General features: G+C 69.7%; 87 protein-coding genes and 1 tRNA gene. 33 read left to right on the top strand and 55 right to left on the bottom strand.

Annotated features, from left to right (window positions below):
- The 10 genes from ACTOWL_RS04635 to ACTOWL_RS04590 all read right to left on the bottom strand — a co-directional run.
- Window positions 1–378, bottom strand: a 378-nt coding sequence (locus tag ACTOWL_RS04635) for an ATP-binding cassette domain-containing protein (protein WP_441320020.1), incomplete at its 3' end; no start/stop codon positions are given.
- On the bottom strand, window positions 378–821 hold the full coding sequence (locus ACTOWL_RS04630; RefSeq protein WP_441320019.1) for a hypothetical protein: 444 nt from the start codon (window positions 819–821) through the stop codon (window positions 378–380). The genes ACTOWL_RS04630 and ACTOWL_RS04635, both read right to left, overlap by 1 nt.
- A 27-nt stretch (window positions 822–848) precedes the next feature.
- Window positions 849–2174 carry a M20/M25/M40 family metallo-hydrolase gene (locus ACTOWL_RS04625; protein WP_441320018.1) on the bottom strand — a complete coding sequence of 442 codons (1326 nt, stop codon included), beginning with the start codon at window positions 2172–2174 and terminating at the stop codon, window positions 849–851.
- Window positions 2175–2269: 95 nt separating this feature from the next.
- The gene (locus ACTOWL_RS04620; protein ID WP_441320017.1) at window positions 2270–2704 is read right to left on the bottom strand and encodes an MAPEG family protein; all 435 of its coding nucleotides are present in this window, start codon (window positions 2702–2704) and stop codon (window positions 2270–2272) included.
- Window positions 2705–2732: 28 nt separating this feature from the next.
- On the bottom strand, window positions 2733–3356 hold the full coding sequence (locus ACTOWL_RS04615) for a YqaA family protein (RefSeq protein ID WP_441320016.1): 624 nt from the start codon (window positions 3354–3356) through the stop codon (window positions 2733–2735).
- A gap of 143 nt (window positions 3357–3499) precedes the next feature.
- Window positions 3500–3802 (bottom strand): helix-turn-helix domain-containing protein, encoded by a 303-nt coding sequence (locus ACTOWL_RS04610; protein WP_441320015.1) that lies wholly within the window; start codon window positions 3800–3802, stop codon window positions 3500–3502.
- Window positions 3799–4131 carry a type II toxin-antitoxin system RelE/ParE family toxin gene (locus ACTOWL_RS04605; protein ID WP_441320014.1) on the bottom strand — a complete coding sequence of 111 codons (333 nt, stop codon included), beginning with the start codon at window positions 4129–4131 and terminating at the stop codon, window positions 3799–3801. The genes ACTOWL_RS04610 and ACTOWL_RS04605 overlap by 4 nt, the downstream gene beginning before the upstream one ends.
- Before the next feature lie 580 nt (window positions 4132–4711).
- The gene (locus ACTOWL_RS04600; RefSeq protein ID WP_441320013.1) at window positions 4712–5401 is read right to left on the bottom strand and encodes an SEC-C metal-binding domain-containing protein; all 690 of its coding nucleotides are present in this window, start codon (window positions 5399–5401) and stop codon (window positions 4712–4714) included.
- Window positions 5398–6297, bottom strand: coding sequence for a hypothetical protein (locus ACTOWL_RS04595; RefSeq protein ID WP_441320012.1), 900 nt, complete (start codon window positions 6295–6297; stop codon window positions 5398–5400). The genes ACTOWL_RS04600 and ACTOWL_RS04595 overlap by 4 nt, the downstream gene beginning before the upstream one ends.
- On the bottom strand, window positions 6290–7528 hold the full coding sequence (locus ACTOWL_RS04590) for an SAVED domain-containing protein (protein WP_441320011.1): 1239 nt from the start codon (window positions 7526–7528) through the stop codon (window positions 6290–6292). The genes ACTOWL_RS04595 and ACTOWL_RS04590 overlap by 8 nt, the downstream gene beginning before the upstream one ends.
- A gap of 124 nt (window positions 7529–7652) precedes the next feature.
- Here ACTOWL_RS04590 and ACTOWL_RS04585 point away from each other — a divergent pair, with 124 nt between their 5' ends.
- Window positions 7653–7973, top strand: a complete 321-nt coding sequence (locus ACTOWL_RS04585; RefSeq protein WP_441320010.1) for a helix-turn-helix domain-containing protein — start codon at window positions 7653–7655, stop codon at window positions 7971–7973.
- Window positions 7970–8866 (top strand): ImmA/IrrE family metallo-endopeptidase, encoded by an 897-nt coding sequence (locus tag ACTOWL_RS04580; RefSeq protein ID WP_441320009.1) that lies wholly within the window; start codon window positions 7970–7972, stop codon window positions 8864–8866. The genes ACTOWL_RS04585 and ACTOWL_RS04580 overlap by 4 nt, the downstream gene beginning before the upstream one ends.
- Here ACTOWL_RS04580 and ACTOWL_RS04575 read toward each other — a convergent pair.
- The 5 genes from ACTOWL_RS04575 to tpiA all read right to left on the bottom strand — a co-directional run bounded on the left by ACTOWL_RS04575 (window position 8863) and on the right by tpiA (window position 11799).
- Window positions 8863–9180, bottom strand: coding sequence for a hypothetical protein (locus ACTOWL_RS04575; RefSeq protein WP_441320008.1), 318 nt, complete (start codon window positions 9178–9180; stop codon window positions 8863–8865). The genes ACTOWL_RS04580 and ACTOWL_RS04575 overlap by 4 nt on opposite strands.
- A gap of 137 nt (window positions 9181–9317) precedes the next feature.
- Window positions 9318–9950 (bottom strand): 2-dehydro-3-deoxy-6-phosphogalactonate aldolase, encoded by a 633-nt coding sequence (locus ACTOWL_RS04570; protein WP_441320007.1) that lies wholly within the window; start codon window positions 9948–9950, stop codon window positions 9318–9320.
- Between the two features lies 1 nt (window position 9951).
- Window positions 9952–10851, bottom strand: coding sequence for a 2-dehydro-3-deoxygalactonokinase (locus ACTOWL_RS04565; protein ID WP_441320006.1), 900 nt, complete (start codon window positions 10849–10851; stop codon window positions 9952–9954).
- Window positions 10852–10872: 21 nt separating this feature from the next.
- Window positions 10873–10949, bottom strand: a tRNA-Pro gene (locus tag ACTOWL_RS04560).
- A 94-nt stretch (window positions 10950–11043) separates the two neighbouring features.
- Window positions 11044–11799 carry a triose-phosphate isomerase gene (gene tpiA, locus ACTOWL_RS04555; protein ID WP_441320005.1) on the bottom strand — a complete coding sequence of 252 codons (756 nt, stop codon included), beginning with the start codon at window positions 11797–11799 and terminating at the stop codon, window positions 11044–11046.
- A 165-nt stretch (window positions 11800–11964) separates the two neighbouring features.
- Here tpiA and ACTOWL_RS04550 point away from each other — a divergent pair, with 165 nt between their 5' ends.
- The 9 genes from ACTOWL_RS04550 (at window position 11965) to ACTOWL_RS04510 (ending at window position 21714) form a co-directional block, all read left to right on the top strand.
- A complete protein-coding gene (locus ACTOWL_RS04550; RefSeq protein ID WP_441320004.1) occupies window positions 11965–13836 on the top strand; it encodes a peptidyl-prolyl cis-trans isomerase in 1872 nt (623 codons plus the stop codon).
- A 216-nt stretch (window positions 13837–14052) separates the two neighbouring features.
- Entirely contained in the window at window positions 14053–15591 is a 1539-nt protein-coding gene (gene trpE, locus ACTOWL_RS04545) for an anthranilate synthase component I (RefSeq protein WP_441320003.1), read from the top strand.
- A 106-nt stretch (window positions 15592–15697) separates the two neighbouring features.
- The gene (locus tag ACTOWL_RS04540) at window positions 15698–16282 is read left to right on the top strand and encodes an anthranilate synthase component II (protein ID WP_441320002.1); all 585 of its coding nucleotides are present in this window, start codon (window positions 15698–15700) and stop codon (window positions 16280–16282) included.
- Window positions 16279–17316, top strand: a complete 1038-nt coding sequence (gene trpD, locus ACTOWL_RS04535) for an anthranilate phosphoribosyltransferase (protein WP_441320001.1) — start codon at window positions 16279–16281, stop codon at window positions 17314–17316. The genes ACTOWL_RS04540 and trpD overlap by 4 nt, the downstream gene beginning before the upstream one ends.
- Window positions 17313–18125, top strand: a complete 813-nt coding sequence (gene trpC, locus ACTOWL_RS04530) for an indole-3-glycerol phosphate synthase TrpC (protein WP_441320000.1) — start codon at window positions 17313–17315, stop codon at window positions 18123–18125. The genes trpD and trpC overlap by 4 nt, the downstream gene beginning before the upstream one ends.
- Complete coding sequence (gene moaC, locus ACTOWL_RS04525) at window positions 18122–18604, top strand: cyclic pyranopterin monophosphate synthase MoaC (RefSeq protein ID WP_441319999.1); 483 nt, start codon at window positions 18122–18124, stop codon at window positions 18602–18604. Before trpC ends, moaC begins: the two co-directional genes overlap by 4 nt.
- Window positions 18601–19800, top strand: a complete 1200-nt coding sequence (locus ACTOWL_RS04520; protein ID WP_441319998.1) for a molybdopterin molybdotransferase MoeA — start codon at window positions 18601–18603, stop codon at window positions 19798–19800. Before moaC ends, ACTOWL_RS04520 begins: the two co-directional genes overlap by 4 nt.
- Before the next feature lie 130 nt (window positions 19801–19930).
- On the top strand, window positions 19931–20656 hold the full coding sequence (gene lexA / locus ACTOWL_RS04515; protein WP_441319997.1) for a transcriptional repressor LexA: 726 nt from the start codon (window positions 19931–19933) through the stop codon (window positions 20654–20656).
- 35 nt (window positions 20657–20691) lie between these two features.
- Complete coding sequence (locus ACTOWL_RS04510; protein WP_441319996.1) at window positions 20692–21714, top strand: LacI family DNA-binding transcriptional regulator; 1023 nt, start codon at window positions 20692–20694, stop codon at window positions 21712–21714.
- On the opposite strand, the gene ACTOWL_RS04505 is transcribed toward ACTOWL_RS04510, so the two are convergent.
- Window positions 21711–22337 carry an LmrA/YxaF family transcription factor gene (locus ACTOWL_RS04505; protein ID WP_441319995.1) on the bottom strand — a complete coding sequence of 209 codons (627 nt, stop codon included), beginning with the start codon at window positions 22335–22337 and terminating at the stop codon, window positions 21711–21713. The two genes, ACTOWL_RS04510 and ACTOWL_RS04505, sit on opposite strands and share 4 nt — an antisense overlap.
- 86 nt (window positions 22338–22423) lie before the next feature.
- Here ACTOWL_RS04505 and ACTOWL_RS04500 point away from each other — a divergent pair, with 86 nt between their 5' ends.
- Entirely contained in the window at window positions 22424–23125 is a 702-nt protein-coding gene (locus ACTOWL_RS04500; RefSeq protein ID WP_441319994.1) for an NIPSNAP family protein, read from the top strand.
- Between the two features lie 3 nt (window positions 23126–23128).
- Here the strand turns inward: ACTOWL_RS04500 and ACTOWL_RS04495 are convergent, their stop codons facing one another.
- On the bottom strand, window positions 23129–24256 hold the full coding sequence (locus ACTOWL_RS04495; RefSeq protein WP_441319993.1) for a Gfo/Idh/MocA family protein: 1128 nt from the start codon (window positions 24254–24256) through the stop codon (window positions 23129–23131).
- A gap of 115 nt (window positions 24257–24371) precedes the next feature.
- Between ACTOWL_RS04495 and ACTOWL_RS04490 the strand changes: the two genes are divergently transcribed.
- The gene (locus ACTOWL_RS04490; protein WP_441319992.1) at window positions 24372–25229 is read left to right on the top strand and encodes a phytanoyl-CoA dioxygenase family protein; all 858 of its coding nucleotides are present in this window, start codon (window positions 24372–24374) and stop codon (window positions 25227–25229) included.
- Between the two features lie 4 nt (window positions 25230–25233).
- Here the strand turns inward: ACTOWL_RS04490 and ACTOWL_RS04485 are convergent, their stop codons facing one another.
- Window positions 25234–27396 (bottom strand): ComEC/Rec2 family competence protein, encoded by a 2163-nt coding sequence (locus tag ACTOWL_RS04485; RefSeq protein WP_441319991.1) that lies wholly within the window; start codon window positions 27394–27396, stop codon window positions 25234–25236.
- 64 nt (window positions 27397–27460) lie between these two features.
- On the opposite strand from ACTOWL_RS04485, the gene gltX reads away from it, so the two are divergent.
- The 3 genes from gltX to ACTOWL_RS04470 all read left to right on the top strand — a co-directional run bounded on the left by gltX (window position 27461) and on the right by ACTOWL_RS04470 (window position 30571).
- Complete coding sequence (gene gltX, locus ACTOWL_RS04480; RefSeq protein ID WP_441319990.1) at window positions 27461–28870, top strand: glutamate--tRNA ligase; 1410 nt, start codon at window positions 27461–27463, stop codon at window positions 28868–28870.
- Between the two features lie 185 nt (window positions 28871–29055).
- A complete protein-coding gene (locus ACTOWL_RS04475; protein ID WP_441319989.1) occupies window positions 29056–30372 on the top strand; it encodes a citrate synthase in 1317 nt (438 codons plus the stop codon).
- Window positions 30365–30571 (top strand): hypothetical protein, encoded by a 207-nt coding sequence (locus tag ACTOWL_RS04470; protein WP_441319988.1) that lies wholly within the window; start codon window positions 30365–30367, stop codon window positions 30569–30571. Before ACTOWL_RS04475 ends, ACTOWL_RS04470 begins: the two co-directional genes overlap by 8 nt.
- On the opposite strand, the gene ACTOWL_RS04465 is transcribed toward ACTOWL_RS04470, so the two are convergent.
- The 16 genes from ACTOWL_RS04465 to ACTOWL_RS04390 form a co-directional block, all read right to left on the bottom strand.
- Window positions 30556–31365: a response regulator transcription factor gene (locus ACTOWL_RS04465; protein ID WP_441319987.1), complete on the bottom strand. Its 810-nt coding sequence runs from the start codon at window positions 31363–31365 to the stop codon at window positions 30556–30558. The genes ACTOWL_RS04470 and ACTOWL_RS04465 overlap by 16 nt on opposite strands.
- Window positions 31366–31500: 135 nt before the next feature.
- The gene (lpxB, locus tag ACTOWL_RS04460; RefSeq protein WP_441319986.1) at window positions 31501–32670 is read right to left on the bottom strand and encodes a lipid-A-disaccharide synthase; all 1170 of its coding nucleotides are present in this window, start codon (window positions 32668–32670) and stop codon (window positions 31501–31503) included.
- Complete coding sequence (locus tag ACTOWL_RS04455) at window positions 32667–33494, bottom strand: LpxI family protein (RefSeq protein ID WP_441319985.1); 828 nt, start codon at window positions 33492–33494, stop codon at window positions 32667–32669. The genes lpxB and ACTOWL_RS04455 overlap by 4 nt, the downstream gene beginning before the upstream one ends.
- On the bottom strand, window positions 33484–34293 hold the full coding sequence (lpxA, locus tag ACTOWL_RS04450; protein ID WP_441319984.1) for an acyl-ACP--UDP-N-acetylglucosamine O-acyltransferase: 810 nt from the start codon (window positions 34291–34293) through the stop codon (window positions 33484–33486). Before lpxA ends, ACTOWL_RS04455 begins: the two co-directional genes overlap by 11 nt.
- A complete protein-coding gene (gene fabZ, locus ACTOWL_RS04445) occupies window positions 34290–34763 on the bottom strand; it encodes a 3-hydroxyacyl-ACP dehydratase FabZ (RefSeq protein ID WP_441319983.1) in 474 nt (157 codons plus the stop codon). Before fabZ ends, lpxA begins: the two co-directional genes overlap by 4 nt.
- 1 nt (window position 34764) lies before the next feature.
- Window positions 34765–35787 (bottom strand): UDP-3-O-(3-hydroxymyristoyl)glucosamine N-acyltransferase, encoded by a 1023-nt coding sequence (gene lpxD, locus ACTOWL_RS04440; RefSeq protein WP_441319982.1) that lies wholly within the window; start codon window positions 35785–35787, stop codon window positions 34765–34767.
- A gap of 123 nt (window positions 35788–35910) precedes the next feature.
- Entirely contained in the window at window positions 35911–38202 is a 2292-nt protein-coding gene (gene bamA, locus ACTOWL_RS04435; RefSeq protein WP_441319981.1) for an outer membrane protein assembly factor BamA, read from the bottom strand.
- A 153-nt stretch (window positions 38203–38355) separates the two neighbouring features.
- Window positions 38356–39471 (bottom strand): RIP metalloprotease RseP, encoded by a 1116-nt coding sequence (rseP, locus tag ACTOWL_RS04430; protein ID WP_441319980.1) that lies wholly within the window; start codon window positions 39469–39471, stop codon window positions 38356–38358.
- 48 nt (window positions 39472–39519) lie between these two features.
- A complete protein-coding gene (locus tag ACTOWL_RS04425) occupies window positions 39520–40680 on the bottom strand; it encodes a 1-deoxy-D-xylulose-5-phosphate reductoisomerase (protein ID WP_441319979.1) in 1161 nt (386 codons plus the stop codon).
- The gene (locus tag ACTOWL_RS04420) at window positions 40677–41492 is read right to left on the bottom strand and encodes a phosphatidate cytidylyltransferase (RefSeq protein ID WP_441319978.1); all 816 of its coding nucleotides are present in this window, start codon (window positions 41490–41492) and stop codon (window positions 40677–40679) included. The genes ACTOWL_RS04425 and ACTOWL_RS04420 overlap by 4 nt, the downstream gene beginning before the upstream one ends.
- Entirely contained in the window at window positions 41470–42204 is a 735-nt protein-coding gene (locus ACTOWL_RS04415; RefSeq protein ID WP_441319977.1) for an isoprenyl transferase, read from the bottom strand. Before ACTOWL_RS04415 ends, ACTOWL_RS04420 begins: the two co-directional genes overlap by 23 nt.
- Window positions 42205–42212: 8 nt before the next feature.
- On the bottom strand, window positions 42213–42734 hold the full coding sequence (gene frr, locus ACTOWL_RS04410; protein ID WP_441320022.1) for a ribosome recycling factor: 522 nt from the start codon (window positions 42732–42734) through the stop codon (window positions 42213–42215).
- 38 nt (window positions 42735–42772) lie between these two features.
- Entirely contained in the window at window positions 42773–43498 is a 726-nt protein-coding gene (gene pyrH / locus ACTOWL_RS04405) for a UMP kinase (RefSeq protein ID WP_441319976.1), read from the bottom strand.
- Between the two features lie 45 nt (window positions 43499–43543).
- Entirely contained in the window at window positions 43544–44470 is a 927-nt protein-coding gene (tsf, locus tag ACTOWL_RS04400) for a translation elongation factor Ts (RefSeq protein WP_441319975.1), read from the bottom strand.
- A gap of 104 nt (window positions 44471–44574) precedes the next feature.
- Window positions 44575–45369 carry a 30S ribosomal protein S2 gene (gene rpsB, locus ACTOWL_RS04395; protein WP_441319974.1) on the bottom strand — a complete coding sequence of 265 codons (795 nt, stop codon included), beginning with the start codon at window positions 45367–45369 and terminating at the stop codon, window positions 44575–44577.
- Window positions 45370–45585: 216 nt separating this feature from the next.
- Complete coding sequence (locus ACTOWL_RS04390) at window positions 45586–45918, bottom strand: hypothetical protein (RefSeq protein ID WP_441319973.1); 333 nt, start codon at window positions 45916–45918, stop codon at window positions 45586–45588.
- Between the two features lie 596 nt (window positions 45919–46514).
- Between ACTOWL_RS04390 and ACTOWL_RS04385 the strand changes: the two genes are divergently transcribed.
- Window positions 46515–46832: a hypothetical protein gene (locus tag ACTOWL_RS04385; protein ID WP_441319972.1), complete on the top strand. Its 318-nt coding sequence runs from the start codon at window positions 46515–46517 to the stop codon at window positions 46830–46832.
- A gap of 27 nt (window positions 46833–46859) precedes the next feature.
- Window positions 46860–47201: a hypothetical protein gene (locus tag ACTOWL_RS04380; protein WP_441319971.1), complete on the top strand. Its 342-nt coding sequence runs from the start codon at window positions 46860–46862 to the stop codon at window positions 47199–47201.
- 28 nt (window positions 47202–47229) lie between these two features.
- Here ACTOWL_RS04380 and ACTOWL_RS04375 read toward each other — a convergent pair whose 3' ends face one another.
- The 5 genes from ACTOWL_RS04375 to hutI form a co-directional block, all read right to left on the bottom strand.
- Entirely contained in the window at window positions 47230–48750 is a 1521-nt protein-coding gene (locus ACTOWL_RS04375; protein WP_441319970.1) for a malonate--CoA ligase, read from the bottom strand.
- A 13-nt stretch (window positions 48751–48763) separates the two neighbouring features.
- The gene (locus tag ACTOWL_RS04370; RefSeq protein WP_441319969.1) at window positions 48764–50077 is read right to left on the bottom strand and encodes a malonyl-CoA decarboxylase domain-containing protein; all 1314 of its coding nucleotides are present in this window, start codon (window positions 50075–50077) and stop codon (window positions 48764–48766) included.
- Between the two features lie 140 nt (window positions 50078–50217).
- Window positions 50218–52989, bottom strand: coding sequence for an SLBB domain-containing protein (locus tag ACTOWL_RS04365; RefSeq protein ID WP_441319968.1), 2772 nt, complete (start codon window positions 52987–52989; stop codon window positions 50218–50220).
- 124 nt (window positions 52990–53113) lie between these two features.
- Window positions 53114–53626: a lytic transglycosylase domain-containing protein gene (locus ACTOWL_RS04360; RefSeq protein WP_441319967.1), complete on the bottom strand. Its 513-nt coding sequence runs from the start codon at window positions 53624–53626 to the stop codon at window positions 53114–53116.
- 124 nt (window positions 53627–53750) lie between these two features.
- Entirely contained in the window at window positions 53751–54962 is a 1212-nt protein-coding gene (hutI, locus tag ACTOWL_RS04355; protein ID WP_441319966.1) for an imidazolonepropionase, read from the bottom strand.
- Window positions 54963–55265: 303 nt separating this feature from the next.
- Here hutI and ACTOWL_RS04350 point away from each other — a divergent pair, with 303 nt between their 5' ends.
- Both ACTOWL_RS04350 and ACTOWL_RS04345 read left to right on the top strand, forming a co-directional pair.
- Window positions 55266–56441, top strand: coding sequence for a Fic family protein (locus ACTOWL_RS04350; RefSeq protein ID WP_441319965.1), 1176 nt, complete (start codon window positions 55266–55268; stop codon window positions 56439–56441).
- Window positions 56438–57814, top strand: a complete 1377-nt coding sequence (locus ACTOWL_RS04345; protein WP_441319964.1) for a formimidoylglutamate deiminase — start codon at window positions 56438–56440, stop codon at window positions 57812–57814. Before ACTOWL_RS04350 ends, ACTOWL_RS04345 begins: the two co-directional genes overlap by 4 nt.
- Window positions 57815–57962: 148 nt before the next feature.
- Here the strand turns inward: ACTOWL_RS04345 and ACTOWL_RS04340 are convergent, their stop codons facing one another.
- Window positions 57963–58802: a LysM peptidoglycan-binding domain-containing protein gene (locus ACTOWL_RS04340; protein ID WP_441319963.1), complete on the bottom strand. Its 840-nt coding sequence runs from the start codon at window positions 58800–58802 to the stop codon at window positions 57963–57965.
- On the opposite strand from ACTOWL_RS04340, the gene ACTOWL_RS04335 reads away from it, so the two are divergent.
- From ACTOWL_RS04335 to ACTOWL_RS04325, 3 genes are all read left to right on the top strand, one after another.
- Window positions 58777–59091, top strand: coding sequence for a hypothetical protein (locus ACTOWL_RS04335; RefSeq protein WP_441319962.1), 315 nt, complete (start codon window positions 58777–58779; stop codon window positions 59089–59091). The genes ACTOWL_RS04340 and ACTOWL_RS04335 overlap by 26 nt on opposite strands.
- Before the next feature lie 498 nt (window positions 59092–59589).
- A complete protein-coding gene (locus ACTOWL_RS04330; protein ID WP_441319961.1) occupies window positions 59590–60174 on the top strand; it encodes a TIGR00730 family Rossman fold protein in 585 nt (194 codons plus the stop codon).
- Between the two features lie 74 nt (window positions 60175–60248).
- A complete protein-coding gene (locus ACTOWL_RS04325; protein WP_441319960.1) occupies window positions 60249–61463 on the top strand; it encodes an NADP-dependent isocitrate dehydrogenase in 1215 nt (404 codons plus the stop codon).
- Window positions 61464–61518: 55 nt separating this feature from the next.
- Here ACTOWL_RS04325 and ACTOWL_RS04320 read toward each other — a convergent pair whose 3' ends face one another.
- The 9 genes from ACTOWL_RS04320 to ACTOWL_RS04280 all read right to left on the bottom strand — a co-directional run bounded on the left by ACTOWL_RS04320 (window position 61519) and on the right by ACTOWL_RS04280 (window position 70648).
- Window positions 61519–62049, bottom strand: a complete 531-nt coding sequence (locus tag ACTOWL_RS04320) for a hypothetical protein (protein ID WP_441319959.1) — start codon at window positions 62047–62049, stop codon at window positions 61519–61521.
- 55 nt (window positions 62050–62104) lie between these two features.
- Window positions 62105–62641, bottom strand: coding sequence for a hypothetical protein (locus tag ACTOWL_RS04315; protein ID WP_441319958.1), 537 nt, complete (start codon window positions 62639–62641; stop codon window positions 62105–62107).
- A gap of 70 nt (window positions 62642–62711) precedes the next feature.
- The gene (locus ACTOWL_RS04310; protein ID WP_441319957.1) at window positions 62712–63242 is read right to left on the bottom strand and encodes a hypothetical protein; all 531 of its coding nucleotides are present in this window, start codon (window positions 63240–63242) and stop codon (window positions 62712–62714) included.
- A gap of 78 nt (window positions 63243–63320) precedes the next feature.
- Window positions 63321–63782, bottom strand: coding sequence for a GcrA family cell cycle regulator (locus tag ACTOWL_RS04305; RefSeq protein ID WP_441319956.1), 462 nt, complete (start codon window positions 63780–63782; stop codon window positions 63321–63323).
- A 112-nt stretch (window positions 63783–63894) separates the two neighbouring features.
- On the bottom strand, window positions 63895–66546 hold the full coding sequence (gene alaS, locus ACTOWL_RS04300) for an alanine--tRNA ligase (RefSeq protein WP_441319955.1): 2652 nt from the start codon (window positions 66544–66546) through the stop codon (window positions 63895–63897).
- Window positions 66547–66931: 385 nt separating this feature from the next.
- Window positions 66932–67786, bottom strand: coding sequence for a hypothetical protein (locus ACTOWL_RS04295; protein ID WP_441319954.1), 855 nt, complete (start codon window positions 67784–67786; stop codon window positions 66932–66934).
- A gap of 197 nt (window positions 67787–67983) precedes the next feature.
- Window positions 67984–68391, bottom strand: a complete 408-nt coding sequence (locus ACTOWL_RS04290; protein WP_441319953.1) for a cupin domain-containing protein — start codon at window positions 68389–68391, stop codon at window positions 67984–67986.
- 149 nt (window positions 68392–68540) lie between these two features.
- Complete coding sequence (locus tag ACTOWL_RS04285) at window positions 68541–68987, bottom strand: hypothetical protein (RefSeq protein ID WP_441319952.1); 447 nt, start codon at window positions 68985–68987, stop codon at window positions 68541–68543.
- On the bottom strand, window positions 68987–70648 hold the full coding sequence (locus tag ACTOWL_RS04280) for an NAD+ synthase (RefSeq protein ID WP_441319951.1): 1662 nt from the start codon (window positions 70646–70648) through the stop codon (window positions 68987–68989). The genes ACTOWL_RS04285 and ACTOWL_RS04280 overlap by 1 nt, the downstream gene beginning before the upstream one ends.
- Window positions 70649–70795: 147 nt before the next feature.
- Between ACTOWL_RS04280 and ACTOWL_RS04275 the strand changes: the two genes are divergently transcribed.
- From ACTOWL_RS04275 to ACTOWL_RS04265, 3 genes are all read left to right on the top strand, one after another.
- Entirely contained in the window at window positions 70796–70987 is a 192-nt protein-coding gene (locus ACTOWL_RS04275; RefSeq protein ID WP_441319950.1) for a hypothetical protein, read from the top strand.
- A 262-nt stretch (window positions 70988–71249) separates the two neighbouring features.
- Window positions 71250–73919 carry an ATP-binding protein gene (locus tag ACTOWL_RS04270; protein WP_441319949.1) on the top strand — a complete coding sequence of 890 codons (2670 nt, stop codon included), beginning with the start codon at window positions 71250–71252 and terminating at the stop codon, window positions 73917–73919.
- A 145-nt stretch (window positions 73920–74064) separates the two neighbouring features.
- Window positions 74065–74850, top strand: coding sequence for a helix-turn-helix transcriptional regulator (locus ACTOWL_RS04265; protein WP_441319948.1), 786 nt, complete (start codon window positions 74065–74067; stop codon window positions 74848–74850).
- Here the strand turns inward: ACTOWL_RS04265 and ACTOWL_RS04260 are convergent.
- Window positions 74840–75673, bottom strand: a complete 834-nt coding sequence (locus ACTOWL_RS04260) for an AraC family transcriptional regulator (protein ID WP_441319947.1) — start codon at window positions 75671–75673, stop codon at window positions 74840–74842. The two genes, ACTOWL_RS04265 and ACTOWL_RS04260, sit on opposite strands and share 11 nt — an antisense overlap.
- Before the next feature lie 130 nt (window positions 75674–75803).
- Between ACTOWL_RS04260 and ACTOWL_RS04255 the strand changes: the two genes are divergently transcribed.
- Both ACTOWL_RS04255 and ACTOWL_RS04250 read left to right on the top strand, forming a co-directional pair.
- Window positions 75804–76592: an aldolase gene (locus ACTOWL_RS04255; RefSeq protein ID WP_441319946.1), complete on the top strand. Its 789-nt coding sequence runs from the start codon at window positions 75804–75806 to the stop codon at window positions 76590–76592.
- An 86-nt stretch (window positions 76593–76678) separates the two neighbouring features.
- Window positions 76679–76990, top strand: coding sequence for a hypothetical protein (locus ACTOWL_RS04250; RefSeq protein ID WP_441319945.1), 312 nt, complete (start codon window positions 76679–76681; stop codon window positions 76988–76990).
- Window positions 76991–77059: 69 nt separating this feature from the next.
- Here the strand turns inward: ACTOWL_RS04250 and ACTOWL_RS04245 are convergent, their stop codons facing one another.
- Window positions 77060–77917, bottom strand: a complete 858-nt coding sequence (locus ACTOWL_RS04245; RefSeq protein WP_441319944.1) for a hypothetical protein — start codon at window positions 77915–77917, stop codon at window positions 77060–77062.
- A 189-nt stretch (window positions 77918–78106) separates the two neighbouring features.
- On the opposite strand from ACTOWL_RS04245, the gene ACTOWL_RS04240 reads away from it, so the two are divergent.
- Complete coding sequence (locus ACTOWL_RS04240) at window positions 78107–78640, top strand: RNA polymerase sigma factor (RefSeq protein WP_441319943.1); 534 nt, start codon at window positions 78107–78109, stop codon at window positions 78638–78640.
- 11 nt (window positions 78641–78651) lie between these two features.
- Window positions 78652–79305: a hypothetical protein gene (locus ACTOWL_RS04235; protein ID WP_441319942.1), complete on the top strand. Its 654-nt coding sequence runs from the start codon at window positions 78652–78654 to the stop codon at window positions 79303–79305.
- A gap of 16 nt (window positions 79306–79321) precedes the next feature.
- On the opposite strand, the gene ACTOWL_RS04230 is transcribed toward ACTOWL_RS04235, so the two are convergent.
- The 3 genes from ACTOWL_RS04230 to ACTOWL_RS04220 form a co-directional block, all read right to left on the bottom strand.
- Window positions 79322–80938, bottom strand: coding sequence for a glucan biosynthesis protein (locus tag ACTOWL_RS04230; protein ID WP_441319941.1), 1617 nt, complete (start codon window positions 80936–80938; stop codon window positions 79322–79324).
- Between the two features lie 141 nt (window positions 80939–81079).
- Window positions 81080–81808 carry a phosphonate metabolism transcriptional regulator PhnF gene (phnF, locus tag ACTOWL_RS04225; protein ID WP_441319940.1) on the bottom strand — a complete coding sequence of 243 codons (729 nt, stop codon included), beginning with the start codon at window positions 81806–81808 and terminating at the stop codon, window positions 81080–81082.
- Window positions 81809–81817: 9 nt separating this feature from the next.
- Window positions 81818–82498 (bottom strand): class I SAM-dependent methyltransferase, encoded by a 681-nt coding sequence (locus tag ACTOWL_RS04220; protein ID WP_441319939.1) that lies wholly within the window; start codon window positions 82496–82498, stop codon window positions 81818–81820.
- Between the two features lie 177 nt (window positions 82499–82675).
- Between ACTOWL_RS04220 and ACTOWL_RS04215 the strand changes: the two genes are divergently transcribed.
- A complete protein-coding gene (locus tag ACTOWL_RS04215; protein ID WP_441319938.1) occupies window positions 82676–83155 on the top strand; it encodes a class I SAM-dependent methyltransferase in 480 nt (159 codons plus the stop codon).
- Between the two features lie 141 nt (window positions 83156–83296).
- The gene (locus ACTOWL_RS04210; RefSeq protein ID WP_441319937.1) at window positions 83297–84349 is read left to right on the top strand and encodes a bile acid:sodium symporter family protein; all 1053 of its coding nucleotides are present in this window, start codon (window positions 83297–83299) and stop codon (window positions 84347–84349) included.
- Between the two features lie 3 nt (window positions 84350–84352).
- On the opposite strand, the gene ACTOWL_RS04205 is transcribed toward ACTOWL_RS04210, so the two are convergent.
- Window positions 84353–85060: an SDR family oxidoreductase gene (locus ACTOWL_RS04205; RefSeq protein ID WP_441319936.1), complete on the bottom strand. Its 708-nt coding sequence runs from the start codon at window positions 85058–85060 to the stop codon at window positions 84353–84355.
- A 93-nt stretch (window positions 85061–85153) separates the two neighbouring features.
- On the opposite strand from ACTOWL_RS04205, the gene gcvA reads away from it, so the two are divergent.
- Window positions 85154–86035 (top strand): transcriptional regulator GcvA, encoded by an 882-nt coding sequence (gene gcvA / locus ACTOWL_RS04200; RefSeq protein ID WP_441319935.1) that lies wholly within the window; start codon window positions 85154–85156, stop codon window positions 86033–86035.
- The last annotated feature ends 7 nt before the right edge of the window (window positions 86036–86042 follow it).

The raw sequence follows: 86042 nt of genomic DNA, 5'->3' as shown, positions 1-86042 counted from the left end.
CGAGAACAGCGCCGGCAGGGTGACGTTGGCCAGCGCCCCCAGCTCCTCCACCAGCCGGAACTGCTGGAACACCAGCCCGCACTGCCGGCGGCGCCAGGCGTCGCGCGCGCCTTCGGCGAGGCCGCTGACGACCGTGCCGGCGAAACCGACCTCGCCCTCGGCCGGCCGGACGATCCCGGCCAGGGTGTGGATCAAGGTGGTCTTGCCCGAGCCGGACGGCCCGACCACGACGGTCAGGCGGCCGGCCGGGAAGCGCGCCGAGACCGACCGCAGCGCCTCGAGCGGCGCGCCGGTGCGGTCGCGGAAGCGGGCGGAGATGCCGCGGGCCGTCAGCTCCGGCGGCCCGGCGGCATCCGGCGGCCCGGCGGCATCCGGCATCACGACAGCGCGAAGGTCGCGTCGACCAGCCGCACCCGGCTGACGAAGCCGGTGGCGGCATCGGTGGCCGGGCCGATCTCCAGCACGCCGGCGGCGACGATCAGCGCGCCGGGGTCCACCGCCTCCTCCCGCTCGCGCATCCGGACGAAGACGATGCTGTCGATCCAGTCGCCCTCGGAGGCGCAGAACGGGCAGGTCTCGACCGGCGCGTTGGACAGGATGAAGAAGTCGGAATCGACCTTCAGATGCGGCGCCATGAAGCCCTGGATCGAGACCCGCGTCCCGGCCAGGGTCTGCGCCTTGGGCGAAAAGCTCATGTCCCGGCCGTAGAGCTGGAACATGCGGATTCGCGGCTCCTCGGCCCGGCCCCGCCGGCCGGCGAGCGTCAGCGCCGCCAGCCCGGCGGTCAGGGTTCGGGTGAACAATCCGCGTCGCGTGATCATTCCGGTGCCCTCCGTCGATGACGGGCCCTATTGCATCCCGGCGGCGGCCAGGATGGTCGCCAGGCTGGTCGCCATGCCCTTGACCATCGGCTCCTTCTCGATGTCGAGCCATTCGTCGAGCGAATGCGCCCGGCCATTGGTGTTCGGCCCGTTCTTGCCCAGGGTCACGGCGGGGATGCCGAGGCTCCAGGGGATGTTGGAATCGTTCGAGCCTTCGCGCGGCCCCTTGAACTCGTAGCCCGCGGCCACGATCGACGCCTTGGCCAGCTGGAACAGCGGCTCGGTCTCGGCGATGGTGCCCGCCGGCCGGTCGCCGATCACCGTGGCCTCGACCGTGATCTTGCCCTCCTTGGTGGAGCGGGCGAAGTTCTCGGTGTCCGCCGCCTGCTGGATGATGTCCAGCAGGCGCTGCTCCATCTTGGCCAGCTCCGCGGCGTCGCCGGACCGCATGTCGACCTCCATCGACACCTCGATCGGGATCGAGTTGACCGAAGTGCCGCCCTTCAGCACGCCGACATTGTAGGTCACCTTCGGGTCGGTCGGAACCTCCGTCCGGGCCAGGAGCGAGATCGCCTCGGCCAGCGCATAGCTCGGATTGACCAGGCCGAAGGCGCCGAAGCTGTGGCCGCCCGGCCCCTTGAAGGCGATGCGGTAGCGCTTCGACCCGACGCCTTGATTGGTGAACGTGTTCGCCGACCCGCCCTCCATCGAGAAGAAGGCCTTGATGCGGTCCTTGTACTTGCCCTCGGTGAACAGGTGGCGCACGCCGCGCAGGTCGCCCAAGCCCTCCTCGCCGACCGTGCCGACGAACAGGATGGTCTCCTCGTGCTTGATCCCGGCCGAATCCATGGCGCGGATATAGGCCAGCAACGCGGCCAGGCTGAAGGTGTCGTCGCTGACGCCGGGGGCGTTCAGCCGGGTGCCGTCGCGCCGCACGGTGACGTCGGTGCCTTCCGGGAACACGGTGTCGAGATGGGCGGAGACCACGACGACGCGGTCGTCGGTGCCCGTGCCCTTGCGCAGCCCGAGGACATTGCCCTCCTCGTCGATCTCGACCTCGGCCAGGCCGGCGCTTTTGAACAGCTCGGCATAGGCCTTCCCCCGCGCCTCCTCCTTGAAGGGCGGGGCCGGAATCTCGACCAGGCGAATCCCTTCCGCGACATAGGGATCGTAGTTCCGGTCGATATGCTCGACGGCGGTCTTGTAGGCGGCGCTGTCCCGCACCGCCTGGATCTGGGCGGCCGCCTGCGTCGCCGCATCCTCGGCGAAGGCCGGCAGGGCCAGGCTGACGGCCATAGCGGCGGCCAGAATCGACAGGCCCGGCAGAATCGATATGCGTGGCAGAAACGACATGCGCCCCCTCCCCTGACATTCCGTATACCGCGACGCTACCACTTGTCAGACAAGCGTCAAGCCATCGTCGAGATTATTCCGGGGTGCCGTCGGAATCACACCGGCTCGACCCCGGCCAGCACGATGCGCAGGGCGAAGATCAGCCACATCGCCAGCAGCAGCACGAAGCCGGCGGCATAGACGCCGAAGCGGGGGCCCAGGCGGTTCGCGCCGGTGTGCACCGCCACATGCAGGATCCGGCTGGCGACGAACAGCCAGGACATCACCACGAACAGCAGATCCGCCTTCTTCGTCATCATCGCCAGGATCACCAGCACGAAGAACAGCAGCGGCAGCTGCAGCTGGTTGCGGAAGCTGTTCGAGACCTGGGTGGCCCGCGCCGGCCAGGCCGGCTGGCCGAGGATGATGTCGCGCGGATGCACCTCGCCCCGCCGCAGCGCGCCGACGCGCTCCCGCAGCAGCCACACCGCCAGCAGGAAGATCAGCGCCACCTGCGCGAAGACCGGGAGGAGGATGGCTTGCACGGTCATGGCCGGACTCTCCGCGGTTCGGCGGCCCTCACACCTGGGTCATCACCGCGAAGCCGAGGGCGACGAGCAGCAGGAAGCCCCAAAAAGCCCAGTTCAGGTACTTCTCGAGATAGTACCGCACCTGCTCGCCATAGATCCGCATCAGCACCGCGATCAGGAAGAAGCGCAGGCCGCGCGAGGCGATCGAGGACAGGATGAAGGGCACGATCGGGAACTGGGCGACGCCGCTGGTGATGGTCACCAGCTTGTAGGGGATCGGCGTGACCCCCTTGGCCAGGATGATCCAACTGCCCCATTCGGCGTATTTCTGCTGGAACTCGTGGAACCCGGCCTGCAGCCCGTAGAGGTTGATCAGCCAGGAGCCGACCGTCTCGAACAGGAAATAGCCGATGGCGTAGCCGACCAGCCCCCCCACAACCGAGGCCACGGTGCACAGCCCCGCCAGCCACCACGCCCGCCGTGGATTGGCGAGCATCATCGGGATCAGCACGACATCGGGCGGGATCGGGAAGAACGAGCTTTCGGCGAAGGACACGCCGGCCAGCGTCCACTGCGCCCGCGGCCCATGCGCCGCCCGGATCAGCCGGTCATATTGCCGCCGGATGAACCCCGGCCGCTCGATCCCCGCCTGAACGCCCCCGTCCTGCACCACGCGCCGCTCCCCTGCCCCGGTCCCTCGTGCCATGGTCATAGACGGCGCCCGGCCCGGTGTCACGGGCGGGAATGGGGGGTGTCTCCAAACTCGACTTCCCCCAAATCGTCATGCCCGTCCTCGACTTGGTCCGAGGGTCGCAGTCAGCTGCCCGACAGGGCTCGCTTCACCGCCTCCGGCTCGCGTTCGATCACGCGGATCAGGGTGCGGGCAGCGCCGTTGGGCTGGCGCACGCCCTGTTCCCACTTCCGCAGGCCGGAGGCGCTGACGCCGACGACCGGGGCGAATTCCTCCTGAGTCATGCCCAATGCCTTGCGCGCGGCCCGGACGTCGACGTCCGGCGGGGTGAAGTGGTGGACACGATAGGTCGACGGGTCGGCCTCGCCTTTGGCAATGGCAACGGCCTCGGTCATGGCCTTGATCAGGTCCTGTCCCAGCTTGCTCATCTGGCGTGCTCCTTCTTCAGCGCGGCGGCGAGGGTGGCGAGGATCTTCCTTTCCGCCGCGGTGAGATTGTCCTTCTGGTTCTTCGCATAGATCGCGAGGGCGTAGATCGGCGCATCATGGTTGATCACGTAATAGATCACCCGGGCACCGCCGCGCTTGCCGCGACCGCTGGCCGCGATGCGCAGCTTCCGCAGGCCGCCGGTGCCCGGGATGACGTCGCCGTCCCGGGCATGCGCCGCCAGATAGGCCAGCGCCTCGACGTGATCGTCAGCCGACAGCAGGGCTTCGGCGCCGCGCTGGAAGGTGGGGGCTTCGATCACGGTCTGCATGAGGATTTTATAACCCAACGGGTTAGTCATGCAAGCAAAACCAGCCCATCGGGTTCATCCTGCCCCGCTATTGCGGCTTTCGATCTGCAGCAGATCGCCGGCGCTTTGAACGCGCAAAGCCGACAAGCCTGATCAGGCGGAACCGACCGGATGACCGGAGGACAATGGAGGCTTGTCCAGGTAGCCCATGGAGGGGCCCCGCGCCGGAGCGGAGTGCCCCACAAGACGCAACGCAGCGCAGGCGCGGGGAGGCGCTGTGGGCCCACCTGGGCAAGCCGGGGGGCGTCTCGGCAGGGCGCAATCAGCCGGACCAGGATCGAACCAGCGACCGCTCCTCAGATCCGGCCTTTCAAGGTCGGATCGTTCCGATTGCCGAGATTTGAACGCCGTCCTGACGCCTGCGAACCGGACATTCCTCAAGGCAGCGGCGGTTCCCGCCACCAGGGCGGAGGCCGGTTTGTCCCCTTTATGGACGTTGGAAGGCCTTCTGAGCTCCTCCGGACCGGACGTTCGCGACTATCCAGATCCCGCGCCGAAGCTGGAACATCGGCAACTGGCCCCGTCACAGCATCGCGAGCCTTCAAAGCGGCATCGAGCCACTCCTCTTTGCCTTCAGAATCGAAACCATTGCATCAATCGAGTGGCATAGAACATTGGATGGAACGTCACGAAGTAGCCATATCTGCTCGCCGTGACATTTCCGGAGTGGCTTCCCGCTTCCGCAAGGGCACGTCCAGTGTCCTCGTACCTTGTTGTTGGCGAGGTCGAGCAGAAACTTGCCGATCACTATCGGATCATCGGTCCCAAGACAGCGTTTGTAAAATTCAAGCGCGCCTATAAGCCCGTGCGCACTCTCGCCAAAGGGCCAAGGTTCTCCAGCTTCCACCAAGCTATTGCCTAGCAGGTACGGGACCAAGGCCTTGCGGATGAAATTTCCAACCGTGAAGTCTCCGGCCAGCATCAGGCACAACTCAGCCGGGAAGCCCAGACACAGCGCTCCAGTTTTCGGATAGATGTGGCGGTCGATCTCGCGCGGGATACGTCCTCCTGTCTCCCACGCGTTGGGCAGGGCGCGGGGATATGTGTCGGGCAAGACAACTTCGACTGCGTAGCGGTCGATCACGGCACCAGCGTCGTCGACGAGAGGAAACGTCCCGGCCACAATGACGCCCGTGTGCCGGATATGCGCATGCAGCGTGGGGTAGTTATTCTGCAGATCGCGCCGAAGCTCCTCAAGAAGGCTGGGAGACTTCTCGAACCAGCTTGTCACTTGTCCTCGCTAGCCCAGGGTGGAGCGGCGCCGCCGACCGCCGCGGCGGCAGCACCAAGGGCCGCGACTTTCGGGAGCGTTGTTGCCTTCATTTCGAGCTTGCCGAAGATGTGTTCCCACCCATGTTCGGCCGCAGCGTCAATCGTGTCCCGCGCCACGTCCGCGAGGGTCTGGCGAAGTTCGTCCGTCAGAGCATGGGATAGGTTATTGCCGGTTGGATTCGCAGGGTCTTCGATATAGAGGTCATCGATATTGTCGGCAAACTCGTTCAATACGCGCTCGAACCGCACCTGAAGGTTGCCGCCGTTGTTCCCGTCGAGCACCTCGATCACCAGTAGCTCAAGCGGGAAGGTCTTGATCCCGATGGCGTTGCGGGTGCGCCAAAGTTTCGTCAACTGGATCACATCCGTGCAGCCGCTGTCGCGCACGTGCGCAATTTGAACCTCGAGGTTGGTCTTGAGCCGTTCCTTGTCTCCTTCATTCTGGTGAAGAAAAACGTCGGTTCCCTCGTCGCTCGTGTACCGACCGGGCACCACGTCTATGCGCAGGTCCTTGCCACTCTTGGTCTTAAGGCGCAGTGCGGAGCGCTTGCGCCGAACCATGTAGTTTTCCTCGAGCACCGCTGCGACGCTTTCATAGATCTCCTCAAGCGTGTCGCCAGGGCCAGTGTCGTCGTGATCAAAGTAACAGACCTCGTCGAGGTCATAGTCTTCCCGGATCATGGTGCCCTTTGCCCGAGAGCCACCGTGCGTGAAATTTGGATTGCTAGTGGGAAAGGCTTCCTTGAGAAGATCGTCGACCTTGTCACGCTCCGTGTCCAGAGCATCGAGCTCGTCGCAGCCCTCTTCGAGCTCCTGGCTCTTCAAAAGATCCTGCAGATAGTCGTTGTCACTCATACTGATTCACCCTGGTCCTTTCTGTAAAACCGGCCACCCGTTTGTCGAAGTCGTAGATGGCCAAGGCCGGGTGTGCCTTGGGCAACAAGTCAAAGCCGAGAGCAATTGCGACAGGTGCGGGAACTGCTGGGAATAGGTGGATCACGCCCAGACCCGGGTTCTCTCTGACGATGTCAGCCAACAACTGGCGGTATGCGAGTCGGAAGGCCTCAAGATCGTCGCGTCTGCGAAGGAAACCGGGGTTGGGCGTCGCACCCTGGAGCGTGAAGTGATATAGCGAGAAGGTCGCGTCGATGTTCAGAGGCAACACTCCTTCCGCGACTGTACCGCTAAGCGACAAAAGCACAGCAACATTGCCCGACGCCGTTCCTCTACGAATGAGGCTGCAAGCGTAGCGAACGGGCTCCCCGTCCACGTACCAAGTCCATCGGTTCGGCTTGTCGCGGTGGCTCTGGAATAAATCGGTTGGAACGGTGTTGCTGAGCACGCTGCCGAGCACCACAAGCAATGGGATAGGTGCAAGCCCGAAGACTGACAGGTGCTTGACGGCATCAAACGGGACGCCATCGGCATACATCTCGCGGGTCTGCTCGCGGATGCGGCGCGTGGCGAGAGGATAGTAATCGGCACCCGCCTCGTCCCCAAGCTGGGTGAGATCTATTACACGGAAGGATGAAGATGCGGGGTATCGAGGCCGCAACGCGACCGTCACCTCATCGTTGCCGATTTCGACAATGCGCTCGCCGATCCGGCTCTTCAACGTCAACACGTTCGTGCGTAGCTCGGGGCCAAATTCCGCCAGCATGCTGATACGGGCTTCATGCTCTCGCTTGTGCGTGATCAGCTCGTCACGGGGGTACTGATTGGGGTGGGTGTCGACGTTATGGTGGCACTCCGCGCAGAGCAGCATCAGGTTTTCGATGCCGTTGATGTCGATGGGCCGCTCAGGGTCATCGCCTCGCGGCCCCTCACGCCGAAAGGCTACGATGTGTGCGGCTTCGCTGAAGTTGCCGGGTTCCTTCGTCAGCGCGTGCTCATAGAGAAACTTGTTGCAGCCGCGAAACTGACACCGACCAGCTGACCGTGCCGCCAAAGTGATCTTCGTCAATTCCGGGACACCACGCGCAAGCTTGACAGCCGACACGGCATCCGCCGGCGCAGCGGTGCGCTGGCGGCCGGAAGACTGGGCTCCCGGTTTTCCGGCATGAAGATTGAGCTTTCCGCGGGGCATTGGCGATCCATTGTCACGATTTTGTTCGGTATATCGAACAAGAGGTTCGCTTGTCAAGGCCGACTTTGTCCGGTATATATCGAACAGAGCGAGCTATTGCGAAGACTATGGATTCAGCCGGAACATGCCTACAACGCTTAGCGAGAAGCTCAAATATTTCAGAAAGAAGAACGCTTGGTCGCTCGACGATCTGGCAACCAAGTCCGGTGCGAGCAAGAGCTATCTGTGGGAGCTTGAGAACCGACCAGAACGCAAACCGTCGGCCGAAAAGCTCATCGATATTGCCAGGGTTCTGGATATCACTACCGAATATTTACTCGATGATAAAGCCAGCTTCGACGACGAGCAGGTGAAGGAAGTTTTCTTCCGCAAGTTTAACCGCCTCGACGACGGCGACAAAAGTCGGATCATGGACATGATCGACGCGTGGGCCCAAAAAAAATGAAGTTGCCGACAACCTGCGATGGCTGGGCCACGCGGGTGTCAGCCGTCATCAAGGCTGCGACCGAGATCCAGAAAGTTCCGCGCTTCCCAATCAGGATTGCTCCTATCGCGACTGAATACTCGCGAAACCTCTTTCCGAAGGAACCCATCACTGCCGTTCAAGGCAGCAAGTTCGATGGAAAATTCGAGGGCGCGCTAATCCCCAAAGGTAATGGTGAGTGGGGAATATTCTACAACGCCGGCCTGAGCTCAAAGGGCAGGATCAACTTCACGCTTGCGCACGAATTCGGGCATTACCTGCTTCACCGCCACCTAAGCGGAGATCCGATATACTGTTCAAGGCGCGACATGTGGGCATGGAATTCCGAATACGGCAGGATGGAATCGGAGGCGAACCGTTTCGCCTCGATGGTGTTGATGCCACCGGATGACTTCCGTGTGCAGACCGCTAACTTCCGTCGCCCGACTTTTGCGCAATTCAAGCCTCTCCGAGATCGCTATGAGGTCTCGATCACGGCCGCGGTATTGAAATGGCTCGAAACAACCTCGCGCCGCGCAATGCTGGTGGTCAGCACGAACGGTTTTATTGATTGGGCCCGTGCCAGCGACCCGCTCTTCAAGTCTGGGGTCTTTTTCCGCGCCAAGCAGGAGACGATCCCCCTGCCCGAGCAGTCTCTCGCGGCTCTCGGTCCCGCTTCCGGTTGCACCGACCTCGAACATCCCGCTGGCGTCTGGAACAAGCGCGAGCCTGTCTTTGAGTCCGTGCTTTTTGACGACTATCACGACCTTGCGCTGTCGCTGCTGATCTTCCCGCCTGACGGTCCGATCCGTTGGGACAGTGGTTTCGACGACGAACCGGCGCCAGTCGACACCTATGAGGCTCTTCATCGCTAGCGCCTCCAAACGGTCTGCGACCAAGGTCGAGACGGCGCGTTTTCAGCCGGGCAAACCCGGCCGGGGACAGGCTGGATCCAACGGGATAGGCGGATGTCCGTTATCGAGGCGCTAAAAAATGTCTGGAAAGGGCGCGTTCCCGACGAGCCGATGTCGTGCAGGCGGCCGGCCAGCCGGGCCACCTCCGCCCAGCCGAACACGGCGGCGAACTCCGCCGCCAGGGCCGCGACCGCCTCCTGGTGATCCGTCAGCCTTTCCCAGCGGTCCATCGCCTCGCCGGGAAGGGAGTGCGCGTAGATGATGCTGTCCGCCACCGCCGGCCCCCTGCCCTTCGCCCTCGCCGCACGGAGTGTGCGGCCATGCGTCCCGCAGGGGAACAGCGGTCAGGGCGGAGGCGGCGAACTGCGGGGTTGCAGCGGCCCTGCCTCAGCCTCGACGGCTGGTGCGCTCGTCAGCCCTGCAGCGCCCGCCAGGCCTGGGCGAAGGCGGCGGCGGTGGCGGCGACATCGGCCGCGGTCATGCCGGGCTTGTAGAGGGCGGAGCCGAGGCCGAAGCCGGTGGTGCCGGCGTCGCGATAGGCCGCCATCCGGTCCGGCGTGATGCCGCCGACCGCGATCAGCGGCACCGCGGCCGGGACCACCGCCCGCCAGGCCTTGACCACCGCGGGCGGGACCGCCTCGGCCGGGAAGATCTTCACCGCATCGGCCCCGGCCTTCAGCGCCGCGAAGGCCTCGGTCGGGGTGGCGGCGCCGGGGGCGCAGACCAGGGTCAGACGCTTCGCCTCGGCGATCACCTCGACATCGGCATGCGGCATCACGATCAGCCGGCCGCCCGACGCCTGCACCCGGGCCACGTCCTCGCGCTTCAGCACCGTGCCGGCGCCGATCAGCGCCTGCTGGCCGAAGCGGTCGGCCAGGCGGCGGATGCTGTCGAAGGGCTGCGGCGAGTTCAGCGGCACCTCGATGCAGCGGAACCCGGCCTCGACCAGGGCGGCGCCGATGGCCTCGACCTCGTCGGGCTTGACGCCGCGCAGGATGGCGACCAAAGGCAGCCCGGCGAGGGCGTCGTGCAGGGAGACGCTCATGTCACACCAGCTCCGCATGCTTGGCCAGGCGCCACAGCGCCTTGACCGTGGTGTCGGCCGGGGCGATTCGGCTGCGCAGACCCGCCGCCTCGATCGCTTCGGCGTAGCGGGCCGACAGCTCGGCGCCGCCGACGATGGTCACCTCGTCCGGCGCGGCGCCGGTGGCGGCCGCCACGGTGGCGCGGGCGTCGGCCACCTCGGCCCCGATCAGCAGGCCGGAGAGATAGGATCCCGCCGCCTTCGGCTCCAGCTCGCCGAACAGGCCGAGGGTGCGGGCGCTGAACAGCCGGCGCAGCAGGCCGCCGCCGGCCGAGGCGCCCACGGCAAGGCCGCGGCGGAAGGCCGGCTGGTCATAGGCGCGGCCGTCCATCAGCCGGCCCAGGATGCTGTGCTCGGCCAGCACGGCGAAGGCCTCGCCGGTCATCGAGGTGGCGAACCAGGCGATGCGGCCGTCCTCGGCCAGGGCCCATTTGCTGTGCGTGCCGGGCAGGACGTAGAGGCGGCGGCCGGTCGCCGGCGCGTCGCCGAGGATCTGCACCTCCTCGCCGCGCATCACGTCGGGGATGCCGTCGGCGTCGATCCGGCTGACGCCGGGGACGATTCGGAGGCTGATGCCGAGCGAGGTCGGGATTTCGATCAGGCCGGCGACCAGCGCCGCGGCGTCGGCCGGGCAGTTCGCATAGGGCGCCTCGGCCCAGCCCTGGCGGCTGCCGATCATGCCGCAGGCGATGGCGGCGGTGGGGTGCCACTTTTCCGCGATCTGGCGGAACACGGCGTCGAAATCGCCGCCGGGGACCTTGAGGATGCCGAGCGGGGCCGCGGCCTCGTCCCGCACGGCGCCGTCGGCGTCGAGCAGCCAGGCGCGGAGCGAGGAGGTTCCCCAGTCGAGGGCGACGAGCATGACTTGGATCCGGAAGAAAATTGGTCGGAGCGGCGAGATTCGAACTCGCGACCCCTTGCACCCCATGCAAGTGCGCTACCAGGCTGCGCTACGCTCCGACCGTGCGCCGCCGCCGGACAGTGCCGGGGGCGAGCGGGCGGGACTATAACCATGGCCCCGCCCCTATGCAACGACGATGCTGGCCGAAGCGGATCAGCCGATGCTGGCCTGGGCGATGGCCCAGAAATCATCGGCCTTCAGGCTGGCGCCGCCGACCAGGGCGCCGTCGACATTCGGCACCGCCAGCAGCTCGGCCGCGTTACCGGGCTTGACCGAGCCGCCATAGAGAATGCGGATGCCCGCGGCCTCGGACGGGACATGGGCGCCGAGCGCGGCGCGGATATGGGCGTGCACCTCGGCGACGTCGGCCACGGTCGGGGTGCGGCCGGTGCCGATGGCCCAGACCGGCTCATAGGCGATCACCGTGTTCTCCGCCGTCGCGCCGCGCGGCAGCGACCCGGCGATCTGCCGGCTGCACACCTGCAGCGCCCGGCCCGCGTTGCGCTCCGCCTCGGTCTCGCCGACGCAGATGATCGCGACCAGCCCCTCGGCCTGCGCTGCCGCCGCCTTCTCGGCCACCACCAGGTCGATCTCGCCATGGTCCTGCCGCCGCTCGGAATGGCCGACGATGACGTGGCTGCAGCCGAGATCGGCCAGCATCCGCGCCGCGATGTCGCCGGTGTGGGCGCCGTCCTGCGCGGTGTGGCAGTCCTGGCCGCCGACCTGGAGGCCGCTGCCCTGCACCGCATCGGCGATCGGCGCGATGATGGTGGCCGGCGGGCAGATCAGCAGGTCGAAGGCCGGGTCGACCGTGCGGGCCAGGCGCAAAGCGAGGTCGCGGGCCAGCGCCGTGCCCTCGTCGCGCAGCAGGTTCATCTTCCAGTTGCCCGCGATCAGCTTGCGCGCCATCGGCCTCTCTCCCGCTGGTCCTCGATGTCGTCCTTCATGTACCAACCCCGACGCCATGACGCCACAGCACTCCTTGTGCATTGCTGCCCGGGAAGGCCGCACCTATGATGCGCGCCCTGACCGCCCGGGAGACCGGCGCGGCCCCGCCCTTTGTTCACGGTCGTCATGCTGCAGCTTCTCCGCCACAAGGTCGGCTCCGTCGTCGTCAAGGTGCTGTTCGTCCTCCTGATCCTGAGCTTCGCGGTCTGGGGCATCGGCGACATCTTCCGCAACCGGGGCCAGTCCGACACCGTGGCCACGGTCGGCGACGTGACCATCAGCCTGGGGCAGCTCGACACCCAGTTCCGCTCGATCGCCCAGAGCCAGCAGATCCCGCTCTCCGTCGCCCAGCAGCTCGGCTTCCCGCAGCGCGTGCTGGACAACATGATCTCCGGCTTCCTGTTCGACCAGCTGGCCGCCGATCTCGGCTATGACCTGTCGACCGACGCGGTCGCCGATGCCGTGCGCGCCGCCCCGCAGTTCCGCGACCCGGCCACCAACCAGTTCAGCCGGGACCTGTTCCTGCGGTTCCTGCAGTCGATCGGTGAGAACGAGGCCGGCTTTATCGCCGGCCAGCGCGGCCAGATGCAGCAGCAGCAGGTGATGCGGGCGCTGTTCAGCGGCGCCGAGCCGCCGCAGGCCCTGGTCGACCCGATCTACAAGTACCGCCGCGAGGCGCGGGTGGCCGACACGGTCACGCTGCGCAACGCCGACCAGACCGGCGTGCCGCAGCCGACCCAGGCCGATCTCGAGGCCTATCACAAGGATCACGGCGACAAGTTCCAGTCGCCGGAGTACCGGACGCTGAGCGTCGTGCTGCTGAACACCGACGAGTTCGCCAAGACCGTCACGGTGTCGGAGGACGAGGCCCGCACCGCCTATGACAAGGACCAGGCGAACTACCAGAAGCCGGAGATGCGGCGCTTCGATCAGGTGATCGCCCCGACCAAGGAGCTGGCCGACCAGATCGCCGCGGCGGTGCGCGGCGGCAAGGCGGTGCAGCAGGCAGTGGACGAGTCCGGCAACGCCGCGGTCAAGCTGATCCCGGTCGACTTCACCGCCAAGACCGCCATGCCGATCCCGGCCCTGGCCGACCCGGCCTTCACCCTGGCCGAGGGCCAGGCGACCGACCCGGTGCAGTCGCCCTTCGGCTGGCACGTGCTGGTGCTGACCGGGGTCCAGCCCGCCCGCACCGTGCCGTTCGAGGAGGTGCGGGCCGAGATCGAGGCCCAGCTGAAGCAGAGCAAGGCGGCCGACGCCCTGTACGACGCCGCCAACAAGTTCGAGGACGCGCTGGCCGACAATGTGCCGATCGACAAGGCGGCGCAGGAGTTCGGCTTCACCGTCACCGCGGTCCCGGCCGTGGCCCAGGACGGCACCACCCAGAGCGGCCAGCCGCTGCCGCCGCTGCCCGGCCAGGCGCCGATCCTGCAGGCCGCCTTCCAGCTGCAGCAGAACGATGTCAGCCCGATGGGCACGATCGACGACAAGACCTCCTTCATCGTCCGGGTCGACAGCATCGTGCCGCCGGCGACCGAGCCGCTGGCCAAGGTGCGGGACGAGGTCGCCGCCGCCTGGACCGAGCAGAAGCAGGCCGATGCCGCCACGGCCCTGGCCGCCGACGTCGCCAAGCGACTGTCCGCCGGCGAGGCCGCGGCCGATGTCGCCAAGGCGGTCGGCGGGCAATATGCCGAGACCCCGGCGCTGCTGCGCGACGGCAGCAATGCCGGCGCCGTTCCCGCAGGGCTGGTGCGTGACCTGTTCGCGGCCAAGGTCGGCAGCACTGCCACCGCGGAGACACCGGGCGGCCGGGTCGTCGCCCGCCTGATCAAGGTCGAGCCGGCCAAGCCGGACGCCGCGGCCGAAGCCGCGGTGAAGCAGGACCTGCGGCGCGGCCTCGCGGTCGATGTCGGCGGCGGCCTGGACCAGGCGCTGCGCGCCCGCTATGGAGTCACGGTCGACCAGGCGGTCCTCGCCCGGCTGAACTACCAGGAATGATGTCGATGATCCCCCTCGCGGCGTCGCAGCGCCCCCTCACCCGAAATCGCTGCGCGATTTCGACCTCTCCCCAAGGAGAGGTGAAGGGATGGCGCTGGCCGGCGGATGCGAGGGCTGCGGCCGGGGGACTCCGGGCGGGCGGCGGAGAGCGATGGCGTGGCGGCGACGACCGTTCCGCCCTCGCCCGCCCCACCCCCATCATCGCAGGTCACCGCCATGCCGGATTCCACGGCTTTTGACGCCTTCGCCGACACCTACCGCGCCGGCAAGCCCCAGGTCGTCTGGACCCGCCTCGTCTCCGATCTCGACACCCCGGTCTCGGCCATGCTCAAGCTGGCCGGGGACGAGCCCTATTCCTTCCTGCTCGAATCGGTCGAGGGCGGCGCCATCCGCGGCCGCTACAGCGCCATCGGGCTGCGCCCCGACCTGATCTGGCGCTGCCGCGGCGACGCGGTCGAGATCAACCGCAAGGCGCTCGCCGACCTCGACACGTTCGAGCCGGTGGCGCAGGCGCCGCTCGACAGCCTGCGCGGGCTGATCGCGGAATCGCGGATCGATTTGCCGCGCGGCTTCCCGCCGCTGGCCGCCGGGCTGTTCGGCTATCTCGGCTACGACATGGTCCGGCAGATGGAGTCGCTGCCGGACACCAATCCGGACACGCTGGGCGTGCCGGATTCGATCATGATGCGGCCGACCATCGTCTGCGTCTTCGACACCATCGCCGACGTGGTCACCATCGTCACCCCGGTGTTCCCGGACCCGGCGGTGACGGCGGAGAAGGCACATGAGGCGGCGTGCGAACGGCTGTCGGACGTGGTCGCCCGCTTCGAATCCAGCCTGCCGCACCGCGAAGCCGCGGCCGAGGGCACCCTGCCGGCCCTGCCCGAGCCGAGCTCGAACATGACGCGGGAGGAGTATCACGCGGTGGTCGAGCGGGCGAAGGAGTACATCCGCGCCGGCGACATCTTCCAGGTGGTGCTGTCGCAGCGCTTCTCCCTGCCCTTCACCCTGCCGCCCTTCGCCCTGTACCGGGCGCTGCGGCGGCTGAACCCGTCGCCCTTCCTGGTGTTCCAGAACTTCCGCGACTTCGCCATCGTCGGGTCGAGCCCGGAGATCCTGGTCCGGCTGCGCGACGGCGAGGTCACCATCCGCCCGATCGCCGGCACCCGCCCACGCGGCGCCACGCCGGAGGAGGATGTGGCGCTGGAGCAGGACCTGCTGGCCGACCCGAAGGAGCGGGCCGAGCATCTGATGCTGCTGGACCTCGGCCGCAACGATGTCGGCCGGGTGTCGCAGATCGGCTCGGTCAAGGTGACCGACCGCTTCATCGTCGAGCGCTACTCCCACGTCATGCACATCGTCTCCAACGTCGTCGGCCGGATCGCACCGGGCCAGGACGTGGTGGCGGCGCTGGCCGCCGGCTTCCCGGCCGGCACCACCAGCGGCGCGCCGAAGGTGCGGGCGATGGAGATCATCGAGGAGCTGGAGGTGGCGCGCCGCGGCATCTATGCCGGGGCGATGGGCTATTTCGGCGCCAATGGCGACATGGACACCTGCATCGCCCTGCGCACCGCGGTGGTGAAGGACGAGACCCTGTACATCCAGGCCGGCGGCGGCGTCGTCGCCGACAGCAGCCCGGAGGGGGAGTACCAGGAGACCCGCAACAAGGCGCGGGCGCTGGTGCGCGCCGCCGAAGATGCGGTACGCTTCGCCAACCGGCCGCGCAACGGCAACCGGCCCATGGGTCATGTCTAGAGATCGCATCCTTTCGCAGCAGCATCGCCCCCTGCTGCATCGATGGTGAGGACGGCCGGATTCCCGCCGCTCCTCCCCAATCCCACGCCTCGAAAGGGCGACTCCCATGCTTCTGCTGATCGATAACTACGACAGCTTCACCTACAACCTGGTGCATTACCTCGGCGAGCTCGGGGCCGACACCGAGGTCCGCCGCAACGACGCGCTGACGGTCGACGAGGCGCTGGCGCTGCGGCCCGACGGCATCGTCCTCTCACCCGGCCCCTGCGATCCCGACAAGGCCGGCATCTGCATGGACCTGATCCGGGCCGCCGCCGGCCGGGTGCCGGTGTTCGGCGTCTGCCTCGGCCACCAGGCGATCGGCCAGGTCTTCGGCGGCCGGATCGTCCGCGCGCCGGAGCCGATGCACGGCAAGATCAGCCCGGTGCACCATCATGGCGGCGGCGTGCTGGCCGGGCTGCCGGACAATTTCGAGGCCACCCGCTACCACTCGCTGACGATCGCGCCGGACAGCATGCCGGACAGCCTGGAGGCCACGGCCTGGACCGCGGACGGGGTGATCATGGCGCTGCGGCACCGGACCCTGCCGATCCACGGCGTGCAGTTCCACCCGGAGAGCATCGCCTCGCAGTTCGGCCACAAGATCCTGCAGAACTTCCTGGCCATCGCCGAGCGGCGGAACGCGGCATGACCACCGAGATGCGACCATTCCTCGCCAAGGCAGCGCTCGGCCGGCCGCTGGACGCCGCCGACGCCCGCGCCGCCTTCGAGATCATCATGTCCGGCGAGGCCACGCCGGCGCAGATCGGCGGCTTCCTGATGGCGCTGCGCGTCCGCGGCGAGACGCCGGAGGAGATCGCCGCCGCCGCCCGGGTGATGCGCGACAAGGCGATGACAATCGACGCGCCGGACGGCGCCATCGACTGCTGCGGCACCGGCGGCGACAATTCCGGTTCGTTCAACGTCTCGACCGCCGTCTCCTTCGTGCTGGCCGGCGCCGGGGTACCGGTGGCCAAGCACGGCAACCGCGCCGCCTCCAGCCTGACCGGCGCGGCCAATGTGCTGGCCGAGCTGGGCGTCAATGTCGAGGCGCCGCCGGAGGTGATGCGCGAGGCGCTGTGGGAGACCCAGATCGGCTTCCTGTTCGCGCCGCTGTACCACAGCGCCATGCGCCATGTCGGCCCGGCGCGGCAGGAGCTGGGCACCCGCACCATCTTCAACCTGCTCGGCCCCCTGGCCAACCCGGCCGGGGTCAAGCGCCAGCTGCTCGGCGTCTTCGCCGAGGCCTGGGTCGAGCCGGTGGCGCAGGCGCTGAACCAGTTGGGCAGCGAGACCGCCTGGGTGGTGCATGGCAGCGACGGCCTGGACGAGATGACCACCACCGGCCCGACCGCGGTGGCCGAGCTGCGCGGCGGCCAGATCCGGCGCCTGACCGTGACGCCGGAGGATGCCGGGCTGCGCCGCGCCGTGCCCGAGGACCTCAAGGGCGGCGATCCGGCCACCAACGCCGCCGCCCTACGCGCCGTGCTGGGCGGGGCGCACGGCGCCTATCGCGACATCGTGCTGCTTAACGCCGCAGCCTGTTTCATCATCGCCGATCGCGTGGCCACATTGCCGGATGGCGCCGCCCTCGCGGCCCGCACCATCGACGACGGGTCGGCCGCCCGCGTGCTCGAGCGGCTGGCCCGCATCACCAGCCAGGGAACGGCCCGGGACGCATCATGAGCGACACCCTCACCCGCATCGTCGCCGACAAGCGGCGGCACATCGAGGCCCGCAAGGCGGCGGTGCCGCCGGCCGAGATCAGCCGCCTGGCCGACCGCGCCGCGCCGCCGCGCGGCTTCGTCGCCGCGCTGCGCCGGGCGCAGGCTGAAGGCCGCTACGGCCTGATCGCCGAGATCAAGAAGGCCTCGCCGTCGAAGGGGCTGATCCGCCCCGACTTCGACCCGCCCGCCCTCGCCCGCGCCTATCGCGACGGCGGCGCCAGCTGCCTGTCGGTGCTGACCGACGTGCCCTATTTCCAGGGCGCCGACGAGTACCTGACCGCCGCCCGCAACGCCGTCGAGCTGCCGGTGCTGCGCAAGGACTTCATGGTCGACCCCTACCAGATCGTCGAGGCCCGGGCGCTGGGCGCCGACTGCATCCTGCTGATCATGGCGGCGCTGGACGACGCCACCGCGCGCGAGCTGGAACAGGCGGCCATCGACGCCGGCATGGACGTGCTGGTCGAGGTGCATGACGCGGCCGAGCTGGACCGGGCGTTGAAACTCCGCTCGCCGCTGCTCGGCATCAACAACCGCAACCTCAAGACCCTGCAGGTCGACCTCGCCACCACCGAGGCGCTGGCGGCGCAGGTCCCGGGCGACCGGTTGCTGGTCTCCGAGAGCGGCCTGTCCGCCCCGGCCGACCTGGCCCGGATGGCCCGCGCCGGCGCCACCACCTTCCTGATCGGCGAAAGCCTGATGCGGCACGACGACGTCGCCGCCGCCACCCGGGCGCTGCTGACGCCGGCCGCGAGATCCTCGGCGGCATGACCGGCGAGCTGACCCATTTCGATGCGGCCGGCCAGGCCCGCATGGTCGACGTCTCCGCCAAGGAGGCAACGGTGCGGGTGGCGCGGGCCGGCTGCCGGGTCGAGATGAAGCCGGAGACGCTGGCGCTGATCGCCGCCGGCGGCCATGCCAAGGGCGACGTGCTGGGCATCGCCCGCATCGCCGGCATCATGGCCGCCAAGCGCACCGCCGAGCTGATCCCGCTGTGCCACCCGCTGCCGCTGTCCAGCGTCGAGCTGGCGCTGCGCTGCGACGCCGAGCACAGCCGGGTCGAGATCGAGGCCACGGTCAAGGTCACCCACCGCACCGGGGTGGAGATGGAGGCGCTGACCGCCGCCTCCGTCGCCGCCCTGACCGTCTACGACATGTGCAAGGCGGTGGACCGCGGCATGGTCGTGACCGACCTGCGGCTGCTGCACAAATCCGGCGGGCGGTCAGGCACATACGAGGCCCAGCCATGATCCCGGTCGCCGAGGCCCGCGCCCGCATCCTCTCCGCCTTCGCCGCCCTGCCGGCCGAGACCGTGCCGCTGCCCGCCGGGCTGGGGCGCATCCTGGCCGAGCCGGTGGCGGCGCGGCTGACCCAGCCGCCGCTCGACGTCTCGGCCATGGATGGCTGGGCGGTGCGGGCCGCCGATGTCGCTTCCGTCCCCGCGACGCTGCGCCGGATCGGCCAGGTCCCGGCCGGCGGCCGCTTCGAGGGCACGGTCGGCCCCGGGCAATGCGTCCGCATCTTCACCGGCGCGCCGCTGCCCGATGGCGCCGACGCCGTGGTGCTGCAGGAGGACACCGACGCCGACGGCGACCGGGTGACGGTGCGCGAGGGCGTCGCCGCCGGCCGCCATGTGCGCAAGGCCGGGCTCGATTTCCGGACCGGCGACGTGCTGCTGCAGCCCGGCCGGCGCCTGACCGCACGCGACATCGGCATCGCCGCCTCAACCAACCATCCCTGGCTGCATGTGCGCCGCCGCCCCCGCGTGGCGGTGCTGGCGACCGGCGACGAGATCGTGCTGCCCGGCGAGGCGCTGGGGCCGAGCCAGATCGTCAGCTCCAACAGCCATGCCCTGGCGGCCTTGATCCGCAGCTGCGGCGGCGAGCCGGTCGATCTCGGCATCGCCCGCGACAATGCCGACTCCCTGGCGGCGCTGGCCGCCGGCGCCCGCGGCGCCGACCTGATCGTCACCACCGGCGGCGCCTCGGTCGGCGAGCACGACCTGATCCGCTCGGTGCTCGGCGAACGCGGCCTGGCGCTCGACTTCTGGACCATCGCGATGCGGCCGGGCAAGCCGCTGATGTTCGGCCGGCTCGACGACACGCCGCTGCTCGGCCTGCCCGGCAACCCGGTCTCGACCATGGTCTGCGGCTGGCTGTTCCTGCGCCCGGTGCTGTGGGCCCTGCAGGGCGCGGAGTCGCCGGAGAATCGCGTCGCCGCGACACTGGGCCGCGACCTGCCGGCCAATGACCGGCGCGAGGATTACCTGCGGGCCCGGATCGAGCGGACGGATTCCGGTTATGTCGCCACTCCGTTCCCGGCCCAGGACAGCTCGATGCTGTCGCTGCTGGCCGCGGCCGACGGGCTGGTGATCCGCCCGCCCCATGCCCCGGCCGCGGCGCGCGGCGAGGCGGTGGGGGCGGTGCTGTTCGGCGACGGCATCTGACGCGCCGATCGTTACAAGGAAGTAAAGAACGGACAGCGCCACAGTTAGGCGCTTGTGTTTTTGTTTTGTTCCTCCTAATGTTCTCTCCAGGGATTCGGCCGCGCCGCGGCCTCTGCGAACGGAGGATGCCTTGCTGACGCGAAAGCAACAGGAGTTGTTGTTGTTCGTTCACCGCCGTCTGGAGGCGGACGGCGTCAGTCCTTCCTTCGACGAGATGAAGGATGCCCTGAGCCTGAAGTCGAAATCGGGCATCCATCGACTGATCACCGGCCTTGAGGAGCGCGGTTTTATTCGGCGACTGCCGCATCGGGCTCGGGCGCTGGAAGTGCTGCGTCTGCCGGACTGCCTGAAGTCGGACACGCCGGCGACGACGGCCGAGGATGACAATGTCGTTCCCTTCCGGCCCGTGCGCTCCGACGTCGCCCTGCCCGGCCGCAAGCTGGAGCGCGCCGATCTCAGCAACCCCGAGCTCGGCGTCCGCCTGCCGCTCTACGGCCGGATCGCCGCCGGCATGCCGATCGAGGCGCTGCGCGACCATTCCAACTACGCCGAGGTGCCGGCCTCGCTGCTCGGCCCGGGCGAGCACTACGCCCTGGAGGTCGCCGGCGACAGCATGGTCGAGGCCGGGATCCTGGACGGCGACACCGTCATCATCAAGCGCTGCGACGCGGCCGATCCCGGCGTCATCGTCGTCGCCCTGGTCGACGACAACGAGGTGACGCTGAAGCGGCTGCGCAAGAAGGGCGCCTCGATCGGGCTGGAGGCCGCCAATTCGGCCTACGAGACCCGCTACCTGCCCACCGACCGCGTCCGCATCCAGGGCCGCCTGGTCGGGCTGCTGCGGACCTATTCGTAAGCTCCTGCGCCCCTCCTCGGGCGGGTCGTGACCGCGTGAGGCGCTCCACCAGCAGCCGGCATCGGGCCAGCGGCGCCGAGCGGGCCACGGCGCAGCAGGTCGCGGAAGCGGCCGGCGTCTCGATCTCCGCCGTCTCCCGCACCTTCACCAAGGACGCCAGCGTCTCGCCCCGGATGCGGGCCCGCGTCCTGGCGGCGGCGGAGGCGCTGGGCTACCGCCCCAACCAGCTGGCGCGCAGCCTGATGACCGGCCGGACCGAGCTGGTCGGGCTGGTCTCGAGCCATTTCGCCAACCCCGCCTTCATGGACGTGTTCGACCTGTTCACGCGGGAGCTGCAGCGGCGCGGGCTGCGGCCGCTGATCGCCAACCTGTCGGAGGATGGCGGCGCCGACTCCGCCCTCGACATGATGCTGCAATACAGCGTCGACGCCGTGCTGATCGCCACCTCCGCGCCGCCCGAGGGCTTTGCGGAGTCCTGCGCCCGCGCCGGGCTGCCGGTGGTGCATGTGTTCGGCCGGGCGGGGGCGGCGGTGCCGGTGGTGACGGTCGACAATGTCGCCGGCGGGCGCCTGGTCGCCGAAGCGATGCTGGCGCGCGGCCTGCGGCAGTTGGCCTTCCTCGGCGGGGCCGGGACCGATTCGTCGTCGATCGACCGTGCCGCGGGCTTCTCTCAGGGGCTGGAAGCGGCGAGACTGCAGCCGATGGCTGTAGAGTTCGCCGGCGACTATTCGCATGAGCATGGCCGCCGCGGCATGCACGCTGTGCTCGACCGGCACCGGCCGCAGGCGGTGTTCTGCGGCGACGACATCCTGGCGCTCGGCGCCTTCGATGCCTGCCGCGAGCGCGGCCTCGCCGTGCCGCAGGACATCAGCATCGTCGGCTTCGACGACATGAAGCTGGCCTCCTGGCCGAGCTATCGCCTGACCACGGTCCGCCAACCCATGGCCGAGATGGTGCGCCACGCCATCGACCAGATCGCCGCCCGCCTGGCCGATCCCGACCACCCGATCCAGGGCCGGCTGTTCGACATCACCCTGGTTGAGCGCGACAGCCTCTAGGCGCCGGACCGCAGCCCTTTCAGATACCGTATCAACTGCCGCGCGCAGGCTTCCAGCGGGGCGGCATCCTGTTGCGCCTTGGCCTGGGCCATCGCCCCGGAATAGGCGGCGACGATGAAGGCGGCGAGGTCGTCGGCATCCGCCGGGACCAGCCGGCCGGCCGCCTGGTCGGCGCGCAGCCGAGCCGCGATCGCCGCCCGCCAGGCTTCGAACACCGCCTGCGTCGCCGTGCGGAACTCCGGATCGGCCAGCGACAGCTCCAGCGCCAGGTTGTTCAGCGGGCAGCCGGAGACGGCGCCGCGCCGACGCAGCCCGGCGGCGATCCGGTCGAACACGCCGACGATGCCGTCGATCGCGTCCGGCGCCGTGCGGACCGGCTCGATCCAGGTCTCCTCAACCTCCGCCGCCACCCGGTCGCGGATGATGGCGAGGCCGAGCGCCTTCTTGGTCGGGAAATGGTGATAAAGCGCGCCGCCGGTCACCCCGGCCTCGCGCATCAGCTCATGCATGCCGGTGGCCTGGTAGCCGCGGGACTGGAACGCCTCCGCCGCCACATCCAGCAGGCGCCGCCGCATCCCCTCGGGGTCATAGCTGCGCTTTCGCCGGCTTTCGCTCTCGGTCATGCCCCACCGTAACATATTGACCCAACCGGACAATCAGTCTGTTCTAAAACCGGGCAACCGGTCTGTTCTGATAACAGGAGGCGATCATGCAAAGTGGGACCTTCAGCCCGGTCGTGGAGTTGCGGCGCTACACGCTGCATCCGGGGCAGCGCGATGTGCTGATCACGCTGTTCGACCGGGAGTTCGTGGAGACGCAGGAGGCGGTCGGGATCGACGTCATCGGCCAGTTCCGCGACCTCGGCGTGCCCGACCATTTCGTCTGGCTGCGCGGCTTCCCGGACCTGCGGTCGCGGACCGAGTCGCTGCGGGCCTTCTATGACGGGCCGGTGTGGCAGGCGCATCGCAGCGCTGCCAACGCCACCATGATCGATTCGGACGACGTGCTGCTGCTGCGGCCGGCGCGTCCGGACTCGGGCTTCCTGCTCGGCCCTGACCGCCCTGCCTCCGGCAACGATGGGATCATCATGGCCACAACCTGGCATCTTCTGCCTGAGGCCGAGGCCGAATTCCCCGAGATGTTCGAGACCGTCCTGGCGCCGATGCTGGGCGATGCCGGCGTGCCGATCCTGGCGAGCTTCGTGAGGGAGCACGGCGAGAACGGCTTCCCGGCCCTGCCGGTGCGGGAGGACGCGCGGGTCTTCGTCTGGTTCTCCCGCTTCCCGGACCGGGCCACCTATGAGCGCCACGCCGCGGCTCCCGGCTTCGCCGAGGCGCTGCGGCCGCATCTGGCCCGGCCGCCAGAGGTCGCCCTGCTGTCGCCGACGGCCCGGTCACGGCTGCGCGGCTGACCCTCACACGTCCGCGATCCGCACCCAGGCGCGCTCGCGGGCGGAGCGCAGGGCGGCGGCGGTCACCCGGTCGACCTCCCAGCCGTCGCGGAAGGTCGGCCAGACCGGCCGGCCGGTCGCCACCGCCTCGAGGAAGTCGCGCGCCTCGATCACGATCTGCTCGTTGTAGCCGGTGCCGTGGCCGACGCCCTGGTTGAAGGCCAGGTAGTCGGGATGCGCCGGCCCGGTCAGCAGACGCTGAAAGCCCTGGCGCGCCGCCGGCCGTGCGGCGTCGTACAGCCACAGCTCGTTCTGGTTCTCCTGGTCGAAGGCCAGGGCGCCCTTGGTGCCGGTGATGCGGTAGGTGTAGCCCATCTTCCGCCCGGCGGCGACGCGGCTGAAGCTGAGCGAGCCGGTGGCGCCGCTGGCGAAGCGCAGCAGCATCTGGCCCTGGTCGTCATTCTCCACCCGCTCCTCGCCCGCCGGCCCCGGTCGCGTCGCCCGCACGATGTTCAGATCCGCCACAAGCGAGTCGATCGGCCCGACCAGCCGCAGACAGGCGTTGACGATATGCGGGCCGACGTCGCCCAGCGCCCCGGCCTCGCTGCCGGTGGCGATCCGGGTGCGCCAGGAGGCCGGCGCCCGCGGGTCGTGCAGGTAGTCCTCGACATGCTCGGCGGTGACCTGGATCACCTCACCGATCTCGCCGGCATCGATGATCTGCTTCGCCAGCTGGCTGGCCGGGGTGCGGATGTAGTTGAAACCGACCATGGTGGCGACGCCCGCTTTCTCGGCCGCGTCGACCATGGCCTTGGATTCGGCCGGGTCGCAGCCCAGCGGCTTCTCGCAGAACACCGGCTTGCCCAGGCGCAGCGCCTCGGTCGCCATGGCCAGATGGGTGCGCGGCGGGGTGGCGATGATGACCGCGTCGACCGCCGGGTCGGCCACCAGCGCCCGCCAGTCCGCGGTCGATCGGTTCCAGCCCCAGGCCTTGGCATGGGCGGCTGCACCCTCCTCCGTGGTGCTGCAGATCATCTCGCAGACCGGGATCAGCGGCGGCTGGAACGCCGTGCGCACCAGCTGCAGGCCGATGCTGTGGGCCTTGCCCATATAGCCGGCCCCGATCAGCCCGATCCGAAGCGTCCCCGTCATCGCTTTCCTCCCTGGTCCGCATGATCCTACCCCGCGGGAACTCTACCGGTCTCGATCCGATTTGCAAGCGCTTGCAAATCTGATTACGCTGCGGCATCCGACAGGGAGGAGCGGCATGAAGACCTACACACCAGACACGATCGACCCGGCCGCGATCGTGGCGGAGCTGCTGGACGGCGCGGGCGCGGTGGTGCTGCGCGGCCTGTTCACGGCCGCGGAGATCGCCGAGGCGCGGGCGGTGGTGATGCGCGAATCCGAGGGCAGCACGGCCAAGGTCACGCATTTCCAGGGCGCCGCCGAGCAGGAGGGCAAGATCGCCCTGCAGCGCCGGGTATGGAACCTGCTGGCCAAGGGCCAGGTGTTCTCGCGCATAGCGGCGCATCCAACCCTGATGACGGTGATGCGCGCCTTTCTCGGCAGCGAGTTCATCATGGGGTCGATCGCGGCCAACCGCATCCTGCCGGGCGGCCCGGGCCAGGAACCGCATATCGACTATCCCTACTGGGACATGCACAAGCCGGAGTCGCATCCGGTGCGGATCAACGCGTCCTTCCCGCTGAACGCCCAGGCGACGATCCTGCTCGACCCCTTCACCGAGGAGACCGGCGCCACCGCCTATGTGCCCGGCACGCAGAAGGAGCTGCGCTACCCGGCCGAGAGCGACCGCTTCCACGAGCGCTGCGCCCGCATGCTGGGCGAGCCGGGCGACACCGTGGTGTTCTTCGGCGCGGTCTGGCACTGCGCCATGCCGAACCGGTCGCAGCAGGAGCGGTCGGCGATCCTGATCCAGTATCTGCCGAAATTCGTGAAGCCGATGGAGGATATGCCGGCCGCCCTGCCTCGCGCCTTCGTCGAGCAGGCCAGCCCCGACCTGCGCCAGCTGCTGGGGCTGAACTACCCCTATCCGGAGGTGTTGGACGCCGCCAAGGCCGGCAACGCCGAGGGCCGCACGATGATGGCGACGGCCCGCTGACCGGTCATTCGGGCGCCGCCGCCCGGAACGGGGCCGGCGCCCAGGGGCGGTCGCCGACCGCCTCCGCCACCGTGGCGATCTCCGGCTGCGGGCCGGAGAGATCGACCGTGATGCCGCCGGCGCGTCGCAGGTCGAAGCGGTCCCAGACGCCGAAGCGCGGCCGGCACCAGCCCGGCGCCACCAGGTCCGTGATCACCAGATCGGCCACGGCGCAGTCGTCGTCGAAGCCCTCGCCGCCTCGGGTGAAGGCCACCGTGGCGTCGACGAAGCGGTAGAGGCAGCCGCGCGGGTCGCAGGCCAGCCGGTCGCCGGCGGCCGCCCCCTGCTGCGGCCAGGGCGCGTCTTCGGCCGCGGCCTCTGCCCGCAGCCAGATCTCGCGGATGAAGCGCTCGCTGCGGCGGGTGGAGAAGGCCAGGCCGCCCTCCGGCACCCGCACCGCCGCCAGCCGGCCGGTGCCGTCGACCAGGATCTGCGGCGACGGCGCGGTCAGCGCCGCGACCAGCACCAGCGGCAGGGCCAGCAGCCCCAGCAGGCGCAACCGCCCCCCGGCCAGGCACAGCCACAGCCCGCCGACGGCGCCGGCGACCAGACCCCAGGCCGGGATCGCCGGCACCGCGAAGGCCGCCAGCGGCCAAGCGGCGACGGTGTTCGCCACCCACAGCATCGCCTCGATGCCCCAGCCCAGCAGCGGCAGCACCCAGCCGTCGAGGCCGAGCAACATGGCCGGATAGGCCAGCAGCACGCAGGGCATGATCCACAGCGAGGTCAGCGGGATCGCCATCAGGTTGGCGGCGACGGCCAGCGGGGCGAAGCGCTGGAAGTGGTAGATGGCGAAGGGCGTGGTCGCCACGGTGGCCACCAGCGTGGTCAGCACGATGCCGCCGAGATAGAACAGGATCCGGCGCGCCGGCCCGGCCTCGGCCCGCCACCCGGCGAGATGCGGCCGCAGCGCCTCATAGGCCGCGATCAGCGCGATCACCGCGGCGAAGGACATCTGGAAGCTCGGCCCCGGCAGCGCCTCGGGCACCGCCAGCAGCACCGCCGTGGCGGCCAGGGCGACCAGCCGCATCGAGATCGCCACCCGGTCGGCCATCACCGCCAGCAGCACCATGCCGGTCATGACGCAGGACCGCACCGTCGGCACCGAGGCGCCGACCAGGATGGTGTAGCCGACGATGCCGAGCAGCGCGACGGCGGCGGCCCACTTCTTGATCGGCCGGCGCAGCGCCACCGGCTCGATCAGCGCCAGGCCCAGCCGGACGGTGCCGAGCAGCAGGATCGCCACCAGGCTGATATGGATGCCGGAGATCGACAGCAGATGGGCCAGGCCGGAATCGCGCATCGCCTCATTGGCCTGGTCGCTGATCCCGGCCCGTTCGCCGGTCAGGAAGGCGACGGCGATGGCCCCGGCGTCGCCTTCCACCTGAGCCCGAACCCGGGCGGCAATCCCGTCCTGCAGCCGGGCCAGGTTGGACGGCGCGGGGTCAGTTTCGTTCAGCCGCTCCACCCGGCCCATGGCGAAGCCGGTGCCGCCGATGCCCTGGAAGAACAGCTGCCGCCGGAAGTCGAAGCCGCCCGGATAGGCCGGCCCGTCCACCGGCGCCAGTGTCGCCCGCACCCGGATCCGGTCCCCGGCCGCGGGCACCGCCTCCGCCCCGAGCAGCCGCAGCCGGACCGCCGCCGGCGTCGCCTCCGGCGCCAGCCCTTCCAGGGCCAGGTCGCCGAGCACCACGCGCACGCCATGCGGCAGCAGGTCGACCGTCTCGACCGTGCCGGTCACCAGGCCGCGCCGCTCGCGGTCGAGCAGCGGCGCGGCCACCGCCCGGGTGCGCAGCTCCGCCGCCAGGAAGCCGACGGCGACGGCCAGCAGCAGCGCGGCGAAGCCCAGCGCCCGCGGCCGGCGGCGCAGCAGCAGTGTGAGCAGGCCGGACAGGACCAGCGCGCCGAGACCCGCGGCCAGCGGCGGCTCCGACGGCAAGGCGAAATAGAGGCCGATGCCGGTGCCGAGGCCGCAGGGCACCTGCAGCACCAGCCGGCGCCGCACGCCGCCGGCCAGGGCGTCCAGCGCCCCCGCCCAGTCCGGCCGGGCGATCCCGCCAGCGCCCAGGCGTCGCAGCGACGCCCGCACGGCCTGGGGGATGCCGACCGATGCCCCCGCATTAGCCATCGCCCGAAGGCCTATGCTATGGACCTCTCGCACTGATCCTAGCAGCCTCTGTGGAATTTGGCCCATGACGGTCGTGACCCGCTTCGCCCCCTCGCCGACCGGCTACCTGCATATCGGCGGGGCCCGGACGGCCCTGTACAACTGGCTCTATGCCCGCCATCACGGCGGCGTCTTCCGCCTGCGCATCGAAGACACCGACCGCGCCCGCTCCAGCGAGGATGCGGTGCGGAAGATCATCGACGGGCTGTCCTGGTTCGGGCTGGATTGGGACGAGGAGATCGTGTCGCAGTTCGAGCGGCGCGAGCGGCACGCCGAGGTGGCGCGCAAGCTGCTGGCCGAGGGCAAGGCCTATCACTGCTGGCTGCAGCCGGCCGAGCTGGAGGCGTTGCGCGAGAAGGCCAAGGCCGAGGGCAAGCCCTGGGCCTTTTACACCAGCTACTGGCGCGACCGGGACCCGGCCGAGGCGCCGAAGGGTCTCGACCCGGTGATCCGGCTGCGCGCGCCACGGACCGGCGAGACCACGGTCGAGGACAAGGTCCAGGGCCCGGTCACGGTGCAGAACGACCAGCTCGACGACATGGTGCTGCTGCGCGCCGACGGCACGCCCGTCTACATGCTGTCGGTGGTGGTCGACGACATCGACATGGACGTCACCCAGATCATCCGCGGCGACGACCACCTGACCAACACCTTCCGCCAGGTGCAGCTGTACAACGCCATCGGCGCGACCCCGCCGGACTTCGCCCATATCCCGCTGATCCACGGGCCGGACGGGGCCAAGCTGTCGAAGCGGCACGGCGCGCTGGGCCTCGAGGCCTATCGCGACATGGGCTACCTGCCGGCGGCGCTGCGCAACTATCTGCTGCGGCTCGGCTGGGGCCATGGCGACGAGGAGGTGATCCCGACCGAGAAGGCGATCGAGTTGTTCGACCTCGACGGTGTCGGCCGCTCGCCCTCGCGGCTCGACTTCGCCAAGCTCGAGAACCTGAACGGCGTCTACATGCGCGAGACGCCGGACGCCGAGCTCTTGGAGCGGATCACGCCGAACCTGGAGACCGCGCTGGAGCGGTCGCTGGACGATGCCGACCGCGCCATCCTGCTGCTGGCCATGAACGGGCTGAAGCAGCGGGCCAAGACCCTGGTCGAGCTGGCCGACAGCGCGCTGTTCTACCTCCGCTCCGGCCCGCTGCCGATCAACGAGGCGGCGCAGAAGATCCTGACCGGCGACGCCCGCGCCCTGCTCGGCCGGCTGCTGGCGGCGCTGTCCGGCCTCAATGATTGGACCGAGGCGGCGCTGGAGGCCGAGGTCAACCACCTCGCCGAGGCCGAGGGGTTGAAGCTCGGCAAAGTGGCGCAGCCACTGCGCGCGGCATTGACCGGATCGAACGTGTCACCAGGTATCTTCGAGGTGGCCGCGATCCTCGGCCGGGACGAGGTGCTGCGGCGGATCCGCGATGCTGCCGGCGCCCCTTAAGGGGCGCCAGTAACTCTATGATCTAGTACGCTAATTCAGAAAACGCCTAAAAAACAGGCGATCGAAATCTGTCATCGGGAGGGCCCAAGTCGCGTTGATCTTGCTCCGCCGCGCGACTATCCTCGCGGCCGACGGAGCGGATGACCTGCGTTTCCAGTACGAAGCCCCCGCTCAAGGACATCGTCATGCCCGATACGAAGACCCCCGTGACGCAGAAAACCGTCACGCTGACCGACAACTCGACCGGCAAGTCGGTGGAGTTGCCCGTGATCGACGGGACCATGGGCCCGAGCGTCATCGACATCCGCAAGCTGTACGCCGAAACCGGGATGTTCACCTACGACCCCGGCTTCACCTCGACCGGCTCCTGCGACAGCCAGATCACCTTCATCGACGGCGATGAGGGCATCCTGCTGCACCGCGGCTACGCCATCGATGACCTGGCGGAGAAGAGCAACTTCCTCGAGGTCTGCTATCTGCTGCTCCATGGCGAGCTGCCGAACCCGGCCCAGGCGGCGGAGTTCGAGCACACCATCACCCGCCACACGATGGTGCACGAGCAGATCCACCATTTCTACCGCGGCTTCCGCCGCGACGCCCACCCGATGGCGGTGCTGTGCGGCGTCACCGGCGCGCTGTCGGCCTTCTATCACGACTCGACCGACATCCATGACCCGCGCCAGCGCGAGGTCGCGTCGCACCGGCTGATCGCCAAGCTGCCGACGCTGGCCGCCATGGCCTACAAGTATTCGGTCGGCCAGCCCTTCATGTACCCGCGGAACGACCTCAGCTTCGCCGAGAACTTCCTGTACATGACCTTCGCCGTGCCGGCGGAGCCGTACAAGGTCAGCCCGGTGCTGTCCCGCGCCATGGACCGCATCCTGATCCTGCACGCCGACCACGAGCAGAACGCCTCGACCTCGACCGTGCGCCTCGCCGGGTCCAGCGGCGCCAACCCCTTCGCCTGTATCGCCGCCGGCATCGCCTCGCTGTGGGGCCCGGCCCATGGCGGCGCCAACGAGGCGGTGCTGAAGATGCTGGGCGAGATCGGCAGCAAGGACCGCGTCGGCGAATACGTCAAGAAGGCCAAGGACAAGGACGATCCGTTCCGTCTGATGGGCTTCGGCCACCGCGTCTACAAGAACTACGATCCCCGCGCCAAGGTGATGCGCGCCACCTGCTACGAGGTGCTCGAGGAGCTCGGGGTCAAGGACCCGCTGCTCGACCTGGCCATGGAGCTGGAGAAGATCGCGCTCGAGGACGAGTATTTCGTCGAGCGGAAGCTGTACCCGAATGTCGACTTCTATTCGGGCATCATCCTGAAGGCGATGGGCTTCCCGACCAGCATGTTCACCGTGCTGTTCGCCGTGGCCCGCACCGTCGGCTGGATTGCGCAGTGGACCGAGATGATCGGCGACCCGCACCAGAAGATCGGGCGGCCGCGCCAGCTGTTCACCGGGCACACGCAACGCGACTTCGTGCCGCTGAGCGAGCGTGGCTAAGCGAGGCACCCAGGTCGACCGCACCGGTCCGCGCGCCCTAGGGCGCCCGGGCCGGCCGGTCGGCGTCTCGACCCTGCCGCGGCCGGTGCCCCGGGCCGCGAACGCGAACCGGGCCCCGCTGCGCGCCAAGCTCCGCACCGCCGCCGCCATCCTCGCGGTCCTCGCCGGGGCGGCCTTCCTCACCTACCTGTTCTCCTGAATTTTCGGCGCCTCGGCATCGAGCAGGCCGAGGCCCAGCGCCACCGCCACCGCTTCCGTGCGGTTCCCGGTCCGCAGCTTGCGCATCGCGGATTCGACATACTCGTCGACGGTGTGGGCCGACAGCGCCAGTTGCCGGGCAATCGCCTTGCTGGACGCCCCGCGGGCGATGCGGCAGAGGCATTCGCGCTCGCGCCTGGTCAGCGCCGGCGACGATCCGCGCGGCCGAACGGCGATGCCCTGCCGCAGCCTCCTCTCGATGCGCTGTGCCCGGCCGAGATGCGGCGCCAGGCCGCGCAGCAGGCGCAGTTCGTCGTCGCCGAACGACGTATGCCGGCGCGACCGCACGATCTTGAGCGTCGCGACCTGCCCCTGCGGCTCCTCGATGTGCCAGGACAGCGCGCCGTGCATCCCCCACCGGGCCAGGAAGTCATTGTAGAATTCGGTGCGTACGAGATCCCGTCCCGGCACCAGCGCCCGATCGTCAAAGGCCGAGCCGGACGGCTGCCGCGGCAGCAGCGGCCGGATCGGATCGATCCGGTGATAGTGGCTCTCATACTGCTGCAGGCAGGCGGGATCGCAGCCGACCGCGATGGTGCCGGAGGTCGGGCCGCCATGGCGCGACAGCGCCACGCAGATTCCACCGATCGCTGTCAGGAGATGGCCAAGCACCGCCGACCATTCTTCCTGCCCGACGGCGGCGTCATAAGTCTGGCCGATGAGATGGCAGAATCGATCCTGGGTGATCATTAAGCCTGACATAGAAACCGCCAAAGACTGGCGGATTGGAATCAAGCTCTGAATTGTGTCGTTTCGTTGTCGACGACGAACAGATTCTTCGGATTCCGCAACAACTCAAGCGGAGTCTTTTCACTCTTTCACTGATCTCTGAGCTTTGTCGGGAGACAATCGCAGCAATCACAACTCTGGTCAGCGGGGCCGTCGGCCCTGCCGGATCACGTCGAGCACCACCTGCGCCGCCCGGTCGCCCGGCACGGCGCCGTCCGGTAGCAGCATCATCCGCGCCACCTCGTCATAGGCCGCGCGCTGGGCGGCAGCGGCCGCCGGATCGGTCAGGAGCGTGTCGATCGCGGCCGCGAGCTTCTCCGGCGCGCAGTTCTCCTGCAGCAGCTCCGGCACCGCCGGACGGTCCAGCATGATGTTGACCAGATTGGCGTATCTGGTCGTGAGCATGCGCCGGACGACGAAGGCCGAGACCGGGTTGACGCGATAGGCGATCACGCTCGGCACCCGGGCCAGCCCCAGCTCCAGCGCCACCGTACCGGACGCGGCGAGGGCTGCGTCGCTGGCGGCGAAGGCATCGTATTTCTCGCCGTCACCCTCGATCACGATCGGCTCGCCGGGCCAGGACCGCACCGCCTCGCGCACCGGCGCCGCCACCGTGTCGACGGTGGGCACGGCCAGGCGCAGCCCCGGATGCCGGGCCGCCAGCGCCCGCACCGTCTCGCCGAATACCGGCAGCAGCCGCTGGATCTCGCCGCGCCGGCTGCCGGGCAGTACGGTCAGCAGCCTGGCCTCCGGCGCGATGCCATGCGCCTGGCGGAAGCGGGCGCCGTCGCCCTGCCCCGCCGCGGTCTCGATGATCGGGTGGCCGACATAGGTGGTGGCCAGGCCGTGGCGCTCGAACCAGGGCGGCTCGAAAGGCAGTTGCACCATCAGATGGTCGACCAGCCCGGCAAGCTTGCGCGCCCGGCCCGGCCGCCAGGCCCAGACCTTGGGCGCGACGAAATGCACGATCGGGAAGCTGCGGCCGGCCAGCCGCGCCGCGACCCGGGCGTTGAAGGCCAGGCCGTCGATCGAGACCAGCGCGTCCGGCTTCGCCGCCAGCGCCGCCTCGGCGGTGCGGCGGATCCGGTCGAACAGCCGCGGCAACTGCGGCACCAGTTCGACCGCGCCCATCACTGCGATATCGGCCAGCGGGAACAGGCTGACCAGCCCTTCCGCCGCCATCCGGGCGCCACCGACGCCGCTGAAGCGCACGCCGTCGCCGCAACGCCGCTTCAGCGCCGCCATCAGGCTGGCGCCCATCAGGTCGCCCGATGGTTCGGTCGCCACCAGGAAGATGTGCAGTGCCGTCACTCGCCCTCCGCCAGGCAGAGCACGAAGAGGCCGTGCCGGTCGGCCGTCTGCCGCACCGCCTCGGCGTCGATGATCATGGCGCCGCCGGCCTCGACCACGATGCCGCGCAGCCCGGCGGCGGCGGCGAGCTCGACCGTGGTGACGCCGATCGTCGGCGGGTCCAGCCGGATGTCCTGCTGCGGCTTCTTGGCCTTGACCAGCACGCCGCCCGGGCCAGGCCGGGCCAGCGGGCCGCAGCGGCGCAGCATCGCATCGGTGCCCTCCGCCGCCTCGACCGCCAGGACGTAGCCATGCTGCACCACCGCGCCCTGGCCGATGTCGAGCCGGCCGATCTCGCGCGCGATCTCGCGCGCCTTGGCGATGTCGGCCTGGGCCAGATCGTCCGGCCTGGTCCGGGTCAGCAGGCCCGGCCTGGCCAGGAAGTCGTCGATCACCTCGTGCAGGGCGACGAGGCGGAAGCCCTCCTCCTGCAGCACCCGGCGCAGCGCGGTCAGCAGCGCATCGTCGCCCAGCGAGGAAAAGCCGATGCGGGTCAGGATCCGCACCGCCTTGAAGTCGGGCATCAGCTCGAACAGGCTCGGCCGGCGGATGTTGCCGGCCGGGCACAGCGTGTGGGCGCCCTGGCGCTTCAGCTCGTCGATCCAGCGGCCGGCGGCGCCCAGCCGGGTCCAGAAATGCGGCACCTGCCCACCTTCGACCAAAGCCGGGTCGGTCATGCCGCGAAAGGCGACGACGACGAAATCCCGGCCGCCCTGGCGGCACGCCTCGACCAGCCGCCCGGGCAGCGGGCCGGCAGCGGCGAGGATGCCGAGCTTATCCGGCATGCCGTCGGCGGGCCGGCTGCATCACGTTGCGGCCGGAATCGGCGTCGATGAAGGCGAGGATCCGCTGCACCACCTCGTTGTCGCCGAACTTCTGCCGCGTCGCCTCGATGCGTTCGGAGAACTGCGCCTCGCCGTCGAACAGCGTGCGGTAGGCGGCGAGCAGCGACTGGATCTGCGACTTGTTGAAGCCGCGACGCTTCAGCCCGACCAGGTTCAGCCCGTTCAGCGTCGCGGTCTCGCCGATCGCCAGGCCGAACGGGATGATGTCGTTGCGCACCGGCGTCATGCCGCCGACGAAGCTATGGGCCCCCAGCCGGAGGTGCTGGTGGATGGCGCTGTTGCCGCCGATGATGACGTGGTCCTCGATCGTCACATGCCCGGCCAGCACGGCGTTGTTGGCCATGATGATGTTGTTGCCGAGGATGCAGTCATGGGCGACATGCGTGTTCACCATGAACATGCAGTTGTCGCCGACCACGGTCTTCATCTTGTCGCCGCGCGTGCCCGGATTCATGGTCACGTGCTCGCGGATCACGTTGTTGGCGCCGATGATCAGCTGCGACGTCTCGCCGGAGAATTTCAGGTCCTGGGGCGGCAGGCCGAGCGAGACGAAGGGAAACACCTTCGTCTTCGGCCCGATGCTGGTGCGGCCGGCAACCACGACATGCGAGATCAGCTCGACCCCGTCGCCCAGCTCGACCTCGGGGCCGACGGTGCAGAACGGACCGATCTTGACGCCGGCCCCGAGCTTCGCCGCGGGGTCGACCACGGCCATCGGATGAATGGTGGAAGAGCTCATAGATCGTCCATGATCATGGCGGCGAACTCGGCCTCCGCTACCAGCAAGTCGTCGACCTTCACCTCGCTGGAGAACTTCCAGACGTTGCGGCGATGCTGCAGCTTGCGGACATGGACCCGCAGGCTGTCGCCCGGTGTCACCGGCCGGCGGAAGCGGGCGTGGTCGACGGTCATGAAGTAGACCAGCTTGCCCTTGGCGCCCTCGCCCAGCGTCGCGACCACCAGCACGGCCGCGGTCTGGGCCATGGATTCGACGATCATCACGCCCGGCATCACCGGGTAGCGCGGGAAGTGGCCCTGGAAGAAGCCCTCATTGATGGTGACGTTCTTGATCCCGGTGCAACTCACGTCCGGCACCACATCGATCACCCGATCCACCAGGATCATCGGATAGCGATGCGGGATCATCTCCATGATCTTGAGGATGTCCAGCTGCGACATGTTCTTCTTGTCGCCGGCGGCTCCGTCCATCTCAGTCGCCCTTCCCTTCAGCTAGACGCGCTAGCATGACCTGCTGCCGGAAAAACTGCCGCTTCGGGATCGCGGGCGCGCCCACCACCTCGGCACCGGCGTCGACGTCGCGCATCACCCCCGCATTCGCAGCGATCTTCGCCCCCGCACCGATGGTGAGATGGCCCGCGACACCAGCCTTGGCAGCCAGAACGGCGAAATCGCCCAACTTGGTGCTCCCCGCCACGCCTGCCTGCGCGACGATGACGGCGCCTCGTCCGACCTGCACGTTGTGCCCGATCTGCACCAGATTATCAATCATCGCCCCCCGGCCGATCACCGTGTCCGGGCCAGCCCCGCGGTCGATGGTGGAGTTGGCGCCGACCTCGACATCGTCCTCGATGATGACGCGGCCGAGCTGCGGCAGCCGGACATGGCCTTCGGCGTCCATGGCGAAGCCGAAGCCGTCCTGGCCGATGCGGGCGCCGGGATAGATCGTGACCCGCGCCCCGACCAGGCAATGGCTCAGCGAGGCGCCCGCCCCGACGACGCTGCGCTCGCCCAGCACCACGCCGGCGCCGACCACGGCGTTCGGGCCGATCCGGCAGCCCGCGCCGATCTCGGCCCCGGCCTCGACCACGGCGCCGGGCCCGATCTCCACCCCCTCGCCGATCACCGCCGTCGGGTCGACCGCGGCGGAGGCGGCGATGCCCGGGCGCGCCGCCGGCGCCGGGAAGAAGGCCTGGGCGATCAGCGCATAGCCCTTGTAGGGCTTCGGCGTCAGCAGCAGCGCCATGCCGGCCGGGGCCCGGTCGGCCAGGGCCGGCGCGATCACGCAGGCGCCCGCATTGCTGGCGGCGAAGGCGTCGACATATTTGCGGTTGTCGAGGAAGCTGATGTCGTCCGGGCCGGCGGCGTCCAGCGGCGCGACGCTGGCGATCGGCCGGTCCGGGTCGGCCCCCGGCGCCAGGGTCGCGCCGGCGATCGCGGCGAGGCGACCGAGCGGGAACGGACCGGCGCTGCGAAAGAATCGCGGATCGGGCATGGGCGCACTCTCAGTTCACAGCTGGCGGGCAGCGGCGATCCCGCCGAGAACGAAAGCGGCGCCGGCCTTCGCCGGCGCCGCGGATAGTCGCGCGACCGCGGAAGCGGGCCGGCGCCGCACCAATCAGAATCTCGTGCCGAAGCTGATGTGCAGCTGCTCCTGCTTGTCGTAGTCGCGCTTGGCGAAGGGATAGGCGTAGTCGAGCCGGATCGGGCCGAACGGCGAGGCCCAGGACACGCCGAGGCCGGCCGAGGCGCGCAGCGCCGCGTCGTCGACGACGCCGGTGCCGCTCTCATCCGACCCCCAGAGGGTGCCGACATCGGTGAAGGCGTGGCCTTGCAGGGCGAATTCGCTGGGCAGGCCGAGCGGGAAGCTGAGCTCGACCGAGCCGAGGGCGAAGTTGTTGCCGCCCAGCGCGTCCTTGTCGCTGGAGCTGAGGTCGCGGGGGCCGAGACCGCCGGTCCGGAAGCCGCGGAACGAGTTGCCGCCCAGGAAGAAGCGGTCGTTGATCCGGACATCCTCGCCGAGGCCGATGATGTTGCCGAGCTGGCCGCCGACGTTCAGCACCATGGAATCAGTGACCGGATAGTACCAGTCGGCGCTGAGCTGGGTCTTGAAGTAGTGCACGTCGCCGCCGAGGCCGGCGACCTCGTTCGACAGCGTGATCCGGTAGCCGTCGGTCGGGTTGATGCGGCTGTCCAGCCGGTCATAGCTCAGGGTCTGCTGCACCGCGGAGGACAGGGTGTCGCCCTCCTGCTCCTTGATGAAGCGCGAGGCATCGTCCTCGACTTCCGAGATCTGGCGGTAGTTCAGGCGATAGCGCAGGGTCTGCCGCAGGTTCTCCGACAGCGGATAGCCCATGCGCAGGGCGAAACCGGTGTTGGTTTCGTCGTAGGAGCTGAAGCTCTGGTTGTCGCGCGTGGTGCGGAACAGGTCGAAGCCCGCCGCCAGGTTGCGGCCGAGGAAGTAAGGCTCGGTGAAGCTCAGGTCGATCTGCGAGGACACTCCGCTGAGCGAGGTCGACAGCCGCAGGTCCTGGCCGCGGCCGAGCAGGTTGCGCTCGCGGACGGTGACATCGCCGAGCGGACCGTCGCTGGTCGAATAGCCGACGCCGAGCTGCACTTCGCCGGTCGATTGTTCGGTCACCGCGGCCTGAACCACCGTCTGGTCCGGCGCTGAGCCCGGGGTCGGCTTGATGTCGACCTTGCTGAAGAAGCCGAGGTTGCGGATGTTGGTCTCGGACTTCTTGAGCCGGGAGGCGTTGAACGGGTCGCCTTCGGCCAGCTCGAACTCGCGGCGCACCACCTCGTCGGCGGTGCGGACGTTGCCGCTGATGTCGATCCGCTCGACGAAGACGCGCGGGCCTTCCGAGATCTCGTAGGTGATCGCAATCAGATGCTCGTCGCGATTGCGCTGCACCGAGGGCTGAATGTCGACAAAGGCGTATTGCCGGTCGCCGAGATAGGTGGTCAGGGCCTGGATCGTATCCTCGACCGACTTGCTGGAGTACCAGTCGCCCTCATTGCTGACGATGACGGTCCGCAGCTCCTCCGGCGTCACGCCCGGCAGGGCGCTGTTGACGTCGATCTTGCCGAACTTGTAGCGCTCGCCCTCGTCGACTGTGAAGGTGATGAAGAAGCCCTCGCCGTCCGGCGCCAGCTCCGACACCGCCGAGACCACGCGGAAATCGGCATAGCCGCGATTGAGGTAGTAGCGGCGCAGCATCTCCTGGTCGACGGCCAGGCGGTCGGGGTCATAGGTGTCGTTGGAGGCGAGGATGTTCCACCACTCGGTCTCCTTGGTCAGGATCTCGTCGCGCAGCTCGCCGTTGGAGAAGGCGCGGTTGCCGACGAAGTTGATCCGCTCGATCTTGGCGAGGTCGCCCTCGCGGATCTCGAACACCAGGTTCACGCGGTTCTGGTCGAGCTTGATGATCTTCGGCTCGACCGCGACGGCGAAGCGGCCGCTGCGGCGGTACAGCTGCTGGATGCGGTCGGCGTCGCTCTGCGCCTTGGTGCGGGTGTAGACCTGCCGCGGGCGCTCCTCGATCTCGGCCGTCAGCTTGGTGTCGTCGAAGCGGTCGTTCCCCTCGAACGCGATCTCGTTGATGATCGGGTTCTCTTCGACCGTCACCACCAGGCTCGACCCTTCACGCCGGATCTGGACATTGGCGAACAGGCCGGTGGCGAACAGGCTCTTGACGGACTCGTCCACGCCGCGGTCGCTGTAGTCGTCGCCCGGCTTGATCGCCATGTAGGAGATCACGGTGGCGGGCTCGATCCGCTGCGACCCCTCGACCTTGACGTCGGCGATGGTCCCTGCACCGCGGGTCTGCGCCGGCGCCGTCATCGGCGCCGTACTGAGAGCGACAGCCGCCACGGCCGCGAGCCAGAGTCGGGAGGTCACGGTCGACATCGGTTTCTACTTTCCCCTCAAACTCACACCCATCCTCTCACGCCCGATCGATCGATCGGGTGCGAGAGGCTTGACGAACGACCGCCGCCCCCACTCCAGCGGCTGCGGATCGCGGCGAGTCACAGCCGCCGTGATCCGGTAACACGTCCCGGCTCAGGACACCAAGCCTTTGAAAAAGGCCACTACCTTGAGTTGGACCAGGTCGTTCCAGGTCGCGAAGAGCATCAGGGTTAATACCAAAGCGAGCCCAAGGCGGAAACCGTATTCTTGGGCGCGCGCGCCGAGCGGACGGCCGCGGATCGCCTCGATCGCGCAGAACAGCAGGTGGCCGCCGTCCAGCATCGGGATCGGCACCAGGTTGATCAGGCCGAGATTGATCGACAGGATCGCCATGAACCAGAGCAGCGCCACGATGCCGACCTGATAGACCTCGCCGGACATCTGGGCGATCCGGATCGGGCCGCCGAGATCCTCGGTGCCGCGCTGGCCCGACACCATCTCGCCGATCGCCGAGGCGGTCATCGACACGATCGCCCAGCTCTCGCTGACCGACATCCGGGCTGCCTCCACGACGCCGTAGGGGCCGGTGTCGGCGGCGATGCCGAGGCGCCAGATGGTGGCGCTGCCGCCATCGTTCGTCTCCACCGTCTCCTGCCGCGGCGTCAGGTCGAAGCTCAGCGCCTCGCCGTTGCGGTCGATGCCGAGCGCGACCGCCTTGCCGCCGCCGCTGCGGACCGCGACGCCGCGCTCGGCGACGCGGTCGACCGCGGTGCCGTCGATGCTGGTGATCCGGTCCCCCGACCGGATCCCGGCCTCGGCCGCGGCGCCGCCGGCCGAGACGTCGCCCACCACCGCCGGCGGGAAGGGATGGCCGCCGACCAGGAACAGGAAGAACAGGGCGATGATCGAGAACAGGAAGTTCGCGATCGGCCCTGCGGCGGCGATCGCGGCGCGCTGGCCGACCGGCTTGTGATGGAACGACACCGACCGCTGGTCTTCGGTCATGCCGTCCAGCGCCGCGGGTGCCGGGCTGGAGGCGGCGTCGGCGTCGCCGAACATCTTCACATAGCCGCCGAGCGGCACGGCGCTGAACTTCCAGCGGGTGCCGTGCCGGTCGTTGAAGCCGAACAGCTCCGGCCCGAAGCCGATCGAGAAGGTCTCGACCCGCACCCCGTTGCGGCGGGCGACCCAATAGTGGCCGAACTCGTGCACGAAGACGAGGACGGTCAGCACGACCAGGAACGGGATCAGATAGGTGAACAGCGTCATACATACCTCTCGGCCAGAGGGCCTATGTGGGCCCGCTTGCCCGCAAATTCAAAGCGCAGCGGCATGCCGTCGCGCTGTGGCGTCGATGGCGAACATCTCGTCCAGAGTCGCCACAGCTTGTGCCGGAATCATGGCAAGGGTGCCCTCGACGATCCGCTCGATGTCGAGGAAGCCGATCCGCCCCTCCAGGAAGGCCGCCACCGCCACCTCGTTGGCGGCATTCAGCACGGTCGCGGCTGAGCCACCTTGCCGCAGGCATTCCCGGGTCAGCCGCAGCGCCGGGAACCGCTCCGGGTCCGGTTCCTGGAAGTCGAGCCGGGCGATCTTGGCCAGGTCCAGCGCGGCGCAGGGCGTCTCCATCCGCTCCGGCCAGGCCAGGGTGTAGGCGATCGGCACCCGCATGTCGGGCACGCCGAGCTGGGCCAGCACCGAGCCGTCGGCATAGTCGACCAGGCTGTGGATCACCGATTGCGGGTGGACCACGATCTCGATCCGGTCCTCCGGCATGGCGAAGAGATGCGACGCCTCGATCAGCTCGAGCCCCTTGTTCATCAGGGTGGCGCTGTCGACCGAGATCTTAGCGCCCATGCTCCAGTTCGGATGTGCCACCGCCTGGGCCGGCGTCGCCACCGCCATCTGGTCGCGCGTCCATTCCCGGAACGGCCCGCCCGAGGCGGTCAGGATCAGCCGCCGCACCTTCGCGCCGGGCTGGAACACCTGGAAGATGGCGTTGTGCTCGCTGTCGACCGGCAGCAGCGTGGCGCCATGCCGCCGCACCTCGGCCATCATCAGCTCGCCGGCGCAGACCAGGCACTCCTTGTTGGCGAAGGCGACCATGGCGCCGCGCCGGATCGCGGTCAGGATCGGCTGCAGCCCGGCGGCGCCGACGATGGCGCCCATCACCCATTCGGCCGGCCGGGCCGCCGCCGCCACCACCGCCTCGGCGCCGCCAGCCGCCTCGATGCCGCTGCCGGACAAGGCCGCCTTCAGCGCCGGATAGGCCGCCTCATCCGCCACCGCGGCGTAGCGGGCGCCGAGCTGCCGGGCGATCGCCGCCAGCCGCTCCGCATCCTTGTTGGCGGTCACCGCCTCGACCGTGAAGCGCTCCGGCGACCGGCCGATCAGGTCGACGGTGCTGGCGCCGACCGAGCCGGTGGCGCCGAGGATGGTGACGGAGCGCGGAGCATCCGCGGACGGGGCCGAGATCATCTGAACGATGCATCCAAAAGGGCTGTGAACAAGGCGAAGACCGGCGCCGCGGCCAGCAGGCCGTCGATCCGGTCGAGCACGCCGCCATGGCCGGGGATCAGGTCGCCGCTGTCCTTGACCCCGTAATGGCGCTTGACCGCGGATTCGGCGAGGTCGCCGGCCTGGGCCACCAGGGCGAGCAGCGCGGCGCCCGGGACGGCGAGAAGCGCCGCGCCGGCCCGGTGCAGCACCGCGATCGCGGCGGCGCCGGCCACGGCCGCCAGGCCGGCCCCGCCGACCAGCCCGGCCCAGGTCTTCTTCGGGCTCAGCCGCGGCGCCAGCTTCGGCCCGCCGATCCAGCGGCCGAAGATGTAGCCGCCGATATCGGTGGCCCAGACCACCAGCAGCAGCCAGAGCACCGGCTGCCAGCCGTCCTGGCGCAGATGCAGCAGCGCGACCACGGTCAGGCCGAGATAGGGCAGCCCCAGCGCCGGCATCCGGCCGGGCGTGCCGAGGCGCAGATTGACCACGATGTCGAAGGCCACGGTCGCCGCGGCCAGCACGACCAGGCCGGCGACGGCGCCGGCGCAGCCCGTGGCGATCGTCACCGCGACGATGCCGAGGCCGGCCAGGCCCCGGACCCAGCCGGGCGGCGGCCGCCGCAGCACCATCCGCAGCCATTCGTCGACGCCGAGCACGCCGAGCAGCGCGACGATGACCGCGAACTCCCACGCGCCGACATAGACGGCGGCGAGGATCAGCGGTCCGAGAACGAGGCTGGAGAGGATCCGCAGCGCCAGGTTGCTGGGCTTACTGGCCACCGACAGCGCCATAGCGACGTTCCCGCCGCCGGAACTCGGCGAGGGCTGCCTCGAGGTCGGCATGGCCGAAATCCGGCCACAGCGTGTCGATGAAGATCAGCTCGGCATAGGCCGCCTGCCACAGCAGGAAGTTGCTGATCCGCTGCTCGCCGCTGGTGCGGATGATCAGGTCGGGGTCGGGCAGGTCGGCGGTGAACAGGCGGCTGGCGAACAGCCCTTCGTCGATCGCGTCCGGCAGCAGCGCCCCCGAGGCGACCTCGCGCGCCACCCGGCGCGCCGCTTCGGTGATCTCCTGCCGGGCGCCGTAGCTGAGCGCGACGGTGAGGTTCAGCCGGGTGTTGTCCTGGGTCAGCGCCTCGCTCTCGGCCAGCAGGTCGACGATGTCGGGCGCCAGGCGCTCGCGATCGCCGATGAAGCGCAGCCGCACGCCCTTCTGGTGCAGGGCCTTCAGCTCGCCGCGCAGGAAGAGCCGCAGCAGCTTCATCAGCTCGCCGACCTCGAGGATCGGCCGGCGCCAGTTCTCGGTGGAGAAGCCGAACAGCGTCAGATAGCCGACGCCGAGCTCGATCGAGGCGTCGATCGTCCGCTGCACGGCGTCGATGCCCTTGCGATGGCCCAGCGTGCGCGGCAGGCCGCGGCCGGTCGCCCAGCGACCGTTGCCGTCCATGATGATCGCGACATGGAGCGCGGGCTGGTCCTCGGCCTTGGGGGCGAAACGGTGCATCCCGATGCTCAGACCTGGAGGATCTCTTTTTCCTTCTGCGCCGCCGCCTCGTCGACCTTGCGGACGTGGCTGTCGGTCAGGGCCTGGATCTCGTCGGACAGGCGCTTGTGCTCGTCCTCGGAGATCTCGTGGTCCTTCTCGGAGCGCTTCAGCGCGTCCATGCCGTCGCGGCGGACGTTGCGCACCGCGACGCGGGCGGCCTCGGCGTATTTGCCGGCGACCTTGGTCAGCTCGCGGCGGCGCTCCTCGCTCAGCTCCGGCAGCGGCACGCGCACGGTCTGGCCCTCGGTCTGCGGGTTGAGGCCGAGGCCGGAATCGCGGATCGCCTTCTCCACCGCCTTGACCGCGCTGCGGTCCCAGACCGAGACGGTCAGGAGGCGCGGCTCGGGCACGCCGATGGTGCCGACCTGGTTCAGCGGCATCTGGGCACCGTAGACGTCGACCGTGATCGGCTCGAGCAGGCTGATGCTGGCGCGGCCGGTGCGGAGACCGGCGAGATCCTTGCGCAGGGACTCCAGAGCACCCGCCATGCGGCGGGAGATGTCGTCGAGATCGGCTTTGGCCACGCTCAGCCCTCCTCGGTCACGATAGTGTAGCGTCCCTGCCCTGCGACCACCTCCGCGAACGCGCCATGCTCGTTGATGGAGAAGACCAGGATCGGGATCTTGTTCTCACGGGCCAGCGAAATCGCCGCATGATCCATGACGCGGAGATCTTTCGCCAGCACATCCATATAGGTCAAGCGATCGAAGCGCTTGGCCCCCGCGACCCGCAGCGGGTCGGCGTCGTACACACCATCGACCTGCTTGCCCATGAGCAGGGCGTCGCAGCCCATCTCCGAGGCCCGCAGCGCGGCGCCGGTGTCGGTGGTGAAGAACGGGTTGCCGGTGCCGCCGACGAAGATGACGACGCGGCCCTTCTCCATGTGCCGGATCGCCCGGCGCCGGATATAGGGCTCGCACACCGTCTGCATCGGGATGGCCGAGACCACGCGGGTGTGCAGGCCCTTGTGCTCGCAGGCGCTCTGCAGCGCCAGGCCGTTCATCACCGTGGCCAGCATGCCCATGTAGTCGGCGGTCGCCCGCTCGATGCCGGAGGCGGCGCCGCTGATGCCGCGGAAGATGTTGCCGCCGCCGACCACCATGCAGATCTCGACGCCGAGGGCGTGGACCTGGGCGACATCATCGGCGATGCGCTCCACCATCTTCGGGTCGATGCCGTAATCCTGGTCGCCCATCAGGGCTTCCCCGGAAATCTTCAACAGCACCCGTCGATACTGGGCCGCTCTCGCCATGTCGCTCCACTCCCTCAGCGCCGCTTATCTGGTCCCGGGTCCGGCTCAGCGGCCGAGCGTGGCCGCCACTTCCGCCGCGAAGTCGCCCTGCTCCTTCTCGATGCCCTCACCGAGCACGAAGCGGACGAAGCCGGTCACCGCGACCGGAGCACCGGCATCCTTGGCGGCATCCTCGATCGCCTTGCGGACCTTGGTCTCGCCGTCCAGCACCCAGACCTGCTCGTACAGCACCACTTCCTCGTAGTACTTGCGCAGCCGGCCCTCGACCATCTTGTCGATGATCGCCTCGGGCTTGCCGCTGGCGCGGGCCTGCTCGACCAGCACGGCGCGCTCGCGCTCGAGGTTGCTAGCGTCGACATCGGCGATGTGCAGGGCTTCCGGCCGGGCCGCCGCGACATGCATCGCGATCTGCCGGCCGAAGGCCTCGAGCTTGGCCTTGTCGCCGGTCGATTCCAGCGCCACCAGCACGCCGATCTTGCCCAGGCCGGCGGCCACCGGGCTGTGGATGTAGGCGGCGACGACGCCGTCCGACACCGACAGGGCGGCGCTGCGGCGCAGGCTGATGTTCTCGCCGATGGTGGCGACCAGATGCGTCACCTCCTCGGCGGCGGTGCGGCCGGTGCCGGGATAGGCGCTGGCGGCCAGCGCCTCGACGTCGCCATTCGCCGCGAGGGCGAGGCCGGCCAGAGTCGAGACCAGGCCCTGGAACTTGTCGTTGCGCGACACGAAGTCGGTCTCGGAATTGACCTCGACCAGAGCGCCCCGGGTGCCTTCAACGGCAGCGCCGACCAGGCCCTCGGCGGCGACGCGGCCGGCCTTCTTCGCGGCGGCCGCCAGGCCCTTCTTGCGCAGCCAGTCGACCGCGGTCTCCAGGTCGCCGCCGCTCTCGCCGAGCGCCTTCTTGCAATCCATCATGCCCGCGCCGGTCTTCTCACGAAGCTCCTTCACCAGCGCCGCGGTGATCTCGGCCATATCGTCCTCGCATCCGTTCGTTCGGCGCCGCGCCCCACCGGTCGCAGGCGCCCTCATCGACAGAAAGGGGCGGCTTTCTGGGCCGCCCCTGGTTCGCTCTCGGCTCAGGCGGCCGGCTGCTCCGCCTCGCCGGTCTCGGCCGACGGCGGCGGCAGCGCCTCCTCGGCCGGGGCCTCCTCCAGCGCGCCGACATCGCCGCCGCTCGCGCTCATCTCGGCCTGGATGCCGGCGATGACCGAGCCGGAGAACAGCTCGCAATAGAGCTCGATCGCGCGTAGCGCGTCGTCATTGCCCGGCACCGGGAAGGTGATGCCGTCGGGGCTGGAGTTGCTGTCCAGCACGGCCACAACCGGGATACCGAGCTTCGCGGCTTCCAGGACCGCGATCGACTCCTTGTTGGTGTCGATGATGACCAGGATGTCGGGCAGGCCGCCCATGTCGCGGATGCCGCCCAGCGCCTTCTCGAGCTTGTCGCGCTCGCGGGTCAGGGTCAGCTGCTCCTTCTTGGTCAGGCCGACCGCGCCTTGGTTGAGCTGCTCGTCCATCTCCTTCAGGCGCTTGATCGACTGCGACACCGTCTTCCAGTTGGTCAGCATGCCGCCGAGCCAGCGGTGGTTGACGTAGTACTGGCCGCAGCGCTTGGCCGCGTCGGCGATCTTGTCCGCCGCCTGGCGCTTGGTGCCGACGAACAGGACGCGGCCGCCATTGGCGACGACGTCACGGACCGCGTCGAGCGCCCGGTGCAGCATCGGCACGGTCTGCTCGAGGTCGATGATGTGCACGCCGTTGCGCACGCCGAAGATGAACGGCGCCATCTTCGGGTTCCAGCGGCGGGTGTGGTGGCCGAAATGGGCGCCGGCTTCGAGGAGCTGGCGCATGGTGAAGGTCGGCGTAGCCATGGTCGGAAGGTCCTTTTTCCGGTTGTTCCGCCGCGGGCCTTGCCTCCCGCCGCACCGCGGATTGCGGATATGGCGAAAAGCACCGGAGCGACCGAGCCACTGCTGTGGCAGGCCGCGATGCCCGCGTGTGGGATTGACGACGGCGCGGTTGATACGCCCTGCGCCCGGGAAATGCAAGCCCGGGCAACCGCCCGGATCGGCGTCGACCGCCGCGGCTCAGGCGCTGCGGCGGTCGGTCCAGACGAAACGCGAACGGTAGCGCTGCGCCCGGCGGGCGCGGTGCTCGGCCAGGTCGTCGACCGGCGTGGCCGGGACCGGCTTGGCCGGCGCCGCGGCGGCCGGCTCGTTCCAACGGGCAGCGATCTTGCCGGTTTCCGGGTCGCGGATCCAACGCAGCAGCACCTTGTCCTCGTCCCGGACCGGGTCGTGGCGCAGGTCGCGGTTGCGGAAGCGCGGCATGGCGGCCAGCGCCTCGGCCCGCGGCGAGATCACGGCGCCCAGCGCAAAGCGCAGGCGGCGATCGAAGCAGGAGAGAAATGCGAGGTTCATCGTTCGCTCCGTTCCCGCATGCGGCGGAAGCGGGGCGAACGGCGCTCCGACCCTAGGTCCGGCTCACGCCATCCACCCGGCCGAGGCCGAGTGCGATCCAGTGATGTTCGGGCGACGTCACCGCGGCCGGATCGGCCTTGGCGACGCCACGACTAGGGTGGTCGTCCATCTGTCTCTCGTTGTGAGATTGGCGCCGGGCGAGCCTGGGCTCGTCCGGCGTCACCGGCCATGTATGCCCGCGCCCCCGCGGAGTCAAGGTGAAAGCGGAAGCGGCGGAACGCCTGGGGCCGGAGCGGCCCGCGAAGCCGGCGCAGCCGCCGGTTTCGGGACTTCGGCGGCCGGAGTCGTCGCCCGGCGGCCCGGTCCAGGAATCCGTCCGATGGTCCAATGGCCCATGGTCCAATGGAATGAACCTGCGGGTTCGCCCCATTGTTCTTCCGCATGGTCCGCAGCGGAGCCCAGCCGAAATCGGCCGGTGGCGTCCGGCCTCCAGCAGGGTATGCTTCGGCTCAACGATCTGATTGGCCGCCGTGATGGACTCGCCGATCGAGCTTGGCGCTCGACCGCTCACTGTCACTTGGTCAGGAGGTCGTTAGATGCGCATCCGGTTTCCACTCGCGGCCGCAGTCGCCCTTGCCGCCACCGGTGCGGTGGCCCACGGTCCGGCCGCCTGGATCCAGAACGGTCACTACCGGAACCTGTCCGGCTCGCACGAGGAGTGCTGCGGGCCCCATGACTGCTCGTCGATCGCCGCCCGGGATGTCGAGGTCCGGCCCGACGGATATCTGATCCGGCCGCTCGGCATCCTGGTGCCGGTCAACCAGGCGCAGGCCAGCGAGGACCAGACCTACTGGATCTGCCGCAAGCCGGACGGGTCGATGCGCTGCTTCTTCATCCCGAACGTCGGCGCCTGACCCGGGGGGCCGACGAGGAGACGCAACATGACCCCATCTCCTCCCGGCCCCGGTCATCGTATCGCGGCCGCCGCCATGACGGCGCTGCTGCTCCTCACCGCCGCGACCGAAGCGCAGGCGGCGCTGCCGCCCTATTGGCAGCGCCTGCGGGAGATCCAGGCGATCCTGGACAGCAACGAGCTGGCCCGGAAGCTGCGCGACACGCCGATCGACCGGATCGAGCGGCCGGGCGAGGATCTCTATCGGATCCAGGCCGGCCCCTGCACGCTCGACATCCGCATCGTCGACGATCCCGCCGACAGCACCCAGCCACCGATGCCGGGCCCGCGCCGCTTCCAAATCGAGACCGGCGAGGCCGCCTGCCGCTGACCTCCGCCGGAGTTCGACCCGCTGAAGGCTAAGCTGGCGCGAAGGTCGCCTTGTACTGCTCGCGCAGGGCCGCCTTCTGCACTTTGCCCATGGCGTTGCGCGGGATCTCCGCCACCACGAACACCGCCTTGGGCTGCTTGAACCGGGCCAGGTGGTCCTGCAGCGCCGCCTGGACCGCGGCGGGATCGAGCGGCGCCGCGCCCGCCCGCATCTTCACCACCGCCGCCACCGCCTCGCCGAAATCCGGGTGCGGCAGGCCGATCACCGCCGCTTCCTCGACACCCGGGATGGCGTCGATCAGGCTCTCGACCTCCTTCGGATAGACGTTGAAGCCGCCGGAGATGATCAGGTCCTTGGCCCGGCCGACGATCGAGACGTAGCCGCGGTCGTCCACCACCCCGACATCGCCGGTGATGAAGAAGCCGTCGGCCCGGAACTCGGCCGCGGTCTTCTCCGGCATCCGCCAATAGCCCTTGAACACATTCGGGCCCTTGACCTCGATCACCCCGATCTCGCCCCGCGGCAGCGGCTTGGCGTCCTCGCCCACCACCCGCAGCGCCACGCCGGGCAGCGGCAGGCCGACCGTCCCCGCCCGCCGCTCGCCGTCGAGCGGGTTCGAGGTGTTCATGTTGGTCTCGGTCATGCCGTAGCGCTCGAGGATGGTGTGGCCGGTGCGGTCCCGGAACTGCTCGAAGGTGTCGGTCAGCAGCGGCGCCGAGCCGGAGATGAACAGCCGCATGTGAGCGCACGCCTCGGCCGTGAGGCCGGCCTGTTCCAGCAATCGGGTGTAGAAGGTCGGCACCCCCATCATCACGCTGGCCTTGGGCAGCAGGCGCAGCACCTCGGCGCCGTCGAATTTGGGCAGGAACAACATGGTCGCGCCGGCCAGCAGGGCGCAGTTGGTGGCGACGAACAGGCCGTGGGTGTGGAAGATCGGCAAAGCGTGCAGCAGCACGTCGTCCGGCCGGAAACCCCAAGTGTCGTGCAGGGTCAGGGCGTTGGACAGCAGGTTGTCGTGGCTGAGCATCGCCCCCTTGGAGCGGCCGGTGGTGCCGGAGGTGTAGAGGATCGCGGCCAGGTCGTCCGGCCCGCGCGGCAGCGTCTCGAAGCTGTCCGCCTCTCCCGCCGCGGCCTCGGCCAGGGTCCCCTCCCCGGCCGGTCCCAGCGTCAGCACCGCCTTGGCGCCGGCGGGCCGGGCCACCGCCTCGATCTCGCCCAGCCGCGCCGGCTGGCACACCGCCAGCGCCGGCTCGGCGTCGCCGGCGAAATAGGCGACCTCGCCCTTGGTGTAGGCGGTGTTGAGCGGCAGGTAGACCGCCCCGGCGCGCAGGCAGCCGAGATACAGCGCCACCACCTCCGGCGACTTGTCGACCTGCACCATGACCCGGTCGCCCGGCGCCACGCCCAGCCGCCGCAGCAGGTTGGCATGGCGGGCGCTGGCCGCCTCCAGCCCGGCATAGGAGATGCGGCGCCCATCGGCGAGTTCGAGCGCCGGCTTGGTCCGGTCGGCGGGGAAACGGGCGGACAGGGCGTCGCAGAGATTGGTCATTCGGCTCGGCGGATCAGAGATAGGGCTTCAGCTGGCGCGCCACCGCGCGGCTCGTCGCCACCTTGCCGGCATTGACGAAGGCCTCGTGGTTCCGCTCCAGCTCGGCCGGATCATAGAGGTAATTGACCAGAAGTCCCCAGCCCTGCTCCAGCCCCTTCGGCGCGGTGTCGCCGGCCCAGTTCAGCCGCTCCAGCCGGGCGCCGTTGCCGAGGTGGAAGCGCGCCACCGGATCGATCGGCCGCCCGTTCGGCCGCAGCTCGGCGGCGAGGTAGCGGGCGCAGAGGCCGGTCAGCGCCGGCTTCAAGGCCTTGTCCGCGCCGACCGCATCGATCCCGCCCGCCGCCAGCGCCGACAGCAGATCCCGGGCCGCCGCCTGGATCGCCGGGAACTGATGCTCCGGCGCTGTGGTCTCCAGCCAGCGCCGGAAGCCCGGGATCGGCGACAGGGTCGAGAAGGTCGCAAGTTTGGGCAGCGTCTGCTGCAGGTCGGCCACCACCTGCTTCAGCAGGAAGCTGCCGAAGGAGATGCCGCGCAGCCCCTTCAGCGTGTTGGTGATCGAATAGAAGATCGCGGTGTCGGCCGCCGCCGGGTCACCGACCGGCGCCTCGGGGTCGAGCAGCGGCGCGATCTCGCCCGACAGGCCGCGCACCAGCGCCACCTGGACGAAGATCACCGGCTCGTTCGGCAGCGCCGGGTGGAAGAAGGCATAGCAGCGGCGGTCCTCGGCCAGGCGCCGGCGCAGGAACTCCCAGCCCGGGATGGCGTGCACCGCCTCGTACTGGATCAGCTTCTCCAGGATGATCGCCGGCGTCTCCCAGGTGATCCGGCGCAGCTCCAGGAAGCCGCCGGAGAACCAGTCAGTCAGCACATGCTTCAGGTCGGCATCCACGATCCGCAGCTCCGGCTTCTCGTCGGCGAGGTCGAGCGCGTCGGCGCGCAGCCCGATCACGAATTCGGTGCCCTCGGGCAGCATGTTGATGCGGCGCAGCAGCTCCCGCCGCGGCGGCTCGGCCGCCTCGGCCAGGGCCAGCGCGCCGGCCGCGCTGGGCTCGGCGACGAAGGCCCGGGCGGCGGCGGCGACCACCGCGTGGTCGGGCCCGAACTCGCGCGCCAGCAGGGTGAAGAACGCCTCGCGCCCGGCCGCGTCCAGGCCGCGATAGAGGGCCACCAGCTCGCGCGCCAGGGCGATGCCGGAGGCTTCTCCTCGCTCGGACAACAGCGCGTGGCAGATGCCGCCGAGATCCTGGGGCAAGGGCCGGCCGCGGCCGAAGGCAAAGAGCTCGAGGCCGCGATCGGCGATCGAGTTGATGAGGTCGGCGATCTGCATGAGCCCGTTCCGTTGCCACCAGACCCGGTCAGGGTAGCGCGTCCCGTCCCCGGGGCAATCTCGCCCGGCGCATGCCGGCAATCCCGCAAACGACAAGGGCGGCGCCGATGGCGCCGCCCTCATCGCCGAGCAGGTCGGCATCAGTTCCGGTTGATCACCACCAGCGAAGCGGCGGAGATGGCCAGGCTCTGCACGATCGAGCCGACATCCCGCACCAGCCGGTACAGGTCGAACGGCGTCAGGTCGCGCGGCACGATGATGACCGATCCCGGCGGCACCCTGACCGAGCTGTAGCTCCAGGACGACAGGTCGAGCGGCTGCGCCTGGCCGTTCGGCATGACGACGAAGGCGCGGCCGGTATCCGCAGCCTTGGTCGTGCCGCCGGCGAATTCGACATAGTCGTCGGCGGTCAGCTTGCCGTCGTACTGGACCGTGCCCGGGTTGAGCACCTCGCCCGAGACGGTCACGAACAGCGGCCGTTTCGGCACGAACAGCTGGTCGCCCGTCTCCAGCGTGAAGTCGAATTCGGGCTTGGCCGCCAGCACCGTCGGATCGGCCTCGATCACCACCCGGCCGGCGGCCGGGATGCTCTTCAGCTCGGCGATCAAGCTCTGGATCGCCGGCAGGGCCGCAGCAGGGCTGCTGTTGTTGCTGTCGCCCTGGGCCTCCTGGATGAGCTGCGGCAACCCGGCCTGGATCTCGCGGGCGGTGCGCTCATAGCCCTGCTGCTGCTGCAGCCGCACGGCCTCGCGGGTGAACACCGCGCCATAGGTGAAGGCCTGGTTGGTGTAGCCGCCGGACCTCTGGATCAGCTGCAGCAGCGTCTCGCCGCGGCGGATCACGTAGCGGCCGGGATGGGTGAACTCGCCGGCCAGGGTAACCGCCCCGTCCTCGCGCAGCTGCGGGTTCTGCGGGATGCGGACGCTGTCGCCGGGGTTCAGCTTGATCGACGCGGTGGTGGCGCCGAGGCTCTGCACCGAGCGCCAGGAGCCGCTGAGACTGGACGGCGACAGGGTGGAGAAGTAGCCGACCTCGATGGCGCGGCGGTCGGCCTCGATCGTGGTGCCGCCGGCGATGTCGAGCACGGTGGCGAGCGTGGTGCCCGGAATGATCGGGTAGCTGCCCGGCACCCGCACCTGGCCCTCGAGCGCGACGACATGCTCGATCACGAAGGGCAGCAGGTCCGGATAGTCGTCGAAGATCTGCGGGCAGGCGCGGTTGACCTGCAGGGAGCCGGCCGCTTCGGTGTTCTGGAAGGTCTGCCGCGCGTTGCGGAAACGGCCGGTCGAATCGTTGCGCACCGCCTCCGCCAGCGACCGCAAGCCGAGGCAGCTGCCGCTGACCGCGACCGCCGCGGGCAGGCCGGAGGTCAGCGTCTGGTTCTGGGCCTGGACGTTCTGGGACGCGTCCGACGCCGCCGAGCGGGCCTGGCCCGGCTGGCGTCCGGCCAGCATCATCTGGACGTCGTCCCCGCCGAGATAGCGGATGTCCTCGCGCGACAGCACGATCAGCCTGTCGCGGTCGCGCAGGCGGATGTTGCCCCCGCCCCGCAACGCCACCCCCAGATTGACCGGCACGAATTTGCGGATCCGCGTGTTCGGATCGGTGGTCTGGATCACGCCGAAGGGCAGATAGGCGTCATCCGCCAGGATCGGCGGATCGGCCAGCAGGGAGCGGAGCGTCGGCGCGCTGCTCAACGGCCGGACGCCGGCGACGGTGACGTTGCCGGTGATCGAGACGCTGCCGACGCGCAGATCCTGCGACAAGGTGATCTGGATGATGTCGCCGGTCTGCACCGGCACCGCCGTCTGGCCCGAAAGGTTCTGGACCTGGTCCTGGCCGTTGCGGTCGAGCCGCAACAGGTTGAACCGGTTGCCGGAGGGGCGGATCGGCCCGCCGGCATAGTCCAGCATCTCGGCGACGCTGAGCGGGCCGGCGGCGTCGGGCGGCATCTCGAAGATGCCCGGCCGGACCACGTCGCCGCCGACACCGACGGTGCGACCGATCGTCGGCACCGAGATCCGGTCGCCGTCCTGCAGCAGGAGGTCGGCCTCGTTGCTGTAGCCCATCAGGAAGCCGTAGAGGTCGATGACCTTGGTCTGGCCCTGCCGGATCAGCGCGACCGTGCGCAGCGAGCCGGTTTTCCGGATGCCGCCGCCGGCGGTCAGGGCGTCGACCAGGGTCGAGAAGCTGGTCAGGGTCTGGGTGCCGGGCTTGATCACCTCGCCGGTCAGGGTCACCGAGATCGCCCGCACATCGCCGAGCGACACATAGGCCTCGGTGCTGACGTAGTTCTCCCGGACCCGGGTCTCGATCTCGCGGCGCAGGTCGCCGAAGGAGCGGCCGGCCGCCGGGACCGGCGGCAGGTCCTGCAGGATCAGCCGGCCCTCGCGGTCGACCGTCGCGCTGATGCCCTGGTTCACCTGGCCGCGCAGGGTGACCACGATCTGGTCGCCGATGCCGACGACGTAGTTCTCGCTGACGGCGCCGCTGACCACCTGGCTGGCGACGGCGCCGCCGCCGAAGACGTCATAGCCGAACTGGCTGATATCGCCGCTCAGCCGCCGCTGGTAGTCGGCCTCGATGCGCGAGACGGGCGCGGCGGAGACGGTCGATGACGGCAGGCCCGGCGACAGCACCGTCGGCTCGGTGACCTGGGCTGGGGTCGTCAACGGGACGCGCGGCCCGCTCGGGATCGTCACGCCGTCGGGCTGCTGCAGCTGCGACGGGCTGATGCCGAGCTGCTGCAGCTGGTCGACCAGCGCATTCATCTGGGCATGGCCGGCAACCGGGGTGAGGATCAGGACGCCGCAGGCCAGGAGGGCCGGTCCGATGCCGTAGCGAAGGGTCCATCGGAGTCGACGCGCCTCGCCCTCTCGGTCTCGGCGACGGTCACTGTGCACAGGCTTCATGGTCCCCCGCTTCTGACATCTTCTCAAATGGCCGATCGCAGCGCTGATCGAGCCAACGCCCCCAATGTTCCATCTTCTGAACGATCTGGGCGGCAAAGAAAACCCGAATCAATTCGTTGTCCCCTCAACCTGACACGCAGGCTTCAATCGGACCGCCCCCCTGGCCGCGGATTTTCTTCAGCCGTTCCAGCACCCGGCAGGCATAGGCGAACTGCCGATCCGGATCGCTCGAATGATAATGCGCGATCGCCTGCAGCCAATTGCCGTAACGGTTGAACAATCGCCGCAGGAAATACGCGCCGTAGATCACATTGTATTGCGGCTCGAAGATGAGAGTGTAGTCCGGCAGCGTCTGCTTGTGGTAACGGAGCGAGATCTGCATGCAGCCAACGTCGATATTGGGGCTTTCGCCGCCGCCGTTGTCCTCGATCGCCGCCTTCATGGCGGCCAGGCTGTTCGGGAACAGCGACGTGCCGCCGACATTCAAAGCCCAGGGATAAGGCTCGCCCTTGCCGCCCGATTCGGTCTGCGCGATCGCCAGCAGCATGCCGCGGGGAATGCCGAAGGCCCCCTCCATCGCCAGGATGTAGGGCGTGCAGCTGTCCTGCGCCCGCGCCGGTCCGGCCGCGGCGGCCAAGCCGAGCAGCAGCGTCGCGATCCCCGCGATCCGACCCAATCCCCTCACCAACGCAACCGGCTTCCCCCGCCAATCGATGCAATGCTTCTAGCACACCGCGCCGATTCGGCAGAATACCCGCGTATCAGACCGGCTTTCCGGCGCGAATCACGGCACGGCACGGGTTGTAGGCGATGCGGTAGGACAGCTCGGCCGGGTCGGCCACGTCCCAGAACACGAGGTCGGCCGCGAGCCCGGGGACCAGCCGGCCGCATTCCTCGGCCAGGCCCAGCGCCCGCGCGGCGTTGCGGGTGACGCCGGCCAGCGCCTCCTCCGGCGTCAGGCGGAACAGGGTGCAGCCCATGTTCAGCATCAGCAGCAGCGAGGTCGCCGGCGAGGTGCCGGGGTTGTTGTCGGTGGCCAGCGCCATCGGCACGCCGTGCCGCCGGAACGCCCCCACCGGCGGCAGCTGGGTTTCGCGCAGGAAATAGTAGGCGCCGGGCAGCAGCACCGCGACGGTGCCGGCCCGCCCCATCTCCTTCGCCCCCGACTCGCTGGTGTATTCGAGATGGTCGGCCGACAGCGCCCCGAACCGCGCCGCCAGCGCGGCGCCGTCCTGGTCGGACAGCTGGTCGGCATGCAGCTTGACCGGCAGGCCGCGATCCCGTGCCGCGCGGAACACGCGCTCGACCTGGGCCGGCGAGAAGGCGATCTTTTCACCGAAGGCGTCGACCGCGTCGGCGAGACCGTCCCGGGCGATCGCCGGCAGCATCTCCTCGACCACCCGGTCGAGATAGCGGTCGGGCTGGCCGCGATCCTCCGGCGGCACGGCATGGGCGCCGAGGAAGCTGCGCCGCACCCGCAGGCCGCTCTCCTGCCCCAGCCGGCCGGCGACGCGCAGCATCTTGGCCTCGGTCGCGAGGTCGAGGCCATAGCCGGACTTGATCTCGACGGTGGTGACACCCTCGGCCGCCAGCGCGTCGAGCCGCTTCCGGGCCGAGGCCAGCAGTTCATCCTCGCCGGCGGCGCGGGTGGCGGCGACGGTCGAGACGATGCCGCCGCCGGCGCGGGCGATCTCCTCATAGCTGGCGCCGTGCAGCCGCATCGCGAATTCGCGGGCGCGGTCGCCGCCATGGACGAGATGGGTGTGGCAGTCGATCAACCCGGGCGTGACCCAGGCGCCGGCCGCGTCCTCCACGATGGCGGCCAGACGATCGGGCGCGCCGGGCAGATCCGCCTGCCGCCCGACCCAGGCGATGCGGCCGCCCTCGGTCGCGATCGCGCCCTCGGGAATGGCGCCGTAGCCCTCGCCCTCCATGGTCGCCAGCCGCGCATTGATCCACAGCCGATCCCACATATCTCTTGCCTCTCCGGATCCGGACTTCAATCACATTGGACAGTCGTTAAACTTCAGCAATGCGTCGAGCAGGCATAGAGCTTTATGGATGTTTTATAATTTTAGTTTTGCTATAAAACATTCATCATGCGAGTCGCTCCACCGCCTTCTCCCGCCGAACTTTTCGATAGTTTGGCGAAAGAGTCATCGGATTTCCCATCCAATATCGGCATGGTATCGCCAGACGGCCACTACCTGTCATGGGATGAGGTTCGCTTCCGTACGCCACCCGACGGCCTATCCACCAATCAATGGTGGTTTGGAATGCGTTGGGCACGACAGAACGGCAGCACGTTGCTACCCTTTCTCGACAAGGCCGGCGAAGCCTTCTCATTCTGCGAACCGCCGATCCTCAGATCCGTGCTGCACTGGATCGATACTCAAGCCGGCGGGCAGATTCTTACAGAGACGCCCGCGGCCACTGGCGCACAACGCGACCGGTATATTATGACCTCCTTGATTGAGGAGGCATTCAGCAGTTCCGTCCTTGAGGGTGCGGCGACCACACGACAGGCCGCGAGAGAAATGATCAGGGACCAACGCGCCCCTCGCAGCAGCGGCGAGCTCATGGTCCTCAACAACTATCACGCGATGCAGTTCATTCGCGAACAAGCTGGCCAACCACTTACACCAGCGATCATTTTCGAGCTTCATCGCATAGTCACCGAAGGCACTCTGGACGACCCGGCGATGGCGGGCCGGTTAAGAAGAGGTAGTGATCGAGTCGTCGTTGAAGATCCGCGTGACGGCGAACTTCTTCACGTCCCGCCAGACGCCGGAACGCTTCCATCGCGGCTTGAGACCCTCTGTACCTTCGCCAACGATTTGAACCCGCCACCGGATCAGTTCCTTCATCCGGTCGTCCGCGCAATCGTCCTGCACTTCATGATCGGCTACGATCACCCTTTCGTGGACGGCAACGGCCGGACCGCGCGAGCGCTGTTCTACTGGTCGATGCTGCGGCAGAAATACTGGCTGATGGAGTTCATCTCGATCTCGGGCATCATTCGCCGCTCGCCGGTGCAATACGCCAAGGCCTATCTCAACAGCGAGCTGGACGAGAACGACCTGACCTATTTCCTGCTCAACCAGACCAAGGTGGTGCGGCTCGCCATGGAAGGGCTGCAGAACTATCTCGCCCGCAAGGCGCGGGAGATCGAACTGGTCGAGACCTGGCTCGACGGAACCGCCTATGAGGGCCGCTTCAACCACCGCCAGCTCGACATCCTCAAGACGGGCGCCCGCTCACCGGGGACTCAAATCACCGTCGACGGGCACAAGAACAAGCATCGCGTCAGCTATCACACGGCGCGTGCCGACTTGGAGGATCTGCTAGCGGCCGACCTGCTGCGCAAGCGCCAGGTCGGGCGCGGCAAGGCCTATGTCGCGCCGTCGGACCTGACCGAACGGCTGCAAGGACGGAAGAAGGGATCATCGTGACCACGCGCCATTTCGCCGAGACCGCCCTTCTGGCCGATGGCTGGGCCGACAGTGTCCTGATCGAGGTCGACACCCGCGGCAACATCCTCCATGCCGCGGCCGGGGCCGAGCGCGGTGGTGCGGAGCCGATCGCCGGCATCGTGCTGCCCGGCATGGCCAATCTGCACAGCCACGCCTTCCAGCGCGCCATGGCCGGGCTGGCCGAGACCACCGCGGGCCCGGGCGATGATTTCTGGAGCTGGCGCGAGCAGATGTACCGCTTCGTCCGCGTGCTTGACCCGGACCAGGTCGAGGCGATCGCGGCCCAGCTCTATGTCGAGATGCTGAAGGCCGGCTACACCTGCGTCGCCGAGTTCCACTACCTGCACCACCAGCCGGACGGTGCCCCCTATGCCGACCGGGCCGAGTTGTCGCGCCGGGTGATCGCGGCAGCCAAGGCGACCGGCCTCGGCATCGCCCATCTGCCGGTGCTGTACAACACCGGCGGCTTCGGCGGGCAGCAGGCGGGCGACGGGCAGCGCCGCTTCCTGAACGACGTCGACGGCATTCTCGACATCATCGGCCGGCTGCGGGCCGACCATGCCGGCGACCCGGATGTGCGCATCGGCGTCGCGCCGCACTCCCTGCGCGCGGTGCCGCCCGAGATGCTGGCGGCGACGGTCGAAGGGATGCAGGCAGCCGATCCGGCGGCGCCGATCCACATCCACATCGCCGAGCAGGTCAAGGAGGTCGAGCAGTGCCTGGCCTGGAGCGGCGCCCGGCCGGTCGAATGGCTGCTCGGCCACGCCCCGGTCGATAACCGCTGGTGCCTGATCCATGCCACCCATCTGATCGAGGCGGAGACCGCCGGCCTGGCGGCCAGCGGCGCGGTCGCCGGGCTGTGCCCGACCACCGAGGCCAATCTCGGCGACGGGCTGTTCCCCCTCGCCCGCTATCTCGCGGCCGGCGGCGCGCTCGGCATCGGCTCGGACAGCCATATCTCGGTCGGGGTGATCGAGGAGTTGCGCTGGCTGGAATACGGCCAGCGCCTGTCGCACCGGAAGCGCGGCGTCGCCGGCGGGCCGGGCCGGCCCTCGGTCGGCGCCACGCTGTTCCAGGCCGCGATCGACGGCGGCGCCCGCGCGGTCGGCCGCGCCACCGGCCGGATCGAGGCCGGCGCCCGGGCCGATCTGGTGGTGCTGGACCGCAACCATCCGGCGCTGATCGGCCGCAAGGGCGACACGTTGCTCGACAGCTTCGTCTTCGCCGGCAACGACTCCCCGATCCGCCACGTCATGGCCGGCGGCCGCTGGCGGGTGCGCGACGGCCGCCACGCCGACGAGGCCGCGGTGGCGACACGCTACCGGCAGGTGATGGCGGCGCTGCTGGCCTGACCGACAAAAGAAAAGGCCCCGGAAAACCAGGGCCTGTGAGGTGAACAGGGAGGCTGCTCGAGCGGGAGACGCTATCGAGCTGTCTTCACTGTAGCCCCGCCCCCATCCCCCTGCTGTGACGTACGTCACGCCGGGCGGATTTTCGTGGTCAGCCAGGACCGGCCGTCGCCGCGGCGGGCGGGACCGTGAAGATCTGCCCGGGATAGATCAGGTCGGGGTCGCGGATCTGCTGCTGGTTGGCCTGGTAGATCACGGTGTAGCGCGGCCCCTCGCCATAGAGCCGGCGGGCGATCCGCCACAGGCTGTTGCCGGGCTGGACCACGACCCGCCCCTCGGCCACCGCGACCTCCGCCGGCGCCGCCCGCTGGAACGGGGTCTCGGCCCGCGCCGTCACCTTGCCGGCGGCATCGAGCTGATCGGCCCGCAGCCGGTAGACGCCGGGCTCGATCACCCCCTCGGCCCGGATGCGGAACCGCCCGCCCGGATCGGCCCCGCCTTCGCCGATCGGCCGGTTGTCGAGATAGAGCCTGATCGTCGCGCCGGCCCGGCCCCGGCCGCTGACGAAGACGGTGCCGCCCTCGCCATAGTCGATGACGTTGATCGACAGCGATCCCCCGGTCCCGCCCGGTGCCGCCGGGGTCGGCCCGGATGAGGTCGCCGGCGGTGCCTGCAGCACGGTGGAGGCCCCCTGCTGCGGCGTCAGCAGCACCAGGGGGCTGCTGCCGCTGCCGGCCGCCGGCCGTCCGGCGATGTCGCGGCCGCGCTCCGGCACCACCACCGTGGCGACCTCGCCGGAGGCGGCGCTGCCGTCGGCCAGGCGCAGCGACAGCTGGTGGTCGCCGGCCGCGATCGGCGCGTCGGAGACGAAGATCCAGCCGCCGGAGCTGTCGGCCTGGACCGAACCGATCTGCCGGTCGCCGTCCATCAGCAGGATGCGGGCCCCGGCCGGTCCGCGCCCGGCGATGGTGACGCCGCCGTCCGAATTCACCCGGATCGCGTCGAAGCTCAGCGCGGCGGGGGTGGCCGGTCCCGCCGCTTGGGGAGTTGGCTGGGTCGGAGCCGGCGGCGGCTGGACCGATGCCTGCGGCTGGGCCGGAGCCGGCGGCGGCTGGACCGAGGTCTGTGGCTGGGCCGGAACCGGCGGCGGCTGGACCGGGGCCTGTGGCTGGGCCGGAACCGTCGGCGGCTGGACCGATGCCTGTGGCTGGGCCGGAGGCGGCGGCTGGTCCGATGCCTGCGGCTGGGCCGGCGCCTGTGGCGGCTGGTCCGAAGCCTGAGGCTGGGCGGGAGCCGGCGGCGGCTGGGCCGGTGCCAAAGCGATCGCGGACGGCGCACCGCCAATCTGGGGAGGCTCGTCGAACCCGCTCCCCAGGACCCGCGGCGACGGCGGCGCGACGGGGGCCGCAGGCGCCGCCACGGGCGCAGGGGCCGGCACCGCCGCCGGCTTCGGCACGGCGGCCGCGGGCGGAGGAGTGGCCGGAGCGGCGGCAGGGGCCGGCGCCACGCTCGGCGGCGTCGCATCCCGGCGGGGCTGCCCGGTGTATTCGACCACGGCGAGAATGGCCGCGAGCACAGCGACCGCGACGCCGCCGATCAGCAGGAGTTTCTTCAATGCAGGAACCGCCCCGATATAATTCGCGCCACGTTATCCGCGCAGTCATCGACTCGCAACAAACCGCTGCTCCGGCCGCATCGAAACTTGCCCCGGCGGCGATCCCTACCTAATGTCGCGCGCCGGCGCCGCCGGCCCCCGACCCGACCACATCCGTGCGATCATGGCCGAACTTCGTTCCCTCTGCGTCTATTGCGGCTCCGCCTCCCGGGTCGACGAGCGCTACAGATCCGCGGCCGCCACCCTCGGCGGCCTGATCGCCGCCCGCGGCCTGCAACTGGTCTATGGCGGCGGCCGGGTCGGGCTGATGGGCATCGTCGCCGACGCCGCGCTCGGCGCCGGCGCGCAGGTCGTCGGCATCATCCCGGAGCACATCCAGGCGCTGGAGGTCGAGCACACCGGCCTGACCGAGCTGCATGTCGTCGACAGCATGCACACCCGCAAGCGGATGATGTTCGACCGGTCCGACGCCTTCGTCGTGCTGCCCGGCGGCCTGGGCACGCTGGACGAGGCCTTCGAGATGCTGACCTGGCGGCAGCTCAAGCTGCACGAGAAGCCGGTCGTCTTCGTCGACATCGACGGCTATTGGCGCCCGTTCCTGCGCCTGGTCGACCACATGGTCGCCCAGGGCTTCTGCCGGCCGGAGAACCGCGACCTGTTCCAGGTGGTCGAGACGGTCGAGGAGGTGTTCGGCGCCATCGCCGTGCCGCACCCGATCGCCGCCCGCGCCAGCGACAAATCGGTGTAGCCCCGCGCCTTTCGCCCCCCGCGGCCGGGTGCTATAAGCCCGACCATTCCTGTCCGAAGCGGAAAGATCCCGACATGGCCAAGATCAAGGTCAAGACCCCGGTCGTCGAGCTCGACGGCGACGAGATGACGCGCATCATCTGGCAGTTCATCAAGGACAAGCTGATCCTGCCGTATCTCGACATCGATCTTCGCTACTACGACCTCGGGGTCGAGTATCGCGACCAGACCGACGACCAGGTGACGATCGACGCGGCCGAGGCGATCAAGAAGTACGGTGTCGGCGTGAAATGCGCCACCATCACCCCGGACGAGGCGCGGGTGAAGGAGTTCAACCTCAAGAAGATGTGGAAGTCGCCGAACGGGACGATCCGCAACATCGTCGGCGGCACCATCTTCCGCGAGCCGATCATCTGCCGCAACGTGCCGCGCCTGGTGCCCGGCTGGCGCAAGCCGATCATCGTCGGCCGCCACGCCTTCGGCGACCAGTACCGCGCCACCGACCTGAAGGTGCCGGGCCCCGGCACCCTGACCATGACCTTCACCCCGGCCGACGGCAGCCAGCCGACCGAGCTGGAGGTCTTCAAGTTCCCGGGCGCCGGCGTCGCGCTGAGCATGTACAACCTGGACGAGTCGATCCGCGGCTTCGCCCAGTCGTCGCTGAACTACGGCCTGCTGCGCCAGATGCCGGTGTACCTGTCGACCAAGAACACCATCCTCAAGGGCTATGACGGCCGCTTCAAGGACATCTTCGAGGAGGTCTACGAGGCCGAGTTCAAGGACCGCTTCCAGAAGGCCGGCCTGATCTATGAGCACCGGCTGATCGACGACATGGTCGCCTCGGCCATGAAGTGGGAGGGCGGCTTCGTCTGGGCCTGCAAGAACTACGACGGCGACGTGCAGTCGGACTCGGTGGCCCAGGGCTTCGGCTCGCTCGGCCTGATGACCTCGGTGCTGCTGACCCCCGACGGCAAGACGGTGGAGGCCGAGGCGGCGCACGGCACGGTGACCCGCCACTACCGCGAGCACCAGAAGGGCCGCGCCACCTCGACCAACCCGATCGCGTCGATCTTCGCCTGGACCCAGGGCCTGGCCTACCGCGCCCGGTTCGACGAGACGCCGGAGCTGCTGCGCTTCGCCGAGACGCTGGAGAAGGTCTGCGTCGAGACGGTCGAGGCCGGCCACATGACCAAGGACCTGGCCATCCTGATCGGGCCGGACCAGCCCTGGATGACCACCGAGCAGTTCCTGGACAAGCTGGACCAGAACCTGCAGGCCTCGATGGCCTGACGCCCCGGGCCCAGCCAGAGCGACGAGAGGCCGGCTCGCGCCGGCCTTTCTGCGTTCAGGGGCCGATCACGTTGTCGATCGACAGCCCCTGCAGCACCGCCATCAGCGGCGCCTCGCCGGAGGCCGCGCAGACCACGCCCTGGATCAGGTGGCTGCGGCGCTGCAGGTCGAAGACGCCGCAGCGCTCGCCGGCCCCGGTCAGGCTGATCATCCGGTACCGCACGCGATACCCGTTCAGGCTCGTCTGGTCGCCGCGCAGCACGGTGAACCCGCTCGCCTTGAACACGCGCTGAGCCATCTCGGAGAGGCTGGGCAGGCGGTCGGTGTCGCGCCAGGTATAGCCCCCGGGCAGCCGCGACCAGTCGACATAGGCGAGCAGCTCCCGGGTCGAGAAGGTCGCCGTATCCACCCGGACGATTCCGCCTCCGTCGGCCGCCTGCTCCTCGATGTGCTTCGTGTTCTCGGCGGCAACGCCGGCCAACGGCCCCGAGACGAAGCCGATCGGCGACTCCTCGGCCCGGGCGGGCCCGGACGCCGCCACGAGAACGAGCAGCCACGCCGCACACCGCATCACTCGATTGAACATGCTCCCCCTCCGCATGATCGGGCGACTCCGCCCGCTGTCGTCTTGAACCGGTCGCTCAGGGCCCGATCACGCCGTCGATCGAGATGCCCGCCATGACGTCCCGGACCGTGAAGGCGCGGGCGGCCGGGGCGCAGGCGAAGCCCTGGATCAGATGGGTCAGGCGCGTCAGCGCGAAGACGCCGCAGCGGCGGTCGATGCCGATCAGGCTGATCTTGCGGTATTGGGCGAGATAGCCGTTCACCGTGGTCCGATCGCTCTCCAGGATGGTGAAGCCGGTGGCCTCGAAGTTCTCCTTCACGTCGTCCGACAGCTTCGCGACCATGTTGTCGTCCTGCCAGCGGTAGTGGCCGCCCAGGCGCGACCAGTTGACCCAGGCCAGCATCGGGCCGGATTTGAACACAGCCGAGTCGGTCTTCACCGCGCCGAAGGCCGAATGCGCCAGCGACTGTTCCTTGTGCCTGATATTCTCCGCCACGGCCCCCTGCAGCGGCCCGGACACGAAGCTGATCGGAGACTCCTCGGCCAGAGCCGGCCACGAAAATACGGCCGCGGCGATCACGCCCGCGGCACACCGCATCGCTCGATTGAACATGCTCCCCCTCCACCCGTGATTGAACCGGTGCGGGCCGCCCGGGCCTGCGGCTCCGCCCGTCTGGCTCCTTTCAGGGCCCGATCACGCCGTCGACCGAGAGACCCCGGACGAGTGCCGAGACCGGCATCGGCTGGCCGTCCCACCGGCAGGCGACACCGACGATGTGGTCCTCGCCGCGCCGGAGCTTGAAGACGCCGCATCGCTGGGGCGTGCCGGTGAGGTCGAGGCTTTGGGCCTGACCGTCAAACCCCTTGATCGCGATCCGATCGTTGCCGGTGACCGCAATCCCCGTGGCCTTGAACCTGTTCTGGAGCTTGGCGGTCTGCTCGTTCAACGTGGCGTCCCACCAGCTGTAGTAGCCGTTCCACCGCCACCATCTGACCCGGGCGATCATGTCGCGGGCACGGAACACGACGGCTTCCGAGGCTTCAATTCCCTCCGTCGCGCGCTGGCTGTCTTCCTGGCGCTCGACCTCCTGGGCGGTCGCCCCGGCGAACGGTCCCGAGACAAAGGCTATCACCGACGGTTCCGCCTGCGCCGGCAAGCAAAACGCCGCCAGGATGAACAGCCCGGCGGCGCAGGATAAAATGCCTCGCGTCATAAACGACCCCCTCAAATCCGGGGGAGTATGGCCGAAAGTTCGGCCGATCCGCGAGGAAAATCGTCAGCTTTTTATCGATCACGCCCGCAGGATGGTGCGGTCATCGTCCCGCCGCTTGCCCGGCGGCTGGTAGGCGATCTGCGCATGCTCGGCGCAGTACGGCAGGTTGCCATGGGCCGCCTTGCCGCAGAAATGGAAGTCCTTGTCGCGCGGATCGCCGATCGGCCATTTGCACATCCGCTCGGTCAGGTTGAGGATGGTGGCGCCGCCCGATTTGCGCTCCGGCACCGGCTTGGCCGGCACCTTCTCCACCGCCGGCGGGGCCTCGGCGGCGACGGTGGTGGTGGCGACGCCCTCCTCCTCGTCCTCGCCGTCCTTGCGCTTGATCGGCGACGGCCGGCCGGACAGCTCCAGCCGATGCGCCTTGCCGATCACCGCGTTGCGAGAGACGCCCCCCAGGATCTCGGCGATCTCGCTGGCACTCTTCCCGTTTCCCCAGAGCTGGCGCAGCTGCGCCACCCTTTCTTCGGTCCAAGACATCCGCTTCTCCCAAGATCACGCGCACAAGATGCGCGTACCATATATTGCGGCCCCGTCCACGGACGCTACCACATCCGGGACAGCCGCGACAGATCCTTTCAAGCCCCTCCGGTCAGGCGGCGAGTGCCGCCTCGACCGCTGCCAGTGCCTGGTCGGCACGGGCCGCATCCGGCCCTCCCGCCTGCGCCATGTCCGGGCGACCCCCACCGCCCTTGCCGCCGGCCGCCTCGGCCGCGGCGCGCACCAGCGCCACGGCGTCGAACCGCCCGGTCAGATCCTCGGTCACGCCGATGCAGACCGACAGCTTGCCCTCGGCCCGGCCGACCAGCGCGACCACGCCGGAGCCGAGCTGCTGCTTCAGCGCGTCGGCCATCGGCTTCAGCTCGCGCGCCGGCAGGTCGTCGACGATCCGGCCGGTGAACTTGACCCCGCCGATGTCCTTGACCTCGGGCGCGGCCCCGCCGCTGCCCGCGGTCGCCAGCTTGCGCCGCAGGTCGGAGACCTCGCGCTCGAGCCGCCGCCGCTCCTCGACCAGGGCGGACAGGCGCGCCGGCAGCTCGTCCGGCGTCACCTTCAGCGCCGCGGCGGCATCGGCCAGCAGCGTGTCGCGGTGGGCGGCATAGGACACCGCGCCTTCGCCGGTCACCGCCTCGATCCGGCGGATGCCGGCGGCGACCGCCCCTTCCGAGACCAGCCTGAAGGCGCCGATGTCGCCGGTGCGGCCGACATGGGTGCCGCCGCACAGCTCCTGCGAATAGACCCTGTTGCCGTCCTGGCCCATGCCGACGACGCGCACCGTGTCGCCGTATTTCTCGCCGAACAGCGCCATGGCGCCGGCGGCGATCGCGTCCTCCGGCGTCATCAGACGGGTGGTGACCTCGGCGTTCTCGCGGATCCGGGCATTGACCTCGGCCTCGACCGCGGCGATGTCCTCGGGCGTCAGCGGCCGCGGCTGGCTGACGTCGAAGCGCAGCCGCTCCGGCGCCACCAGTGAGCCCTTCTGGGTGACATGCTCGCCCAGCCGGCGGCGCAGCGCCGCGTGCAGCAGATGGGTGGCCGAATGATTGGCCCGGATGGCGCCGCGGCGGCCATGGTCGACCTTGAGCTCGACCGCGTCGCCGAGCTTCAGCGTGCCGGCCTGGACCGTGCCGATATGGGCCCACAGCACGCCGGCCTGCTTCTGGGTGTCGCACACCGCCACGGTGACGCCGCCGGTGCCCCCGGCCAGCGTGACCGTGCCGGCGTCACCCATCTGGCCGCCGCTCTCGGCGTAGAACGGGGTCTGGTTGACCAGGACCACCACCTCGGCGCCCGGCCCGGCCTGGTCGACGATCTGGCCGTCAACGATCAAAGCGGTGACGACGCCCTCGGCCACCTCGGTGTCATAGCCAAGGAATTCAGTGGGTTCGAGCTTTTCCTTCAACTCGAACCACAAGGCGCCGGTGGCCGCCTCGCCGGAGCCGGCCCAGTTCTTCCGGGCCTCGGCGCGCTGCCGCCCCATTGCCGTGTCGAAGCCGGCGGTGTCGACCGTGCGGCCCTGGCCGCGCAGCACGTCCTGGGTCAGGTCGAGCGGGAAGCCGTAGGTGTCGTAAAGCTTGAACGCCACCTCGCCCGGCAGGGCCTGGCCGGAGCCGAGCCGGCCGGTCTCGTCCTCGAGCAGGCGCAGGCCGCGGTCGAGGGTCTGCTTGAAGCGGGATTCCTCCAGCTTCAGCGTCTCGGTGATCAGCGCCTCGGCCCGCACCAGCTCGGGATAGGCGGCGCCCATCTGGCGCACCAGCGCCGGCACCAGCCGGTACATCACCGGGTCGCGCGCGCCGATCAGATGGGCGTGGCGCATGGCCCGGCGCATGATCCGGCGCAGCACGTAGCCGCGACCTTCATTCGACGGCATGACGCCGTCGGCCATCAGGAACGACGTGGCGCGCAGATGGTCGGCGATGACCCGGTGGCTGACCTTGTGCGGGCCGTCGGGGTCGGTGTTGGTGGCATCGGCCGAGGCCTCGATCAGGGCCCGCATCAGGTCGATGTCGTAATTGTCGTGCTTGCCCTGCAGCACCGCGGCGACGCGCTCCAGCCCCATGCCGGTGTCGATCGACGGCCGCGGCAGGTCGACCCGCGTCTCCCTGGTGACCTGCTCGTACTGCATGAAGACGAGGTTCCAGATCTCGATGAACCTGTCGCCGTCCTCGTCCGGGCTTCCCGGCGGGCCGCCGGCGATGCCGGGGCCATGGTCGAAGAAGATCTCCGAGCACGGGCCGCACGGGCCGGTGTCGCCCATCGCCCAGAAATTGTCCGAGGTCGGGATCCGGATGATGCGGTCGTCCGGCAGCCCGGCGATCCGGCGCCACAGCCCGGCCGCCTCGTCATCGGTGTGGTACACCGTGACCAGCAGCTTGTCCTTGGGCAGGCCGTATTCCTTGGTGATCAGGGTCCAGGCCAGCTCGATCGCCCGGTCCTTGAAATAGTCGCCGAACGAGAAATTCCCCAACATCTCGAAGAAGGTGTGGTGCCGGGCGGTGTAGCCGACATTTTCGAGATCGTTGTGCTTGCCGCCGGCGCGGACGCATTTCTGCGAGGTGGTGGCGCGCTGGTAGGGCCGCGTCTCCATGCCGGTGAAGACGTTCTTGAACTGCACCATGCCGGCATTGGTGAACAGCAGCGTCGGGTCGTTCCGCGGCACCAGCGGGCTGGACGGCACCACCTCGTGGCCGTTCTCGCCGAAGAAGTCGAGGAAGGTCGAGCGGATGTCGTTGACGGTCTGCATCGCGGATGGTCGGCCTGGGCGTCTTTGGTGGTGCGACCCCGGAGAACCCGACGGCCGAGCCGACGCTTGTAGCGCGCCCGGGCGACCGCTGTCCAGGAAGGGACGCGGATGGGATGTTGCCGATGTCATGCCATCCGCCTGCGGCGCCACGGTGGCCGCGGCGGATTCCCTGGGCTGCGCCGGGGGCATCGGGCGGACGCATCATTTTCGGCACCGGGCCGCCCCCTCACCCTCCCGTCGCCAACGCGACGGGTCCCTCCCTCTCCCGAGGAGAGGGAAATGGAGCACGCCGGCCCTGCACCTCTCCCCAGGGGAGAGGTCGATATCGCGCAGCGATTTCGAGTGAGGGGGCGGTTCCGGCCTGTCCGGACCAACCCACAACCGGTCACCCGGTGTCGGGCTGCTTCGGCTCCCGGTAGGCGGCGTCGAAGTCGATGCCGAGCGAGGCGCAGAGGCGACGGGCGGCCCGCATCGGTGGCTCGGCGTCGATCAGTGCTTCGACGTCGGGCTCCTTGAGCCGGGCCTCCAGCGCGGCCCGGAGGGCGGCCTGGCCGACGACGATGCCGTCGAGCGTGTGCTGCATCAGCTCGTGCAGCCGGGCCCGGCGCCGCTCGCGGATCCCGGCCGGGGTGCCGGCCGGCGGCGGCGGATAGGCCAGGTCCGACCAGTCGGTGGCCCGGCGGTGCCATTGCTCGGACAGGCGAAGGCCGCAGGCCAGGCCGGCGATGACCGACCCGACCGGCCGGTCCTCGACCCGGTCCTCCTCGTCATCGTAGAGCTCGTCGAGCTGGTCACGCATCTCGGTGATGCGGAATTCGGCCTCCTCGAGATCCCCAGTCGGCCTGGCGGCATCCCAGATCAGGGCGAAGAGGGCCTCGGTGACATGGTCGCGCTGGCGGGCGCGGCGGGCCTTGCGGTCGGCCTTGTCGCGGGTGCACAGGCTGTCGGCCGTGCGGGCCCGCAGCGCCAGGGCGCGCTGCACCGTCTGGGCATGGCGGGCGAAGGCGAGGCCGTGGTCCACGGACGCCGGGGCATCGGCCCGGGGCGCTTCAGTGTCGGGCTGCTCGGCCTCGGGCCGTTCGGCCTCGGGCCGCTCGGCCTGGGCGATGGCCTTGGCGCCCGTCGCCTCGACCAGCCTCATGCCGATCTCGGCGATGCGCGTGAGCATGCCGATCTGCTGCAGCGCGAGGCTGCGGCATTGGGCCTGGACGTCGAGATCGGAGTCTGCACCTCTTTTCATGGAACCTATCATGAACGAGTCGCAAGCGGCCGCGCAATGAACATTGCGTGAACAACACATCCGGCCGATGCGAGCGGCGCGATTCCGGATCGCTGCGCCTCTGCGGGGCTCGCGATGACGGTTGGCGAGGCTGAGGGCGTTGAGCCGGCACGCGGCCCACGCCGTGGGCCGGGCGCTGCCGGCCCGCGGCGCCCGGGTCACTTGTGGACGGGGGAGGTCAGCACCGTCTCATTGGTGTCGACGACGAAGACGGCGAGCAGCTTGGCGGGCTCGGTCGTGCTGGCATTGGCGCTGACGGCGTGGCGGTCGCCCGGCATCTCGGAGAAGTTCTCCCCGGCCTTGTAGGTGACCACCGGCCCGTCATTGACCTGGCTGCGGATCGCCCCCTCCAGCACGGTGGCGTAGATGAAGGCGGAGCTGGGATGGGTGTGCGCCGGCGAGGAGCCGCCCGGCGCGTATTCCACCAGCACGCCGCGGAGGCTCTTGCCGGGGACGTTCGGCAGGGCGTGCTCGTAGACCAGGGTCACCTTGGCCGCGTTGTCATCGGCCGAGGCCGCGCCGGCGCAGAGGGTCGCGACGGCCAGGGCGGCGAAGAAGCGCTTCATGATCGTGCCTTTCGGATCGACAGCGCCGGCACCCGGCCCGGACGGCCGGATGGGCAGCGCCTCATCCCCAAGACGAGACGGCACGCGACGATGTGACGGGGAGCGGTGGTTTTTCGCAGCTGCCGGGAGTCAGCCGGCCGCCACGGCCATCAGTTGTTTGTCCCGACCTCGGCCCAGGGCGCGCCACTTTTTGCCGGCTTGCCGGGGACAAACGATACGCTGATCCGGCGCGCCCGAATGCTGCCCTCGACTCCGAGAACTCCGGCGCCGTCCCATCGGATCTCAAAGCAGTCTCTTCCTCTGAAGACCCCCAGTTCAGAAATGCATCCGATCTCATTGAATTCGCTAAGATTTATATCGGTCACACCTTCAAGCGCGAAGATCACGATGGCATGCCTATCGAGGATGAAATACCCCTTCTCATCCGTCCGATCGGTCATCCGCCACGTATGGATACGGATCTCGCCCGGCCCGTCACTGGCCAGCTTTACCGACAGCACGAAGCCATCGTGGAAATTCGGGACGAACCCGTACCATTCGATCAGCGCGGCGCCGCCGGGTATCTCGGGAAGCGCCGACGGTGCGTGGTCGGACATCAGATCAGGCTCAGCGTCGAGTTGGTGATCGGGTAGCGGCGGTCGCGGCCGAAGTTGCGGCGGGTCAGCTTCACCCCCGGCGGGGCCTGGCGGCGCTTGTATTCGGCGCGGTCGAGCAGCCGCCACACCCGCGCCACCGTGGCCCGGTCGTGGCCGCGGGCGACGATCTCGTCGACGCTCTTCTCCTCCTCCACCAGGCAGTTCAGGATGTCGTCCAGCGCGTCATAGGGCGGCAGGCTGTCCTGGTCGGTCTGGTTCGGCTTCAGCTCGGCCGTCGGCGCCTTGGTGATGATCCGCTCCGGGATCACCCGCCCGGCCGGGCCCAGGACGCCCTCCGGATGGACCTGGTTGCGCCAGCGCGACAGCTCGTAGACCGTGGTCTTGTAGACGTCCTTCAAGACCGAATAGCCGCCGCACATGTCGCCGTACAACGTGGCGTAACCCACGGACATCTCGGATTTGTTGCCGGTGGTCAGCACCATCTTGCCGAACTTGTTCGACAGCGCCATCAGGGTGACGCCGCGGGCGCGCGACTGGAGGTTCTCCTCGGTGATGTCGGGCGTCGTGCCCTCGAACAGCGGCGCCAGCATGGTGCCGAAGGCCTGCATCGCCGGCTCGATCGAGATACTGTCCAGCCGGGTGCCCAGCGCCTGGGCGCATTCCGCCGCATCCTCCAGGCTGTCGCGGCTGGTGTAGGGCGAGGGCAGCATGACGCAATGGACCCGGTCGGCGCCCAGCGCGTCGACTGCCACCGCGGCCGAGATCGCAGAGTCTATGCCGCCGGAAAGTCCAATCAGAACACCAGGAAATCGGTTCTTGTTCACGTAATCTCTGAGGCCGAGCACCATCGCGCCGTAGATCGCCTCGACGCCGTCCGGCGGGGCGATGCGCTCGCCCTCGACGCAGTCCCAGCCATCCTCGCCGCGGACCCATTCGGTGATCGCGACATGCTCGCGGAAGGAGGCCAGCTGGCGGCGCAGCGCCCCGTTCCGGCCGATGACGAAGGAGGCGCCGTCGAACACCAGCTCGTCCTGGCCGCCGACCTGGTTGAGATAGGCCAGGGCCAGGCCGCTCTCGGTCACCCGGTTGAGCACGATCTGCAGCCGCTGGTCGGCCTTGCCGGCCTCGTAGGGGCTGCCGTTCGGCACCAGCAGCAGCTCGGCCCCCGTCTCCTGCAGGCACTCGACCACGTCGGGGGTCCAGATGTCCTCGCAGACCGGCACGCCGAGGCGGACACCGCGGAACGGGATCGGCCCGGGCATCGGGCCGGGGGCGAAGACCCGCTTCTCGTCGAACACGCCGTAGTTGGGCAGATCGTGCTTGAACCGGGACGCCGCGACCTTGCCGCCATCCAGCAGCAGCACGGCGTTGTGGACGCGGCCGTCGTCGCCGCGCCAGGGCGTGCCGACCAGCAGCGCCGGGCCTTCCGCAGTTTCGGCCGCCAGCTCGCGCACCCCCTCCTCCACCGCGTCGAGGAAGAACGGCTTCAGCACCAGGTCCTCGGGCGGATAGCCGCTGACCGCCAGCTCGCTGGCCAGCATGAGATCGGCGCCGGCCTGCCGCGCCTCATCGCGGGCGCGGCGCAGCTTGTCGATGTTGCCGCGCACGTCGCCGAGCGTCGGGTTCAGTTGGGCGAGGGCGATGACGAGACGATCGGTCATGAAAAGATCCACGCGTGAGGTCGGACGCACCCTAGCAGCGCTTCTGCCCGGCTTGAAGCCGGCCGCCGCATGCCGGTGCGTTCCCGGCACAATTAATTCTCATTATGAGAAAATCAAGATTGCCATGGCTTCAACCGGCAAATCTGCATGCCTCCCCTGGCGCAATTGTCCCAGCTGGCCGCCAGCTTCACTGCGATCGGCTTCATCGGGATTCTCACCAACGCCGTCGCCGCCCATGCGCTGCGCCGCTGGCTGCAGCAGCCGAGCCGCGCCCGGCTGTGCAACCGCCTGTTCGGCGGTGCCCTGGTCGGAATGGGCGCCTCGATGCTGCAGGGCTGAGAGACCGTCTGGAAACGCTACTGGTGCGGCCGTCTGACGGCGAACTCGAAGCTTCCGGTGCTCACGGACTCAAACGTCCGCTGCGCGCCGGTTCTCGAAACCACCGCCAGCCGACTCACACCAGCGCATTTCCAAACGGTCTCTGAGCTCGCGCTCGATTTCACGGCAGAGTTGGGCAATTTCGTAAAATCAGACATGAAGCCTTGTTTTCGTCACCCCCTTGGCCTGAAATCCAAGCAGGCACAGGGGAGTCGCCGATTTTATGCTGATCGAGCGCGAAGAGCCGCTTGACCGATTGATCGACCTGGCCCGGCGCGCCGCGGAGGGCCATGGCGGCACCATCGTGCTCGGCGGCGAGGCCGGGATCGGCAAGACCGCGCTGCTGCAGGAGTTCACCCGCCGCCTGGGCCCCGGCCACCGGGTGCTGTGGGGCGGGTCCGAGGCGCTGTTCACGCCGCGCGCGCTGGGCCCGCTGCAGGACATGGCGCACGCCCTCGGGGCCCGGATGGCGGCGCTGCTGGACCAGACGGCGGCGCCAGAGCGGCTGTTCCCAGCCTTGCTAAACACCCTGCAGGAGCTGCCCGAGACCGCCGTCCTGGTGTTCGAGGACGTGCATTGGGCCGACAATGCGACGCTCGACCTGATGAAGTATCTCGGCCGCCGCATGCCGGTGCTGCGGGTCCTGCTGGTGCTGAGCTACCGCAGCGACGAGGTCGGGCCCGACCACCCGCTGCGGCAGGTGCTGGGCGACCTGCCGGCCACGGCCGTCCGCCTCGCCATGCAGCCGCTGTCGCCCGAGGCGGTCGCCGCCCTGGCGCGGCAGGCCGGCCGCTCCGCCGCCGAGCTGCACCGGATCACCGCCGGCAACCCGTTCTTCGTCACCGAGCTGCTGGCCAGCCAGGACGCCGCGCCGGCCGGCATCCCGGGGAATATCCCGGCCTCGATCCGCGACGCGGTGTGGTCGCGGCTGTCGCGGCTGGCGCCGGAGGAGCGCGAGGCGCTGGAGACGATCAGCATCGTGCCCGGCAGCGTCGAACCCTGGCTGGCGCGGACCCTGCTGGGCGCCAGGGCCGACGCCGCGGTCGACCGCTGCATCGGCCGCGGCATGCTGCTGCGCGACGGCCAGGGCGCCGTCGGCTTCCGCCACGAGCTGGCGCGGCTGGCCACGCTGGACCAGCTGTCGCCGGCGGTGCAGCAGGCGCTGCATGCCCGGGTCGAGGCGGCGATGGCCTATGCCCCGACCGCGCTGGCCGGCGCGCTGCTGCCGCGCCAGGTGCACCATGCCGCCGCCGCGGATGACGGCGCCCGGGTGCTGGATCTGGCGCCGCAGGCCGCGGCCCAGGCCTCGCGCCTCGGCGCCCATCACCAGGCCGCCGCGCATCTGGCGACCGCCCTGCGCTATGCCGGCGAGGCGCCGAAGGCGGTGGCGGCGCAGCTGCACGAGGACTGGGCCAACGAGGCCGGGCTGGCGCTGCGCATCGACGACACGGTGATCGAGGCCCGGCAGCACGCCATCGCGCTGTGGCGCGAGCTGGGCCGCATGGACAAGGTCGGCCTGAACCTGCGGGCGCTGGCGCGGCTGCTGTGGTCGCGCGGCGAGGTGCGGCAGGCCGGCGACTGCGTCGACGAGGCGCTGCGCGAGCTGGAGCGCCTGCCGCCCGGGCCGGAGCTGGCGATGGCCTGCAGCGTGCGCTCGCAGCTGCACATGCAGCAGAGTCATGTCGACGAGGCGGTCGAGTGGGGCGAGCGGGCGATCGCGCTGGCCGACCGGCTGGGCGATGTCGAGACCCGGGTGCACGCGCTCAACAACGTCGCCACCGCGCTGCTGTTCGTCGATCGGCCGGGCGGGCTGGAGATGATGGAGGAGAGCCTCGCCCTGGCCCTGGAGCACGGCTTCCACGAGCACGCCGCCCGGGCCTACATGAACCTCGCCGAGTATGCGGTGGTGTTCAAGGATTTCGCCCTGGCCGAGCGGGTGCTGGCCGAGGGCATTGCCTTCGAGACCCGGCACGATCTGGATGCCTGGACCCATTACCAGGTCGGCTGGCAGGCCCGGCTGCGCCTGGAGCAGGGCCGGTTCCGCGAGGCCGAATCGATCGCCGGCGGGGTGGTCGGCCTGGACCTGCTGGCGCCAACGATCCGCCTGCCCGCGCTGATCGTGCTGGGCCGGGTGCGGACGCGCCTGGGCGACGCGGACGCCCCGGCCCTGCTGCAGCAGGCGCTGCGGCATGCGCTGGAGACCGGCGACCTGCATTTGATCGCGCCGGTGCGCTTCGCCCTGGCCGAGGCGGCGTGGCTGGCCGGCGATCTCGATGCCGCCCGCGAGCCGCTGGCGGCCGTGGCGGCGATGGATCTCGACAGCTTCGACCCCTGGGCGCTGGGCGAGCTGGCGGTGTGGTGGCGGCGCTGCGAGATGACGGCGCCCCTGCCGCCGGCGACGAAGCGGGCCCCGGCGCCGCGGGCGGCCGAGCTGGCCGGCGATCCGGCGGCGGCCGCGGCGGAATGGACGCGGCTCGGCCTGCCCTATGAGGCGGCGCTGGCCCTGACCCAGCTCCGCGGCAGCGAGGCCGGGCTGACCCTGGCCCGGGCCGTGGCGATGCTGGAGGAGATCGAGGCCCGGCCCGCCGCCCAGCTGGCCCGCCGGACCGCGCAGCGCCTGGGCGTGGCCGACCAGCTGCCCAGGGCGCGCCGCGGCCCCTACGCCGCCGCCCGCCGCCACCCGCTCGGCCTGACCCAGCGCGAGCTGCAGGTGCTGCGCTTGCTGGCCCAGGGCATGGGCAACCAGGACATCGCCCGCCGGCTGGTGCGGTCGCCCCGCACGGTCGAGCACCATGTCTCGGCGGTGCTGGGCAAGCTGAACGCCAGCAGCCGGATGGATGTCGTCCTGCGCCTGCACAGCGAGCCCTGGCTGCTCTCCGCCGGCGAAAACTAGGTAGCCTCCGCCGCGAAAATTGGGCAGGCGCACCGAAGCGCGGCCACAGCACGGCGCCTACGGTGTCTCTCACGGCGCCGCCCCCGAACCATGCCGGACCTCGACGCAGGGCGGACAACGCGTCGAGCACAAAGAGGCACAGGTCATGGCGGGCATCGATAGCGCTGCGGATCTCGACTATTCCCTGACGATGAATGCCGGCCTGGCCGCCGTCCTCTCGACCCGGGCGATCGGCGCGGAGGCCCTGGCGGCGGACCAGGACGACGATGAGGGGGAGGCTGCTGCCTCCCGGCGCCGCGAGGACGGGGACAGCGGCATCGAGGATCTGCTGGACTGGCTCGACCTCGGCGTGATCATCGCGGATGCGACGGCCCGGCCGATCCGGCTGAACCGCCGCGCCGGGACGATCGTGGCGCGGGCGGACGGGCTGTACGCCACGCCGTTCGGCATCACCACCGCCATTCCGGAGGAGACCGGCCGGCTGCGGCAGGCCATCGCCACGGCCGCGGCGGGGGGAGCGCGGCTGCGGCTGTCGCGGCCGTCGGGAGCGCCGCCGCTGCTGGTGACCGTGATCCCGGTGCGCGGCGGCGCGGCGCCCTGCGTGGCCCTGTTCGTGATGGATCCCGACATCGCCGGCACGCCGTCGCCGGCCCTGCTGCAGGAGCTGTTCGGCCTGACCGCGGCCGAGGCGGTGTTCGCCGCCGAGATCAGCCGCGGCGACGGGATGCAGGCGGTGGCCGAGCGCCTGTCGATCGCCCCGACCACGGCGCGGACCCATCTGACCCGGATCTTCGAGAAGACCGGCACCCGCCGCCAGGCCGAGCTGGTCCGGCTGCTGATGCAGTGCGACCGGCTGGCGCCGGCCGCCGGCGTCCCGACGTCGGGGCGCGGCCAGCGTGCCCCGGCCCGGGCCGCGCGGGTCAGCTCCTGACCGGCATCCAGATCTCGACCAGGCCGGTGCCGGTCCAGGGATCGAAATCCGCGCTGTAGCGCTCGAAGCTCGGCGCGTCGGCGAAGGCGTGGCCGGAGCCCGGCAGCCAGCGGGTCCAGATCGTGTAATGCGTCGCCCGGATCCGCGAGATGTGGCCGCGGTGGCTGAACACCGCGTAACGCTGGGCCGGGATGCGCACCCGGGCGAACTCCGCCGGCAGCTCGTCGAAGCTGGCGACCTCGACCCCGGCGATATAGTCGAAATTGCCGGCGTCGTCGGCACAGCAGCAGACGCCGTAGGCGGCGCCGCCGATCTCGTTCGGCACATGGCCGATCTGCGGCCCGAAGCGCTGCCACAGCGCCGGAATGCCTTCGTTGGTCTCGAAGGTGTAGCGGCCGCCCAGCCCGGCCACGAGCAGGGTCTTGCCGGTCTCGAAGCGGGGGGCATCGAGGTCGATGATCAGCGATTCGTCCATCCGGATCGGCTCCACCAGCGCGAGGTTGTCGACATGGCCCTGGCCGCGCACCAGCTCCGGCGTCAGGCCGAACTGGTCGCGAAAGGCCCGGGTGAACGCCTCGTGGGAGCCGTAGCCGGCGTCGAGCGCCACCGCCAGGATGTCGGTGGCGCCGGCCGCCAGCACCCGCGCCGCCTCGGTCAGGCGGCGGCCGCGGACATAGCGCATCACCGACCGGCCGGTGGCGACGCCGAACAGCCGGCACAGATGGAACCGGGACACGCCGGCGGCCTCGGCGATCGCGTCGAGCGTGACCTCCGCCGAGAACCGGTTCTCGATGAACCAGACCGCCCGCTGGACCGCGCCCATGCCCCTCTCCCGCAGCGTTCGCCGGCACTGTGCCGACGGCGGACGCCGCTTGTTTGATCGCGATTGCGCCTCCGGGCCGGCTGTTGAAGGATGCGCCATCTTCCCGCTGCCTGCACAGGACGACCTCGCCATGGCCCATGAGCTGCAAGCCGCCGACCCGTCCCGGCTGTCGAATATCGGCGAGATCGACTGGGCGGCGCTGCGCCAGGCCCGGATCGACCTGGCCGCCTGCTTCCGCATGGCCGCGCGGCTGGGGCTGGAGGAAGGCATCTGCAACCATTTCTCGGCGATGGTGCCCGGCCGCGACGACCTGTTCCTGGTCAACCCCTACGGCCTGGCCTTCGCCGAGGTCACGGCCTCCAGCCTGCTGGTCTGCGACTTCCACGGCAACGTCATCGACGGCGACGGCAAGCCGGAGGCGACCGCCTTCTACATCCATGCCCGGCTGCACAAGCAGGTGCCGCGGGTGCGGGCCGCCTTCCACACCCATATGCCGAACGCCACGGCGCTGAGCATGGTGGAGGGCCAGCCGCTGGTCTGGGCCGGGCAGTCGGCGCTGAAATTCTACGGCCGCACCGCGGTCGACGATGCCTATAACGGCCTGGCGCTGGACGAGGCCGAGGGCGACCGCATCGCCGCGACGCTGGGCGACGCCGACATCGTGTTCCTGCGCAACCACGGCGTGATGGTGTGCGGCCCGACCATCGCCGAGGCCTGGGACGACCTGTACTACCTCGAGCGCGCGGCCGAGGTGCAGGTCAAGGCGCTGAGCACGGGCCGCACGCTGCGCCCGGTGCCAGCCGAGATCGCCCGCCGGACCTACCAGCAGATGCGCGAGGGCGACGCCGAGAGCGCCCGGATGCATCTCGAGAGCGTCAAGCGCCAGTTGATGCGGCAGGACCCCGCCTTCGCCGCCTGATCGATGGAATAAAGCGCGCGGCTCGATCGTCCCTGGTCTGAGGGGTGTCCGTCTCGACGGGCGCCCGGAGAAGGGGATTGATCGAGATGAGCATCCGACGACGAATCCTCGTGCCGGCATTGACCGCCCTGGCGGTGCTGGCCACCGCCGGGCCGGCCCTGGCCCATCACAAGCCCTGGCATGGCGGCGGGCCACCCTGGGCCCGGTCCCATCACGGCCATGGCTACCACTATGCGCGGCCGCGGCCGCCGGTCGTCATCTATGAGCGGCCGTATGGCGGCTATTACGGGCGGCCCTATTACTATCGCCGGCCGGCGCCGGTCTATGTCGAGCCGCCGCCCTACTACTATGCCCCGGCCCCGGGCATCACCATCAACATCCCGCTGCGGTTCGACTGATTGAGCCACAGGCCAAACAGAACCGCCGGCACGGCGAGGCCATGCCGGCGGCGAATTCGGCCGGGATCGTCAGTCGAACGGGCGGAAGCCTTCGCGGGCGAGCGCCAGGTCGTGGTCGTCGACCACGCCGTTGCCGTCGACGTCCAGATTGGTGGTCTCCCAGTCGCCGGCCGGGCCGGTGCCGGGCTTGACCTCCTGGATCTTGTCGGCGAGATCGGCCTCGAGCGCGTCGATCAGGTGCGGATCCGCCAGCGGATCGGCCTTGAGATCGGCGATCCGCTCCTGCAGGTCGCGGATGCCCGTCTCCTGCGGCGTGCCGAAATTGGCCTGCATGGCGCCGACATTGGCGCCGTAGCCGAGCTCCTTGGCCAGCCCGACCAGGGCGGAGACGCGCGCGCCGTGGTTGCGGAACGTCCCGTTGCCGACCGTCGGCGACCAGCCGGAGCCGATCAGCGCGGCGGTGGTGTCGTCGTCGAGCGAGATGGTGTCGGCCTTGGCTTTGCCCCTGGCCTTGCCGCTGTTGCCGGGAGCATCCGTGTCATCGTCGGCGCTGCCGACGCTGGTTCCGCCGCGGGTGCCCCTGATCTTGCCGCTGTTGCCGGGGCTGTCGTCGTCATCCGCCGAGCTGCCGACGCCGCTGCCGCTGGCCTTCCCGCCGGCGTTGCCGTTGCCGCTGTTTCCGCCTTTATCGCCCCCGTTGCCGTTCCCACCGCCGTTGCCGTTCCCGCCGCCATTCCCGCCGCCATTCCCGCCGCCGTTCCCTCCGCCATTGCCACCACCATTCCCGCCGCCATTGTCCTTGATGGTGATGAATTGCGGCTTGGAGACGTCCTTGAGATCCCCCCAGGCGGCGGCGCTCGCCGCGGTGGCGTAAAGCAGTCCGAAAGCCGCCACGATGGGCAGCGTCGCTGCAGAACGGATACGCATGGGGACCTCCGGAACCGTGGTGTCGAAGCGGGCCGCGACGGCCCGTGTCACATTTCTGACGTCCGAGGCGCCGCGATCATTCCGCGGAATCGTGCAAAAATTTTGCTATCCCGCCCGGACCGGGACGTCGTGTCGCGCGTTGATACAACGGCGCGGACGGGTGATTCGCAACAGTGGGGTGGTGGTGGAATGTCCGATCCGGCGGAGCATGTGAAGGGGGCGCTGCTGGCCTCGCTGCCGCGGCTGCGTGCCTTCACCCGCGCCCTCGCCGGCTCCGCCCCCGAGGGCGACGACCTGCTGCAGGCCACCTGCGAGCGGGCGCTGGAGCGGGCGCACCAGGCCGCCGCGGCCGCCACCCTGCAGGGCTGGATCTTCCGCATCGCCTACAACCTGCATCTCGACCGGCTGCGAGCCGGGCGCCGCCGCGGCGACATGGCCGAACCGGTCGATCCCGACACGCTGCCGGGCGGCGACGCCGAGGCCGAGGTCGAGGCGACGCTGATGCTGGCGGCGGTGCAGCGGGCGATCGACCGGCTGCCGGAGGAGCAGCGCAGCGTGCTGCTGCTGGTCTCGGCCGGCGGCCTCAGCTATGCCGCCGCGGCCGACGCGCTGGACGTGCCGGTGGGCACGGTGATGAGCCGGCTGCACCGCGGCCGCCAGGCGCTGCAGCATCTGCTGTCGCGGCGCCCGGCGGTCGCGATGGCCATGGCGGCCCGACGGTGATGGAGGCGACCATGACGATCGACACCGACTGGATCGCCGGATACGCCGACGGCACGCTGGACACGGAGCGCCGCCGGCTGGTCGAGGCGGCGCTGGCCCGCGACCCGGCCCTGGCCGAGATGCTGCGGCACGAACGCGAGATGGCCGCGCTGCTGGCCGCCGCCCACCCGCCGGTGGAAGAGCCGCTGCCGCTAGCCTTGGCCGGGCTGCTGGCACCGCGTCCGTCCGCCATCCCGGCGCGACGCCGCCGCCCGGCCGTCCGCTGGCTCGGGGCGATCGCGGCCGCCGCGGCGCTGCTCGCCGTCATCGGCGGCGGCTGGACCGCGCTGCGCGTGATCGACCGGCTGGAAGACCGGGTCGCCCGGATCGAGACGGGGGAGCAGGTCCGCCTGGCCGCCCAGACGGCGATCGAGGCCCGGCGGGCCGAGGTGCTGGAGCAGGCGCCGAACGGCGTCGAGACGCCGTGGCGCGACGGCGCCTCGACCGGCCGGGTCCGCCCGGTCTCGACCTTCATCGACGCCTCCGGCCGCTTCTGCCGCGAGTTCGTCGAGGCGGTCGAGGGGCCGGACGGCCCGCGCAACGGCGGCGGCATCGCCTGCCGGGTCGGCCAGGGCGACTGGCGCATCTGGTGGCCCGACGGCAAGGAGAGCGGCCAGGCGCTGTAGCCCGGCCGCCTCGCCGTCAGTTCCCGACCGGCCGGGCGTCCGACACGAAGGGGCGGTACTGGAACAGCCAGGTCTCGGACGCCACCTGGTCGCCGGCCTTGAGGAACAGCCGCATCTCGACCGGGTCGTCGCCGTCGACCGCCAGGTCGAACTGGACCCGCCAATGGCCCGGCACGTCGTCCGGCACCGCCTCCATCAGGGTGTAGGAGGCGAAGGTGCCGCGCGAGGCCCAGAACACCGGCTCCGGCTTCACCCCGAAGGGCAGGTCGGTGAGCGGGCCGCCGAGGAACTCGACCATGAACTTGCGCACCCCTTCCGGGCGCGGCTGGCCGGGCTGGCCGCCGCGGCCGAGACGGGTCGCCACCACGCGGGCCAGCGGCGTCGGGTACGGCTCGTCCGCCATCCAGTGCAGGCGGTAGGCGAAGGGCAACTCGTCGCCGGCCTTGGTCGGCGCCTCCGGGTGCCAGTAGGCGACGATGTTGTCGTGGATCTCGTCGTCGGTCGGCAGCTCGACCAGCTGCACCTGGCCGCGGCCCCAGTCGCCCAGCGGCTCGACCCAGGCGGACGGGCGCAGGTGGTAGCGCACGCCGTCGCCGTAATGGTCGAAGTTGCGGTCGCGCTGCAGCAGGCCGAAGCCGCGCGGCGACTGGTCGGAGAAGCTGGAGACCACGATCCGGGCCGGGTTGTTCAGCGGCCGCCAAATGTGCTCGCCGCCGCCGGTCCACAGCGCCAGCCCGTCGCTGTCATGCACCTCCGGCCGCCAGTCGATCGCGGTCTTCTTCACCGTCTCGGAGTACCAGAACATCGAGGTCAGCGGCGCCACGCCCAGGCGCTCGACCGGCTGGCGCAGGAACAGCGTGGTGTCGACATCCATCACCACGCCGGCGGTGCGCCGCATCAGGAAGCGGTAGGCGCCGGTCAGGCTGGGCCCGTCGAGCAGGGCGTAGACCGTCACCGCGTCGGCGTCGGAATTCGCCGGCTCGAACCAGTAGCCGATGAAGTCCGGGAACTCTTCCGGCCCGCCCGAGCCCGGGGTGATGGTGATGCCGCGGGCCGACAGCCCGACCTGGCCGAGCTCGCCCTTGGCGCGGAAATAGGAGGCGCCGAGGAAGGCCACCCAGGGCTCCTCGGTCTTCCAGTCGCCCTTGTCCTTGGCCTCCTGGATCCAGAAGCCGGCGAAGGCCGAGGGCTCCGGCGCCAGCTTGGCGGCCGGGCTGTCCGGGCCGACGGTGAAGTATTGCGGGTCGTACAGGATCTCGCGCGCGGTGCCGGCGGCGGGATCGACCGCATGCATCCGCACGGTCTTCGGGAAGAACCGGCCGACATGCTGGAAGGTGACCGGATACGCGCCGGGCTGGCCGTCGCCGTACAGGGCGTAGTCCGGCTTGTACTTCAGCTTGCCATGGGCGTCGTAGTCGATCGACTCCACGGTCGCCGGATCCGGCCGCGGCGGCGAGGCGTAGGGCGCGGCCGCCAGGGCGCGGGCCCGGCTCTTCAGCCAATCGTAGGAGAACGGCGCGGCCTCGCCGTAGCGCAGCCCGGCCGGCGCCGCCGCCAGGGCGGAAGCCCCTCCGAACATCCCGAACAACTGGGTGGCAGCGGCCAGCTTCAGCAAGCTACGGCGGTCGAGCATCGTCTCCGTCTCTTTCCCAGGTGAGCCCTGCGGCCGCGCACGCAACCGCATCGCCGGGCGGCGGGCCGGCCCGGCGGGCGAGACCATAGCAACCCGGGTCCCCGGATTCCACAGCCAGCACCGCCGCGATCGGCCGCGGGCCTAGCCGCGCGGGATCGTGAAGGTCACCCGCTCGGCCGACCACACCGCGGAGGAGTAGCAGAACGCGACGCCGGCGCGGTCGGCATCCACTTTCTCCACCACCATGACGGGGATGGATCTGGGCTGCCGCAGCAGGCGCGCCTCTTCCGCTGTCGGCATGCGCGCCTCGATCGAGGTCGAGACGCGCTCGTAATCGTCGATGCCGTAGACGGCGAGTGCGGCGGTGATGGTCGGATGCGCGCGCCTGGCCTCTTCCCACCCGGGGAACCGGCCGGCCGGGTAGAAGGAGTCGCCCAGCTCGACCGGCACGCCGTCGGCCGTCATGACGCCGCGGCGGCGGATGACCATGGTGCCCGGCAAGACCCGCAGCCGGTCCGCGACCCGGTCGGGGGCCGCGATCTCCTCATGCAGCAGCAGCTCGCCGCCGGGCTCGAAGCCCTGCTCGATCAGGTTCCTGTGGAAGCGGGTGCGGGGCGAGATCGCATAGTCCAGCGTGCCCTTGTGCACGAAGGTGCCCCGCCCCTGCTCGGCGCGCACCAGGCCGCGCGCCTCCAGATGGCCGAGCGCCTGCCGCACCGTGAAGCGGCTGACGCCGAACCGCTTCACCAGCTGCGCTTCCGTCGGCAGCCGGCTGCCCGGCGCCAGCCGCCCCGCCGCGATCTCCGCCGCCAGCGCGTCGCCCAGCTGGTGCCAGAGGACGCTGCCGGGGCGGCGCTCGATCGCGGTCATGACGGCCTCTCAGACGCGCTTCTCGAGCCGGAACAGCAGCTTGTGGTCGGCGGCATAGGTGATCGCATCGATGATGCTGGGATAGTAGGACCGGTCCTTGGTCGCCGGGATGAAGCCGTCATAGCCGAAGCGCTTCACCGAGACGGCGAATCCGGCCGCGGCGAAGGCCTCGATGAAGTCCTGCGGGGCGCGGTCCTGCACCGGCGCGTTGCTGGCGGCGCCGATCACCTCCCGCCACCGTGGCCAGAGCGGGCTTTCGGTGTGGCAGCCGGTGACCGCGTAGTAGACCCCGCCGTCGCGCAGCGCGTCGAACATGCCCCTGGCGTGGCCGGCGAGGTCGGGCAGCAAATAGATCACCTCGTAGCTGAAGGCGATGTCGAAGCTGTCCGCCCACGGCGACAGGTCCGTCGCCACCTCGAAATGCAGCGGCAGGTCCCCTCGGTCGGCGGTCGCCGCCGCGATCGAGTCCGAGGCGATGTCGATGCCGACGGCCCGGCGGAACGGCCGCAGCGTGTGCAGCAGGCGCAGGAAGCCGCCCCGGTTGCAGCCGAAATCCAGGACAGTCCGGGTCGTGAGGTCGCGGTCCGGCAGCGTCTCGATGAAATGGCGCCACAGCGGGGCGTGCGAAGGGCCCATCGCGGCCTCTTTCTGCGGGTCGGTGTGCCAGGTGGCGTAGGCAGGGGCGGTCATGACCTGTCCTCGGTGTCGGGCGGAATACGGCGACCCTACACCCAGGATGTGACAGGCCGGTGAATTTGTCCGGACGACCTGACAAATTTCAGCCTGCATCCGCGGGATCGACGGCGTCCCCGGCCGAACCTACAGTGGCGGCCTTCGACATCCATCGAGCCTGCCCGGAGCCACCCCATGGACAGCCGCCTCGACCGCATGATCGCCCGCCTCACCACCCAGCGCCGGGCGCTGGAGCGGGCGGCGGAGGAGATCCGCGGCCTGCCCGGCCCGGTGCTGGAGATCGGCCTGGGCAAGGGCCGCACCTACAGCCATCTGCGCAAGCTGTTCCCGGAACGGCAGATCATCGCCTTCGACCGCGACCTGCACGCCCCGCCCGATGCCGCACCGGCCGGCGCCGACCTGGTGCTGGGCGATTTCCGCGAGACCCTGCCGGCCCTGTCCGGTCGCGCACCCGCAGCGCTGGCCCATGCCGATTTCGGCAGCGAGGACCGCGCCCGCGACGCCGCCCAGGCCGGCTGGCTGGCCGGGCTGGTCGATCCGCTGATGGCGCCCGGCGGCCTGGTGGTCAGCGACCGGCCGCTGCAGGCGCCGCGCTGGACCGCCCTGCCCTTCGAGACGCCGGACTGGCCGTATTTCGTCTGGCGCGTGGGCTGAAGCGCCGCGCGCCCCTTCGCATCTGCAGCATCCATTTCCGCACTGCAACACACCCATGCCGGATCGGGGGTGGTCCGGGCATGCCGCATCCTATTTCGTATACGGAATGCACGGGTCACCCGAGCAAGTTGCGAGTGAGTGATGAGCAAGACACGCCGGGCTAAGCCCGACTGGTTCATGATCGCCCTTCCCCTCGTCGCCCTCGCGGCGTGTCTCTGGCCCACACCGGGCGTCACCGGCGGCCCCCTGCACTGGGACTGGATCTCGACCTACGGCGTCTCGGTCGTGTTCTTCCTCTACGGCCTGACCCTGGCGCCGGAGAAGATGCGGGCCGGGGCGTCGCATTGGCGGCTGCACCTGGTGGCCACCGCCGGCACCTTCATCCTGTTCCCGGCCCTGGTGCTGGGCGTCGGCGCGCTCGGCGAGGGCTGGATCCGGCCGGAGCTGCTGCTGGGCTTCTTCTTCCTCGCCGTCCTGCCCTCGACCATCTCCTCCTCGGTGGCGATGACCTCGCTGGCGCGCGGCAACCTGCCGGCCTCGATCTTCAACGCCACGCTGTCGAGCCTGCTCGGTGTCGCGATCACGCCGCTGCTGATGGCCTGGTACACCCACAACCAGGGCGCGCCGATGCCGCTCGGCCCGGTGCTGCTGAAGGTGGCGCTGCTGGTGGTGCTGCCGATCGTGCTCGGCCAGCTGGTGCGGCCGCTGCTCAGCGCCTGGGCCAACCGCCACTACGCCCGGATCAAGATGGCCGACCGGGTCATCATCCTGGCGATCGTCTACGGCTCCTTCGCCGATTCGATGGCATCCGGCATCTGGTCGCAGCAAGACCCGATCGTGCTGGTCGAGATCGTCGCCGGCGTGGTGCTGCTGTTCGGCGTCGCCTTCTCCGTGATGTGGGCCGTCTGCCGCCTGGCCGGCTTCGACCTGCCCGACACCATCGCCGCGACCTTCTGCGGCTCGAAGAAGTCGCTGGCGACCGGCGTGCCGCTGGCCCGGCTGATGTTCGGCACCTCGCCGCAGCTCGGCCTGGTGCTGGCGCCGTTTATGCTGTTCCACTTCTTCCAGCTGATGGCGGTCAGCGTCATCGCCGGCCGCCTCGCCGCCCGCCCGCTGACGGACGCGGAGGCGCGCGAAGCCCATAAGAACCAGAACGAGAAGCCGGCGCGCGGCCGGACGGCACGGGCCGCCTGACCGTCAGATCCCCTTCACCAGCCCGCCATCGACCAGCAGGTTCTGGCCGGTGATGTAGCCGGCCTCGTCGGACAGCAGGAAGGCGGTGGTGGCGGCGATCTCCTCGACCGTGCCGAAGCGCCTCGAGGGGATCTGGGCGATCAGCTCCGGCGTCTCCGGATAGCTGTCGATGAAGCCGGGCAGCACGCTGTTCATGCGGATGCCGGCGGCGGCGTAGCGGTCGGCATACAGCTTGGTGAAGGCCGACAGCCCGGCCCGCAGCACCGACGAGATCGGATAGGCCGCGCCCGGCTGCACCGCGCCGAAGGCCGAGATGTTGACGATCGAGCCCTTCCCCGCCTGCTCCATCGCCGGCGTCACCAGCCGGGCCAGGCGCACGACATTGACCAGGACCAGGTCGAGGCCGAGATGCCAGTCAGCATCCGGGATCGCCAGCAGGTCGCCCTTGGGCGGGTGGCCGGTGTTGTTGACCACCGCGTCGATCCGGCCCCAGCGCTCCAGCGTCGCATCGACCAGGCGCTGCAAATCCGCCGGCTCGGTCACCGAGCCGCGCACGGCGATGCCGCCCAGCTCGTCGGCCAGCGCGGTCACCGCGTCGGAGGTGGCGAACAGCGCCAGCCTGTAGCCGCGCTGGGCCAGCTCGCGGGCGATCGCGGCGCCCATCCCCTTGCTGGCGGCGGTGACGATGGCCACCCGTTCGGTCGTATTCATCCTGATTTCTCCTTTAGGCCGTGCTTGACAGATGCGCCCGCCGGGCGGAGGAGACAAACGGGAAGTTCTTCACCCAGGCTGCAGGAAAACTACATGCTCGCCGACCGGCTGCCGCCGCTGAACGGCCTGCGCGCCTTCCGCGCCGCGGCCCGCCACCTGAGCTTCCGGGCGGCGGCCGAGGCGCTGAACGTGACCCAGAGCGCCGTGGCGCAGCAGGTGCGCGGGCTGGAGCAGGCGCTGGGCGCCGCGCTGTTCGAGCGCCACGCCCGCGGCCTGGCCCTGACCCCGGCCGGCGAGGCGCTGCTGCCGCCGGTGGAGCAGGCGTTCCGGCTGATCGCCGACGCCGCGGCCCGGATCGCCCAGCAGGCCGATGTGCTGACGGTCAGCGCCACGCCCAGCTTCGTGTCGCGCTGGCTGGTGCCGCGGCTGGACGGCTTCACCCGCCGCCATCCCGGCATCGATGTCCGCCTCTCGGCCTCCAACGACCTGGTCGATTTCCGCCGCGACGGCGTCGACCTGGCGGTGCGCTACGGCACCGGCGTCGATCCCGGCCTGGCGGCGCAGCTGCTGTTCCCGGCCGATCCGGTGGCGGTGTGCAGCCCGGCGCTGTGCCGGCCCGACGGCACGCTCGACCCGGCCGATCTCGGCACCCGGGTGCCGCTGCTGCATGATTCCCACTTCCTGTGGGCCGAATGGTACCGCGCCAGCGGCCGCGACGAAGCCGAGGCCCGGCGCGGCGTCCGCTTCAGCCACACCCTGCATGCGATCGAGGCGGCGCTGCTGGGCCAGGGCATCGCCCTGGTGCCCCGCCCGCTGGTCGAGCGCGAGCTGCAGGCCGGGCACCTGGCGGCACCGCCGCTGGATGTCCGCCTGCCGCCGGGCCGCGGCTTCTACATCGTCGCGCCGCCGGAGCTGTGGGACACCCGCAAGGTCGCGGCGATGCGGCTGTGGCTGCTGTCCGAGGCGGCGGCATAGGCGCTTG

Origin of the sequence: Inquilinus sp. CA228, from assembly GCF_052078665.1 — a bacterium.
In the GTDB taxonomy this organism is placed as follows: Bacteria; Pseudomonadota; Alphaproteobacteria; order DSM-16000; family Inquilinaceae; genus Inquilinus.
The sequence above is the reverse complement of the archived record's forward strand: the minus strand, read 5'-3'. Positions and strand labels throughout refer to the sequence as shown.

Coding starts and splice junctions, on each gene's coding strand:
- ACTOWL_RS04630 (WP_441320019.1), bottom strand. CDS start 821: ATGATCACGCGACGCGGATTGTTCACCCGAACCCTGACCGCCGGGCTG.
- ACTOWL_RS04625 (WP_441320018.1), bottom strand. CDS start 2,174: ATGTCGTTTCTGCCACGCATATCGATTCTGCCGGGCCTGTCGATTCTG.
- ACTOWL_RS04620 (WP_441320017.1), bottom strand. CDS start 2,704: ATGACCGTGCAAGCCATCCTCCTCCCGGTCTTCGCGCAGGTGGCGCTG.
- ACTOWL_RS04610 (WP_441320015.1), bottom strand. CDS start 3,802: ATGAGCAAGCTGGGACAGGACCTGATCAAGGCCATGACCGAGGCCGTT.
- ACTOWL_RS04605 (WP_441320014.1), bottom strand. CDS start 4,131: ATGCAGACCGTGATCGAAGCCCCCACCTTCCAGCGCGGCGCCGAAGCC.
- ACTOWL_RS04595 (WP_441320012.1), bottom strand. CDS start 6,297: ATGAGTGACAACGACTATCTGCAGGATCTTTTGAAGAGCCAGGAGCTC.
- ACTOWL_RS04590 (WP_441320011.1), bottom strand. CDS start 7,528: ATGCCCCGCGGAAAGCTCAATCTTCATGCCGGAAAACCGGGAGCCCAG.
- ACTOWL_RS04585 (WP_441320010.1), top strand. CDS start 7,653: ATGCCTACAACGCTTAGCGAGAAGCTCAAATATTTCAGAAAGAAGAAC.
- ACTOWL_RS04580 (WP_441320009.1), top strand. CDS start 7,970: ATGAAGTTGCCGACAACCTGCGATGGCTGGGCCACGCGGGTGTCAGCC.
- ACTOWL_RS04570 (WP_441320007.1), bottom strand. CDS start 9,950: ATGAGCGTCTCCCTGCACGACGCCCTCGCCGGGCTGCCTTTGGTCGCC.
- ACTOWL_RS04565 (WP_441320006.1), bottom strand. CDS start 10,851: ATGCTCGTCGCCCTCGACTGGGGAACCTCCTCGCTCCGCGCCTGGCTG.
- tpiA (WP_441320005.1), bottom strand. CDS start 11,799: ATGGCGCGCAAGCTGATCGCGGGCAACTGGAAGATGAACCTGCTGCGC.
- ACTOWL_RS04550 (WP_441320004.1), top strand. CDS start 11,965: ATGCTGCAGCTTCTCCGCCACAAGGTCGGCTCCGTCGTCGTCAAGGTG.
- trpE (WP_441320003.1), top strand. CDS start 14,053: ATGCCGGATTCCACGGCTTTTGACGCCTTCGCCGACACCTACCGCGCC.
- ACTOWL_RS04540 (WP_441320002.1), top strand. CDS start 15,698: ATGCTTCTGCTGATCGATAACTACGACAGCTTCACCTACAACCTGGTG.
- trpD (WP_441320001.1), top strand. CDS start 16,279: ATGACCACCGAGATGCGACCATTCCTCGCCAAGGCAGCGCTCGGCCGG.
- trpC (WP_441320000.1), top strand. CDS start 17,313: ATGAGCGACACCCTCACCCGCATCGTCGCCGACAAGCGGCGGCACATC.
- moaC (WP_441319999.1), top strand. CDS start 18,122: ATGACCGGCGAGCTGACCCATTTCGATGCGGCCGGCCAGGCCCGCATG.
- ACTOWL_RS04520 (WP_441319998.1), top strand. CDS start 18,601: ATGATCCCGGTCGCCGAGGCCCGCGCCCGCATCCTCTCCGCCTTCGCC.
- ACTOWL_RS04505 (WP_441319995.1), bottom strand. CDS start 22,337: ATGACCGAGAGCGAAAGCCGGCGAAAGCGCAGCTATGACCCCGAGGGG.
- ACTOWL_RS04500 (WP_441319994.1), top strand. CDS start 22,424: ATGCAAAGTGGGACCTTCAGCCCGGTCGTGGAGTTGCGGCGCTACACG.
- ACTOWL_RS04495 (WP_441319993.1), bottom strand. CDS start 24,256: ATGACGGGGACGCTTCGGATCGGGCTGATCGGGGCCGGCTATATGGGC.
- ACTOWL_RS04490 (WP_441319992.1), top strand. CDS start 24,372: ATGAAGACCTACACACCAGACACGATCGACCCGGCCGCGATCGTGGCG.
- ACTOWL_RS04485 (WP_441319991.1), bottom strand. CDS start 27,396: ATGGCTAATGCGGGGGCATCGGTCGGCATCCCCCAGGCCGTGCGGGCG.
- gltX (WP_441319990.1), top strand. CDS start 27,461: ATGACGGTCGTGACCCGCTTCGCCCCCTCGCCGACCGGCTACCTGCAT.
- ACTOWL_RS04475 (WP_441319989.1), top strand. CDS start 29,056: ATGCCCGATACGAAGACCCCCGTGACGCAGAAAACCGTCACGCTGACC.
- ACTOWL_RS04455 (WP_441319985.1), bottom strand. CDS start 33,494: ATGCCGGATAAGCTCGGCATCCTCGCCGCTGCCGGCCCGCTGCCCGGG.
- lpxA (WP_441319984.1), bottom strand. CDS start 34,293: ATGAGCTCTTCCACCATTCATCCGATGGCCGTGGTCGACCCCGCGGCG.
- fabZ (WP_441319983.1), bottom strand. CDS start 34,763: ATGGACGGAGCCGCCGGCGACAAGAAGAACATGTCGCAGCTGGACATC.
- lpxD (WP_441319982.1), bottom strand. CDS start 35,787: ATGCCCGATCCGCGATTCTTTCGCAGCGCCGGTCCGTTCCCGCTCGGT.
- bamA (WP_441319981.1), bottom strand. CDS start 38,202: ATGTCGACCGTGACCTCCCGACTCTGGCTCGCGGCCGTGGCGGCTGTC.
- rseP (WP_441319980.1), bottom strand. CDS start 39,471: ATGACGCTGTTCACCTATCTGATCCCGTTCCTGGTCGTGCTGACCGTC.
- ACTOWL_RS04425 (WP_441319979.1), bottom strand. CDS start 40,680: ATGATCTCGGCCCCGTCCGCGGATGCTCCGCGCTCCGTCACCATCCTC.
- ACTOWL_RS04420 (WP_441319978.1), bottom strand. CDS start 41,492: ATGGCGCTGTCGGTGGCCAGTAAGCCCAGCAACCTGGCGCTGCGGATC.
- ACTOWL_RS04415 (WP_441319977.1), bottom strand. CDS start 42,204: ATGCACCGTTTCGCCCCCAAGGCCGAGGACCAGCCCGCGCTCCATGTC.
- frr (WP_441320022.1), bottom strand. CDS start 42,734: ATGGCGGGTGCTCTGGAGTCCCTGCGCAAGGATCTCGCCGGTCTCCGC.
- pyrH (WP_441319976.1), bottom strand. CDS start 43,498: ATGGCGAGAGCGGCCCAGTATCGACGGGTGCTGTTGAAGATTTCCGGG.
- tsf (WP_441319975.1), bottom strand. CDS start 44,470: ATGGCCGAGATCACCGCGGCGCTGGTGAAGGAGCTTCGTGAGAAGACC.
- rpsB (WP_441319974.1), bottom strand. CDS start 45,369: ATGGCTACGCCGACCTTCACCATGCGCCAGCTCCTCGAAGCCGGCGCC.
- ACTOWL_RS04390 (WP_441319973.1), bottom strand. CDS start 45,918: ATGAACCTCGCATTTCTCTCCTGCTTCGATCGCCGCCTGCGCTTTGCG.
- ACTOWL_RS04385 (WP_441319972.1), top strand. CDS start 46,515: ATGCGCATCCGGTTTCCACTCGCGGCCGCAGTCGCCCTTGCCGCCACC.
- ACTOWL_RS04380 (WP_441319971.1), top strand. CDS start 46,860: ATGACCCCATCTCCTCCCGGCCCCGGTCATCGTATCGCGGCCGCCGCC.
- ACTOWL_RS04375 (WP_441319970.1), bottom strand. CDS start 48,750: ATGACCAATCTCTGCGACGCCCTGTCCGCCCGTTTCCCCGCCGACCGG.
- ACTOWL_RS04370 (WP_441319969.1), bottom strand. CDS start 50,077: ATGCAGATCGCCGACCTCATCAACTCGATCGCCGATCGCGGCCTCGAG.
- ACTOWL_RS04365 (WP_441319968.1), bottom strand. CDS start 52,989: ATGAAGCCTGTGCACAGTGACCGTCGCCGAGACCGAGAGGGCGAGGCG.
- hutI (WP_441319966.1), bottom strand. CDS start 54,962: ATGTGGGATCGGCTGTGGATCAATGCGCGGCTGGCGACCATGGAGGGC.
- ACTOWL_RS04350 (WP_441319965.1), top strand. CDS start 55,266: ATGCGTTGGGCACGACAGAACGGCAGCACGTTGCTACCCTTTCTCGAC.
- ACTOWL_RS04335 (WP_441319962.1), top strand. CDS start 58,777: ATGGTGACGCCGCCGTCCGAATTCACCCGGATCGCGTCGAAGCTCAGC.
- ACTOWL_RS04330 (WP_441319961.1), top strand. CDS start 59,590: ATGGCCGAACTTCGTTCCCTCTGCGTCTATTGCGGCTCCGCCTCCCGG.
- ACTOWL_RS04325 (WP_441319960.1), top strand. CDS start 60,249: ATGGCCAAGATCAAGGTCAAGACCCCGGTCGTCGAGCTCGACGGCGAC.
- ACTOWL_RS04320 (WP_441319959.1), bottom strand. CDS start 62,049: ATGTTCAATCGAGTGATGCGGTGTGCGGCGTGGCTGCTCGTTCTCGTG.
- ACTOWL_RS04315 (WP_441319958.1), bottom strand. CDS start 62,641: ATGTTCAATCGAGCGATGCGGTGTGCCGCGGGCGTGATCGCCGCGGCC.
- ACTOWL_RS04310 (WP_441319957.1), bottom strand. CDS start 63,242: ATGACGCGAGGCATTTTATCCTGCGCCGCCGGGCTGTTCATCCTGGCG.
- ACTOWL_RS04305 (WP_441319956.1), bottom strand. CDS start 63,782: ATGTCTTGGACCGAAGAAAGGGTGGCGCAGCTGCGCCAGCTCTGGGGA.
- alaS (WP_441319955.1), bottom strand. CDS start 66,546: ATGCAGACCGTCAACGACATCCGCTCGACCTTCCTCGACTTCTTCGGC.
- ACTOWL_RS04295 (WP_441319954.1), bottom strand. CDS start 67,786: ATGAAAAGAGGTGCAGACTCCGATCTCGACGTCCAGGCCCAATGCCGC.
- ACTOWL_RS04290 (WP_441319953.1), bottom strand. CDS start 68,391: ATGAAGCGCTTCTTCGCCGCCCTGGCCGTCGCGACCCTCTGCGCCGGC.
- ACTOWL_RS04285 (WP_441319952.1), bottom strand. CDS start 68,987: ATGTCCGACCACGCACCGTCGGCGCTTCCCGAGATACCCGGCGGCGCC.
- ACTOWL_RS04280 (WP_441319951.1), bottom strand. CDS start 70,648: ATGACCGATCGTCTCGTCATCGCCCTCGCCCAACTGAACCCGACGCTC.
- ACTOWL_RS04275 (WP_441319950.1), top strand. CDS start 70,796: ATGCCTCCCCTGGCGCAATTGTCCCAGCTGGCCGCCAGCTTCACTGCG.
- ACTOWL_RS04270 (WP_441319949.1), top strand. CDS start 71,250: ATGCTGATCGAGCGCGAAGAGCCGCTTGACCGATTGATCGACCTGGCC.
- ACTOWL_RS04265 (WP_441319948.1), top strand. CDS start 74,065: ATGGCGGGCATCGATAGCGCTGCGGATCTCGACTATTCCCTGACGATG.
- ACTOWL_RS04260 (WP_441319947.1), bottom strand. CDS start 75,673: ATGGGCGCGGTCCAGCGGGCGGTCTGGTTCATCGAGAACCGGTTCTCG.
- ACTOWL_RS04255 (WP_441319946.1), top strand. CDS start 75,804: ATGGCCCATGAGCTGCAAGCCGCCGACCCGTCCCGGCTGTCGAATATC.
- ACTOWL_RS04250 (WP_441319945.1), top strand. CDS start 76,679: ATGAGCATCCGACGACGAATCCTCGTGCCGGCATTGACCGCCCTGGCG.
- ACTOWL_RS04245 (WP_441319944.1), bottom strand. CDS start 77,917: ATGCGTATCCGTTCTGCAGCGACGCTGCCCATCGTGGCGGCTTTCGGA.
- ACTOWL_RS04240 (WP_441319943.1), top strand. CDS start 78,107: ATGTCCGATCCGGCGGAGCATGTGAAGGGGGCGCTGCTGGCCTCGCTG.
- ACTOWL_RS04235 (WP_441319942.1), top strand. CDS start 78,652: ATGACGATCGACACCGACTGGATCGCCGGATACGCCGACGGCACGCTG.
- ACTOWL_RS04230 (WP_441319941.1), bottom strand. CDS start 80,938: ATGCTCGACCGCCGTAGCTTGCTGAAGCTGGCCGCTGCCACCCAGTTG.
- phnF (WP_441319940.1), bottom strand. CDS start 81,808: ATGACCGCGATCGAGCGCCGCCCCGGCAGCGTCCTCTGGCACCAGCTG.
- ACTOWL_RS04220 (WP_441319939.1), bottom strand. CDS start 82,498: ATGACCGCCCCTGCCTACGCCACCTGGCACACCGACCCGCAGAAAGAG.
- ACTOWL_RS04215 (WP_441319938.1), top strand. CDS start 82,676: ATGGACAGCCGCCTCGACCGCATGATCGCCCGCCTCACCACCCAGCGC.
- ACTOWL_RS04210 (WP_441319937.1), top strand. CDS start 83,297: ATGAGCAAGACACGCCGGGCTAAGCCCGACTGGTTCATGATCGCCCTT.
- ACTOWL_RS04205 (WP_441319936.1), bottom strand. CDS start 85,060: ATGAATACGACCGAACGGGTGGCCATCGTCACCGCCGCCAGCAAGGGG.
- gcvA (WP_441319935.1), top strand. CDS start 85,154: ATGCTCGCCGACCGGCTGCCGCCGCTGAACGGCCTGCGCGCCTTCCGC.